The organism is Blautia pseudococcoides, from assembly GCF_001689125.2.
In the GTDB taxonomy this organism is placed as follows: Bacteria; Bacillota; Clostridia; order Lachnospirales; family Lachnospiraceae; genus Blautia; species Blautia pseudococcoides.
Genome location: NZ_CP015405.2, coordinates 2796370 through 2911712, shown reverse-complemented (window position 1 = coordinate 2911712; position 115343 = coordinate 2796370). Strand labels below are relative to the sequence as shown.

The 115343-nt window shown below is 46.7% G+C and carries 110 protein-coding genes, 2 tRNA genes, 6 pseudogenes and 1 other annotated feature (2 of these 119 only partly in view); of the genes and pseudogenes, 91 read left to right on the top strand and 27 right to left on the bottom strand.

Annotated elements, in window-relative coordinates:
- Positions 1 to 1887 carry the 3' portion of an EAL domain-containing protein gene (locus tag A4V09_RS13900; RefSeq protein WP_065542883.1) on the top strand. The gene continues 816 nt to the left of window position 1, outside the view, so the window shows 1887 of its 2703 coding nt (coding positions 817–2703); its start codon lies off the left edge, out of view; its stop codon occupies positions 1885 to 1887.
- A 48-nt stretch (positions 1888 to 1935) separates the two neighbouring features.
- Here the strand turns inward: A4V09_RS13900 and A4V09_RS13895 are convergent, their stop codons facing one another.
- A complete protein-coding gene (locus tag A4V09_RS13895; protein ID WP_065542882.1) occupies positions 1936 to 3879 on the bottom strand; it encodes a right-handed parallel beta-helix repeat-containing protein in 1944 nt (647 codons plus the stop codon).
- A gap of 211 nt (positions 3880 to 4090) precedes the next feature.
- Here A4V09_RS13895 and A4V09_RS13890 point away from each other — a divergent pair, with 211 nt between their 5' ends.
- On the top strand, positions 4091 to 5050 hold the full coding sequence (locus A4V09_RS13890; RefSeq protein ID WP_065542881.1) for a DUF1848 domain-containing protein: 960 nt from the start codon (positions 4091 to 4093) through the stop codon (positions 5048 to 5050).
- Between the two features lie 142 nt (positions 5051 to 5192).
- On the opposite strand, the gene A4V09_RS13885 is transcribed toward A4V09_RS13890, so the two are convergent.
- Complete coding sequence (locus A4V09_RS13885) at positions 5193 to 6314, bottom strand: ROK family transcriptional regulator (protein WP_065542880.1); 1122 nt, start codon at positions 6312 to 6314, stop codon at positions 5193 to 5195.
- 272 nt (positions 6315 to 6586) lie between these two features.
- Here A4V09_RS13885 and A4V09_RS13880 point away from each other — a divergent pair, with 272 nt between their 5' ends.
- From A4V09_RS13880 to A4V09_RS13860, 5 genes are all read left to right on the top strand, one after another.
- Complete coding sequence (locus A4V09_RS13880; RefSeq protein ID WP_065542879.1) at positions 6587 to 7363, top strand: SDR family oxidoreductase; 777 nt, start codon at positions 6587 to 6589, stop codon at positions 7361 to 7363.
- Positions 7364 to 7404: 41 nt separating this feature from the next.
- Positions 7405 to 7680, top strand: coding sequence for an MFS transporter (locus tag A4V09_RS13875; RefSeq protein WP_065542878.1), 276 nt, complete (start codon positions 7405 to 7407; stop codon positions 7678 to 7680).
- A gap of 147 nt (positions 7681 to 7827) precedes the next feature.
- On the top strand, positions 7828 to 8142 hold the full coding sequence (locus A4V09_RS13870; RefSeq protein ID WP_157123505.1) for a hypothetical protein: 315 nt from the start codon (positions 7828 to 7830) through the stop codon (positions 8140 to 8142).
- A gap of 192 nt (positions 8143 to 8334) precedes the next feature.
- Positions 8335 to 8775, top strand: coding sequence for a cyclic nucleotide-binding domain-containing protein (locus A4V09_RS27005; RefSeq protein ID WP_065542876.1), 441 nt, complete (start codon positions 8335 to 8337; stop codon positions 8773 to 8775).
- 339 nt (positions 8776 to 9114) lie between these two features.
- Positions 9115 to 11562: a hybrid sensor histidine kinase/response regulator gene (locus tag A4V09_RS13860; protein WP_084043594.1), complete on the top strand. Its 2448-nt coding sequence runs from the start codon at positions 9115 to 9117 to the stop codon at positions 11560 to 11562.
- 96 nt (positions 11563 to 11658) lie between these two features.
- Here the strand turns inward: A4V09_RS13860 and A4V09_RS13855 are convergent, their stop codons facing one another.
- On the bottom strand, positions 11659 to 11985 hold the full coding sequence (locus A4V09_RS13855) for a hypothetical protein (protein WP_065542875.1): 327 nt from the start codon (positions 11983 to 11985) through the stop codon (positions 11659 to 11661).
- A 68-nt stretch (positions 11986 to 12053) separates the two neighbouring features.
- Entirely contained in the window at positions 12054 to 13115 is a 1062-nt protein-coding gene (locus A4V09_RS13850; RefSeq protein ID WP_065542874.1) for an endonuclease/exonuclease/phosphatase family protein, read from the bottom strand.
- A 150-nt stretch (positions 13116 to 13265) separates the two neighbouring features.
- On the opposite strand from A4V09_RS13850, the gene A4V09_RS13845 reads away from it, so the two are divergent.
- Positions 13266 to 15074: a sensor domain-containing diguanylate cyclase gene (locus tag A4V09_RS13845; protein WP_065542873.1), complete on the top strand. Its 1809-nt coding sequence runs from the start codon at positions 13266 to 13268 to the stop codon at positions 15072 to 15074.
- Between the two features lie 43 nt (positions 15075 to 15117).
- Here A4V09_RS13845 and A4V09_RS13840 read toward each other — a convergent pair whose 3' ends face one another.
- Positions 15118 to 16248 (bottom strand): ROK family transcriptional regulator, encoded by a 1131-nt coding sequence (locus tag A4V09_RS13840; protein ID WP_065542872.1) that lies wholly within the window; start codon positions 16246 to 16248, stop codon positions 15118 to 15120.
- 263 nt (positions 16249 to 16511) lie between these two features.
- Between A4V09_RS13840 and A4V09_RS13835 the strand changes: the two genes are divergently transcribed.
- The 13 genes from A4V09_RS13835 to clpX all read left to right on the top strand — a co-directional run bounded on the left by A4V09_RS13835 (position 16512) and on the right by clpX (position 32448).
- The gene (locus A4V09_RS13835; protein WP_065542871.1) at positions 16512 to 17537 is read left to right on the top strand and encodes a zinc-dependent alcohol dehydrogenase family protein; all 1026 of its coding nucleotides are present in this window, start codon (positions 16512 to 16514) and stop codon (positions 17535 to 17537) included.
- A 703-nt stretch (positions 17538 to 18240) separates the two neighbouring features.
- Positions 18241 to 18981, top strand: a complete 741-nt coding sequence (locus A4V09_RS13825) for a TlpA family protein disulfide reductase (RefSeq protein ID WP_242963837.1) — start codon at positions 18241 to 18243, stop codon at positions 18979 to 18981.
- Positions 18974 to 19120 carry a CD1871A family CXXC motif-containing protein gene (locus tag A4V09_RS24945; protein ID WP_198168541.1) on the top strand — a complete coding sequence of 49 codons (147 nt, stop codon included), beginning with the start codon at positions 18974 to 18976 and terminating at the stop codon, positions 19118 to 19120. Before A4V09_RS13825 ends, A4V09_RS24945 begins: the two co-directional genes overlap by 8 nt.
- Positions 19113 to 20000 carry a 4Fe-4S binding protein gene (locus A4V09_RS13820; protein ID WP_084043593.1) on the top strand — a complete coding sequence of 296 codons (888 nt, stop codon included), beginning with the start codon at positions 19113 to 19115 and terminating at the stop codon, positions 19998 to 20000. Before A4V09_RS24945 ends, A4V09_RS13820 begins: the two co-directional genes overlap by 8 nt.
- The gene (locus tag A4V09_RS13815) at positions 19990 to 20412 is read left to right on the top strand and encodes an RrF2 family transcriptional regulator (RefSeq protein WP_065542869.1); all 423 of its coding nucleotides are present in this window, start codon (positions 19990 to 19992) and stop codon (positions 20410 to 20412) included. Before A4V09_RS13820 ends, A4V09_RS13815 begins: the two co-directional genes overlap by 11 nt.
- A gap of 6 nt (positions 20413 to 20418) precedes the next feature.
- Positions 20419 to 21795 (top strand): FAD-dependent oxidoreductase, encoded by a 1377-nt coding sequence (locus A4V09_RS13810; RefSeq protein WP_065542868.1) that lies wholly within the window; start codon positions 20419 to 20421, stop codon positions 21793 to 21795.
- A gap of 211 nt (positions 21796 to 22006) precedes the next feature.
- Positions 22007 to 22552, top strand: a complete 546-nt coding sequence (locus tag A4V09_RS13805) for a shikimate kinase (protein ID WP_065542867.1) — start codon at positions 22007 to 22009, stop codon at positions 22550 to 22552.
- 336 nt (positions 22553 to 22888) lie between these two features.
- Positions 22889 to 24292 (top strand): undecaprenyl-phosphate glucose phosphotransferase, encoded by a 1404-nt coding sequence (locus A4V09_RS13800; protein ID WP_065542866.1) that lies wholly within the window; start codon positions 22889 to 22891, stop codon positions 24290 to 24292.
- Positions 24293 to 24310: 18 nt separating this feature from the next.
- Positions 24311 to 25840, top strand: coding sequence for an LCP family protein (locus tag A4V09_RS13795; RefSeq protein ID WP_065542865.1), 1530 nt, complete (start codon positions 24311 to 24313; stop codon positions 25838 to 25840).
- A 73-nt stretch (positions 25841 to 25913) separates the two neighbouring features.
- Positions 25914 to 26840 (top strand): glycosyltransferase family 2 protein, encoded by a 927-nt coding sequence (locus A4V09_RS13790; protein WP_065542864.1) that lies wholly within the window; start codon positions 25914 to 25916, stop codon positions 26838 to 26840.
- 99 nt (positions 26841 to 26939) lie between these two features.
- On the top strand, positions 26940 to 28766 hold the full coding sequence (glmS, locus tag A4V09_RS13785) for a glutamine--fructose-6-phosphate transaminase (isomerizing) (protein WP_065542863.1): 1827 nt from the start codon (positions 26940 to 26942) through the stop codon (positions 28764 to 28766).
- Between the two features lie 180 nt (positions 28767 to 28946).
- Entirely contained in the window at positions 28947 to 30785 is a 1839-nt protein-coding gene (locus tag A4V09_RS13780) for a S1C family serine protease (protein WP_065542862.1), read from the top strand.
- Positions 30786 to 31011: 226 nt separating this feature from the next.
- Complete coding sequence (gene clpX / locus A4V09_RS13775; RefSeq protein ID WP_065542861.1) at positions 31012 to 32448, top strand: ATP-dependent Clp protease ATP-binding subunit ClpX; 1437 nt, start codon at positions 31012 to 31014, stop codon at positions 32446 to 32448.
- 91 nt (positions 32449 to 32539) lie between these two features.
- On the opposite strand, the gene A4V09_RS13770 is transcribed toward clpX, so the two are convergent.
- Positions 32540 to 32908 carry a VOC family protein gene (locus A4V09_RS13770; protein WP_065542860.1) on the bottom strand — a complete coding sequence of 123 codons (369 nt, stop codon included), beginning with the start codon at positions 32906 to 32908 and terminating at the stop codon, positions 32540 to 32542.
- Positions 32909 to 33196: 288 nt separating this feature from the next.
- Here A4V09_RS13770 and rho point away from each other — a divergent pair, with 288 nt between their 5' ends.
- From rho to A4V09_RS13720, 10 genes are all read left to right on the top strand, one after another.
- Positions 33197 to 34699 carry a transcription termination factor Rho gene (gene rho / locus A4V09_RS13765; RefSeq protein ID WP_065542859.1) on the top strand — a complete coding sequence of 501 codons (1503 nt, stop codon included), beginning with the start codon at positions 33197 to 33199 and terminating at the stop codon, positions 34697 to 34699.
- 104 nt (positions 34700 to 34803) lie between these two features.
- The gene (gene rpmE, locus A4V09_RS13760; RefSeq protein ID WP_065542858.1) at positions 34804 to 35007 is read left to right on the top strand and encodes a 50S ribosomal protein L31; all 204 of its coding nucleotides are present in this window, start codon (positions 34804 to 34806) and stop codon (positions 35005 to 35007) included.
- Between the two features lie 117 nt (positions 35008 to 35124).
- Positions 35125 to 36171 (top strand): DUF1385 domain-containing protein, encoded by a 1047-nt coding sequence (locus A4V09_RS13755; protein WP_065542857.1) that lies wholly within the window; start codon positions 35125 to 35127, stop codon positions 36169 to 36171.
- Positions 36158 to 37024 (top strand): peptide chain release factor N(5)-glutamine methyltransferase, encoded by an 867-nt coding sequence (gene prmC / locus A4V09_RS13750; RefSeq protein WP_065542856.1) that lies wholly within the window; start codon positions 36158 to 36160, stop codon positions 37022 to 37024. Before A4V09_RS13755 ends, prmC begins: the two co-directional genes overlap by 14 nt.
- Positions 37017 to 38090 carry a peptide chain release factor 1 gene (gene prfA / locus A4V09_RS13745; protein WP_065542855.1) on the top strand — a complete coding sequence of 358 codons (1074 nt, stop codon included), beginning with the start codon at positions 37017 to 37019 and terminating at the stop codon, positions 38088 to 38090. Before prmC ends, prfA begins: the two co-directional genes overlap by 8 nt.
- A gap of 165 nt (positions 38091 to 38255) precedes the next feature.
- Positions 38256 to 38636, top strand: coding sequence for a sensor histidine kinase (locus A4V09_RS13740; protein ID WP_065542854.1), 381 nt, complete (start codon positions 38256 to 38258; stop codon positions 38634 to 38636).
- Positions 38606 to 39016, top strand: a complete 411-nt coding sequence (locus tag A4V09_RS13735; protein ID WP_242963836.1) for a class II fructose-bisphosphate aldolase — start codon at positions 38606 to 38608, stop codon at positions 39014 to 39016. The genes A4V09_RS13740 and A4V09_RS13735 overlap by 31 nt, the downstream gene beginning before the upstream one ends.
- Before the next feature lie 681 nt (positions 39017 to 39697).
- Positions 39698 to 40618 carry a nucleotidyltransferase family protein gene (locus A4V09_RS13730; RefSeq protein ID WP_065542852.1) on the top strand — a complete coding sequence of 307 codons (921 nt, stop codon included), beginning with the start codon at positions 39698 to 39700 and terminating at the stop codon, positions 40616 to 40618.
- A gap of 120 nt (positions 40619 to 40738) precedes the next feature.
- Positions 40739 to 42085: a phosphoglucosamine mutase gene (glmM, locus tag A4V09_RS13725; RefSeq protein ID WP_065542851.1), complete on the top strand. Its 1347-nt coding sequence runs from the start codon at positions 40739 to 40741 to the stop codon at positions 42083 to 42085.
- A gap of 19 nt (positions 42086 to 42104) precedes the next feature.
- Positions 42105 to 43139 carry a tetratricopeptide repeat protein gene (locus tag A4V09_RS13720; protein ID WP_065542850.1) on the top strand — a complete coding sequence of 345 codons (1035 nt, stop codon included), beginning with the start codon at positions 42105 to 42107 and terminating at the stop codon, positions 43137 to 43139.
- A gap of 235 nt (positions 43140 to 43374) precedes the next feature.
- Here the strand turns inward: A4V09_RS13720 and A4V09_RS13715 are convergent.
- Positions 43375 to 43812, bottom strand: a pseudogene (locus A4V09_RS13715) (site-specific integrase); the annotation flags it as partial.
- A 523-nt stretch (positions 43813 to 44335) separates the two neighbouring features.
- Between A4V09_RS13715 and A4V09_RS13710 the strand changes: the two are divergent.
- The 3 genes from A4V09_RS13710 (at position 44336) to A4V09_RS25415 (ending at position 45195) form a co-directional block, all read left to right on the top strand.
- Positions 44336 to 44668, top strand: coding sequence for a DUF6442 family protein (locus A4V09_RS13710; protein WP_065542849.1), 333 nt, complete (start codon positions 44336 to 44338; stop codon positions 44666 to 44668).
- A gap of 11 nt (positions 44669 to 44679) precedes the next feature.
- Positions 44680 to 44892 (top strand): helix-turn-helix transcriptional regulator, encoded by a 213-nt coding sequence (locus A4V09_RS13705; RefSeq protein WP_065542848.1) that lies wholly within the window; start codon positions 44680 to 44682, stop codon positions 44890 to 44892.
- 69 nt (positions 44893 to 44961) lie between these two features.
- On the top strand, positions 44962 to 45195 hold the full coding sequence (locus A4V09_RS25415; RefSeq protein ID WP_242963835.1) for a winged helix-turn-helix domain-containing protein: 234 nt from the start codon (positions 44962 to 44964) through the stop codon (positions 45193 to 45195).
- Between the two features lie 241 nt (positions 45196 to 45436).
- Here the strand turns inward: A4V09_RS25415 and A4V09_RS24495 are convergent, their stop codons facing one another.
- The gene (locus A4V09_RS24495) at positions 45437 to 45694 is read right to left on the bottom strand and encodes a hypothetical protein (RefSeq protein WP_065542847.1); all 258 of its coding nucleotides are present in this window, start codon (positions 45692 to 45694) and stop codon (positions 45437 to 45439) included.
- Between the two features lie 359 nt (positions 45695 to 46053).
- On the opposite strand from A4V09_RS24495, the gene A4V09_RS13690 reads away from it, so the two are divergent.
- The 4 genes from A4V09_RS13690 (at position 46054) to A4V09_RS25410 (ending at position 52961) form a co-directional block, all read left to right on the top strand.
- Positions 46054 to 48204 carry a family 78 glycoside hydrolase catalytic domain gene (locus A4V09_RS13690; protein WP_065542846.1) on the top strand — a complete coding sequence of 717 codons (2151 nt, stop codon included), beginning with the start codon at positions 46054 to 46056 and terminating at the stop codon, positions 48202 to 48204.
- A 319-nt stretch (positions 48205 to 48523) separates the two neighbouring features.
- Complete coding sequence (hflX, locus tag A4V09_RS13685; protein ID WP_065542845.1) at positions 48524 to 49765, top strand: GTPase HflX; 1242 nt, start codon at positions 48524 to 48526, stop codon at positions 49763 to 49765.
- A gap of 244 nt (positions 49766 to 50009) precedes the next feature.
- Positions 50010 to 52382: a ribonucleoside triphosphate reductase gene (locus A4V09_RS13680; RefSeq protein WP_065542844.1), complete on the top strand. Its 2373-nt coding sequence runs from the start codon at positions 50010 to 50012 to the stop codon at positions 52380 to 52382.
- Between the two features lie 405 nt (positions 52383 to 52787).
- On the top strand, positions 52788 to 52961 hold the full coding sequence (locus A4V09_RS25410; protein ID WP_242963834.1) for a hypothetical protein: 174 nt from the start codon (positions 52788 to 52790) through the stop codon (positions 52959 to 52961).
- A gap of 244 nt (positions 52962 to 53205) precedes the next feature.
- Here A4V09_RS25410 and A4V09_RS13670 read toward each other — a convergent pair whose 3' ends face one another.
- Entirely contained in the window at positions 53206 to 54435 is a 1230-nt protein-coding gene (locus A4V09_RS13670) for an argininosuccinate synthase (RefSeq protein ID WP_065542842.1), read from the bottom strand.
- Between the two features lie 462 nt (positions 54436 to 54897).
- Here A4V09_RS13670 and argC point away from each other — a divergent pair, with 462 nt between their 5' ends.
- From argC to A4V09_RS13625, 9 genes are all read left to right on the top strand, one after another.
- Positions 54898 to 55938, top strand: a complete 1041-nt coding sequence (gene argC / locus A4V09_RS13665; RefSeq protein ID WP_065544778.1) for an N-acetyl-gamma-glutamyl-phosphate reductase — start codon at positions 54898 to 54900, stop codon at positions 55936 to 55938.
- Positions 55939 to 55957: 19 nt separating this feature from the next.
- Positions 55958 to 57181 (top strand): bifunctional ornithine acetyltransferase/N-acetylglutamate synthase, encoded by a 1224-nt coding sequence (gene argJ / locus A4V09_RS13660; RefSeq protein ID WP_065542841.1) that lies wholly within the window; start codon positions 55958 to 55960, stop codon positions 57179 to 57181.
- Positions 57182 to 57302: 121 nt separating this feature from the next.
- Positions 57303 to 58199 carry an acetylglutamate kinase gene (gene argB, locus A4V09_RS13655; protein ID WP_065542840.1) on the top strand — a complete coding sequence of 299 codons (897 nt, stop codon included), beginning with the start codon at positions 57303 to 57305 and terminating at the stop codon, positions 58197 to 58199.
- On the top strand, positions 58186 to 59391 hold the full coding sequence (locus A4V09_RS13650) for an aspartate aminotransferase family protein (RefSeq protein WP_065542839.1): 1206 nt from the start codon (positions 58186 to 58188) through the stop codon (positions 59389 to 59391). Before argB ends, A4V09_RS13650 begins: the two co-directional genes overlap by 14 nt.
- A 27-nt stretch (positions 59392 to 59418) precedes the next feature.
- Positions 59419 to 59739 carry a hypothetical protein gene (locus A4V09_RS26485; protein ID WP_065542838.1) on the top strand — a complete coding sequence of 107 codons (321 nt, stop codon included), beginning with the start codon at positions 59419 to 59421 and terminating at the stop codon, positions 59737 to 59739.
- 152 nt (positions 59740 to 59891) lie between these two features.
- Positions 59892 to 60332 carry a DMT family transporter gene (locus tag A4V09_RS13640; RefSeq protein WP_065542837.1) on the top strand — a complete coding sequence of 147 codons (441 nt, stop codon included), beginning with the start codon at positions 59892 to 59894 and terminating at the stop codon, positions 60330 to 60332.
- A 238-nt stretch (positions 60333 to 60570) separates the two neighbouring features.
- The gene (locus A4V09_RS13635; protein ID WP_065542836.1) at positions 60571 to 60936 is read left to right on the top strand and encodes a MarR family transcriptional regulator; all 366 of its coding nucleotides are present in this window, start codon (positions 60571 to 60573) and stop codon (positions 60934 to 60936) included.
- A 13-nt stretch (positions 60937 to 60949) separates the two neighbouring features.
- On the top strand, positions 60950 to 61471 hold the full coding sequence (locus A4V09_RS13630) for an SDR family oxidoreductase (RefSeq protein ID WP_198168587.1): 522 nt from the start codon (positions 60950 to 60952) through the stop codon (positions 61469 to 61471).
- A 99-nt stretch (positions 61472 to 61570) separates the two neighbouring features.
- Positions 61571 to 62215, top strand: coding sequence for a helix-turn-helix domain-containing protein (locus tag A4V09_RS13625; protein ID WP_065542835.1), 645 nt, complete (start codon positions 61571 to 61573; stop codon positions 62213 to 62215).
- Between the two features lie 46 nt (positions 62216 to 62261).
- Here the strand turns inward: A4V09_RS13625 and fdxA are convergent, their stop codons facing one another.
- Positions 62262 to 62432, bottom strand: a complete 171-nt coding sequence (gene fdxA / locus A4V09_RS13620) for a 4Fe-4S ferredoxin (RefSeq protein ID WP_065542834.1) — start codon at positions 62430 to 62432, stop codon at positions 62262 to 62264.
- Between the two features lie 312 nt (positions 62433 to 62744).
- Here fdxA and A4V09_RS13610 point away from each other — a divergent pair, with 312 nt between their 5' ends.
- Positions 62745 to 62945: a DUF1858 domain-containing protein gene (locus A4V09_RS13610; RefSeq protein ID WP_018593741.1), complete on the top strand. Its 201-nt coding sequence runs from the start codon at positions 62745 to 62747 to the stop codon at positions 62943 to 62945.
- Positions 62946 to 63051: 106 nt separating this feature from the next.
- Here the strand turns inward: A4V09_RS13610 and A4V09_RS13605 are convergent, their stop codons facing one another.
- Positions 63052 to 63795 (bottom strand): adaptor protein MecA, encoded by a 744-nt coding sequence (locus A4V09_RS13605; RefSeq protein ID WP_065542832.1) that lies wholly within the window; start codon positions 63793 to 63795, stop codon positions 63052 to 63054.
- Positions 63796 to 64300: 505 nt separating this feature from the next.
- Here A4V09_RS13605 and A4V09_RS13600 point away from each other — a divergent pair.
- The 12 genes and pseudogenes from A4V09_RS13600 to A4V09_RS26480 all read left to right on the top strand — a co-directional run.
- Positions 64301 to 64516 carry a hypothetical protein gene (locus A4V09_RS13600; protein ID WP_065544777.1) on the top strand — a complete coding sequence of 72 codons (216 nt, stop codon included), beginning with the start codon at positions 64301 to 64303 and terminating at the stop codon, positions 64514 to 64516.
- 219 nt (positions 64517 to 64735) lie between these two features.
- Positions 64736 to 66454, top strand: a complete 1719-nt coding sequence (locus A4V09_RS13595) for a glycosyl hydrolase family 18 protein (RefSeq protein ID WP_065542831.1) — start codon at positions 64736 to 64738, stop codon at positions 66452 to 66454.
- A gap of 46 nt (positions 66455 to 66500) precedes the next feature.
- On the top strand, positions 66501 to 67271 hold the full coding sequence (locus tag A4V09_RS13590; protein ID WP_065542830.1) for a hypothetical protein: 771 nt from the start codon (positions 66501 to 66503) through the stop codon (positions 67269 to 67271).
- A 181-nt stretch (positions 67272 to 67452) separates the two neighbouring features.
- Positions 67453 to 69528 (top strand): bifunctional diguanylate cyclase/phosphodiesterase, encoded by a 2076-nt coding sequence (locus A4V09_RS13585; RefSeq protein ID WP_242963833.1) that lies wholly within the window; start codon positions 67453 to 67455, stop codon positions 69526 to 69528.
- A gap of 181 nt (positions 69529 to 69709) precedes the next feature.
- Positions 69710 to 70405, top strand: a complete 696-nt coding sequence (locus tag A4V09_RS13580; protein ID WP_065544776.1) for an N-acetylmuramoyl-L-alanine amidase — start codon at positions 69710 to 69712, stop codon at positions 70403 to 70405.
- An 86-nt stretch (positions 70406 to 70491) separates the two neighbouring features.
- Positions 70492 to 71541 carry an L-threonylcarbamoyladenylate synthase gene (locus A4V09_RS13575; protein ID WP_065544775.1) on the top strand — a complete coding sequence of 350 codons (1050 nt, stop codon included), beginning with the start codon at positions 70492 to 70494 and terminating at the stop codon, positions 71539 to 71541.
- A gap of 26 nt (positions 71542 to 71567) precedes the next feature.
- Positions 71568 to 71996, top strand: coding sequence for a ribose 5-phosphate isomerase B (gene rpiB / locus A4V09_RS13570; RefSeq protein WP_033140989.1), 429 nt, complete (start codon positions 71568 to 71570; stop codon positions 71994 to 71996).
- Between the two features lie 70 nt (positions 71997 to 72066).
- Entirely contained in the window at positions 72067 to 72696 is a 630-nt protein-coding gene (gene upp / locus A4V09_RS13565; RefSeq protein WP_065542829.1) for a uracil phosphoribosyltransferase, read from the top strand.
- A gap of 27 nt (positions 72697 to 72723) precedes the next feature.
- Positions 72724 to 73209: a deoxycytidylate deaminase gene (locus A4V09_RS13560; RefSeq protein ID WP_065542828.1), complete on the top strand. Its 486-nt coding sequence runs from the start codon at positions 72724 to 72726 to the stop codon at positions 73207 to 73209.
- 85 nt (positions 73210 to 73294) lie between these two features.
- Positions 73295 to 74734 carry a proline--tRNA ligase gene (proS, locus tag A4V09_RS13555; protein ID WP_065542827.1) on the top strand — a complete coding sequence of 480 codons (1440 nt, stop codon included), beginning with the start codon at positions 73295 to 73297 and terminating at the stop codon, positions 74732 to 74734.
- 1 nt (position 74735) lies between these two features.
- Positions 74736 to 76079: a CCA tRNA nucleotidyltransferase gene (locus A4V09_RS13550; protein WP_065542826.1), complete on the top strand. Its 1344-nt coding sequence runs from the start codon at positions 74736 to 74738 to the stop codon at positions 76077 to 76079.
- A gap of 590 nt (positions 76080 to 76669) precedes the next feature.
- A pseudogene (locus A4V09_RS26480) lies at positions 76670 to 76732 on the top strand (hypothetical protein); the annotation flags it as partial.
- On the opposite strand, the pseudogene A4V09_RS26830 reads toward A4V09_RS26480, so the two are convergent.
- A pseudogene (locus A4V09_RS26830) lies at positions 76709 to 76777 on the bottom strand (hypothetical protein); the annotation flags it as partial. The pseudogenes A4V09_RS26480 and A4V09_RS26830 sit on opposite strands and share 24 nt — an antisense overlap.
- A 135-nt stretch (positions 76778 to 76912) precedes the next feature.
- On the opposite strand from A4V09_RS26830, the gene A4V09_RS13545 reads away from it, so the two are divergent.
- The 12 genes from A4V09_RS13545 (at position 76913) to A4V09_RS13490 (ending at position 89674) form a co-directional block, all read left to right on the top strand.
- Positions 76913 to 77887 (top strand): CotS family spore coat protein, encoded by a 975-nt coding sequence (locus A4V09_RS13545; protein ID WP_065542825.1) that lies wholly within the window; start codon positions 76913 to 76915, stop codon positions 77885 to 77887.
- Between the two features lie 202 nt (positions 77888 to 78089).
- Positions 78090 to 79826 (top strand): phospho-sugar mutase, encoded by a 1737-nt coding sequence (locus tag A4V09_RS13540; RefSeq protein WP_065542824.1) that lies wholly within the window; start codon positions 78090 to 78092, stop codon positions 79824 to 79826.
- Between the two features lie 182 nt (positions 79827 to 80008).
- The gene (hbs, locus tag A4V09_RS13535; RefSeq protein ID WP_018593723.1) at positions 80009 to 80284 is read left to right on the top strand and encodes a non-specific DNA-binding protein Hbs; all 276 of its coding nucleotides are present in this window, start codon (positions 80009 to 80011) and stop codon (positions 80282 to 80284) included.
- A gap of 6 nt (positions 80285 to 80290) precedes the next feature.
- On the top strand, positions 80291 to 80530 hold the full coding sequence (locus tag A4V09_RS13530; protein ID WP_033143651.1) for an RNA-binding S4 domain-containing protein: 240 nt from the start codon (positions 80291 to 80293) through the stop codon (positions 80528 to 80530).
- 163 nt (positions 80531 to 80693) lie between these two features.
- Positions 80694 to 80981: a sporulation protein YabP gene (gene yabP / locus A4V09_RS13525; protein WP_065542823.1), complete on the top strand. Its 288-nt coding sequence runs from the start codon at positions 80694 to 80696 to the stop codon at positions 80979 to 80981.
- A gap of 1 nt (position 80982) precedes the next feature.
- Positions 80983 to 81471, top strand: coding sequence for a spore cortex biosynthesis protein YabQ (gene yabQ / locus A4V09_RS13520; RefSeq protein WP_065542822.1), 489 nt, complete (start codon positions 80983 to 80985; stop codon positions 81469 to 81471).
- On the top strand, positions 81422 to 81721 hold the full coding sequence (locus tag A4V09_RS13515; protein ID WP_065542821.1) for a septum formation initiator family protein: 300 nt from the start codon (positions 81422 to 81424) through the stop codon (positions 81719 to 81721). Before yabQ ends, A4V09_RS13515 begins: the two co-directional genes overlap by 50 nt.
- A gap of 120 nt (positions 81722 to 81841) precedes the next feature.
- Positions 81842 to 83329: a SpoIIE family protein phosphatase gene (locus tag A4V09_RS13510; RefSeq protein WP_065542820.1), complete on the top strand. Its 1488-nt coding sequence runs from the start codon at positions 81842 to 81844 to the stop codon at positions 83327 to 83329.
- A 23-nt stretch (positions 83330 to 83352) separates the two neighbouring features.
- Positions 83353 to 84714 carry a tRNA lysidine(34) synthetase TilS gene (gene tilS, locus A4V09_RS13505; protein ID WP_242963832.1) on the top strand — a complete coding sequence of 454 codons (1362 nt, stop codon included), beginning with the start codon at positions 83353 to 83355 and terminating at the stop codon, positions 84712 to 84714.
- Positions 84707 to 85228, top strand: a complete 522-nt coding sequence (gene hpt, locus A4V09_RS13500) for a hypoxanthine phosphoribosyltransferase (RefSeq protein WP_065542819.1) — start codon at positions 84707 to 84709, stop codon at positions 85226 to 85228. Before tilS ends, hpt begins: the two co-directional genes overlap by 8 nt.
- Before the next feature lie 27 nt (positions 85229 to 85255).
- Positions 85256 to 87088: an ATP-dependent zinc metalloprotease FtsH gene (ftsH, locus tag A4V09_RS13495; RefSeq protein ID WP_065542818.1), complete on the top strand. Its 1833-nt coding sequence runs from the start codon at positions 85256 to 85258 to the stop codon at positions 87086 to 87088.
- Positions 87089 to 87547: 459 nt separating this feature from the next.
- Positions 87548 to 89674 carry a glycoside hydrolase family 13 protein gene (locus A4V09_RS13490; RefSeq protein WP_065542817.1) on the top strand — a complete coding sequence of 709 codons (2127 nt, stop codon included), beginning with the start codon at positions 87548 to 87550 and terminating at the stop codon, positions 89672 to 89674.
- A 20-nt stretch (positions 89675 to 89694) separates the two neighbouring features.
- Here the strand turns inward: A4V09_RS13490 and A4V09_RS13485 are convergent, their stop codons facing one another.
- The 5 genes from A4V09_RS13485 to A4V09_RS13470 all read right to left on the bottom strand — a co-directional run bounded on the left by A4V09_RS13485 (position 89695) and on the right by A4V09_RS13470 (position 92508).
- Entirely contained in the window at positions 89695 to 90375 is a 681-nt protein-coding gene (locus A4V09_RS13485; protein WP_065542816.1) for an alpha/beta hydrolase, read from the bottom strand.
- A gap of 101 nt (positions 90376 to 90476) precedes the next feature.
- Complete coding sequence (locus A4V09_RS13480) at positions 90477 to 90905, bottom strand: response regulator transcription factor (RefSeq protein ID WP_157123504.1); 429 nt, start codon at positions 90903 to 90905, stop codon at positions 90477 to 90479.
- 159 nt (positions 90906 to 91064) lie between these two features.
- The gene (locus tag A4V09_RS25770; RefSeq protein WP_274537203.1) at positions 91065 to 91190 is read right to left on the bottom strand and encodes a hypothetical protein; all 126 of its coding nucleotides are present in this window, start codon (positions 91188 to 91190) and stop codon (positions 91065 to 91067) included.
- A 124-nt stretch (positions 91191 to 91314) separates the two neighbouring features.
- Positions 91315 to 92049 (bottom strand): alpha/beta fold hydrolase, encoded by a 735-nt coding sequence (locus A4V09_RS13475; protein ID WP_065542814.1) that lies wholly within the window; start codon positions 92047 to 92049, stop codon positions 91315 to 91317.
- 12 nt (positions 92050 to 92061) lie between these two features.
- A complete protein-coding gene (locus A4V09_RS13470; RefSeq protein ID WP_065542813.1) occupies positions 92062 to 92508 on the bottom strand; it encodes a MarR family winged helix-turn-helix transcriptional regulator in 447 nt (148 codons plus the stop codon).
- A 681-nt stretch (positions 92509 to 93189) separates the two neighbouring features.
- Between A4V09_RS13470 and ltrA the strand changes: the two genes are divergently transcribed.
- Positions 93190 to 94479 (top strand): group II intron reverse transcriptase/maturase, encoded by a 1290-nt coding sequence (gene ltrA / locus A4V09_RS13460; RefSeq protein WP_065542812.1) that lies wholly within the window; start codon positions 93190 to 93192, stop codon positions 94477 to 94479.
- Between the two features lie 393 nt (positions 94480 to 94872).
- Here ltrA and A4V09_RS13455 read toward each other — a convergent pair whose 3' ends face one another.
- The 5 genes from A4V09_RS13455 to A4V09_RS13435 form a co-directional block, all read right to left on the bottom strand.
- Complete coding sequence (locus A4V09_RS13455; protein ID WP_065542811.1) at positions 94873 to 95628, bottom strand: ABC transporter permease; 756 nt, start codon at positions 95626 to 95628, stop codon at positions 94873 to 94875.
- Positions 95625 to 96581 carry an ABC transporter ATP-binding protein gene (locus A4V09_RS13450; protein WP_242963831.1) on the bottom strand — a complete coding sequence of 319 codons (957 nt, stop codon included), beginning with the start codon at positions 96579 to 96581 and terminating at the stop codon, positions 95625 to 95627. Before A4V09_RS13450 ends, A4V09_RS13455 begins: the two co-directional genes overlap by 4 nt.
- Positions 96581 to 97036 (bottom strand): GyrI-like domain-containing protein, encoded by a 456-nt coding sequence (locus A4V09_RS13445; protein ID WP_065542809.1) that lies wholly within the window; start codon positions 97034 to 97036, stop codon positions 96581 to 96583. Before A4V09_RS13445 ends, A4V09_RS13450 begins: the two co-directional genes overlap by 1 nt.
- Positions 97037 to 97039: 3 nt before the next feature.
- The gene (locus A4V09_RS13440) at positions 97040 to 97906 is read right to left on the bottom strand and encodes an AraC family transcriptional regulator (RefSeq protein WP_065542808.1); all 867 of its coding nucleotides are present in this window, start codon (positions 97904 to 97906) and stop codon (positions 97040 to 97042) included.
- A gap of 193 nt (positions 97907 to 98099) precedes the next feature.
- Positions 98100 to 98180: a hypothetical protein gene (locus tag A4V09_RS13435; protein WP_508297277.1), complete on the bottom strand. Its 81-nt coding sequence runs from the start codon at positions 98178 to 98180 to the stop codon at positions 98100 to 98102.
- Between the two features lie 200 nt (positions 98181 to 98380).
- Here A4V09_RS13435 and A4V09_RS26065 point away from each other — a divergent pair.
- Positions 98381 to 98718, top strand: a pseudogene (locus A4V09_RS26065) (cysteine-rich VLP domain-containing protein).
- Here A4V09_RS26065 and A4V09_RS24485 read toward each other — a convergent pair.
- The 3 genes from A4V09_RS24485 to A4V09_RS13420 form a co-directional block, all read right to left on the bottom strand.
- Positions 98715 to 98891 carry a hypothetical protein gene (locus tag A4V09_RS24485; RefSeq protein ID WP_198168540.1) on the bottom strand — a complete coding sequence of 59 codons (177 nt, stop codon included), beginning with the start codon at positions 98889 to 98891 and terminating at the stop codon, positions 98715 to 98717. The pseudogene A4V09_RS26065 and the gene A4V09_RS24485 sit on opposite strands and share 4 nt — an antisense overlap.
- A gap of 337 nt (positions 98892 to 99228) precedes the next feature.
- Positions 99229 to 99314: transfer RNA gene (locus A4V09_RS13425), tRNA-Leu, on the bottom strand.
- A 36-nt stretch (positions 99315 to 99350) separates the two neighbouring features.
- Positions 99351 to 99432, bottom strand: a tRNA-Tyr gene (locus A4V09_RS13420).
- Positions 99433 to 99633: 201 nt separating this feature from the next.
- Here A4V09_RS13420 and A4V09_RS26475 point away from each other — a divergent pair.
- The 4 genes and pseudogenes from A4V09_RS26475 to A4V09_RS13400 form a co-directional block, all read left to right on the top strand.
- Positions 99634 to 99744: pseudogene (locus A4V09_RS26475) on the top strand (helix-turn-helix transcriptional regulator); the annotation flags it as partial.
- Between the two features lie 123 nt (positions 99745 to 99867).
- A pseudogene (locus A4V09_RS26470) lies at positions 99868 to 100303 on the top strand (peptide deformylase).
- A 100-nt stretch (positions 100304 to 100403) separates the two neighbouring features.
- Complete coding sequence (locus tag A4V09_RS13405) at positions 100404 to 100598, top strand: hypothetical protein (RefSeq protein ID WP_065542807.1); 195 nt, start codon at positions 100404 to 100406, stop codon at positions 100596 to 100598.
- Between the two features lie 136 nt (positions 100599 to 100734).
- Positions 100735 to 103029, top strand: coding sequence for a sensor domain-containing diguanylate cyclase (locus A4V09_RS13400; protein ID WP_242963830.1), 2295 nt, complete (start codon positions 100735 to 100737; stop codon positions 103027 to 103029).
- 53 nt (positions 103030 to 103082) lie between these two features.
- On the opposite strand, the gene ilvN is transcribed toward A4V09_RS13400, so the two are convergent.
- Both ilvN and ilvB read right to left on the bottom strand, forming a co-directional pair.
- On the bottom strand, positions 103083 to 103580 hold the full coding sequence (ilvN, locus tag A4V09_RS13395) for an acetolactate synthase small subunit (RefSeq protein ID WP_065542805.1): 498 nt from the start codon (positions 103578 to 103580) through the stop codon (positions 103083 to 103085).
- Between the two features lie 12 nt (positions 103581 to 103592).
- Positions 103593 to 105317: a biosynthetic-type acetolactate synthase large subunit gene (ilvB, locus tag A4V09_RS13390; protein ID WP_065542804.1), complete on the bottom strand. Its 1725-nt coding sequence runs from the start codon at positions 105315 to 105317 to the stop codon at positions 103593 to 103595.
- Between the two features lie 64 nt (positions 105318 to 105381).
- Positions 105382 to 105644: a binding site (T-box leader), on the bottom strand.
- 159 nt (positions 105645 to 105803) lie between these two features.
- Here ilvB and A4V09_RS13385 point away from each other — a divergent pair.
- The 13 genes from A4V09_RS13385 to A4V09_RS13325 all read left to right on the top strand — a co-directional run.
- Complete coding sequence (locus A4V09_RS13385) at positions 105804 to 106139, top strand: MmcQ/YjbR family DNA-binding protein (RefSeq protein ID WP_065542803.1); 336 nt, start codon at positions 105804 to 105806, stop codon at positions 106137 to 106139.
- 45 nt (positions 106140 to 106184) lie between these two features.
- Positions 106185 to 106724: a rubrerythrin family protein gene (locus tag A4V09_RS13380; RefSeq protein WP_065542802.1), complete on the top strand. Its 540-nt coding sequence runs from the start codon at positions 106185 to 106187 to the stop codon at positions 106722 to 106724.
- 116 nt (positions 106725 to 106840) lie between these two features.
- The gene (gene moaA / locus A4V09_RS13375; RefSeq protein ID WP_065542801.1) at positions 106841 to 107821 is read left to right on the top strand and encodes a GTP 3',8-cyclase MoaA; all 981 of its coding nucleotides are present in this window, start codon (positions 106841 to 106843) and stop codon (positions 107819 to 107821) included.
- Between the two features lie 5 nt (positions 107822 to 107826).
- Positions 107827 to 108261: an MOSC domain-containing protein gene (locus tag A4V09_RS13370; RefSeq protein ID WP_065542800.1), complete on the top strand. Its 435-nt coding sequence runs from the start codon at positions 107827 to 107829 to the stop codon at positions 108259 to 108261.
- A 249-nt stretch (positions 108262 to 108510) separates the two neighbouring features.
- Positions 108511 to 109971, top strand: coding sequence for an FAD-dependent oxidoreductase (locus A4V09_RS13365; protein ID WP_065544773.1), 1461 nt, complete (start codon positions 108511 to 108513; stop codon positions 109969 to 109971).
- Between the two features lie 100 nt (positions 109972 to 110071).
- On the top strand, positions 110072 to 110671 hold the full coding sequence (locus A4V09_RS13360; protein WP_065542799.1) for a cytidylate kinase-like family protein: 600 nt from the start codon (positions 110072 to 110074) through the stop codon (positions 110669 to 110671).
- Between the two features lie 78 nt (positions 110672 to 110749).
- On the top strand, positions 110750 to 111346 hold the full coding sequence (gene rbr, locus A4V09_RS13355; protein WP_065542798.1) for a rubrerythrin: 597 nt from the start codon (positions 110750 to 110752) through the stop codon (positions 111344 to 111346).
- Between the two features lie 602 nt (positions 111347 to 111948).
- On the top strand, positions 111949 to 112452 hold the full coding sequence (locus tag A4V09_RS13350) for a GNAT family N-acetyltransferase (protein ID WP_065542797.1): 504 nt from the start codon (positions 111949 to 111951) through the stop codon (positions 112450 to 112452).
- Complete coding sequence (locus A4V09_RS13345; RefSeq protein ID WP_065542796.1) at positions 112449 to 112991, top strand: GNAT family N-acetyltransferase; 543 nt, start codon at positions 112449 to 112451, stop codon at positions 112989 to 112991. Before A4V09_RS13350 ends, A4V09_RS13345 begins: the two co-directional genes overlap by 4 nt.
- A gap of 3 nt (positions 112992 to 112994) precedes the next feature.
- Entirely contained in the window at positions 112995 to 113648 is a 654-nt protein-coding gene (locus A4V09_RS13340; protein WP_065542795.1) for an SGNH/GDSL hydrolase family protein, read from the top strand.
- A 5-nt stretch (positions 113649 to 113653) separates the two neighbouring features.
- Positions 113654 to 114526 carry a methionyl aminopeptidase gene (locus A4V09_RS13335; protein ID WP_065542794.1) on the top strand — a complete coding sequence of 291 codons (873 nt, stop codon included), beginning with the start codon at positions 113654 to 113656 and terminating at the stop codon, positions 114524 to 114526.
- Complete coding sequence (locus tag A4V09_RS13330) at positions 114520 to 115113, top strand: M48 family metallopeptidase (RefSeq protein ID WP_065542793.1); 594 nt, start codon at positions 114520 to 114522, stop codon at positions 115111 to 115113. The genes A4V09_RS13335 and A4V09_RS13330 overlap by 7 nt, the downstream gene beginning before the upstream one ends.
- A 104-nt stretch (positions 115114 to 115217) precedes the next feature.
- Positions 115218 to 115343 carry the 5' portion of a helix-turn-helix transcriptional regulator gene (locus tag A4V09_RS13325; RefSeq protein WP_065542792.1) on the top strand. Its footprint extends 804 nt past the window's final position, so 126 of the gene's 930 nt are visible here — the first part of the coding sequence; its start codon is at positions 115218 to 115220; its stop codon lies beyond the right edge, outside the window.

Genomic DNA, 115343 nt, shown 5'->3' with positions numbered 1-115343 from the left:
ACCAATCCCCTTACAGGCCGGCATTACCTGTTCAAAGACCGTCTGATTGAGTGGGATGGAAAACAGGCGCGCCTGGAGCTGGCTTTTGATACTACGGAAGCAGAGTATGAAAAAGAAAAGCTGCGGTATGCCCTCAGCTCAGAGCAGATGGTGATGGAATGCATCAGAACTCTGTACTGTGAAAAAGATATAGGAGACGCGGTAAAAGATGTCCTGCAGGAGAGTGGTATGTTTTTAAATGCAGAGAGAACATATATGTTTGATCTGACAGGAGGATTTTTCAATAACGACTATGAATGGTGTGCCGAAAATGTGGAATCCCGGCAGGAGGTTCTGCAGAACCTGCACAGGGAACAAATGGAACAGTGGCGCGGAATACTGCGAAAGGAAGGCTGCATAGTCATAAAAAGTGCGGAGGAATTCAGGGAAATGTTTCCGGGAAGTGAGGATATCATCCGGGAACGGAATATCCGCAACTTAGCCATATCCCCTCTGGAGAAGGAAGGGATGGTGGTGGGATGCCTTGGTGTGGATAATCTCCCGGAGGAACGACTGTTAAATATCGGTTCGATCCTTCAGACACTTTGCTACTTTATCCTGCTTTCCTATCGCAGAGCAGAGGATGAGCAGCAGTTGTCCCATCTCAGTTATTTTGATACCCTCACATCCTTTTACAACAGAAACCGCTACATGGAAGATATGCAGAAGCTGGCGGGAAGAGAGGGAAGCGTGGGTATTGTATACCTGGATGTCAACGGGCTGAAGGATATTAATGACCAGTTTGGCCATGCTTTCGGGGATAAAGTGCTTATTGAATGCGCGGAGCGCATGAAACAGGTTTTTCAGGACGGCAGTTTTTACCGGGTGGGAGGCGACGAGTTTGTGATTGTCTGCCCCGGCGTATCAAAAGAGCATTTCCGTGGAAAGGTAAATGCTCTGCGGGCATCTTTCAAAAGAGATGAACTGTGCAAGGCAGCCATTGGTTCCCAGTGGACAGAGAAGCTGGTGGACGTAAGTCAGGCTGTGGCAAATGCGGATGCCAGGATGTATGAGGACAAGAAGGAATTTTACAGGAATAACCCGGTTTCCAAAAGGTACCGTCACCACAGTGACGAGCTGCTTTATCTGACGGATCCTGAAATACTCAGGGAAGAAATCAGCAGGAACCAGTTTGTGGTTTATCTGCAGCCAAAGATTTCATCTTCGGACAGAATGGCAGTGGGCGCGGAGGCCCTGATCCGATACCAGTCCAGGGATGGCTCCCTGGTTCTTCCGGGCAATTTTCTCCCTCTTTTGGAGGAATCCCAGACAGTCAGCCAAATTGACTTCTTTGTGTTTGAATTTATCTGTTCCAAGATAAAAGAATGGAGCATGGAGGGGAAGAAGGGGTTTCCTGTATCCGTGAATTTTTCAAGATATTCCCTGGCCCAGCCGCATTTCATAGAACGTCTTTTAGGCATATGCGAAAAATATAAAATCTCACCCAAATATCTTGAGATAGAAATAACAGAGACCGTCAGAAGCGTCAATGATATTGATATTGGTACTTTGATCGAAAAAATCCGGGAGGCGGGATTTATTGTGACCATTGATGACTTTGGCACAGAATACGCGAATCTGGCTCTTTTGTCGGCAGTGGAGTTCGATGTTTTGAAACTGGATAAGAGTATGGTGGATGATGTGGTGAAAAATCCCAAAGCCCGGGCTATCATAAGTTCCATTGTGGAGATGGGGAAACAGATGGGTATCCAGATCGTGGCAGAGGGGATAGAGACAGAGGAACAGCTTGGAGTCCTCCGTTCCTGCGGTGTGGAACTGGCGCAGGGATTTCTGTTCAGTAAACCGATCGCTGTGGATGAATATGAAAAGAGGTATTTGGATAAATAATGGAACGGGACGCCTGGATCTTCGGCGTCCCGTTTTCATTGTTATGGGTTATCCCCAGATTTTTATTTTGTTGTATCCTTCTTTCAGGCCTTCCAAAGGTCCGGCTGCGGGTGTGCCGCAGCGTTTGGTGCCGTTGTAGTCACTGTCCAGAACAATGGATTCACCGTCAGGGCCGTCAAAGGGAGCTTCCGGAATGCGGACCATACCCAGTTTTTCTGTGCAGATGATCTCAGAAGGTATATTAAGCATGTCTTTTTCAAGCTGAATCTCCAGGTAGGTTTCTTCTCCCTCAACGGAGACTTTTACCTGCGGGTCAGCCTGACTTTTAAAGTTATCTTTTTCCTTATCAAATGCCGGGGCATTTTTCAGATAGGCATTGTGATTGATGTAGGCCGGCTGTTTTACCTGTTCAAACATTTCCAGGTCCTCATTACCCATGGAGGCAACGGTCTCCATATATTCCTCCAGGGTGGAGGTGGAGCCGTTGTAGCCTTCGGTTCCGCATAAGGACTGCTCGGTATAGGCATCCGCACTGCCCACAAAAATATTGTTGTACAGACGGTCATCCCCTCCATATACAGGGGTAGTGCCTGCGACCTCTGTGCTGTGCGGGAAATGGTATGGGGTAGAGCGGTTCAGAACATCCTCTCTTCTCATGGTTCCGCAGCACAGGTTATGAACGTAAGCGCCGCCCTGGGCAATGTTGTCAAAGTTATAGGCAGAGGCAAAGATGTTGTTGTCCACCATATAAGGTCCGTGAGTCACCTCAACCATCAGGTCACGGTCATTGTTGTAGAACAGATTTTTGCTGACACGGGTGCCCTGTGCCTGCCAGTCAAGCCAGGTACCAAGGGTGCAGTCATGAATATTATTATTGCGGATCTGTACGTCAATAGCTGCATGGAGCTTGATGCCTGCAATCTCGTAGCCGAAATACTCATGTTTGACAGCGATATTGTAAATATGGTTGTTATAAATTTGGCTGAATACGCAGCCCATATGACCTACAATACCATTCTGTCCGCAGTCATAGATGATATTGCCCCGGATAATGTGAGAACCGATCTTCTCCTTGCTCCAGCCGATTTTCAGAGCGCGGAACACGGCCTCCATCTGGTACTGGTAACCTGGTTTTCTGTGCCTTCTGGTACAGTGGTTATGACCTGTGGATGCCTCTTTGCCAATGCTGATACCGCTGCATTTCGCATCATGGATAATGTTATTTTCCATGATCCAGCCCTTGCTCCAGTTGGCACCCAGAAGACCCGGCTGGTCAGCCGTGGGCGGTGTCCACGGGCAGGCGGCCTGAGCCATCTCAAAGCCCCGCACCGTAATATAATCCATACCTGTTTTCTCAGGGTAGAAACAGCACTTGCGCACATTGATCTCAGCCAGTTCTTTGTTTGGGTCAGCGCCCTGGAAGTTGGCGTAAATGTATGTATTTTCATGGTCAGTCTCAGCGTACCACTGATGAATGGTCCATGCTTTATCCTTGATCGGTTCCGGATGTTTGGTCCACGGCGGATTGTATCCCTCTGTACGGATCTGAGGATTTTTCACCTCATCCAGGGATTTTGCTTCATAGAAAGATTTGCCGTTTAAGTATACGTCACCTGCATGGACGGAATTGTCATCCGGATAGATGAACCAGTCACCCCACAGCGGTTCTTTGTATGGATTATAGTCCCCGAAAAGTGTGTTTGGAACAACGGCTTTCCAGACAGTTCCCTCTATATTTTCCCAGTTCTGAATTCGTTCGGAGCCTTTGATCACCACCTTTTCTCCTTGGGCGGCTTCATATACAATGCGGCTGATATTACTGTAGCCGCTGTGTTCCGGTTTTACCCATTCCCGGTATTCACCCTCATGCACAATGATCTTATCCCCTGTTTCGGCGGTCTTTGCTGCCTTTGATATGGTTCTGAAGGGAGCCTCTTTTGTTCCCTCCCCGTGATCACAGCCTGTGACTGCTACATGGTATTCTCTGTTCATGAATTTTCCTCCTGTTATAAAACTTTTCCTATAACTGTTCGTTACCTTTCTGTTCTATACTTTTCCTGTCTTTAAGTATAGACAATCAAGAGGAGTGGGACAAGACGAATTTTGGGGGATTTTCCTTGAAATTTGTGTCACGGTTGTGTCAAAGGACAGAATGGTGTATAATCAGAAAAACGAACATATTTTCGGAAAAGAGGTGACATGATTGATTCTGAGTGTGAGCCGGAGAACAGATGTGCCGGCATATTATTCGGACTGGTTTTTTGAGCGGATAGAAGCGGGGTATGCCTGTGTGCGCAATCCTATTTCCCACCACCAGGTCAGCCGTATTTCCCTGGCCCCGGAGGTGGTGGACTGCATTGTATTCTGGACAAAGAATCCTGCGCCTATGCTGGAACGGATTTCTTTACTGAAAGAATACATGTATTACTTTCAGTTTACATTGACCGGATACGGAAAAGATGTGGAGCCCGGTCTGCCGGATAAGAAACAGGTTTTGATCCCCGCATTCAGGACACTTGCCGGGAGTCTTGGAGCAGAGCGGGTCATATGGCGGTATGATCCTATTTTTTTCAGTGAACGGTATACGGCTGCTTACCATCTGCGGGCATTTACGCAGATTGCGGATGCATTGGAAGGATATACAAAGCGGGTGGTCATCAGTTTTCTGGATTTCTATCCTAAGATACGAAAGAACCTGGAAAAATTGGGCTGTGAGCCCTTTGAGGAGGAAAGTCTGTGCGCGCTGGCCGGGCTGCTGGCCCAAACCGCCAAAAGCCACGGCATGGAGATCGTGACCTGCGCGGAAAAGGCGGACCTTCAGAAATACGGGACCGCCCACGGGAGCTGTATAGACAAAGAACTGATCCAGCGCCTGTGCGGCTGCGGCCTGGAAGCCGGAAAGGACAAGAACCAGAGAAGCCAATGCGGCTGCATGGAGAGTATTGATATTGGCGCCTATGACACTTGTCCCCATGGATGCCTCTACTGTTATGCCAACCAAAGCGGTGCTGCCGTGGCTGGGGGAAGGAAGAAACATAGGGTAGATTCTCCGATCCTCTGCAGTGAGATACTGCCGGAGGATCGGGTGACGGAGAGAAAGGTGAAATCATTGAAACGGCTGCAGGAGAGTCTGGAATCTTATTTCAGTTGGGATGGAACATAAAGAGGATTGTATTTGCCATTGAGCACGGCGGTACCAGCCATGCTCAATGGCAGCAGGTGTGGAAAAGCTACAGGGGGCCTGCATTTGTGGAGGAGCAGGGGCAGCTGCAAAGTCATACTGCCTCCGCCCCTCCGCAAATACATTAAATACCGTCCAAAAATCCCCTCACAAATTCCAACGCCGCCCCAACCGGCACAGAATCCCTTGCAGTTTCCGATAAAAAGATAAAATCCTCCTCATCCGGAAACGCAGATTTCCCCCATACTTTTTCTTGCAGGATATCCATATCCGCCTTTGTCAGAAAAGGTGCCATATGTCCTCCCAGAATCACATCGCAGTCCATCACCATATGCAGGTTATTCACCGCTGTGGAAAGATGATCCAGATATTCATCAAAACGTCTCTTTTTCTCCGCTTCCCCGTCTCTAAGTCCGGTGAAGAACTCCTCCAATGTCTCCTCCTCATGAATAAGCGCGTTGACAGAGCAGTATGCCTCCATACAGCCTGATTTTCCACAGTAACAGGGCCGTCCTCCTGGGATCAGGGTCATATGTTCCACGGCACCGCCATGGTTCTGTTTTCCCATCACAGTCTGTCCCCCGATGATCACGGCACCACCCAGATGCTTTCCGATGGAGAGATAGATAGCATCCGTCAAATCCCTGCGGTTCCACAGCTCTGTGGCAGCAGCACATTTGGCGTCATGGAGAAACATACAAGGATATTTCAAATGTCTGGAAAGAGCTGTGATCTTAAGCCCCGTGTACCCCAGTGTTTTACCAAAGATAATCTCCTGCCCGTCAGCCGTTGTCAGGCCCTGCACAGCAAATCCGATTCCAAGAACCTGTTCTTCTCCAAATCCGCTGTCCCGGATAAAGTCACTGACAAAGTCTGCCGTCTCCTTATAATAGGCATCGTCATTTCTATAGAGAAGCTTATGTTCCACACATCCACAGATCCAGCCTTTCAGGTCAACTGCCAGAATCCTTACCTGCTTCTTTAATATTTCCACCCCGATCCCAATTCCTGCATGAGGGCAGACGGTGTAGGCAACAGCCCTTCTTCCCACCTGCGATTCAAACTGTCCTCCCTTTTCGATCAGTCCGGCCTCCTCCAGCGCGACCAGATTCTGTGTGACGGTTGGCAGGCTCAAGTGAAGCTGGTTTGCAATTTCCTGCTTGGAAAGCTTTTCCTGCTCGTACAAAAGATTATAAATTAAAGAATAGTTGTTTTTCTTTATATCGGTCAATGTAATATTTTCCATATTCTTTTCATTCCTTTCCTGCAGGCAGGGGGAGATACCCTGCAGCCTTAGATTTATAAAGGATATTTATAAAAAAACTTTCTACAATAGAGTATAACACAAACATCCAATAAACACCGTTGGTAGAAATTCATAAAAATGCAACCCAATATTTGGATAGTTATGCATATTTACGAATTGCCGTCCGGGGATTATTATATAAATAGATTTTACAAAACGATTTCACAAAAATGGATCACAAAACAAATATCACGAAGAAAAGGAGACAAACCATGGGTATTATCGAGAAAATGAGACTGGACGGAAAAGTATCTTTTGTAACAGGAGGTGCCAGAGGTATCGGCAAACAGATCGCGATCGCGCTTGCGGAAGCAGGCAGTGATGTGGCAATCGTGGATGTGGACATTGAGGAAGCGAATAAGACCGCAAAAGTCATTGGGGAGGAAAATGGTGTGAAGACCATTGCCATCCGGACGGATGTGACAAAGCCCGAAGAAGTCAATGCCATGATGGAAGAGATCGTGGGCACATTCGGCAAGCTGGACGCCGCATTCTGTAATGCGGGCATCTGCATGAATATCCCTTGTGAGGAGATGACTTATGAACAGTGGAAAAAAGTCATTGATATTAATTTAAGCGGCGTATTTTTAACAGCACAGGCAGCCGCAAAACAAATGCTGAAACAGGGACACGGCTCTATCATCAACACAGCGTCCATGTCAGCACACATTGTGAATGTACCTCAGCCCCAGTGTTCCTACAATGCGTCGAAGGCGGGCGTGATCCAGCTCACAAAATCCATGGCCATCGAGTTTGCGAAACGCGGTGTGAGGGTAAACTGTATCAGCCCGGGATACATGGGAACAGAGCTGACACTCAATTCCCCAAGCCTGAAACCATTGATCGAACAGTGGAATGCCATGGCGCCTATGGGACGTATGGGACGCCCGGAAGAGCTGCAGTCCATAGCCGTGTATCTGGCGGGAGATACCAGCAGCTTTACCACAGGTTCTGATTTTATTGTGGACGGCGCTTTTACCTGCTTCTGAAAAATTTGTAACTGTTCAGCGGCTTTGCCTTTGGCCATGGGGTGCCGGCTGCCGAAAACTTTCTTACGGTCAGCGCAGTCAATGCGCGGACCTACTGCCAAAGGAAAAACAAAAGTGTTTCAGGTCTCATTGCCGCTTTTCAGGGCTTTTTTGTAAAGGCCGGCATGGGCCTTGCCAGCGCAGTCATCGGCCTGCTTCTGAAAAAGGGCGGCTATGTGGCAAACACTGCCCAGACACCAAAGGCACTTGCATACATTGAGGCCAGCTTTATCTGGATCCCCATGGTGCTCTGTGTATTCATGGAAGGCGTTCCCTGAGCGCGGACAGAGCCGGGGCCAAACAGGTACAGGCATAAGGGAGGGATGTACCTCAGGCAGAAAAAAACGGATATTGTGAGTATCCTATTGACACTCTGCAGAAACCGTCTTAAGATGCGGGAAAGGACAGTGGAAGGAGAAGACAATATGATATTTCAAAATAATAAAAGGGCCTGGATCATCTTTGCCCTGACACTAATACTTACTGTTCCCGCATATTTTATGCTGGGAGAGAATACGGAAATTTTGGTATTTCCCGCCATACAGGCTGCTATCCTGATCCTGGGCAGCAGTGGATCCGTAAAGACTTGGTTTATGAATTATAAGATAAGTGTCATGCACAGTGAGCATCAGTATTATTTTATCCTGTTTCTGGTAGTCTTGCTGATGCTGTTTGCGGGGATTGGATATTTTTATGATCAATATATAGATTTGAGCTCTATACGTGTATCCTGTTATTAACAGGAAGTTAAGTATCTTATAAGTATAGGTAGATATTCGATATCTGTTACGTTATAATGAGCCTTAGGAAAAGTCATGCCGCGCGTGGGCAAAACATCTGGCGGCAGTCATGGATGCAGTTGGAGATATAATGAGATCAGACGTAAGATAGGAGCGTGAGGGTGACGGATAGGTGATCTTCGTCCTGGGAAAATGAATGAGGAGAAACTTCAGGATTTGCCGGAACCTGTGAGCTGTGAGATTATGGAGGCTGCGGAGATTCTGGCGATTCCCGGAAAGCAGCTTTTGTCTTTGATGGAAACAGATGCCAGACTCCTGCATTTTCTTTTTTTCTCCCAGTCTCATAAGGTCCGGAGACTGTACCGTCAGCTAAAGAATACCACCAATGCCACAAGAGGGAAAAGATGGCAGCCAAACTGTGGAAGCTGGCACGTGATGACGGGAAAAGGAGGAGGGAGGTGTCCGTATCTGCCTGAAACCCACCGTGACCCAGATCGCGGATATGCTGGGAACAAAAAGGGAGACAGCTTCCCGCCAGCTCAAAGTTCTGGTGGAACATTTCTTGTCCGCTATGATAAGAATACTTTTGTGATACCGGAACCGGATGCTTTAAACCGGTACTTTAAAGAATAAGCAGTTAGGAACATTATCCAGAACCGTGATTTATGTCACGGTTTTTTTACGTGTATGGCGTTATCCTTTTTATGAAGAAAGCATGGAGGACATTCTCCCACCTCTGCAGGCGGAGAGATAGCATCACCAAAAACAAGAGTAACGGCAGCGGCGGGCGACTGCTTCGCTTCCTTATGATGTTTATGAAAACAGAGGCAAAGTAAATCCATTTTCTTATTGTTTGCTATTTCTGCTATTTATGATATAATACATAAATATGTATGTGAACAAATCAGGAATACTTGTTTTGGTACAGATATTTTGGAATATAAGAGGATTATTTGGTTGAAGGAGAAAGACATGGAATGTCAAAGAAATACGGACCCTGCAGGAAACATAGCTGAGGGGAACATGCCATCCGGTGAGTGCAGCAGGCTGTCAAGCTCCGTGGGAGAGGGAACCTGCAATTCGGATAGAAAATCAGATTATTTTAAATGGATGATGGATGAATATGTGGGAAATGTCTATCTGGCTGATCTGGAGACATATGAACTTCTGTATTTGAATTCGTCTTCCTGTGAAACCCTGGGCAGGCCATTTGAGCAGGTGGCAGGCCGCAAATGCTATGAGGTAATACAGGGCAGGACCAGTCCTTGTCCCTTCTGTACCAACCATCTTTTGACAGAAGATGAATTTTATGAATGGGAATTTTATAATCCCGTGCTGGACCGCATATTTCTGATCAAGGACCGTATTGTCTACTGGGAAGGCCACAGGGCACGTCTGGAGTTGTCCCACGATAACCACAGCATGGAATACAACATGGCAAAAAAGGACAGGGAAAAAGAAGCCATCATCCGGACGATCCCCGGCGGATTTGCCAGGGTGGATGCCAGGGATATGCGGACGATTCTATGGTATGGAGGCGGTTTTCTGCAGGTGATCGGCTATACCAAATCGCAGTTTGAAACAGAACTGCATTCCCGCTGTGATTATGTACACCCGGATGATCTGGAGCGGACTGTAAAGATCATGGAGAACTCCAAAGAAAATGGCGGAGATACAAGTATCGAAGCCCGCATTATCACACGCAGCGGCAGAATTAAAATCCTCACCATGACGTTCAGCTATGTAAGCGCTGAGGAGAGCTGGGATGGTATTCCGTCCTTTTACAGTGTGGGGATTGATATGACCAATGACCGGGAGGAACAGCAGAGACAGCGCATCGCCCTGGAAGAAGCCTGCCAGGCTGCCAGGATAGCCAATCAGGCGAAGACAAACTTCCTTTCCTCCATGTCACATGATATCCGGACACCCATGAACGCTATTATGGGAATGGCGGCAATTGCTCAGGCCAATATAAATTCACCGGAAAAGATACGGGATTGTCTCAACAAAATCGGCACATCAAGCCGTCATTTGCTCAGTCTGATCAATGAAGTCCTTGATATGTCAAAGATTGAAAGCGGGAGAATTGATCTGATGCCGGAAAAGGTCAATCTGCCGGAGCTGGTTCAGAATATAACGGACATGTGCCGCCCTCTGGTGACAGAAAAACAGCAGGAATTCCAAATCAGCATCGGTCAGGTACGGCATGAGAATGTCATTGCTGACGGTGACCGGCTGCAGCAGATCCTTATGAATCTTTTGTCCAATGCAATCAAGTATACCCCTGAAAAAGGAAGGATCATACTTCGCATCAATGAACTGCACGCACCGTCTCCCGGGAAAAGCCAGTACGAATTTATCTGTATCGACAATGGAATTGGGATAGCCGATGATTTCATTCCCCGGATATTTGAACCATTCACCAGAGCAGAGGATTCCCGTATCAGTAAACTGCAGGGCACAGGCCTGGGTATGACCATTACGGAGAATATTGTCAGGATGATGAACGGTTCCATCAATGTGCAGAGCGAGCTGGGTAAGGGCAGTAAATTTACCGTATCCGTTCCCCTTGAACTCTGTCTGGAAAAAGAGGAATACAGTGAGGAACTTGCCGGTTTGCCGGTACTGGTCGTGGATGATGATAAGATCACCTGTGAAAGTGCAGCGGCACTGCTCAATGAATTGGGAATGCGGGGGTATTGGGTATTATCTGGTAAGGAGGCTGTCCGGCGGATTGTAGAAGCCCATGAAGAGAAGGATGATTTTTTTGCTGTTGTGCTGGATTGGAAGATGCCGGAGATGGATGGTCTGGAGACAGTGAAAGCCATCCGCAGAGAACTGGGCAGCGATGTGCCCATTATCATTGTTTCCGCTTATGACTATTCGGAAATCGAGGAGGAATTTCTGCAGGCAGGAGCAGATGCGTTTATCACAAAACCTCTGTTTAAGTCCAAAATGCTGCAGGTACTCTATATATTTATATCTTCAGACCTGGGTGAGACGGTAGAATCAAGGGATGAGAATATACATACGCGGACAGACTGCAAAAAAATCCTGCTGGCAGAGGACAATGACATGAACCGTGAGATTGCGGTGGAGCTGCTCCAGATGCAGAATTTCGTTGTAGACGCAGTGGAGAACGGACAGCGTGCGCGTGAAGTGTTTGAAGCATCCGCAGTGGGCGAGTATGATGCCATTTTGATGGATATCCAGATGCCGGTCATGAATGGCTATGACGCCACTTCTGCCATTCGTTCTTCAAACCGCTGTGATGCGGGGACTGTGCCCATTATAGCGCTGACAGCAGACGCTTTTACCGCTGACGTGGCAAAAGCCAGGGATAAAGGCATGAATGATCATATTGCGAAGCCCATTGAGCTTAAGCGGCTGCTGGATGTTCTAAACAGATGGTTGCAATAAAAGTGGTGCGTGATCTTGCAGGAAAATGGAATAAGAAATGCAAAAATCAGGTATCAGACGATACCTGATTTTTGCGTGTCTCCTGTCCGTATAAAGTTAGCATACATCGGAGATAAAGCCCAGTGTACTGTCCGCGGCTGTGCCGCTGATGACATAGCGGGCAGTATTCTGGCAGGCTTCCGAGTAAACAAAAATCTGATGGGCCTCCCGGTCCGGTCCCTGGGGGACTTCCGCATAAAAAGTGATACAGGAACCTTCCGGGATCCCATGATCCTTCAGACTGATGGTTGCGGAAGCTCCGGTTGAGAGCATGGTGTGCCCCTTCTCATAAATCCGGCAGCCCCGGCAGTCCACATAGACAAAGCCTGGACGCACAATAAAATTTCCCTGGTTTTTTAAATGAATATGGCTGATCTCCTTCATGTAAAGACTCCTTTTCACAGAATATCCTCTATAGACACTCTATGCGGAAATCCTTGAAATCAGTATGCTTACTTGAAAGCAACTTCCAGGCGCACCGGCTGGTGGTCTGTGTATTCAAATCCCACATCAATGACATTTACATTTCTCACCGCCAGGTTGTCGGATACAAGGAAGCCGTCGATGACATACACTTGAGAGGTATCGTATGACCCGGTATAAGGGGCGTTCAGCAGACGGCAGGTGGGGAAGGAATCATCTATGGCAAAGGAAAAATGTTCGGGGAGGTCGCTTTCCCCGATCACACCGGGAACCCAGTCTTCCTTATTGGTGACAGGATATTTGTCTATGCCCTCAAAGGTCTGGTTGAAATCTCCCCCTGCAATGACATAATTTCCTTTTTCATATTCCCGGGCCAGCACATCCGCAAGCATTTTGCTCTGGGCTATTTTGCCCTCTCCGCTGTCATAAGCCTCCAGATGGAAATTGATGAGCACCAGTTCTTTGGAGGAATCCTTCAGAGGAAATCTGGTAACCAGAAGACAGCGTTTCAGATTACAGGTTTTCACCGGCCAGGAGAAGGACTCCGGCAGGGAAAGTCTGACAGCATCTGTCACATAGTTGTCCGTCAGAGTGACCAGGCCGCTTTCTACATGACCCATAGGAGGGATCGGGTAGGGAACAAAATCACATTTGAAATTATAGGCGAAGAAACTGGTTTTGTTCAGAGCCTCGCTGTAGACGCTGCGTTGATCTATGCTGTAGGAGCGGGTGGAATTGATGTCAACCTCCTGTAAGAAATACACGTCAGAGGGATTGTCCTGAAGGATTTTCGTGATACCGTCCAGGTTGTCTTCCACCAGGGATTTGGAGCCGGGTTTGACCTTGCTCCCGCCGTCCATGAAAAAATCCTCATCTTTACTCAGTGATGCATAACCGGTGTTGTAGCTCATGACGGAAAAAGGACGGCTAAGTGAGAGCAGTTCACCGTCTTTGTAATTCCCCTCCACGGTTTCCTCTGCCTTTGGGCGGTATTCCCTAACAGTAAGGTAAACCACAAGAAGCAGTAAAATACCAATGAGAACCAGTAAAAGGATACCAATGCCTTTGAAAACGGTTTTTGCTTTTTCCATGATCTTCCTCCTCCTTTGCTATAGTTTCATTATAATGGACTGCAAGGGAAACTGTAAAGGAGTTTCTTTAATTCAAATTGACGGGGCATCCGCGCTCCTATATAATATATAGAAAGGACACGGAGTCGGCAATCAGGAAGAAGGAATGTCATGCAGAAAAAAAAGAGGTGGATCACAGTCGGAATCCTCATACTGGCCATTGGGTTCATAATAGGGGCATCTTTCTTCTATGCTGTATATATTTATGACATTCTGGAAAATGAAACGAATGCTTATGCCCAGGAGCTTGCGCAGCAGAGTATAAAGCTGATCAATGAGCGGGTAAACAATGATTATCTGTATCTGGAGGGGATCGCGGATTCTATCGGCGGACAGAAAACATTGGTCTATTCAGAGCGGGTTTTGGATATCCTGGAGCAGAAATCCCAAATAACTCGTTTTACAAAGCTTGCTGTGGTGGATTTGGACGGCAATATGTATTACAACGGCATGGAGCAGCAAAGGAATGTAAAAGACAGGGATTATTTCAAAAAGGCCATGCAGGGGGAAAGCTCCGTGGAGAGCCTGGTTGGAACCGACAGCAGCAGAAGAATGATGGTCATCAGTGTACCGATATACCGGGAAAGGGAAATCAAAGGGGTCTTGCTGGGGCAGTATACCATGGACCAGCTGGAATATTTGATGTCTATTCGATACTTCAATGGAGAAGGATACAACTATATTACGGATTCCTCCGGAGAAATATTAGTGCGCACAGAGCAGGGGGACGCCAAAGAGAATGTGCTGGAAGACCTGGAGAAGGTGATCAGCAAAGAATTCACCAGGCAGGATCTGCAGGATTTGGCAGAGCATATGAAAAAGAAAGACAATGGATCTATTCGTTACCAAAAAAAGGGTGAGGAATATACATTAGAGTATACGGCTGTGGGGATCAATGACTGGTATCTGCTTCTGGTGATCCCCTGTAATGTGGTGGATGCCAAGACAAGGGACGTTATTGACGGCACGGCACTGTACTGTGTTTCCGTTCTGCTGGTGCTGGGTCTGATGGTTTTTGTCATGCTGAACAGCCGCCGTATGACCCATAATAAAATAAAGCAGGCATATGAGAATATCCGTTCTATTTACCGGACTGTGCCCAGTGCCATTGTCCGTTTCCGCCTGGATGAGAATCTGCCGATCTTGGATTCCAATGACGGATTTTACCAGTTTATGGAATGCTCTGCCAGCGAGTATCAGGAGAAATACGGAAGCTTTCTTTGGCCGGTCTTGGAGAGCGGAGACCGTGAGTGGTTTCAGAATCTCAAAGAGGGGCTGGTGTCCAGGGAGTTCTTGATCCGATGCGGAAATAAGCAGAGCAAATGGTCTTACGGAAATTTTGATGTGCAGAGACAGGAAGGGTATCTGGTTGTTCAGTGCGCCTTTATAGATATCAGCCGCCAGAAACAGCAGCTTTCAGAGGCTGTGAAAAGTGCCTTCAGTGATTCCCTGACCGGTTTAAAGAACAAGAGGGCACTGGAGCGGGAGATGGATACGGTCATTGAGGAGAGCGGCAATGCAGGGGCTTTTCTGATTTTGGATCTGGATAATTTCAAGAATGTGAATGATACCTGCGGCCATCCCCAGGGTGACCGGGTTCTGCAGTTATTTGCAGCTTGTATGAAGAACACCTTCCGGGGAGATGATTTTACGGGACGTATGGGCGGCGATGAGTTTGTGGTGTTTATGAGGAATGTGAATGAACGGCAGAAAATTTCCAGAAAGACGGAGCAGCTTATGGAAAATTTCCAGAGCAGCCTGCCGGAGGAGTTCAAGGGATGCAGCCTGTCGGTCAGCATAGGGATCGCTGTGGCGCCTGATGACGGAACTACATTCCCGGTGCTTTACCGAAAGTCAGATAAGGCACTTTATGAGGCGAAAAAGCACGGGAAAGACCAAGTTTGTTTTTATGAAGAATAAGAGGTATGGGAACCGTCCACACAGGGGCTGTTCCCATACCTTATTATATTTCGTGCAAAAATTCATCTATATAATAGAGGGCCGCCCCCACGGGAGGTGCAAGCTGTCCGTGGGTACTCAGAAAAATAAAATCCTTCTGCTGTTTATATGGGGAGGCGTCTGTGATCAAATGTGTGAGCCGTTCCAAATCTTCCGGAAGAAAGTAGGGAGCCAGATATCCGCTTATAATCACATAGCAGTCCAGCACCACATTCAGGTTACATATGGCAAACGCCAGGTGCCGCAGGTAATCCTCCCAGATTTTTATGAAGGCGGGGGTTCCGAGCCGGAGCTGTCCGAAGAAAGCGGGAATGCCGGTCCCTGCCGCCCGTTCCAGACTGTCCGCGGAACAGTAGGTTTCCAGACAGCCCCGTTCCCCGCAGTAGCAGAGCGGGCCGTCAGGATTGATACACATATGCTCTATGGAACCGCTGTGCATGCCAAGGCCGTTATGTACTTTTCCATCCAAAATGACAGCTCCGCCCAGATTCTGGTTCAGCAGGACAACTATGGAATCCCGAAACTTTTCCTGATGCCAGGTTTCCAAATAACCTGCTGCTTTGGAGTCGTGTTCCAGGCGGCAGGGATAGGGAATATGGCGGGCGAAATCCGAAAGCTTCATACCAGTGTGATCCAGCACCCTGCCATAGCTTACAGAGGTACCGTCAGTGGAGATCAGGCCCTGCATTGCGATCGCTGCCCCCAGGATCTGTTGCCGGGGCAGCCTGTATTTTTCTGTGAAGGCATTTACCTTTTGCCCTACTTTTTCACAGTATGCATCTGAGACATGAAAATGGAGGGGGTAAGATTCCTGTTCCAGAATGCGGCCGTATAAATCCACAGCGGCAATATGCAGCGTTTTTCTGAGTATCTCAATGCCGAGAGATATTCTGGCCCTGGGCAGAATGCGGATGGACTGGGCCTTTCTGCCGCCTGTGGATTCAAAATAACCGTTCCGTTCAATTAAGCCTTCCTCCTCCAGAAGCTTCAGATTCTGTGTCACAGTGTTCATACCCATCTGCAGGGCAGAGGCGATCCCCTGCTTGGAGATGGCGCGGCTGTCATATATGAGATGGTATACTTTGCTCTTATTTATCTTTTTGATTTCCATTGTGGTCATGCCGGTTGTCATCATGAATTTCCTCCTGGGATATTGCCGTTTGTATCGGTTCCGTATCTCACTGGTTACTGCTGCTGTTTCTATTTTAGTATGGAGAAAAGAAAAAGACAATTCCCAATCAAAAGTTATAGCAGAATGAATAAAAGCTTGTGCCTAAAATTGGTATTATTGTCAATTGTAATTTGTTGTACCTTGCTATATAGTGAACTTATGCGTAATACATAACTATAAGTTTGAGGGAAAAGTAAAAGTTAGTTTTGATTCAGGAGGAGTCGGATATGAGAAGTGCAGTATTTTACGGAAAACATGATCTGAGAGTGGAAGAACATGAGATGCCTGCTGTGGGACCTCATGATGTGTTGATTCAGGTTAAGGCATGCGGTGTGTGCGGAACTGATGTTCATATTTATGAGGGAGATAAAGGAGCAGCGGAAGTGACACCGCCTACGATCCTGGGACATGAATTTTCCGGTGTTATCCAGGAGGTGGGAAGCCAGGTGAAGAATTACAAAGCAGGGGACAGGGTGTGTATTGATCCAAACTGCTACTGCGGAGCCTGTGACCCATGCAGAAACGGAGTTGCCCATTACTGTGAAAATATGATCGGTTATGGAACGACAGTGGATGGCGGATTTGCGGAATATTGTGCGGTGGATGAACGTCAGGTATATCTGCTGGGCGGGAACACCACTTTTGAGCAGGGCGCAATGGCAGAACCGGTGGCCTGCTGTCTCCATGGTATTGACATGTGCGAAATCCAGCCCGGACACCAGGTGGTGGTGATCGGGGGCGGTATGATAGGGCTTTTGATGCTTCAGCTTGCAAAGCTGGCAGGGGCCGCTAAGGTGGCCTTGCTGGAACCGGTGGAGAACAAGAGGGAAGTGGGAAGAAAGCTTGGGGCAGATGTATGTATTGACCCGCTGAAGGAAGATATTAAGGGACGCCTGGCGGAATGCGGGATGAGCTGGGTAAATGTGGTGATCGAATGTGTGGGTCGTCCGTCTACTATTGAGCAGGCAATTGATATTGCGGGGAATAAGGCGGTTGTGATGATGTTTGGGCTGACAAAACCGGATGAAGAGATTGCTGTGAAGCCGTTTCAGATCTTTCAGAAGGAGTTGGTGCTGAAGGCTTCTTATATTAATCCTTATACACAGAGGCGGGCGCTGGATCTGATCAATTCGGGGAGACTGGATGTGAGCAGTATGGTTTATGCGGTTTGCGGACTGGAGGAATTGGAGGATGTTTTGGGGAGGCCTGAGGTGCGGGCGAATGGGAAGTATGTGATCGATCCGGGGAAATAGGGGATGTGGACGTAGGGATTTAGATAAGTGGGGGTAGATAAGCGGATTTAGATGAAGGGATTTAAAGAAACGGATTCGGGGGAGAGGCTGTCGGGCGGAACACGGTTGTGTGAGGTTGGGCAGCTTCTTTTTTGGTGTTTTGGCTGGGAGGGACGGGATGAGGGGAGGTGCCGGGAGGGGCGGCGGGGTGTATATCTGTGGCCGCTCGACGTTCCAGAACCTGTGAGCTAGCCAATAACTACGACTAAGACGTTCGCCAGCGGGCTCACGCCTAAGTCTGCGTAATTGGCGGATCTCACAGAACCTTCCACTTAACCTCGCTGCCACAGATATACACCCCTCCGCCCCTCCCGGCACCTCCCCTCATCCCTGGTGTTCTCAGGCGGTTGGGATTGAGACGGTTGGGATTGAGACGGATGGGATTGAGACGGAATGAGATTAAGACGGATGGAATCGAGGCGGAATGGAAATAGAGGCGTAATAGAATCGAGGCGTAATGGAAATTGAAGTGGAGTGGAATCGAGGAGGAATGTGATTGAGGCAGATGTAATTGCGGCAGGATGGGATTAAGAGGCAATGTGATTTGGTTATATAAGAGGGGGAAATGGAAAAAATGTGGGAAAGGGTATTGACATTTGGAACTGTAACTAATATAATTTCAGTATGAACTGTAACAGAGAAGATAACAATATGGAGGTTTATTATGAGAAAACGGAGACAGTATTGGATGGCAATGGCAGTGACGGCTGTAGTGGCGGCTGGGGTGCTGGCTGGTTGTGGGGATAAAGAAGATGAGGGGGGTAAGGTTGAGACACAGACAGAAGAGAGCGCGAAAAGCCAGAAGGAGGAGAGCGTAGCCTCCGGCAGTGCTGCAGGGGAGAGTGCAGAGACGAAAGAAATGCAGGAGGGGAAGGATGACAGTCAGGGAGAGGGACAGAAGGCGGACGTAGAGAGCGGCAGCCAGGATGAGGACGCTGGGTATGCGGTGGAGAAGAATGATGTTTTTGGGGAGTTTCAGACTAAGACACTGGATGGGGAGGATGTGGACCAGGAATTGTTTGGCAAGTCGGTTCTGACCATGGTGAATATCTGGGGGACTTTCTGCGGGCCTTGTATCAGGGAAATGCCGGATCTTGGGGAACTGAGCCGGGAATATGCGGATAAAGGATTTCAAATGGTAGGGATCATCAGTGATGTGAGTCAGCCGGAGGATGAGACGGCGCTTGAGATCGTGGAGTCAACAAAAGCCGATTATACACATCTTGTGATACCGAAGGATGCGAATATGCAGTATAGGATTTTGAAAAATGCGCAGGTTGTACCCACAACGATTTTCCTGGATAAGAATGGTAACCAGATTGGTGATACTTATCCGGGAGCAAAGAGTAAGAAGCAGTGGACAGCTATTATAGATGAGATGCTTGGGAAGGTGTTAAATGAGTAGGAAGAAAGCGGCTGTGATCAGAAGTCTGCTTCTTGTCACGGCGGGGGCCTTTATTCTGTTTGGGGTGAGCCGGGGGGAAGCGGATACAGTGCTTACAAAAGCGATCAATATATGTCTGGAGTGTATAGGAATTGGTTAATATCTGGCAGAAGATCCAAAACAGGCTGCGGCTTCTTGTGCAGGTGGGATTTACGGCACTGACCAACGGCTATGTTTTGGGATTTATCAAAGGAAGAATTTATAAAGGACCCACCAAGGCGCTGTGTGTGCCGGGGCTGAATTGCTACTCCTGTCCGGGAGCACTTGGGGCCTGTCCTATTGGCTCCCTGCAGGCAGTGCTGGGGAGCCGGAATTATGGGTTTTCCTTTTATATTATCGGATTTCTGATTTTCATCGGTTCCCTGATCGGAAGATTTGTGTGCGGCTGGCTTTGCCCGTTTGGGCTGATTCAGGATTTGTTTTATAAGATACCGTTTCTTAAAAAGAGAAAGAATCTGCCGGGGCACAGGTGGCTTATATGGGTGAAATATGTGATATTAGTGGTATTTGTAATACTGCTGCCTATGTTTTATGTGGATATTATCGGGCAGGGAAGTCCCTGGTTCTGCCAGTTTATCTGTCCCAGCGGGACACTGACCGCAGGTATTCCCCTGGTGCTTTTAAATAAGGATCTGCAGGGGGCGATCGGATTTCTGTTTGCCTGGAAGGTGGCGGTCCTGGTGGTGATCGTGCTCCTTTCCCTTATGGTATACAGGCCGTTTTGTAAGTATCTGTGTCCTCTGGGCGCGGTTTACGGCCTGTTTAATCCTATTGCTTTGTACAGATATCAGGTGGATGAATCTAAGTGCAACCGGTGCGGGAGCTGTCAGAGGGCCTGTAAGATGGATATCCGTGTGTGGGAGAACCCCAACAGCAGGGAGTGTATCCGCTGCGGTGACTGCATCAGGAGTTGTAAACGTGGTGCTATATGCACAAGCATGAAAAAGAACAGGAGTGAGGGTGAGAAAAATGACAAGTGAATTTGCAATTGCGGTACATGCGCTGGTTTATCTGAACCATAAACAGGAGACACTGGCAAGTGAGGAGCTGGCAAAGAATGTCTGTACCAATCCGGCGCGCATCCGTAAGGTTATGGCAAAGCTGAAAAAGAAGAATCTTATCGCCACCAAAGAGGGACAGAATGGTGGGTACCATACTTCAATGGAAGCTGGGGATGTGGATCTTGCCATGATTTATGACGCATTGGAGACAGAGGCCGTGTGCGCGTCCTGGAAGTCCGGAAATCCGGATATGGAATGTATGGTAGCTTCCGGGATGGCTGACATTATGAATGATATTTATGGTGAGCTGAATGAAGTGTGCAGGGAAAAACTCAGTAAAATAACTATCGAGGATATAGATAAAAGGATTTTCCACAGAGAGGAAATGTAAAGAGATATGAAAAAATATGATGCGGTAATTATCGGATTTGGCAAAGGCGGCAAAACACTGGCAGGCAAGCTGGCAGGACAGGGCAAAAAGGTGGCAATGATCGAGAAGGACGCGGGCATGTACGGCGGAACCTGTATCAATGTGGGGTGTATCCCGTCAAAATCCCTGATCAGAAGCTCCGGGCTGGCCTTCAATAAGAAAGAGGCATCCCCGGAAGAGAGGACTGCGGATTATGAGGCGGCCATTGATGAAAAGAGAAGGCTTACCTCCATGCTCCGGGAAAAGAATTTCAGGAAGCTGGATGACCTGGAGAATGTGGATGTATATAACGGAACTGCATCGTTTGTCTCCAACACAGTTGTGGAGGTGAAGATGGCTGAAGAAACCTTTGAAATTAAGGGGGAGAAAATCTTTATCAACGCAGGAGGAATCCCTGTGATCCCGCCGATCAAAGGTCTGGAAGGAAATCCCTTTGTACATACCAGCGCAGAACTTATGGATTTAAGAGACTATCCAAAGCGCCTTGTGATCGTGGGAGGCGGTTATATTGGCCTGGAGTTTGCTTCCATGTATTCAGGATTCGGAACAAAAGTGACGGTTCTGCAGGATGGGGAAATGCTGATCCCAAGAGAAGACAGAGATATGGCGGGGGCTATTCAGGGTGTGCTGGAAAACCGGGGTGTGACCTTTAAGCTGGGAGCCGGGATCCATGAGATCGCCCAGGCAGACGGCTATGCCCTGGTGAAGCTGGCGTTCAAAGGGCAGGAGGAGATCCTGGAGGCAGATGCTGTGCTGATCGCAACCGGAAGAAAACCCAACACGGAAGGCCTACACGCTGAGCGGGCAGGGGTAGAGCTTAACAGCAGAGGGGCAGTGGTTGTGGATGACAATCTGAAGACAACGGCTGATAATATCTGGGCCATGGGAGATGTGCACGGCGGGCTGCAGTTTACTTATACTTCCCTGGATGATTTCAGAATCATCTGGTCCCAGATGAACGGCGGCAGCTATGCACTCTCCAGGAGAAAGGCGGTTCCTTACAGTGTGTTTATCTCTCCCTCCTATTCCCGTGTGGGAATGAATGAGACAGAGGCCAGGAAGGCAGAGATACCGGTGAAAATCGCAGCACTTCCCGCAGCGGCGATCCCCAAAGCACAGGTTTTGAAGAATCCCCAGGGCATGTTAAAGGCAGTGATCCATGAGGAAACAGGGCAGATACTGGGAGCTATGCTTCTCTGTGAGGAGTCCTACGAAATGATCAACACCATAAAACTGGCAATGGACTTAGGAGCTCCTTATCAGGTACTGCGTGACCAAATTTATACCCATCCAACCATGAGCGAGGCGTTCAACGACCTGTTTGCAACAGTTCAGATAAGCTGAACTGTTGCGCATCCAGCCAAAAAAATCGCTTCGCGATGGGATGGATGCCTGCTGACACTACCTATTCACACAGTCAGCGCAGTAAATGCGCAGACCTGTCTTTAATGTTACACCTGTTCGCCATATGATGAAAAAAGAATTGCTATTTTTTCTGTTTCTGTTATAATAAATTCATTGCTTTACATTCATAAAGGGAAACAGGGGAAACAACATGAAAGACAAGAGAGATTTTGGATATAATATCGTCCTTATCGGATTTATGGGAGCAGGAAAATCCACAATTGCGCGTACACTGAGTGAAAGGTACGGACTTGAAGTAGCGGAGATGGACCAGCTTATCTCCGAAAGAGAGAAGATGAGCATACCGGAAATTTTTGAGACTCACGGTGAGGAATATTTCCGTAATCTGGAGACAGAACTTTTGATCGAGCTGCAGGACAGGAAAAATGTAGTCGTATCCTGCGGAGGCGGGGTACCCATGCGGGAGTGTAATGTGGCAGAGATGAAAAAGAACGGCAGAGTGGTACTGCTGTCCGCCTCTGCGGAGGTGATTCTGGAACGGGTAAAAGACAGTCATGACCGTCCCGTCATAGAAGGCAACAAGACAGTTGCGTACATCCGTTCGCTTATGGAAAAACGCAGAGAAAAATACATGGCAGCAGCGGATTTTATTGTCAATACGGACAAAAAAAGCGCGGAAGAAATCTGTAGGGAACTGGTGGAAAAATTGGAAGAAAGTAACAAAAATATGGAATAATGTTACGTGAAAAAACGGCATTTTGCAGTAAAAAAACCTGCAAAATGCCGTTTTTTTGCCTTCTTAAGGAGTCTTCAGAAAATGTTTTGTTGCCTTTTCGTTAAATTTATAGTATTATAAGTGGGAATTATCGTAACTAAGCAGCGGGTCTGCGCATTTACTGTGCTGACCGTAAAAATGCGTTTTACAGACAGGCACAAATTCCCTTGTCAAAGGCAGTTTAATGGATTTTTGTCTGTGATCGTGAAGGTACTGAACGGTTACGGATGATCGTGGTCAGCTGACTGAGTAAAGTGCAGATGGCTGCGAATTATGAAGAAGAGAAGGTGATAAACCTTGATAAAAGAGAACCAGAAGCATTTTAACCGTCTGCAGGTGGTGATTGATGCTTTTGTGATTGCGCTCTCTTATTTTCTGGCTTGGGTCATTAAGTTTTATGTACCTTTCCTGAACGACAATGTAGGAAGATTACCATTCCGGGTTTATATGTCAGCGCTGCTGTTCATTGTGCCCGGATATTTGATATTAAATTATGCATTTAACCTGTATACGCCTAAGCGTATACAGGGAAGAAGGCTGGAACTATCCAATATTATTAAGGCCAATACCATTGGGATGTTTCTGTTTGTGGGGGCATTATATCTGGTTAAGCAGATTGATTTTTCCCGTCATGTTATTGTCATTTTTTATGTGGTCAATATTTTTCTGGAGACCGTGTCCAGGAATCTTATAAGGCTGGGGCTGCGTCAGATGCGCTCCAGGGGATATAACCAGAAGCATGTTCTTTTGGTGGGCTACAGCCGTGCCGCTGAGGAATATATCGACCGTATTCTTGCAAATCCCCAGTGGGGATATAAGGTGAGAGGAATTCTGGATGACCATATTGAGGCGGGAACAGAGTATAAGGGTATCAAGGTACTGGGAAGAATCGCCAATCTGATGGTGATCCTGCCGCAGAACCACCTGGATGAGATCGCCATCACTTTGGGACTGAATGAGTATTACCGTCTGGAGCAGATTGTCGCGCTCTGTGAAAAATCAGGAGTGCACACGAAATTTATACCGGATTATAACCGCATTATCCCTACAAAACCCTATACAGAGGACATTCTGGGGCTGCCGGTTATCAATATCCGATATGTGCCCCTATCCAATACCTTCAATGCCCTGATAAAGCGCATTATGGATTTGGGAGGCGCGCTGGCCGCAATTGTATTATTTTCACCGGTTATGCTTTTCTCGGTGATCATGATAAAAATCACATCTCCCGGGCCGCTTATTTATAAGCAGGAGAGGGTGGGTCTGCACAACCGGAATTTTATGATGTACAAATTCCGCTCCATGGATGTGCAGCCGCCGGAAGAGGAGAAAAAAGCCTGGACCGTTAAGGATGACCCGAGAGTCACCAATTTCGGAAAATTTATGAGAAAAACAAGTATCGACGAACTGCCTCAGCTTTTCAATGTACTGCGTGGAGAGATGAGTCTGGTTGGTCCCAGACCGGAGCGTCCGTTTTTTGTGGAAAAGTTCCGGGAAGAGATACCCAGATATATGATCAAGCATCAGGTACGCCCAGGACTTACAGGATGGGCGCAGGTGAATGGATACAGGGGAAACACCTCCATCCGTAAACGAATTGAGTATGACCTGTACTACATTGAAAACTGGACCATTGGACTTGACATTAAGATACTGTTTCTCACAGTTTTTAAGGGCTTTGTAAACAAAAACGCTTATTAGTAAATAAGGGGAAGTGAAATGGCAAAAAAGAACAAAAGCGTCAGAAGACGCAGAAAAAGAAGAGTGCTTTTTGGTATTGAACTGTTTGTACTGCTGATCTTGGTGGGCGGACTCTTCATATACGCTAAGGTTAACGAAAAGATGAATAAGCTGAATCTTGACAACAACAACTCGGAAGAAGCAAGCCAGGTTGAGGTCAACGAGGACGTGATCGGAAGCAAAACGCTGAAGGGATTTACCAATATTGCTTTGTTCGGTGTGGATAATAGAGAAGAAAATGTAAAATCAGGACAGAGTGATACGACCATTATTGCCAGTATCAACAATGATACAAAAGAAGTGAAGCTGGTTTCTCTTTACAGGGATACCTATGTGAATATTGGCAATGACGTTTATACCAGATGTAATGCCGCATATAATACCGGCGGTCCGACCCAGGCAATGTCTATGATAAATACAAACCTGGATTTGAATATCACTAATTACGTGGCCGTGAATTTTAAGGCATTGGCGACTGCGATTGACTGTCTGGGCGGTCTCGATGTGGATATGACCTATGTTGAAATTGTAAATATGAATGACTACTGTGTAGAGACTGCAAAAGTGACAGGTATGGATTATGAGCCTATTGAGCTTCCGGAATATCCTGGTGATGATAAACAGGAATCTGAGATTATAGGAAATTATCATCTGAATGGTGTGCAGGCGACAGCATATTGCCGTATTCGTTACACCAGCGGCTGGGATATGAAACGAACCGAGCGTCAGAGATATATTATTTCTCTGATTGTGGAAAAAGCGAAAAAAGCTAGTCTATCCACATTGAATGATATTATGGATGAGGTATTTCCAATGATCGCCACAGACTTCAGCAAGAGCGATCTGATAAAACTTGGCATGGGCATCCTGTCTTACAAGCTGGGAGAAACCAGCGGATTTCCCACCAGTAACATGATGGGAGAAGAAGTGAAGCGCAGTCCTGTAGGTGAAGATTATGTGATACCTACAACTTTGGAGACAAACGTTAAAGCACTGCATCAGTTCCTTTTTGGAGAAGAAAGCTATGAACCTTCTGAGATAGTAAAACAGAGAAGTGACTATATTGCAGGCTTTTCTGGATTTGGAAATTCTTATGTTTCAGATGAACAGAAAACATTTATATCAGAACGGGCCTCCACTTATGATGGGTCTGCGCTCAAGCAGTCAAGCAGCAGTGGTTCTGTCAGCTCCGGTGATACGGATGACAGCGGTTCCAGTGGCTATAGCGACTATGGTGATTCTTCTGATTACAGCGACAGCGGCTCTTCCGGCTACAGCGGCGGCGGCTCTTCCGACTACAGTGACAACGGTTCTTCCGATTACAGCGGCAACGGTTCTTCCGATTACAGTGACAGCGGATCCTCTGATTACAACAGCGGAGATGATTACGATGATTCCGGCGATAATTATGACAATGGTTATGATGACAGCCAGGATAACGGATACAGCGGCGGCGGTTCAGGAGATTCCGGTGACAATGGAAGCGGCGAGTATGAAGATTATGAATAAGATATAAGAAAAGCGGCAGGGGATGTTGTGTGTATAACACGGCATCCCCTGTGCCATATCAAGGAGGGATTCGATGGATTCTTATACAGTGACAGTGATCATACCGGTATACAAACCGGATGAAAAGTTCAGGAAGCTGATGAAAGGGCTGAAGAGGCAGACCTACCCCATAAAAGAAATCCTGATCATGAATACAGAAGAAGAATTCTGGAAAGATGCCTGGATACAGGAGATGGAAAATGTCCGGGTGGAACATTTAAAAAAAGAAGAATTTGACCACGGCGGAACAAGAGCCAGGGCGGCGGCTGTGAGCACAGGCAATATACTGGTCTTTTTTACACAGGATGCGGTGCCTGCGGATGAACGTGTGGTGGAAGCACTGGTAAAAGCTTTCCATGATCCGAAGGTGGGGGCAGCTTACGGCAGACAGCTTGCAGACAAAGACTGCCGGATCATTGAAAAGTACACACGTTCCTTCAACTATCCGGCAAAGAGCAGCGTCAAGAGCAAAGACGACCTGCCGGATCTGGGAATCAAAACCTTTTTCTGCTCCAACGTCTGTGCAGCATACAGAAGGAGTATTTATGAAAAAATGGGAGGGTTTATCACACATACCATTTTTAATGAGGATATGATTTTTGCGGGCAGATTGATTTTGGAAGGTTACTGTGTGGCATATGAGGCGGAGGCCAAGGTCATTCACTCCCACAATTATGGGTGTATGCAGCAGTTTAGACGAAACTTTGATCTGGCTGTATCCCAGACGGATCATCCGGAAGTTTTTGCAGGTATCCGTTCTGAAAGTGAGGGCATCCGCCTGGTAAAAAAGACAGCAGGGTATCTGTTCAAAATACACAGACCCTGGCTGATGGCGGAGCTGGTGGTGAAGAGCGGCTTTAAATTTCTGGGTTACCGCATGGGAAAATCCTACCGCCGTCTTCCAAAATCCGTTATAAATTTTTGTACTATGAACGCTTCTTACTGGACATCAACACAATAATCTGCTAAAATAGGCCATGTTTCATGGATAGAAAGACAAACACACCGGATGATAAGACAAAGATAGGAAGACGGATCCGGTTACATGGAGGAAATGATTATGTGTGGAATAGTTGGTTATATCGGAGAAGAACAGGCAGCCCCCATTTTGCTGGAAGGCTTGGAGAAACTGGAATACAGAGGATACGATTCCGCGGGGATCGCTGTCTATAATGGAACCGCCATTGAGATGATGAAGTCCATGGGAAGGCTGAAAATCCTGGATGAGCTTACCCACGGCGGAGCAACTCTGCCGGGGACCGTGGGGATCGGGCATACCAGATGGGCAACGCACGGTTCACCTTCCGACGCCAATGCCCATCCCCATTTTAATAAAGAGCAGACCATTGTTGTAGTACATAATGGGATCATCGAGAACTATATGAAACTGAAGAAAAAATTGGAGGCAAAAGGTTACGAATTTGTGTCTGAGACAGATACAGAGGTGATAGCCCATCTTCTGGATTATTATTACAAGGGAGATCCGCTGGAGACCATCACCAAGATCATGCACCGTATGGAAGGCTCTTACGCACTTGGCATTATGTTCAAAGACCAGCCCGATAAACTTTACGCAGTAAGAAAAGACAGTCCTCTCATTGTGGGGAGAAGCAATGTGGGAAACCTGATCGCTTCCGATGTGCCGGCAGTGCTGAAATACACAAGAGATGTGTATTTTATTGAGAATGAAGAGATTGTCTGCATGACAAAAGACAACATCACCTTCTACAATATCGACGAGGAGGAACTGGAGAAAGAGCCTGCTGCCATTGAATGGGACATTGACGCGGCAGAAAAAGGCGGCTATGAGTTTTTCATGCTCAAAGAGATGTATGAACAGCCCCAGGCAGTAGGCGATACCCTGAATCCCCGGATCAAGGACGGCAATGTAGTGATTGAAGAACTGGGCATGTCTGATGACGAGATCCGCAGCATCCGCAAGATATACATGATCGCCTGCGGTTCTGCTTACCATACCTGTGTATCCGCAAAATATGTGTTTGAAGGTCTGGCGAGAATTCCGGTTGAGGTAGACCTGGCAAGTGAATTCCGTTACCGCCACCCCATTTATGAACCGGATACCCTGGCGATCATCGTGAGCCAGTCAGGGGAAACCGCGGATTCCTTAGCCGCTCTGCGTGAGGCTAAAGAACACGGGATCAAGGTGCTGGGAATTGTCAATGTGGTGGGAAGCTCCATTGCCAGGGAAGCAGACAATGTAATGTACACTTGGGCCGGACCTGAGATCGCGGTTGCCACCACCAAGGCATACAGCACCCAGCTCATCGCCCATTATCTGCTGGCGCTGAAATTCGCCAAAGCCAGAGGAGAGATTGATGATACACAGATGGCGGAGATGGTGGAGGATTTGAAGAAGCTTCCCGGACAGATTGAGATGCTGCTGGAGAACAAGAAAAGAATCCAGAAATTTGCCAACCGTTACCTGGCTACAGAGCATGTGTTTTTCATTGGAAGGGGACTGGACTATGCCATTTCTCTGGAAGGGTCGCTGAAATTAAAGGAGATCTCCTATATCCATTCAGAGGCATACGCTGCTGGCGAATTAAAACACGGTACCATCTCCCTGATCGAGGAGGATACCCTTGTGACCGCAGTTGCCACCCAGGAAGAACTGTACAAGAAAACACTCAGCAATATACAGGAAGTTAAGACAAGAGGCGCATTTGTGCTGGCAGTGACCAATGAGGGCAATACCGAAATTGAAAAAACTGCGGACTATGTGATCTATCTGCCAAAGACAAATAAATACTTTACCAATTCTCTGGCAGTGGTACCGCTTCAGCTTTTTGCATATTATGTGTCTCTCGGAAAAGGCCTTGATGTGGATAAGCCCAGAAACCTGGCCAAATCTGTGACTGTAGAATAGAATTTCATTTTTTCTTTGCTGTTTTATCACAATTTGAACACAAATGGCTGGTAAACTATGTTCAGAAAGATAAGAAATAAGAGAATTAAAGTAACGATCCCGCAGGGATTTTTTTCGTAACTGTGAAGAGATGGAAGCGTTACAATTTAGAGATAGATAGCAGTGAAGGGAGAATGTATCATGAGTGAAGAATTCAAAGAAGGCATGAATGAGAACCGTAGTGTGGAGGAAGACAATACTTCCGGTATGGATACAACAGGCGGTGTAAACTTTACTATAAAAGATGCGGCAGATGTGAGACCGTCAGAACCGGAGCAGGCAGCACCGGAACAGGAAACTTTGGAACATACAGCGCCGGATTCTGCAGCAGTATCCGGAATGGAATCCCCAGTACCGGGCAGGAAGCCGGGGACACCGGCCTATGAGACCGGGGCAGCAATGTCAGAGGCAGCCGCAGCCAAAGAACCGGATCATACGAATACAGACAGCGCCGGAGAAAAAGCAGAAGAGCCTGCCGCAGCTCCCACACCGGAGAATCCTGTTTATGCCCGTTCCTACAAGGGTGAACCGAAAAAGGAAGAATGGTATGAGAAGGAGAGAAAGAAAAATTATGATTCCTACAAATTTTCATCCCCCATTCCTCCGGAAAATAATAAAAAAGAGAGGCCCAGGAGATCACAGGGTGGAATCGGAAAGAAACTGGGGACAGCAGCAGCCTACGCAGCAGTTTTCGGCCTGGTTGCCGGTGTGGTCTTTCAGGCAACCAATTATATGGGTGACAAAATAAATCCAAAAGAAAATATAAAAATAGAAAATACCCAGACAACAGGGGATAACTCCACAAAAGGAAACAACGCAATCAGCACCGGCAATACGGATTCCTCCGGGGCCACCGTTGCCCAGGTGGCTAAAAATGCCATGCCTTCTATTGTGTCTATTGTAGGAGTGAGTGTTCAGGAACTGCCTGATATCTATAAGTATTTCTATGGTGAGCAGGCACAGGAAGCAAAGAGCAGCGGTTCCGGTATCATTGTCAGCCAGAATGATACAGAACTTCTCATAGCCACCAACAATCATGTGGTGAGCGGCGCGGATTCCCTCACGGTGTTCTTTACCAACCAGGACGGCAGCGCGGTTACAAGTTCCCAGGTGGAGAAAACCAGCAGCGAACAGGGAGAGGGAACAGAGGATTCAGAAAACCCTGGCAGTGCGGTTGCAGCCCAGGTGAAGGGTACAGATGCGGACAATGACCTGGCGGTCATCTCTGTAAAGCTGTCGGATATCCCTCAGGATATTCTGGAGGAGATCAAAGTGGCAGCCATCGGTGACTCCGATGCTCTGGCCATGGGCGAGCAGGTGGTGGCGATCGGCAATGCACTTGGATACGGACAGTCCGTGACCAGCGGTTATGTGAGTGCCCTGAACCGTCATGTGAACTCTGAGAATGCCAACAGCACATTTATCCAGACAGACGCAGCCATCAACCCGGGCAACAGCGGCGGTGCGCTTCTGAATATGAACGGGGAACTGGTAGGCATTAACTCCGCCAAGATCGCATCCAATGAAGTGGAGGGAGTAGGATTCGCGATTCCTATTTCCAAGGCAGAACCGATCCTGGATGAACTGATGAGCAAGGAAACCAGATATAAAGTGGATGATGAGGACAAAGCATCTTATCTTGGAATTACATGTACCGATGTAACATCTGAGGCCGTTCAGGTATACGGCATGCCGGTAGGTGTCTTTGTATACAGCCTGGAGGAGGACGGTCCTGCAGCACAGGCAGGTATCCAGAAGGGCGATGTGATCCTGAAAATTGACGGAACAAGTCTGAACACCAGAGATGAACTGATCGAGAGACTGCAGTATTATGAAGCAGGGGAGAGTGTGGAGTTTGTCATCTCCCGTGCCCAGAACGGAGAGTACAAAGAGCAGACCATTACCGTGACCCTGGGTGCAAAAAAAGATGCCAAGACAACTGACAAAGCAGCTGACAAAGAAGAGAAACAATCCCGTTAAGGGTTAAAACAGCAGATAAAAGGTGTCTGCCTGTACCTATAAGGGTACAGGCGGATGCCTTTTTCTGCGCAGTTCAGAGCCTGGAGGTAGTTTAAAAGCCCGGCTTTACAGGCAGTTAATGAAAAGTTTACTTGTTACTCATATGAATTTGTGATAAGATACCCACAAACGATATAGAAAATAGTTATGATCAAATTTTATATAGAAAAGACAGGGAGAACAGGAAATGGCAGACGATAAGGAGTATTTGGAGAAATCCGATAAAGAACAAACAGCAGCAGACAATACCTCCGGCGATGAGGAAGAGTTTGAGAAAATCTGTTTTATGTGCAGAAGGCCGGAGAACAAAGCGGGGAAGATGATAGACCTGCCAAACGATATCCATATCTGTGTGGAATGTATGCAGAAAAGCTTTGACACCATGAACAATGCGCCCATTGACTACAACGATCTGATGAAAAACATGCCGAACGTGAGCATGATCGATCTAAATTCACTGCAGAATCAGATCCCCAAGCGCCAGAGGGTGAAGAAGAAAAAAGAGGAGCCAAAGCAGGAAAATGTAGCGCCAAAGGCATTTGACATCAGAAGTATTCCTGCACCTCACAAAATAAAAGCAAGCCTGGATGAGTATGTGATCGGACAGGAACGGGCTAAAAAAGTTATGTCTGTAGCTGTATACAACCACTATAAAAGGGTGTTCGCTGACAGGGAAGATGATATTGAAATTGAAAAATCCAATATGCTGATGATCGGACCTACAGGAAGCGGCAAGACATACCTGGTTAAGACCTTGGCAAGACTTCTGGATGTGCCGCTTGCGATCACGGATGCCACTTCCCTGACGGAGGCCGGTTATATCGGTGATGATATTGAGAGTGTTGTCAGCAAACTTCTGGCAGCAGCCGGCAATGATGTGGAGCGTGCGGAGCACGGCATCATCTTTATTGATGAGATTGATAAAATTGCCAAGAAAAAGAATACCAACCAGAGAGATGTAAGCGGGGAAGCCGTGCAGCAGGGAATGCTGAAGCTCTTAGAAGGCAGTGAGGTGGAGGTTCCGGTGGGAGCCAACAGCAAGAATGCCATGGTGCCTCTCACCACTGTGGATACGAAGAACATTCTGTTTATCTGCGGCGGAGCCTTTCCGGATCTGGAGAATATTATTAAGGAGCGGCTGAATAAGCAGGCATCCATCGGTTTCTTTGCGGATTTGAAAGACAAATACGACCAAGATGCCAATATACTGGACAAAGTCATTGTGGATGACTTGAAGAAGTTCGGCATGATCCCTGAGTTCTTAGGACGTCTTCCCATTGTCTTCACCCTCAGCGGCCTGACAGAGGAGATGCTGGTGCAGATCCTCAAAGAGCCCAAGAACGCCATCTTAAAACAGTACCAGAAGCTGCTGGCACTGGATGAAGTGAAGCTGGAGTTTGATGACGGAGCCCTGGGCGCCATCGCCAGAATGGCATTGGAGAAACATACAGGTGCCAGAGCCCTGCGGGCTATCCTGGAGGAATACATGCTGGATATTATGTATGAAATTCCCAAGGATGAAAATATCGGGGAAGTTATTATCACAAAGGAATACATTGAACACACCGGCGGTCCCAGAATCCTTCTGCGCGGACAGGAGATTCCCAGGATAGGTATGAACTGATAAATAAAGAAGGACTGTGCATCAGAGGCTTGTTGGCCTGATGCAGCAGTCCTGAATAGGTTCTGCCGGGGACATAATAGGCGCGGCGTGTTTATTTTGCAGGAACAACCTCCAGCCAGTAGCCGTCCGGGTCTGCAATGAAGTAGATGCCCATATCATGATTTTCAAAACAGATACATCCCATTTTTTCGTGGAGTGCATGAGCTTTTTCAAAATCATCTGCCTGGAAAGCCAGATGGAACTCATTGTCACCCAGGCTGTACGATTCTTCTCTGTCCCGGAGCCATGTTAGTTCCAGCTCAAAGTCAGTAGTCTCATTTCCCACATACACAATGATAAAGGAACCGTCGTCGGCAGTGATGCGTCTTTTTTCCGTAAGACCCAGCGCTTCCTCGTAGAAAGCCAGAGAACGTGACAGGTCAGCTACATTGTAATTTTCATGTATCATTTGAAATTTCATAATAACAGTCTCCTTTTCGTAACTGTAAGGGTGCAAAATAGTTACTCTTTTTCTTTTTTTCTATTATAAAATAAGTGAGAGCAGATGGCAATAAGGCAGCAGAAGAAAAAAAACATAAATTGCATATTATTCTTTTGCTTTTTTCCAGAAAGTATGATAGGATAAAAAAGAAGTAGAGACATTCGTAACTATTCAGTAGGTCTGCGCATTTACAAACATTCATAGATCTATTCAAGTCGAATCAGACAATTATCCATTTACCATTATTTTTGAAGAAAGGATTATTAAATGAGAGAAAAATATGAGTCCCTGTCTTTAGGGGCATTAAAAGAAATAGCAAAAGCCAGAGGTATGAGAGGGATTTCCACCCTGAAAAAAAGTGAATTGGTGGAGCGTATGGTGCAGGAAGATGATAAGGAACGCCAGATGAAGGATAGCACCACATCCCAGGAGAACGGTCAGGAGTCAAGAAATGAAATGAGAGCGGGCAGGACAGAGGACCGCCAGTCATCCGTCCGCCAGGAAGACAGTCAGGAAAGCCGGGACCGTCAGGAGAACAGAACATTCGTCCGCCAGGAGGAACACCAGGAAAGCCGCACATTCAGCCGTCAGGAGCCCAGGCAGGAGAGCCGCACAGAGCGTCCTCCTATGGAGCAGTCTGATCTGGACAGCGGTATCAGTGTCAGCGGGATTTTGGAGGTCCTGCCGGATGGTTATGGATTTATCCGAAGCGAGAATTATCTGCCGGGGGAGAACGATGTCTATGTGTCCCCGTCGCAGATTCGCAGATTTAATCTGAAGACCGGGGATATCCTGCGGGGTAATACAAGAGTAAAGAGCCAGAACGAAAAATTTTCAGCTCTTCTGTATGTGACCTCCATTAACGGAATCAAGCCCAATGAGATGCGCAGACTGAACTTTGAAGATATGACCCCTATTTTCCCCAATGAGAGACTGCACCTGGAGCGTCCGGGCGGAAGCCTGGCCATGCGTATTGTGGATCTGGTAAGCCCAATCGGCAAGGGACAGAGGGGAATGATCGTATCTCCGCCGAAAGCCGGTAAGACAACCCTCTTAAAAGATGCAGCCAAATCCATTCTGAAGAACAGCCCCAAGATGCATTTGATCATCCTGCTGATTGATGAGCGTCCTGAGGAGGTAACAGATATCAGAGAAGCAATTCAGGGGCCAAATGTGGAGATCATCTATTCCACCTTTGACGAGCTGCCGGAGCATCACAAGAGAGTCTCCGAAATGACCATTGAGCGTGCCAAACGTCTGGTTGAGCATAAAAAAGATGTTACCATATTCATAGACAGCATCACAAGACTGGCAAGAGCTTACAACCTGACAGTTCCGCCCAGCGGCCGTACCCTGTCCGGTGGTCTTGACCCGGCAGCCCTGCACATGCCCAAGCGTTTCTTTGGTGCTGCCAGAAACATGAGAGAGGGCGGAAGCCTTACCATCCTGGCCACAGCCCTGGTGGATACCGGGAGCAAGATGGATGATGTGGTCTACGAGGAATTCAAGGGAACCGGTAACATGGAGCTGATCCTGGACAGAAGACTTCAGGAGAAGCGTGTGTTCCCGGCCATTGACATTGCCAAGTCAGGCACCAGAAGAGAAGACCTTTTGCTTACAAGAGACGAGCAGGAGGCAGTGGATATTATGCGCAAAGCCCTGAACAGTATGAAGGCGGATGACGCGCTGGAAAATATCCTGAATATGTTCGCTCATACACGCAATAACAGCGAATTTGTACAAACAGTGAAAAAACGACGATTTCTATAATTATACTTGCATTTATAAAAATCATATGCTATAATTTAAAAGCTGTTTGAATTTGTAAAACGCAAAATAAAGATAAATAACAAACGATAGAAGAGGTGAAAAAGATGAAAGAAGGACTCCATCCAAACTACCAGGAATGTACAGTAGTATGCAACTGTGGAAATACATTTAAAACAGGTTCTACAAAGAAAGAACTCCACGTAGAAGTTTGCTCTAAATGTCATCCTTTCTATACAGGACAGCAGAAAGCTGCACAGGCTCGTGGACGTATTGATAAGTTCAACAAAAAATACGGCATGGACAAATAAAAAAACGGGAGAGGCTGAGGTTTTAGGACTTCAGCCTCTTATTGTATCTCCCAGGCAGTTTTTCTGCTTTGGTAAAAACAGAGCTGCCTTTGGGATTTGGATTTTATGGAGGTATAGATGAAATCATCCAACATCGGCGGACAGGCAGTCATGGAAGGCATCATGATGCGTCATCAGGACCAGTATTCTATTGCTGTCCGAAAGCCGGATCAAGAGATTGAAGTTAAGATAGAAGACTACAAGAGTTTTATCAAGAACAAAAAAATCCTTTCTCTTCCTATTATCAGAGGTGTGTTTAATTTTATTGATTCCCTGGTGGTGGGCACAAAATGTCTCATGTATTCCGCCACTTTCTTTGAGGAGGAAGAGGAGGAGATCAAAAAGAGGGAAGCCCTGAACCGGGAGGACCGTGAAAAATACGACGCCAAGCAGAAGAAGATGGAAAATATCCTGATGACAGGAACCGTGATATTTTCTGTGATCCTTTCGGTTGGCCTGTTCATGGTACTGCCGTATCTCATCGCCAGCCTGCTTCATAAAGTGGGGGCAACCGAGACCGGGGTGACCCTGGCGGAGGCGCTTGTGAGAATCCTGCTCTTTTTGGGATACCTGCTTTTGATCTCCAAGATGGAGGATATCCAGAGAGTGTTCATGTACCATGGGGCGGAGCACAAGTGCATCAACTGCGTGGAACAGGGAAAAGCTCTGACCGTGGAAAATGTCATGGATAGCTCCCGGCTCCACAAACGCTGCGGAACCAGTTTTTTGTTCTTTGTTATTGTTGTGAGTATTATATTTTTCCTGGGATTTTTTGCTGTTGTGCCGGTACATACCATGTGGCTGCGGGTGGTGATCCGTATCCTGCTGGTGCCGGTTATCGCAGGTATTTCCTATGAGATCATCCGTCTGGCGGGAAGAAGCGAGAATCCGATAGTATGCGCTCTCTCAAAGCCCGGTATGGCTATGCAGAAGCTGACCACAAAAGAACCCACACCGGATATGGCAGAGGTTGCCATTGCGGCAGTGGAGGCTGTTTTCGACTGGAAAGTATATCTTCTGGAGAATTTTCCGGATGCCCGTGAGGAAATAGAACAGGCGGAAAATAGCCGGATGGCCGCCTCACACAGATGTGAAACAGGAGAGAGCTGTTATGCAGACGCATAGGGAAGTCCATCTGGAAGGACAAAAGACACTGGAGAAGGCAGGGATTGCGGACAGCAGGACGGATGCATGGCTTTTGATGGAATATGTGACAGGTATGACCCGGGCTTCCTATTTTCTGAGGGAGACGGAAGAAATGCCGAAAGACCAGGCCGCGAGGTACAGGGAGATGATACAGAGAAGGGCACAGCATATCCCTCTCCAGCATATCACTCACGAGGCCTGGTTTTACGGACTGAAATTTTATGTGGACAGACATGTGCTGATCCCACGGCAGGATACGGAGGTTCTGGTTGAGGAGGTGCTCCTCGAAGCCGGGAAGATGCAGGCAGACGGCAGATTCAGGATTCTGGATATGTGCACAGGCAGCGGCTGCATTTTGCTGGCTCTTTTGTCCGTTCTGAAAGAGGCGGAAGGGACGGGGGCGGATCTGTCCGAAGAAGCCCTTGCCGTGGCAGGGAGAAACAGCAGGGAACTGGATATTCCGGCTGTATGGAAAATAAGCGATCTGTTTTCAGAAATCAGTGGGATGTATGATATTATCGTGTCCAATCCGCCTTATATAGAGAGTCATGTTATAGACAGCCTGACGGAGGAAGTGAAGGACCATGAGCCGAGAATGGCCCTTGACGGGACAGAGGATGGCTTGTATTTTTACAGAAGGATTTCCCGTGAGGCAGGGGAATATCTGATGCCGGGAGGAGTCCTGGCTTTTGAGATCGGATATGATCAGGGCGGTCCGGTTCGCCTTATGCTGGAAAATGCCGGATATGAAGAGACCAGAGTAGTGAAAGACCTGGCAGGCCTTGACAGGGTGGTGCTGGGAAGAAAGAAACAGGAGGAACACCATGTTTGATAAGTTAGATGATATTTTGATTCGCCTGGAGGAGATCTTAAATGAGTTAAATGAACCAACAGTGGCGAATGACACGGCGCGCTTCCAGAAGCTGATGAAGGAACAGAGCGACCTGCAGCCCATTGCGGATGCATATCGGGAACATAAAAATTGTAAACAGACAGTGGAAGACAGTCTTATGATGCTGGATGAGGAAACAGACCCGGAGATGCGCGAGATGCTCAAGGAAGAGCTTTCAGATTCCAAGAAGCGCATTGAGGAGCTGGAGCGGGAGCTGAAGATCCTGCTTCTGCCAAAAGACCCCAATGATGAGAAGAACGTTATTGTGGAGATCAGAGCCGGAGCCGGCGGGGATGAGGCCGCGCTCTTTGCCGCGGAAATCTACCGCATGTATGTAAAATTCGCGGAATCCCAGAACTGGAAGACAGATATGATGAGCCTCAATGAGAACGGTATCGGCGGTTTCAAAGAGGTTACGTTTATGATCAACGGCAAAGGCGCCTACTCCAGGCTGAAGTATGAAAGCGGTGTACACCGGGTGCAGCGTGTGCCGGAGACAGAGAGCGGCGGACGTATCCATACCTCTACCATCACTGTGGCGATCATGCCGGAAGCGGAGGAGATTGATTTCCACCTGGATATGAATGACTGCAAGTTTGACGTATTCCGTGCATCCGGAAACGGCGGACAGTGTGTCAACACCACAGACTCCGCCGTGCGTCTGACCCATATCCCCACGGGGATCGTTATTTCCTGCCAGGATGAAAAGTCACAGCTCAAGAACAAGGACAAGGCGCTGAAAGTGCTGCGTTCCAGACTGTACGAGATGGAACTGGAGAAGCGCCACGACGAGGAAGCAGAGGCTAGAAGAAGCCAGGTAGGTACCGGGGACCGGTCTGAGAAGATCAGAACCTATAACTTCCCCCAGGGACGTGTGACGGACCACAGGATCAAGCTGACCCTGCATCGTCTGGACGGTGTGCTGAACGGTGATCTGGAAGAGATCATAGATAATCTTACGGCTGCAGACCAGGCGGCTAAATTGACGAAAATGAATGATAAATAACAGGAAAACAGAATAACAGCCGTTGAGCTGTTACAAAATCCCCCATATTAACTGTGATCAGTTAATACAGGGGATTTTATTTATCCCAGAGTTCGACTATTCTTTTTTGTTTTTACATCTGTTATAATCAGTTTATATTGTATGTATAGAGGGCGGATGCCCCACATGGACTGGAACTATCTGTGTGTAGGTATGGTGAGTGCTGTCCTGAGCAGTCAGTGGATCAATTTTTTGATTGTGATACTTGTCACATGTTTCGTGATCATCATTGCCTCTTACATATACAGTCGGTTTTCCCGTGGTGTTACGCGTGAACTTCAGAACCTGAATGAGATCATGGGACGTGCGGAAGACCAGAACTTTAAGGAAGAGATTAAAATCGGAAGAATTGATGAGTTTATTCGGCTTGGAGCTGCGTACAATAAGCTGATCAGCCGCATACATATACTTGTAAACGAGGTCAATAGAGAAAAACTGAATGCAAAACAGGCCCAGCTTGTGAGGGCAGGGAGGCGGTGGATTATCCCGTCTATGCCAGGAAAGTGACAGACGCCATAAAAAACGGAACCTGTCAGAAAATAGGAGAAGGAGAATTTTATCATGGGATTAGTAACGACAAATGCCGCTCTCGCGCGTCCAGCGTCTCCCAGGAGTATGTAAAAATCATTCAGGAAAACGGAGGCGTACTGGCTGATGCCATAGGAATCCCGGAAGATATGCTCCGCCGCGCGGCAAAATCCCCAGTGTGCAAAATAAACAAGGATTTGGACCTGCGCCTGGCCATGACAGCCGGCGTCCGCCAGGTACTTGCACAGAAGCCCTCCGCCTTTGATTCCAGGGAATACCTGAAAGCTGGTGGAGCCAATGTCAAAGACCTTGTGGCGCAAAAAATAGTAAATGTGCTGGGCAGTGACCATAAGGCATGACACGAAGCATGGCACAAGATAAGGCCTGATATGGGGCGGCGGCACTCAATAGTCCTCTGCTGATAGTTTGTTATGATCCCGAAGCTGGCCTAAACGAAGAAAACCGATGGTGCAGACTGATCTTAGTCGAAACCATGGTTTTTTTTCCATTTCTGTTTACCGACGCCATCGTGGGATATCTGTCAGGTCTGTAGAAGTAGAATAAAACATAACTCTACAGAAGTATGGAGGTGGTTCGATGAGCAAATTGATCCTATAGCATGGTTCCCCGGAGATTATACGGCACACTATCCAGCAGTATGAATCGCGTGCGAAAGACGTGAATAAGGCAGCGGGACGCATTCTAGGCACTTGCACGGACACTGGGATGAATAAGTGATATTGATTTCTCTGTCCTATTTATGGACATACAAAGCGCTCCGTGCTATACTGAAACAAGCATTTAATACGGGGAACTAAAGATTGCATTTCCCGGTAAATTGTAATATATTATGGAAGTAAGTATTTTGGTAACTATTCAGCAGTCAGGCTAAAATCCCATCGCCAAAGGGTAACTGTGGGGGTACTGAACAGTTACGGTATTCTATGGTAAAAGTGATAATTGGTATTCTGCCGTCTGGATTACAGGCGGACAGGCAGGTAACATATAGAATCTATGAATGAGGAACGGGAGATAAAAACATGAAAAAAACAGCACTGCTAATCATGGCAGCCGGAATTGGCAGCCGCTTTGGAAAGGGAATCAAACAACTGGCAAAAGTGGGACCAAGCGGTGAGATCATCATGGATTATTCCATTCATGATGCATTGGAAGCAGGGTTTAACAAGATAGTATTTATCATCAGAAAAGACATAGAGGAAGAGTTCCGTGAAGTGATCGGAAACAGGATCGAGAAGGTGGCAGAGGTGGAATATGTATTTCAGGATCTACAGGATCTTCCGGAAGGATTCACCTGCCCCAAGGAGCGCACAAAGCCGTGGGGAACCGGACAGGCGATCCTGGCAGCAAAAGAAGTGCTGGAAGAGCCGTTTATCGTCATCAACGCAGACGATTACTATGGCAAAGAGGCCTATGTGAAAATTCACGACTATCTGGTGGAAGAGCATGAGGATACAGGTAAGCTGGACATCTGCATGGCTGGATTTATTCTGGAGAACACCCTGAGCGACAACGGTTCCGTGACCAGGGGTATCTGCTCTCTGGATGAGAATAAGAATCTGGTGGGGATTGCGGAGACATATAATATTAAGAAGACACCAAAGGGCCCGGCCGTGGAGACTGAGGACAATGGCCTGCGTATGCTGGACCCCAAGAACCTGGTATCCATGAATATGTGGGGACTGACACCTGCGTTTTTAAAGACACTGGAAGAGGGATTTGTGGAATTTTTAAAGGAATGCGGCCCGGAGGATCTGAAGAAAGAATATCTGCTTCCCATCATCGTGGATAAGCTTATCAAGGAGAAGAAAGCGGACGTGGCTGTTCTCAAGACACATGACACCTGGTTCGGCGTTACATATCAGGAAGATAAAGAAAAAGTAATGGAAGCCTTTGCCAGTCTGGTAGAGCAGGGTGTATACAAAAAGGGTTTATACGCATAGGCGGTTACGGTGACGAAAAACAGATTCCACAATAACAGTGACAAATCACACAAAATATGATATTTTATAATACGGTAACGAAAAGACAAAGAAATTGGATATTTGTATAAGGAGTCAGTTATGGGAAAATATTTTGGAACAGACGGTTTCCGCGGGGAAGCTAATGTAAATCTGACAGTAGAGCACGCATTTAAAGTAGGACGTTTCCTGGGCTGGTATTTCGGACAGGAGCACAAGGCTCAGATCGTGATCGGCAAGGATACCAGAAGAAGCAGCTATATGTTTGAATATTCACTGGTTGCAGGCCTGACCGCGTCAGGAGCGGATGTATATCTTCTTCATGTGACCACAACACCCAGCGTTTCCTACGTTGTGCGTACAGAAAACTTTGACTGTGGTATTATGATTTCTGCCAGCCACAATCCGTTCTATGACAATGGAATTAAGATTATCAACGGCAATGGACAGAAGATGGAGGCATCCGTCGAGGAGCAGATCGAAGCTTACATTGACGGAAAAGTACCGGAGCTGCCGTTGGCAAAGCGAGAGGATATCGGCCGTACCGTAGACTTTTCCGCAGGAAGAAACCGTTATATCGGATATCTCATCTCCATTCCGACACGTGCCTTTAAGAATAAAAGAGTGGGCCTTGACTGCTCAAACGGCAGTGCGTCTGCCATTGCAAAGAGCGTATTTGACGCGCTGGGCGCCAAGACTTATGTGATACACAATGATCCGGATGGAACCAACATCAATACAAACTGCGGTTCCACACATATTGAGGAACTGAAAAATTTTGTCAGGGAAAACCATCTGGATGTGGGCTTTGCCTATGACGGAGATGCTGACCGCTGTATTGCAGTGGATGAGAACGGTGACGAGGTGAACGGCGACCTGATCATGTATGTGTGCGGAAAATACATGCAGGAACAGGGTAAGTTAAACAACAACACCATTGTCACCACCATTATGTCCAACCTGGGTCTTTACAAAGCCTGTGAAAGAGAAGGCATTGCATACGAGAAGACAGCCGTGGGGGACAAATATGTCTGCGAGAACATGATGGCAAACGGCCACTCCATCGGAGGCGAGCAGTCCGGCCACATTATCTTCTCAAAACACGCCACCACAGGTGACGGCATTCTGACTTCCCTGAAACTGATGGAAGTCATCATTGAGAAAAAACAGCCCCTCAGTGTGCTGACAAAAGAAGTGAAGATTTATCCGCAGGTACTGAAAAATGTGCGGGTATATGATAAGAAGGAAGCCAGAGAGAATGCTGAAGTGGTGAAAGCCATTGCAGAGGTGGAAAAAGTCCTGAGTGATGACGGAAGAATCCTGGTGCGTGAAAGCGGTACAGAGCCTGTTATCCGCGTCATGGTGGAAGCGGCTTCCAATGAAATCTGTGAAGAAAATGTAGATAAAGTGATTGCTGTCATGAGGTCTGAGAATCTGATTGTACAGTAGACGAACGGGGAATATATTTGTGAAGGGAAAATTTATTGTTCTGACAGGATGCATCCTCTGTCTTATGGCAGGATGCGGAAAAGAGACACCCAGCTATTATGAACTGGGCGCGGAAGATTTAGAGGGGAAAAATTATCAAAGTGCCATCGAAAACTTTGAGCTGGCCATCGCCGAGGATGACTTTGAGATGGAAGCGCTCAGGGGAGAGGGCATTGCCTATCTGAAAATGGGAAAATACCAGGAGGCACAGCAGGCCCTGGAAAAAGCCAGGGACCTGGCCGTTGACTCCAAGAAGGCCATGAGAGCCGATATTCTGGCATATCTGGCTGTAGTGCAGTACCAAAGAGGGGACTTTGAGGGAAGTGCAGCTACCTGCGACCAGATGCTGGATATAAAGAACAGTAAAGAGGGATATTTTCTCAGGGGAACTGCCTGGCTTCATCTGGACCAGTATGACAAAGCGGCATCTGATTTTGGGAAAGCGGCTGCAGATTCCAAAGAGTACAATGACTATCTGGAAATCTACCGTGTGTACGAAGAGTGTGACATGAAGGCTGACGGGGAGTCCTATCTGGAGATGGCTCTGGATATGGAGGCCGATGATGAGAAGGACCACTACGACAGAGGGCGTGTTTACTATTATCTGGAGGAGTACGATGAGGCCAAGAAAGAGCTGACCACCGCCTACAACGACGGATATAAGGAAGCATCCATTTATCTGGGTAAGGTATACGCGGAACAGGGCGATACGGCCAATGCCCGGGCCAATTATAAAGAGAGCCTGAGTGAACAGTCATTGCAGGCAAAAGCTTACAATGGTATGGCTTACTGCGATATCCTGGACGGGGACTATGACAGTGCCCTCTCCAACATCCAGAAGGGACTGGATACAGGGGACCAGGAAGAGAAACAGGCACTTCTGTTCAATGAAATCGTGGCCTATGAAAAGAAGATGGACTATGCGTCTGCAAAAGAAAAAATCACCGCATATCTGGAGGCCTATCCTACAGATGAGAGAGCAGTGAAAGAAAATTATTTTCTGGAGACAAGGTAAAGAAACGCCGTATTTCCCATATATCAGAACAGAGTATGGCATAATACTCTGTTCTTTTATCTTTCATTAGAAACGAAAAATAAGTTTTTGATTATCTTTTCATAAATTCTTATATGTCCGCAAAGCCTTATTCTATGGGCTTTACGGGCATTTTTACTATCGGTAGATACTTCACGTTTCTTCTCATAAATTTTCATGTTTTGCCTTAGAAAGTGGTAAATAAGTGGTAAATTCCTTACGGTATCAGATTTACCATTTCAGCCTTTACACCGTCCAGTGACGCATGGGCGTACAGGTTCAGCGTGATATTGATGTTGGAATGACCCATGATGTACTGCAAGCTCTTAGGGTTCATGTTTTTATTCGCTAAACGGGTACAGAACGTGTGGCGCAGGATATGCGGCGTAATGTTCGGTAATGCGTCCTCATGGCTCTTGTTGTACTTCTTGACAAGATTTCCAAAAGTTGAGGTATAGTAAGCCCCTGTCATGGGATAGCCTTTTTGATTGAGAAAGATAAAATCACGGTAACCGTCTATCACTATGGGCTGTACGTTCTTTCTCTCTGCCACCACCTTTTGAAGCGTCTGGCAGGGTTCCTCACTCATTGGCACTTGACGCACTCCGCTTTTGGTCTTTGGCGTTTCAATGTAATAGCCAACTTCCTTATTCCGTTCTGATGTAGTCAATCTTAATGGTTAAAAATTGTTGTTTTGCTATAAATAATCGCTCCTTTCTCCGCACCGGTTTTGTGCGTCTACAGCCTTGACCTGTTCGGAGAAACCATTGAAGGACATAGAAATATCAATCCTTATGAGTGGAATCCCATTGAGGGAGAAATTATACTTAACAGACATGTGGACGGGGATAGAGAAAGTTTGTCCAGTGTCCCAACCTTTGGTGGCAGGTTCTTGACAGGACTTTTTATTTCCTGTGCTGGGTAATCAAGAGGATAAAGAGGGCGCGTGCTGACACTATCTCTGATATCAAAAGGCGACACAGATTTCACAGTTTGAATTGACACTTCATAAGGATAGTAACTGGAAGATTGTAAGATAAATCAAAGTGTGCATTTCCAATTTGGAGTTGCACACTACAAAAATGACAATAAAACTTTGCAAAATATATTGACAATAAAACTTTGCAATGATATATTATAGATGAAAAGAAAACTTGGCAAAGAGAGGGGTATATCTTATGGAAAAAGAAGATATTTTAAACAAGGCAAAGCAAGAAAAAAATAAGGAGTTTGAAAATGCAATAAATCAAAAAGCAACGATGCAAGGTACTATCGCAATGGCATCTATTTGTATTATAATCTTTGTAATTAAAGTGGTGATGTCTGATATTAAAGGTCTTGAGAAAGTAATACCATTTTATGATACTGTGGCAATATTGTGGGGATATATGATGGTTGTATATTTTTCTCTCTATAGAAAAATGCACGAAAATAAACATTTGCTAATAGGCATAGGATCTTTGATTGTCTTTACGATATACATGTATAAATTCATTTGTACATTATTATAGGTAGCGGTGTTATGAAAAATGAAAAATTAAGATTCAAAAATCGTTTAAAAGAAGCAAGAACTGAAAAGAAATTTTCTCAATCTGTATTAGCAGAAATGGTTGGTGTATCTCGCAACACTATTAGTTCTATCGAAACAGGACAATTCAATCCTACTGCTAAGTTGGCGTTGATTTTGTGTATAGCGCTTGATAAAAAATTTGAGGAATTATTTTATTTTGAGTAGCCAACTTGAAATTATAGAAGGTGGTAGCAGGGGAGAATTATAATCGTTGAATTTGCAGAAAGCGAAGAATTGATTTTTCAAGAAACTGTTGAGTGGCTATCTGCTAAACTTTCCAGTTCTCCAGCTTTCATTGAGCAACAAGTAACTGGATTTCAGATTGCCCCTTTTACAAGAACCTTTATCAGTGAAAAAGGGGAAACCGTATCTTTGACAGCAAAAGAATTTGACCTGCTGTATTTCCTCTTTTGCCATAAGGGGCAGGTATTTACGAAAGACCAACTTTATGAAAATATCTGGGGCTAAAATTATATATCAAATACTAAAAATAAGACTTCATTTAAACGAAAGTTAAGAAAAAAAGATTGAGCCTTTCCCAGATTGTCCGCAATATGTTCTGACCGTCTGGGGTGTCGGTTATAAATTCAACGAAGAATAAGCGTAGGTTATGTATCACTATTCAGTGAGTTACATATAACCTACGCTTTTTATATCTAACCTATGCTTTTAATCATAGCGTATTTGACATTTTCACTTGAGGATTTTATTATCCTATGTAATTGTCATACTGTCCGTGTGCAAGCTCCACATTTAATCGTTCCTCACATTCCAGAAACTTCAAAATCTCCTGTTCCATATGGGAAATGTTCTTCCATTCCCCGGACAATAACTCATTGGGTGTCACACCTAAAGCGGATGTGATTTTTTCTAATGTGTTAAATGTGGGAAAAGAAGCGGAACGGCAGTTATTATCTTCTGATAGTGCCGGACAGAGTGGCAGAGCAGATGCAGGTGATTTTTCCATGGAACCTATGAAAAAATTCCCTCCATTGAGAGAGGGGATAAGACACATATCACAGGGAAAGCGGAAATCAGGGAGAGCGGGGCTTCCATTGTCTTGCCTTTATTCTCCTGGCGGCAGCAACCATTATGACGGTACGATCTACCTGCGTATTTGTCTTTAAAAAAAGCAGTTTTGTAGAAATGAAGTCCGGTAAAATGCCTTGTACGTCAGGGTTACCGGGCTTTTTTCTGTCCGCCTAAAGAGTAATAGTACATATATTCAAAAAAAGTTACATGTACTTAAAATTGGGAATGCATTAAGATATAGCAGAGTAGATAGATTTGGAACCCCTTTTTTGTGTATCAACAGGAGTGAGACATATGACAAAATTTGAACCGGACTGGCTGACGATCCCGCTGTTTGCCCATGTAAAACCGGAAAACCCTTATCACAAGGAACAAAAACCCAGAATCCTCAGGGAGTACCCGGCAAAGAATCTGCATGTTCTTGCACGTGCGGAGATGGAACCTCCGGGGGATAAGCGCAGGTATATCCTCCGTATATCCGCGGATGATCATTACAAGCTTTGGATAAACGGCATCTATGCGGGACAGGGGCCTGCCCCGGCGTGGCCGGAACAATATTATTATAATGAAATAGACATTACCGGATATCTGCACCCCGGGAAAAATGTACTTGCTGTACATCTGTATTACCAGGGACTTGTGAATCGTGTCTGGAACAGCGGGGACGGGCGCTTTGCCCTGGCTTCACAGGTAACTGCAGAGATTGCAGAGGCCGTGGAACGGATACCTCTCACATGGCGGTATCAGATCTCAGGAGCCTATACAGGGAAAACGATTGGATATGAGACACAGTTTTTGGAGGATTTTGACAGCCGCTGCTGGGAGCAGGGCTGGAATCAGACAGATTTCGACGATACTTTGTGGGAACCTATGGTGAAAGCCGGGTGGGCAGATTATAAGTTGATAAAACAGCCCACTAAAATGCTGGCCGTGTATGAGAGAGCGCCGAAGACAGTGGAAAAAGAAGAGGGATGCTGGTTTGTGGATCTGGGCCGGGAGATCACGGGCAGCCTGCGGATCAAAGCGCTTGGCCCGTCGGGAGCAGTGGTGGAGGTCCTCTGCGGGGAGGAAAAAAATGAGGACGGCAGTGTCCGTTATGCTATGCGGTGTGGCTGCTGTTACCGGGAGAAATGGACCCTGGACGGAAATATATGTGAGCTGGAGCCATATGATTACAAAGGATTCCGGTACGCAGAAATCCATTTTGGCGGCGGGGTAAAGATCTTGCATGTTTCTGTACTGGTGCGCCACTATCCCATGGATGACTCTCTGTGCAGATTAAGGACTACAGATGAGAAGCTGGCAGGTATTTTTGACATATGCAGAAATACAGTGAAATGCAGCACCCAGGAGGCATATCTGGACTGCCCGACAAGGGAGAAGGGGCAGTACCTGGGAGACGCAGTGATTACATCCCGTTCCCAGGTGTGGCTTACCGGGAAGACGGATATGCTGAGAAAATGTATAGACCAGTTTGCTCTTACGAAAAGTGTTTGTCCGGGTCTTTTGGCTGTGGCTCCGGGTGCCTTTATGCAGGAGATCGCAGACTTTTCCCTGCTTTGGTCACAGCTTTTGATGACAGATTATGAATTCACAGGAGATAAAGGCTTTTTGAGGAGATATTATGATACCGCCAAAGGTATTGTCAGCTATTTTGCCGGATTTCAGGATGAGAAAGGTCTTTTAAATCAGGTGTGGGACAAATGGAATCTGGTTGACTGGCCGGAAAACCTGCGGGATGATTATGATTTTAACCTGAGCCGTCCTGTTGTGGCAAAAGGCTGTCACAACGTCATCAATGCCTTGTATGCAGGCGCAGTAAAGACGCTGACAGAGATAGAGACGATCCTTGGGCTGCCGGTTACATATTCGTTCAGCAGAATAAAGGCTTGTTATGTGAACACTTTTTACAGACCGGATAAAAAACGGTTTGCAGACAGTGTGAAAAGTACACACTGCTCCCTCCATTCCAATTTATATGCACTGTACTTTGGCCTTGTCCCGGATGAGGCCGTGGATCATGTGGCGTTTTTTTTGGAGGAGAAGGGCTTCTGCTGCGGCGTTATGCCCAGTTATTTCCTTCTGAAAGCCCTGGCAGGAGCCGGGCACTATGAAGGGGTGTACAGGCTTTTGACCAATGAGGGGGATCACGGCTGGGTCAACATGCTGCGGGAGGGAGCTACCACCTGTTTTGAGGCATGGGGGAAAGCTCAGAAATGGAATACCAGCTTATGTCATCCCTGGGCGACTGCGCCTGTCAGTATTGTGATAGAAGAACTGGCAGGGATCCATCCGGACCCCGGTGAGGAGAAAGGATATAGGTTCGAGCCTCATATTCCGGATTCTGTGGGACAGTTCCATCTTACGGTGCCATATGGTGGGAATTGTTATCAGGTAGTAAAGGAAGAAGGGGATGACAGGCCTTTTATTGTTCAGTTATTTTGAATATTGTATACCCTCCTTTATTCGTAAAAGTATTTCCCTTATCCCGCGGGTTCTTATTATTTTAACAGAAGGCCCAACTATTTACCAATGTGTTGAGCAGTATCCCTTTAGAGAAAAAAACTATCTGCAAATGTTTTTGTGAAAAATGTCCCCTTGTCAGCATATAGAAAAAGCGTTATGATGGTAAGACAGTTTTATTTATGAAAATCCGTTCTGCGTTATTTGAAAGTTACCATATACAGCCGGTATCTCTGCACGTGGCAGTTAGGCCCCCAGGCGGCAGAGCAGAAGTAACACAGGCGGATCATAGGAGATATATATGGAGTTATACGATTTGAACGAAATAGAGGAGCGCGTTATCCTGGTAGGAGTTCAGGAGGGTGACGGCGACGATACCGTGGAATCCGTGGAAGAGCTTGCAGAGCTTGCTAAGACAGCGGGCGCACTTGTGGTGGGCACGGTCATCCAGAAAAGAGAACGGATCCATCCCGGTACCTATGTGGGAAAAGGCAAGATGGAGGAGCTGAAAATGCTGCTCACAGCCCTGGATGCCACAGGGATCATCTGCGATGATGAACTGTCACCGGTGCAGATGAACAACCTGCAGCAGGAGCTGGACTGTAAGGTGATGGACAGGACACTTTTGATACTTGATATTTTTGCGGACCATGCGTCCACAAGCGAAGGAAAGATCCAGGTGGAGCTGGCACAGCTCCGTTACCGGGCAGTCCGTCTTGTGGGACTGCGTAATTCCCTGTCCCGCTTGGGCGGCGGTATTGGGACCAGAGGCCCTGGTGAGAAGAAGCTGGAGATGGACAGGCGTTTGATCAAAGAGAGAATTTCCCAGTTAAAACGGGAGCTTGAGCAGGTGAAGCGTCACAGAGAGCTTTTAAGAGAGGGCAGAAAAAGAGACCGCGTCATGACAGCAGCCATTGTGGGATACACCAATGCAGGAAAATCCACGCTCTTGAATACACTGACAGATGCGGGCGTTCTTTCAGAGGATAAGTTGTTTGCCACTCTGGATCCAACTACCAGAATGCTGGAGTTATCCAAAGGGACCAAAATTTACCTCACAGACACCGTAGGGTTTATCCGGAAACTGCCTCATCATCTGATCGAGGCGTTTAAAAGCACCCTGGAGGAAGCAAAGTATGCGGACATTATTTTACATGTGGTAGACGCGTCCAATCCCCAGATGGAAGATCAGATGCGAGTGGTATATGACACCCTGCAGGAATTGGAAGTGACCAATAAAAAAATAGTTACTCTTTTTAATAAACAGGACAAACTGGCAGAGGAACAGATACTCCATGATCTTAATGCCAACCATGTACTGCGTATTTCAGCTAAGACAGGGGATGGCCTGGACCGTCTGAGAGAAGTGCTGGAAAAAATTGTGACAGAAGACCAGATTTATCTGGAGCGTGTAATTCCTTATAAAGATGCAGGGATTCTGCAGCAGATCCGTAAGTACGGACATCTTATGGAGGAGGAGTACACAGAGGGTGGAATCGCAGTAAAAGCAAGGGTTCCGAAGGACATTTTAGGACGCCTGTAGACCATGGTTCCGACGGATATTTATGTGCATTTACGCAAACGTTGAATTAATAATTGGATTAATAAACTACCATATATTGGAAATATTAAAAGAATGTTTACAATATATGGTAGTTTTTATGGTTGACGAAAAGTATAACCTTTGCTACAATAGACCTACAGCGTTTATACAGAGGCTATACTCTGTGAATGCGAGGCGGGACGGAAAAACGGTCCTGCTTCTTTACATATAAGGAGGAAGAGGAATGTTTCAGGTAGTAAAACGTGATGGGGAAATCGCAGAATTCCGGCTGGATAAAATTGCGGAAGCAGTTAAGAAAGCATTTGATGCAACGGAGAATGAATACAGCAGTGACATGCTGGATTTACTGGCACTCCGTGTGACATCAGATTTCCAGAAGAAAATCGTAAAGGGGAAAGTTTCTGTTGAGGATATTCAGGACAGTGTGGAAAATGTACTGATCCAGGCTGGTTACTCTGATGTGGCAAAATCCTATATCCTGTACAGAAAGCAGAGAGAAAAAATCCGCAATATGAAGTCCACGATCCTGGACTACAAAGAGATCGTGAACAGCTATGTGAAGGTGGAGGACTGGAGAGTAAAAGAAAATTCCACTGTAACATACTCCGTAGGAGGACTGATTTTAAGCAACTCCGGTGCGGTAACTGCCAATTACTGGCTGTCTGAGATTTACGATACGGAGATCGCGGAGGCGCACAGGAACGCGGATATCCATATCCATGATCTGTCCATGCTGACAGGATACTGTGCCGGCTGGTCCTTAAAACAGCTGATCAAAGAAGGGCTGGGCGGTATCGAAGGCAAGATCACCTCCTCCCCGGCGAAGCATCTGAGCGTGCTCTGCAACCAGATGGTGAACTTTCTGGGAATCATGCAGAATGAATGGGCAGGGGCACAGGCTTTCTCCTCCTTCGACACATACCTGGCGCCTTTTGTCAAGGCTGACAATTTGAGCTATCCAGAGGTGAAAAAGTGTGTGGAATCCTTTATTTACGGCGTCAATACCCCGAGCCGCTGGGGAACGCAGGCACCATTCTCCAATATTACCCTGGACTGGACTGTTCCGGGCGATCTGGCGGAGCTTCCGGCTATTGTAGGCGGCAAAGAGATGACGTTTAAGTACAAAGACTGCAAAGAAGAGATGGATATGGTGAACAAGGCCTTCATTGAGACCATGATTGAGGGAGATGCCAACGGGCGCGGTTTCCAGTACCCGATTCCTACTTATTCCATTACCAGGGATTTTGACTGGTCTGATACGGAGAACAATAAGCTTTTATTTGAGATGACTTCAAAATACGGAACCCCTTATTTTTCAAATTATATCAACAGTGACATGGAGCCCAGTGATGTGCGCAGTATGTGCTGCCGCCTGCGTCTTGACTTAAGAGAACTGCGAAAGAAAACTGGGGGATTCTTTGGCTCCGGGGAGAGCACCGGGTCTGTGGGTGTTGTGACCATCAACATGCCCAGGATCGCATACCTGGCAGAGGATGAGGTGGATTTTTTCCGCCGCCTGGACCATATGATGGATCTTTCAGCCCGTTCTCTGAAAATCAAGAGAGATGTCATCACAAAACTTTTGGATGAAGGTCTCTACCCATACACCAAGAGATACCTGGGGAGCTTTGAGAACCATTTTTCAACCATTGGTCTTCTGGGCATGAACGAAGCCGGCCTAAATGCCAGATGGCTGAAATGTGATATGGCTGATGAGAGAACCCAGGAATTCTCCAAGCGTGTGCTGAACCACATGAGAGAGCGTCTGAAAGATTATCAGGAAGAGTACGGCGATTTATACAACCTGGAAGCAACTCCTGCAGAGTCCACTTCCTACCGTCTGGCAAAGCACGACAGAAAGCGCTGGCCGGACATCAAAACAGCAGGAAACGAAGGAGACACCCCATATTACACCAACAGTTCCCACCTTCCGGTAGACTATACAGCAGATATTTTCGATGCGCTGGATATTCAGGATGAACTGCAGACATTATACACCTCCGGCACAGTGTTCCATGCTTTCCTGGGAGAAAAGCTGCCTGACTGGAAAGCTGCGGCAGCGCTTGTGAGAAAGATTGCGCAGAACTACCGTCTGCCTTACTATACACTGTCACCTACCTATTCTGTCTGTAAAGACCATGGCTATCTCTCCGGTGAACATTTTGTGTGCCCCAAATGCGGAAAAAAAGCCGAAGTTTACAGCCGTATTACAGGTTATTACCGTCCGGTGCAGAACTGGAACGACGGAAAGAGCCAGGAATATAAGAACCGTACAGTTTACGATATTGCTCATTCTGACTTCAAGGCCAGTCCCCAAATGGTAACCATGACGGAGCGGGAGGTAAGGATGGAGGAATCAGATGCCGGACAGGTAACGGCAAAATACTTGTTTACCACAGAAACCTGCCCCAACTGTAAAATGGCAAAACAGATGTTGGAAGGCCAGGATTATGAGCTGGTGGATGCGGAGAAGAATCCGGAACTGGCCCGCAAGTTCGGCGTGATGCAGGCTCCCACCCTTATTGTCATTGCCGGCGAGGAGACAAAAAAATATGTAAATGCGTCTAATATCCAGAGATATGTAGACGAAGATTAAGAGAAAAGGCCCGGTCTGATCACCGGGTCTTTTGGTGTAAAAAGATGAATTTTTGTTTTTCTTGTCGGAGCGTTTCCGTTGACAATGTAATAATTATTCTCCATAATAGAGGTTAGGAACAGAAAGATTTCTGTCCGCAGCTATCCTGCCGGATAGGAGAAAATATAGCAAAAAGTGAAGACTTTCAGGTGCTGGATTTAAACAATGCCTTTCTGTTTGCATTGGTTCTGGGCATACCGGAGTTGTCAGATCAGTTTTAGAGCTGATTTTAGGGCAGCCTATGGGAAAGATAAAGGTACATATTGAGCAGATTCAGATGTAGCCCCGGAACTCGACCCGGTGATAAAAAGAATCCATGATAAGGGTACGGAGCTTAAAAAGAGCCGGGAATTGGAGGCAAAGTATATGAAATTTGAAGAGTTACTGCTTGATAAAGAACAGGAGGGAAGAGAGGATGGGATGGCAAAAATGTCAAAACTCATCAATCATCTTCTCCAGGACGATCAGGCAGAACAGATACCTCTTATAACAGAAGACCCTGAACTCAGGGACCGGTTATTCAAAAAGTATCATCTCTAAATTATCATTTCTATAAATCTCTTAGCAGAGTCAGGCGGGTTTCCGCCCGCCTGGCGGACTGCTTCTTAGGATTAACTGTTTGAAACTTTCACAGTTATGAGTCTAATACATTTATTACAATAATCCCAATTCAAATTAAAATGGCAGAATACCTGCTCCAATAACCTCTCTGTTTCAAACAAGCAGACAGCCGGGAATTTTCCCGGCTGCCTTCTGCATAAAATAAGTTAATGAAAATGCAGGCTTATTTATTCTGGCTCTTTTCGGCTTCCGCCATTTTCATAGCGCGGACCTTCAGTGGCAGACCAAACAATGTAATAAATCCGTCTGCATCGTGGTGATCGTACAAATCTCCGGTTGTGAAGGATGCCAGTGATTCACTGTACAGGCTGTACGGAGAAGTGGTGCCGGCTTTGATAATGTTGCCCTTGTACAGTTTGAATTTTACTTCACCTGTCACATACTGCTGGGTGTTCTCAACAAATGCCTGGATAGCTTCACGCAGCGGAGTGAACCATTTTCCTTCATATACGATCTGAGCAAACTGACTGCCCAGTTTTTTCTTTGTCTCCATAGTGTCTCGGTCCAGAATCAGTTCTTCTAACTGGTCATGAGCCTCCATCAGGATGGTTCCGCCCGGTGTCTCGTACACACCGCGGGATTTCATGCCTACAACACGGTTTTCCACAATATCAATGATGCCGATCCCATGTTTTCCGCCCATTGCATTCAGCTCTGTAATGATTTCGGAAACTTTCATGGATTTTCCGTTCAGGCTTGTGGGGATACCTTTTTCAAAGGTCATAGTCACATATTCCCCTTCTTCAGGAGCTTTTTCCGGTGTAACACCAAGAACCAGCAGATCATCATAATTGGGTTCCTGCGCAGGGTCTTCCAGTTCCAGGCCTTCATGGCTGATATGCCAGAGATTACGGTCACGGCTGTAGCTGTGGCTTGCATCAAAAGGAAGGTTGATTCCGTGTGCTTTACAGAATTCAATCTCATCCTCACGTGACTGCATGGTCCATACATCTGTCATACGCCATGGAGCGATAATTTTTAAATCAGGAGCCAGAGCCTTGACACCCAGTTCAAAACGAATCTGGTCATTTCCTTTACCGGTAGCGCCGTGGCAGACAGCGGTAGCGCCTTCTTTTCTTGCGATCTCAACCAGTTTCTTGGCGATTCCGGGACGCGCCATGGATGTTCCCAGCAGGTATTTGTGCTCATATACAGCACCAGCCTGTACACAGGGAACAATGTAATCGTCACAGAATTCGTCAATGATATTTTCAATATATAATTTGGATGCGCCTGATAATTTGGCACGTTCGTCCAGTCCGTCCAACTCATTTCCCTGTCCGCAGTCTACACAGCAGCAGATGACTTCATAGTCAAAATTTTCTTTCAGCCACGGAATCAGAGCTGTAGTGTCCAGTCCGCCTGAATATGCTAAGATAACTTTTTCTTTCATAATGAATTCCTCCTGTATTTGCCATTTTCTATGTACTGGGGTATGTCAGAAAATCATTTTAAGCCAGTGCACGCCCCACCTTGAGGTATATTTGGTCTTGTTTTCAAACACACCCTAAAAATTTATTTTGCTATGGACATGCTTTACTATACAACAACTTTTATATTTATGCAATAGAAAAATGAAAAATATGTAAAATAAATTTCCCGGTGTTTTTCTCTGAAGATAATATTTACCTAATTAATATACAGAATATCACAGAAATAGAACAAAGAAAAATTGGAAAAATATAAAAGAAAAAGCTTGCATATTATACAGAAAAGATGTATGATTATGCAATCAAACAAAACTTTATGCATAATGCCCCGGACAGGATAAAGCTTTACTACACAAAACAACTGGAGTATGATAAAGGCATATACGAAAGAATATAAAGATTATTGGGAAAGGATGTTGAAAAACATGATAAAAGCAGGAATCATCGGAGCAACCGGCTATGCCGGAGGCGAACTTGTCAGATTACTTTTAAATCATAAAGAAGTGGAAATGAAATGGTACGGCTCCAGAAGCTACATAGATAAAAAATACTATGAGGTTTACCAGAATATGTTCAAGCTGGTAGATGACAAATGTATGGATGACAATATGGAAGCCCTGGCCGATGAAGTGGATGTGATTTTCACTGCAACCCCCCAGGGTTTATGTGCGTCTTTAGTGAATGAGGAAATCCTCTCCAAAGTAAAGATCGTGGATTTAAGTGCAGATTTCCGTTTAAAAGATGTAAAAGTATACGAAGAATGGTACAAAATCCAGCACAAGTCCCCTGAATTTATAGAGGAAGCTGTATACGGTCTTAGTGAACTTAACCGGGAGGATGTAAAAAAGGCACGTTTAGTGGCAAATCCTGGCTGTTACACCACATGCAGTATCCTGACTTGTTATCCCCTAATAAAAGAGGGGCTGATCCAGCCGGAGACCCTGATCATTGATGCAAAGTCAGGAACATCCGGGGCAGGCAGGGGAGCCAAGATCGACAATCTATACTGTGAAGTAAATGAAAATATCAAAGCATACGGCGTGACGACCCACCGCCACACACCGGAGATAGAAGAACAGCTTGGGTATGCGGCCGGCAGAGCGTTCTGCCTGAATTTCACCCCTCATCTGGTACCAATGAACAGGGGAATCCTGGTGACCGCCTATGCTTCCCTGGCTCAGGATGCAGATGAGGATGCCATCCGCGCAGCCTATGAAAAATACTATGGCAGTGAATATTTTATCCGCGTCCTGGATAAAGATGTGTGTCCCCAGACCAAATGGGTGGAGGGCAGCAACTTTGTGGATGTGAATTTTAAGATTGATAAGAGAACAAACCGTGTGATCATGATGGGCGCCATCGACAACCTGGTAAAAGGTGCGGCAGGCCAGGCGGTGCAGAATATGAACCTGATGTTTGGTTTCGAGGAGACAGAGGGCCTGAAGCTGGTGCCCATGTTCCCGTAAGTGACAGGAGGATGTAAAGATGAAAGTTATAAACGGCGGTGTGACCGCAGCAAAAGGATTTCAGGCAGCAGGCATTGCGGCAGGGATCAAAAAGGGAAATGCCAAAGACATGGCTATGATCTACAGCACAGTGCCCTGCGTGGCAGCCGGCACTTTCACCACCAATGTGGTAAAAGCAGCCCCTGTAAAATGGGATCAGCAGATCGTATATCATGTACCGGCTGCACAGGCAGTGGTCTGCAACAGCGGGATTGCCAATGCGTGTACAGGGGAAGAGGGATACGGATACTGCAAAAAGACAGCACAGGCAGCAGCAGAGATCCTGGGAATCCCGGAAGATTCTGTACTGGTGGCATCCACAGGCGTGATCGGAAAACAGCTCCCCATGGAGATCCTGGAGGCTGGTGTGAAGAAAATGGTTCCCCTCCTCTCAGAATCTGAGGCAGCGGGCACACTGGCAGCGGAATCTATTATGACCACAGATACGGTAAAGAAAGAAATCGCGGTAGAGACAGAGATAGACGGCAAAAAAGTTACCATTGGCGGCATGTGTAAAGGTTCTGGCATGATCCATCCCAATATGTGCACCATGCTTGGGTTTGTGACCACGGATGTGAATATCAGCAAAGAGCTGCTCCAGGAAGCGCTCAGTGACAGCGTAAAGGACACTTACAACATGGTTTCCGTGGATGGAGACACCTCCACCAATGATACGGTTCTTCTTCTGGCAAACGGTCAGGCGGGGAATGCGGAGATACAGGAGAAAAATCAGGATTACGAAAAATTTGCAGAAGCTCTCGGTTATGTGAATACCTGGCTGGCAAAGCACATTGCAGCGGACGGAGAGGGCGCCACCGCCCTGTTCGAGGTAAAAGTGATCCATGCAGCCAACAAAGAGCAGGCCGTGACCCTGAGCAAGTCCATCATCACCTCAAACCTTACAAAAGCAGCAATTTTCGGACACGATGCCAACTGGGGACGTATTCTGTGTGCCATGGGGTATTCAGGAGCACAGTTTGACCCGGAGAAAGTGGATTTATATTTTGAGAGTGCAGCGGGCAGCCTGAAAATCATAGAGGACGGCATGGCAACCGGATACAGTGAGGAGGAAGCTACGAAGATCCTGTCTGAAAAAGAAGTGACAGCCGTGGCGGACATCAAGATGGGAGATGCAGACGCTACGGCCTGGGGATGTGACCTGACCTATGACTATGTGAAAATAAATGCGGATTACCGCTCATAATAAGTTACGAATTTCAGCGGGTGCTCCGTCCGATCAGAAACTACACGTCCGGTGCGGTTACGTCCGGATGAAGCACCAGGCACCGGATTGTTACAGGAATCGTTTACGGAGGAGAGAAAAAATGGTGAATCAAAAATATTTGGATAAAGCGGAAGTGCTCATAGAGGCACTTCCGTACATACAGCGTTTTAACAGGAAAGTGATCGTAGTAAAATACGGCGGAAGCGCCATGGTGGACGAACAGCTCAAACGAGATGTGATCAAAGATGTAGTGCTTTTAAAGCTGGTTGGTTTTAAACCCATTATTGTCCACGGAGGCGGCAAGGAAATCAGCCGTTGGGTAGGAAAAGTGGGAAAAGAGGCAAAGTTTGTAAACGGCCTCCGAGTCACAGATGACGAGACCATGGAGATCGCGGAGATGGTACTGGGAAAAGTGAACAAAGAACTGGTAACCCTGGTGCAGTCTCTGGGGGTAAAGGCAGTGGGCATCAGCGGAAAAGACGGCGGCCTTCTGAAGGTCAATAAAAAACTGTCCGGCGGCCAGGATATCGGCTATGTGGGGGATGTAAAAACCGTGAACCCCAAAATCCTTTATGACCTGCTGGAAAAAGATTTCCTTCCCATTGTGTGCCCTATTGGCCTGGGAGACGACTTTGCCACATACAATATCAATGCGGATGACGCTGCATGTGCCATTGCCTGCTCCATGAAGGCAGAAAAACTGGCGTTTCTCACAGATATTGAAGGTGTGTACAGAAACCCGGATGATCCCTCAAGTCTCATATCTGAGCTTTTCGTTAAAGACGCGAAAAATCTCATTGAAAACGGCAATGTAGGCGGCGGCATGATCCCCAAACTGCAGAACTGTATTGATGCCATTGAGGAGGGCGTATCCAGAGTGCATATATTAGACGGCAGGATACCACACTGTCTGCTTCTGGAAATCTTCACAAATAAAGGGATCGGAACGGCAATTCTCAGGAAAGGCGAGGGAAAGTATTATCATGAAGACGAATAGTTATGAATATATGGAGCGGGCGGAGCATGTGGTTCTCCACACCTATAACCGTTTTCCTGTGGTCCTGGAAAAAGGGGACGGTGTCCGCCTCTATGATGTGGATGGAAAAGAATACCTGGATTTTGCAGCAGGTATTGCGGTCTTTGCTCTGGGATACAACAATCAGGCATACAACCAGGCATTGAAAGACCAGATAGACAAAGTGATCCACACATCGAATCTGTATTACAATATCCCCATGGTGGAGGCAGCCGAGAAGCTTACAAAAGCATCCGGCCTTGACAAGGCTTTTTTTACCAACAGCGGCACAGAAGCCATTGAGGGTGCCATCAAAGTGGCAAGAAAATATGCCTGGCTGAAGGATAGGACTACAGACCATGAGATCATTGCCATGAGGCACTCCTTCCACGGCAGAAGTCTGGGCGCTTTGTCCGTGACTGGAAATAGCCATTATCAGGAGCCTTTCAAGCCATTGATCGGCGGTATTAAATTTGCGGATTTCAATGACCTGGAGAGTGTGAAAAGCCAGATAACAGGGAAGACCTGCGCTGTTATTATGGAGACAGTCCAGGGGGAGGGCGGTATCTATCCGGCAGAGCCGGAATTTTTAGAAGGTGTGCGTGCCCTGTGTGATGAACACGATATCCTGCTGATCCTGGATGAGATCCAGTGCGGCATGGGCCGGACCGGATGTATGTTTGCTTTCCAGGATTACGGCGTGGAGCCGGATGTAATGACAACAGCAAAAGCGCTGGGCTGCGGTGTACCGGTTGGAGCGTTTGTCCTGAATAAAAAGACAGCAGAGAATTCCCTGGTACCCGGTGACCACGGAACCACCTACGGCGGAAATCCTTTTGCCTGCGCAGCCGTGAGCAAGGTGTTCGACCTGTTTGAGCGTGAGAAAATAACAGAACATGTAAAAGAGGTGTCCGCATATCTGGTAAAGAAACTGGATGCTCTCACAGAGAAATACGATTTCCTGACAGCCAGAAGAGGAAAAGGCCTGATGCAGGGTCTTGTTGTCTCCGGCCGCCCCGTGGGTGAAATTGTGACGAAATCCATAGAAAACGGCCTGCTGGTCATATCAGCGGGAAGTGATGTCCTGCGTCTTGTGCCTCCTCTTGTCATTACGGAACAGGATGTGGATGAAATGATAGAAAAATTAGAGAAAAGTTTTATAAAAACAGAGTAAAAACGGGCTATCAGAAACCGAACCTATATGCCTAAGCCAGTGCGCCGGGTTTATATCCCAAAAGATAATGGAAAGAAAAGACCACTAGGAATCCCAACGGTCTTAGACAGATGGAAAACACCTAAAACAATATACAGAAACCAATGCTATCTAAATCAAAAATACAAGAAAGGATTTGACCATGAATCAATAATAAAAGTGGCTAACGCAAGACTTGGATGGTACAGACGAAGCGGAATGAATGTTGTGAACTTTATTATAAGTCCAGAATTGCTCGAAAATAAAATAAAGGACGGAGCTGGGTTGCTCAATCCTTTAAATTATTATCTAAGAAACGTTGGAATATAAGTTGTAGAGCCGTATACGAGACCCGTACATACGGTTCAATGAAAGGGAGATAACTCTTGCAGTTATTTCCCTACTCTATTTTCTGAAAAGGACCGCATAAAAACAGCCTTTCGGGACATTCTAGTAAGAAAAAGGATGTGGAGGGATTTTTTATGTGGGGAATTTTAGTTGCGCTTTTGTCAGGTGCGTTGATGAGTGTACAGGGAGTTTTCAATACAGCGCTGACAAAACAGACCAGCTTATGGGTATCCACCGGATGGGTACAGATATCGGCCTTCCTGGTCTGTATTGCAGCATGGCTGTTCACAGGGAGAGACAAGATAACGGATTTGGCGAGAGTTGACCACAAATACATTTTATTAGGCGGAGTCATCGGTGCGTTCATAACCGTGACGGTGATCCAGAGTATGTCTTCCCTTGGTCCTGCCCGGGCAGCTATGCTCATTGTGATCGCACAGCTGGCGGTGGCATACCTAATTGAAGTGTTCGGCATTTTCGGCGTGGAAAAAGTCGGGTTTGAGTGGAGAAAACTCATCGGCATGGCAGTGGCCATTGCAGGGATCGTTATTTTTAAATGGGAAACAAAGTCATAAAGAAAATAAGTGACAAAATTTCAGCCGCCGGCAGGAAATCCTGCCGGTAATCTGTAAAATGACAGTCCGAAGGGTACTGTTCCCACCACCTCCCTCTCTTCAGGTGTTATCCTGCAGGAGAAGCTGCAAACCAACAGTTAAAAAATCGTATAGCCTAGATTAAAATAAAAGAAGTAGAAACTCTGGAAAAACACCAAGGAATTACGAGATAGATCAGGGAGAAAAATGAGGGAAAAAAATGTCATATAACAAGGCTATGCTGGCACAATGGAACAAAAAGACAGTGCTGGAAATGATTCGTACACAGGGTCCTATCAACAAAGCGGAGATTGCAAGAAAGGCAGAGCTGAGTATTCCCACTGTAATGAAGATCACAGAGGAGTTTGAACGGGCGAATCTGGTGAAAACTATCGGAAAAGGTGAATTCACAGGAGGAAAAAGACCTGATTTACTGGAATTCGTTTCAAACGCCTATTACATAACAGGAATAGATATTGGCCGCCATTACGTGAAGATCGTGATAATTGATATGGCGGCTGTCAGATCTGATCAGAAGAAAAGGCCCAATCAGCCGTGCGGAGATTGCCCGGACCATTGGCCTTAGTATTCCAACTGTGATGAAAATAACAGAGGAATTTTCGCAAAAGCAGTTTGTGCAGGATGTGGGAAAAGGGGAATCCAGCGGAGGGAAGCGGCCTGAGTTACTGGAACTGGTTGATGTAAACCTGACCGGTGAGTACATAATGGCACGAAGTGCTGCCCGCCTTATGGTGCAGAAAAAGATACACGGAAGCATCATCAATATGGCGTCCATGTCAGGAACGATCGTGAATATCCCCCAGTGGCAGGCTTCCTATAACGCCTCCAAGGCAGGGGTGATACATCTGACAAAATCTCTGGCGTTGGAATGGATTCCCTATGGGATCCGGGTAAACAGTTTAAGCCCGGGATACATCTCCACCCCCATGTCCGTAGACACGCCCCGGGAACGGAAGGACGCGTGGAAAGGCATGATGCCTTACGGCAGAATGGGCACCCCGGAGGAACTTATCGGAGCGGTATTGTACCTGGCCGGGGATTCCTCCTCCTATACGACCGGAACCGACCTGATCGTGGACGGTGCCTATGTCTGCCAGTAGTATTCCCGCAGGTTTTGTCGAACACATTTTCTTGCATTTTTTCCATGCCCTGTTATAATGTTTCTTAAAGAAAGTCGCATAGATGGAAGGGGTCAGTATATGAGTGAAACCAGCTATTCGGTTTCTGAGACGGCGAAATTATTGGACGTGCAGTCCCATGTCCTGCGCTTTTGGGAAGATGAACTGCACCTGCCGATCAACAGAAACGAAATGGGACACAGATACTACACCCGATATGATATCCAGGTACTCCTGGCTATTAAAGAACTGAAGAAAAAGGGACTTGCATTAAAAGAAATCGGCAGCCTGATTCCCTTTTTATATAAGGATGAGGAAAAAAAGGAAAAAACAGCCGAACAGCCCCAGCAAAAACCAGCAGAACCATCAGAGCAGAAAAAGGAAGTGTCTGCAGCCAGAAAAAACAGAAAAGCATCCCGCAAAAAGAACAGGGCAGTTCAGAACCATAATCCTGTTCAGGAGAAAAGCAGAGCAGCGGCAGGCAGAACACAGCAGCAGCCGGCAGCACAGGCTTTCACGGAACCGGACAACCAGGTTCCGGCTGAGTTTATGGAAATCTTGGACAGGCTGGTAAAAGAGAGAATGCGGACGCTGCATTCAGGGGAAGAACGTTATAAAAAGCTGGATGAGAGGATCAGGATCTGCCAGAAGTCGCGCAGGGAAGTGGCGGCAGCCATGGAACAGGAGCGGCAGAAGAACAAAAAATTATTTAAGAAAAAAAGATAATAAAAAAACACAAACCTGCAGTGAAACAGGTTTGTGTTTTTTGTTATTAAGCCTCTACGATTGCTTCTGTAGGACATGCCTCTGCGCAAGTTCCGCAGTCAACACATTTTTCAGCGTCGATAACGTATTTGTCATCGCCCTGGGAGATAGCTTCAGATGGGCATTCTCCTTCGCAAGTTCCACAGCTTACGCATTCGTCTGTAATTACATATGCCATACTTAAAATCCTCCTTTTATAATTTCTGAACCATACCTTATCTTACCCCGCGCCAGCGCGGCGGAAAATTCGGAACATCCGTTGGTATAAGATTCAGGTCTTACGCATATTCTAATATATTTGGTATTAGAATACAAGTCTTTATTTCTAAACAATCCGTGAATTATTACTGTCAAAAGACAAGCCCGCAAACAGGAACCGGTACCGTTACTCTGAATTTTAAGAAGAAAAAGAAAACCGGAGAAAAACAGTTGAATATAGGAGAAAAAGAGTTTATAATAGTACACAGTACGAAAAAAGGAGGAAACTATCATGACAATTTCCAAAGATATGACAATCGGCGAATTACTCCGTGTGGATGAAAATATTGTTCCGATTCTGATGAGAGCCGGTATGCACTGCATCGGCTGTCCTTCCGCTCAGGGCGAAAGCCTGGAAGAAGCTGCCATGGTTCATGGGATTGACGCAGATGTATTAGCTGCTCAGATTAACGATTTTTTGGCAGATAAATAATGAAACAATAGAAACCACGCTCCGCGGGTTTTCTATTATCACCAATGAAAAGCCCCGGCGGTTCCTCCCATAAGGAAACCGCCGGGGCTTTTTTACCAGCATCCGGTTATAGGGCTGCTAATTTCTGTAGTGCTTTATCTGCAATGATGCGTTCGCTGTGCTCTTGCAGATAGGCTTCGCCTGCCTGTGAGAAGGCACTGCCGCTTCCATACTCGGAGAGCATGTTGCAGACCTTATTGAAATCGGATGGGGTGTTATCCGACTGGTGAACAACCAGTTCATATTCCCCTGAGGCACTGTCCTTGTATAAGGAGTTAGCACCCTGGAAGAAGTTGTTCAGTCCGCGGGCTGCGCGTATCACGCCGTCCAGGTCCTGAAAACGGTACTGCCGTATGAGGCGGACCGGAACTTCCGGTGTCTCGGTAGGTGCAGGGGTTTTCACTCCTTTTTTCTTGGCTGCGTTTTTTGCTTTGGCCTCGTAAATTTTCTGGAATACGTCGATGATATCATCGGCCCCTTCAAACTCTAAAGGCGGCTGTGTATTATCTCCTGCAGGTCCGCCGAATGGCGTAAACTTGGAAAAACGTGTGTCCAGTTCCTCCGGGTCTTCCACCTTGGTAATGATCAGGATAATGCTTTCCGAAGAAACCGGAATTGCCTCGATCATGAGCGGTATATTATCGGCCTCAAAGCCGAATTCATAGTTTGCCTGCTGCATCATATCACGGAACAGGTCTTTGGCCTTATCCGTACCATAAGCCAGTTCACTTAAACGAATCTGACGGTCTTCCAAATCAGCCTTTGTGAGCGTGCAACGTATCTGGTTGTCATTGATTTTTTCTATCTTCATTTTATCACATCCTGTCTATCTGTCGGTTCTGCCGCTTGGCAAAACAAAGATGCTGGTATCTCACTTATATTATATACTATGAAACGCCGGTATGTAAAGCGCTTCATACTTTTTTCATATATGTGGAAAAAATTAAAAATATGATAAAAATGCGAAATAATTACATAAAACACCTTGCTAAGACAAATTCATCTATGATATAATGATTTCTACAGACAAAGAAGGTGCGCTGTAAAATATTTTACAGAAGGGAGTGATGATATCCCGCAGGCCTTCATCAAGGACAATTTTTCTAAGTTTTCATTTCAGGCGGTATCTGACCGCAGGCAGAGAGTACATTCTGTACGATTTGCATGATCCCATGTGACAGAACACACAGACCATGGATATTTTTTTATTATGGGGATTACAGTGCCTTTCTTTATCTGTAATATTGGAACCGCGTTTCAAGAAGAAAGGAGAGGGCAGAGGTATAATATATCACGAACTCCTGTCCACAGCAAACATGAAGAAAGACAAGGAAACTTCAGCACTCCGATGTGAGCTGGAAACTTATCGGCGCCAGGGGATCCCCCTTTTGCTGAACGGAAGTCCCAGCACACCGGAAGAGATTGAACAGGCATGTAGTATTGCAGAGGAAGGTGTCTATATGCGGGACTATGTGCAGAATGAGAGAGGGGAGGTTGAAAGACTGCAGTTTGATTTCGTAAAACATGAGTAAGCCATACGAAACCCTGTAATATTTGCGTTCCCGGTATGTATAACAGGGGGCCGGAACAGGGAAATCCCCGGTTTTTGAGGGGATTTCTCCAGTCCGGCTGCAAAGTTTTTCGGTATTTCCTACTATTAAAAAAATATAAATTGTCGAAGAAAGTAATGACGAACGGAAAAAGTATGTTATAATGGTTGAGAAATGCGAGAAAAAATAAGGAGTTAAATTATGAGTCAAAAAGAGAGAAGGCGGAGGCGGAGAAGGAACAGCAATGCCCTTATGGTGCTGGTAGTTGTCCTTCTTATAGTAGTGGTTGCAGCTGTGGGAGTGCTGACTGCCGCCATTAAGAGACATACACCTTCCGATACAAGAATGGATCTGAACACATACTATGGATTGGAGAAAGCGGATGATGTAGCCTTGGTGCTCCAGAATACAGTAAGTGAAACGAAGGGTAAATGGATGGACGGACGTGTCTATCTGGATTATGACACAGTGTCAAATGTGCTGGGAGGGCGTTTTTACTGGGAAGCGGACAGCAGCCAGATGCTCTACACCACACCGAATGAGATTTTGGCGATAGCACCGGAAAGTACAGCTTATACTGTGAACGGTGAAAATAAAGACGAAGGCTATAAGATCATCCGTCAGACAGAGGATAAGATTTATCTGGCCCTTGATTTTATTCAAAAATATATGAAAATCACCAGTACGGTGACAGAAAGCCCAAACAAGGCAGTGATCCGTTATGAGTGGGGCAGCGAAAAAGTTGTAAAGGCAAAAGAGGATACCGTGCTCCGCTACCGGGGCGGCATTAAGAGCGATATCCTGACCGATGTGGCAAAGGGAACGGAACTGACACTCATAGAAGAGCTGGATAATTGGTCCCAGGTAGCAACTGCGGACGGTTTCAATGGCTATGTGGCAAAAGAGGACCTGGAGGCACCGACGGAGAAAGAAGTGGCGTATAAGGGCAGTTATCAGGAGGATTTTACAAGCCTGACAAGAGACCACAAAATCAATCTTGCCTGGCATCAGGTCACATCCGAGGATGCCAACGCCGGACTTGCCCAGACACTGGAGAACATTACAGGCATTAATGTGATCTCACCGACTTGGTTTTCTGTGACAGGGGCAGAAGGTACCATTTCCTCCCTTGCCAGCGTCGATTATGTAAATCTGGCCCATGAAAAGGGGCTGGAAGTCTGGGGACTGATTGATAATTTCAACAAAGATGTAAGCACTCTGGACACGCTGTCAAACCGCACATCCAGAGAACATCTCATTCAGAAACTCATAGAAGAGGCGAAAAGAGTAGGGCTGGACGGTATTAATGTGGATTTTGAGACTCTGACACAGGAGGAGGCCCCTCATTTTATCCAGTTCATCCGTGAGCTGTCCATATCCTGCCGGAAAAATAACTTAGTGTTGTCCATAGACAATCCGGTTCCACAGTTCACATCCTTTTATAATAGGAAAGAACAGGGAATTGTGGCAGATTATGTCATTATCATGGGATACGATGAGCACACAGACGGAACCGAGAGTGCAGGTTCTGTTGCCTCCCTGCCTTTTGTGGAGGAGGGTATCCAGCAGACATTAAAGGAAGTGCCCAGGAATAAAGTCATCAACGGAGTTCCCTTCTATACAAGACTTTGGTTTACCGACAAGGCAGGCACTGTAACCAGTGAGATCATGGGCATGGACCAGGCAAGCAAAATAGTCACAGAGATGGGAATGGAAATGTATTGGAATACAGAGGTTTCACAGAACTATGCGGAACTTTCTACGGACAATGGTTTATATCAGATGTGGCTGGAGGATGAGCAGTCACTGGACGCCAAGATGCAGTTGATACAAAAGTATGAGCTGGGAGGCGTGGCAGAATGGAAACTGGGATTTGAGAGGGCTGATGTATGGAATACGATCAGTCAGTACCTGCAGTAGAGGCTGGAAACAGCAGGATGTGATTTAGAAAGGAACAGGTGGAGTAATGGGAGAACACGAAATGTTTAAAACCACGATCATGGGGGGATTTGATAAGGAGGATGTGCTGGAACAGGTGCAGCGAATGAAGGATGAAGCTGCTTCTGAACAGTTAAGGCTGAAAAAGCTGGTGTCAGAAAAGGATGCCAAGATCGCAGAGCTTATGAAGCGCATTGAGTTGAAGGATGCACATCAGGAGCGTCTGGAGATGGAGATCCAAGAGAAATACCAGAAATACATTGATAATTATGAGAGCATCGGAAAGCTGGTCTTTGATGCGCAGTTAAAGTCAGATGCCATGATCAAAGAGGCCGAGGAGAAATGCAACACCATGATCTCCGGGGCGGAGGCAGAGGCAAAGCAGCGGGTGGAGGCAGTGCAGTCTGAGATTGATGATAAACTGCGGGAAGGCAAGAAAAAATACATAGCGGTTCAGGATGAGATGAATGAGATCGTACAATTGATCAATCAGGCACAGAAGCGTTTCATGGCCTCCTACAAGGAGGTACATCAGATCATCAGTACCATGCCCACCTCACTCAATGACATTGAGGAGGAGCCGGAAGTGGAGCTTCCGCAGCCAGCAGAGGAGGCGGAAGAACTTCATCTGGGGGATACCCAGGAGCTGGATCTTTTGGATGCCCTGGATGATATTGCGGAGCTTGAAGAGTTTGAGGAGGACGAAGACCGGGATTCAAAACTTGCCATGCAGATATCAAGGCTTTTGAGCGAGGAAGACGAGGCCCTCCTTGAGGAAGAACTGGAAAACGAAAAATAAACACCTATTGCCCCGGGAGGACAAATCCCGGGGATTTTTTGGATTTATGCAAAATATATGATAAAATAGACTTGTATCCCTTCCTGCTGCAGTTTAGATTAATAAAATAGCAGAGGAATAAAGGGTGTAACTGCGAAGACACTGAACAGTTACAAAAGGGTCTTATTTAGGAGAGGTCATTATGGAACACAGGGAGTTGTGGCAGCTTGCAGCAACAGATTCATTGACAGGGGTATCCAGCCGCAGAGAAGGCAAAGACAGGCTGGAATTGATCGTAAAGCGAGCAAAAAAAGAGAATAAGATGCTGACCGTGGCAATGTTTGATCTAAACAGCCTGAATTGGATCAATAACCGTTATGGAGACAAAGAAGGCGACAAGGTACTTCAATTTGTTACGTCTGCATCCAGGCGTTGTCTGCGCCCGGAAGATGTGATTTTCCGTCTGAGCAGTGATGAGTTCATCGTGGCATTTTATGGGGAAGAGCGTACCAATGCGGAAACCCGTATACAGAAAATCTCGGAAATTCTGGAAAGTGAGCATGAGACGTACGGACTGGAATGCAGGCCTTCGTTTTCCTACGGAGCGGTGGAAATTTACCCTGAGGACTGTTTTACCGTTTCCGATATTATAACCAAAGCGGATGAGCTGATGTATATGCAGAAACGGAATTATCACATCATGCGCGCGAAGAATAAATTAAAGCATACAGATCCGGAATCTGCATCTAAGGATGAGTTCCAGTACAATCAGGCACGTCTGTATGACGCGCTGATAGAAAGTACAGATGATTATATATTCATAGGCAATATGAAAACCGGTGTTTTCAGATATCCCCCGGCTATGGTGGCGGAGTTTGGCCTGCCCGGTGAGGTGGTGGAGAATGCTGCAGCCTGCTGGAGCGGTTTGATTCACCCACATGATGAAACACATTTCCTGGAGAGTAACCAGGAGATTGCCGACGGACGTGTAGAGGAGCACAACATTGAGTACAGGGCAAGAAATACAGAGAGGGAATGGATCTGGCTTAGGTGTAGGGGAAAGCTGATCCGGGATAAGTATGGAAATCCTGACATGTTTGCAGGCATCATCACCAATCTGGGTAAAGAAAAGCAGATCGACCATATGACCGGATTGTACAACCGGTTTGAATTTGAGGGCAGCATCAAGAAATATCTCATGGACGGCAGCCAGATCACAAGGATTGGTATTATGATCCTGGATATGGATGCTTTTAAAAATGTAAATGACTTATATGACCGGATGTTCGGTGATGAGATCCTGCGGATAACCGCCGCCAGTATAAGCGCCATGCTTTCTGACAATGCCAGGGTTTACCGGCTTGACGGAGATGAATTTGGGATCATCATTACCAATGGCTCCGAGACAGATGTCCAGGACATTTTTGCAAAGATTCAGGGAAAATATACACGTCAGCAGGAATACAACGGAAAGAAATATTACTGCACCATATCGGGAGGCTACGCGGCCTGCCCGGATAATGCGGAGAATTATCTGGAACTTTTAAAGTGTGCAAATTATGCACTTGAGCGCTCAAAGGCGCTTGGAAAGAACCGGATGACCATTTACTCTCCGGAGATACCTCAGGAAAAAGAAAAAAAACTGGAGATGGTGCAGATGCTCAGGGAGAGCATAGAAAGAGGGTTCGCCGGGTTTTCTGTCTGTTACCAGCCCCAGGTGGATGCAAAGACCGGGAAACTTTACGGCGCGGAGGCGCTGGCCCGCTGGCACTGCAGCAAATATGGGGATGTGCCGCCGGGTGAGTTCATACCTCTTTTGGAGCAGAACGGTCTGATCGTGCCTATGGGTATGTGGATTCTGCGCAAAGCTGCCGCCCAGTGCAAAGAGTGGTGTGAACAGAAACCCGATTTCAATATGAGCGTAAACCTGTCCTATCAGCAGTTTTTGGAAGGAGATCTGACGTCCTTCGTTAAGGAGATCCTGAAAGAGATGGACCTTGCCCCCTTCAACCTCACTCTGGAACTGACAGAATCCTATTTTGTAAAAGAGGATGCCATTGTCAGGGAAACGCTGGAAAGTTTCCGTGCAATGGGTGTGCAGGTGGCAATGGATGACTTTGGAGTGGGATACTCCTCTCTGTTTATGCTGAAGCATATCCCTGCGGATATTGTGAAGATAGACAGGGGATTTGTCAAGGGGATCACCACGGATCTGTTCAATGCCACGTTTATCCGTTCTATCACGGAGCTGTGCAATGATGTGGGAAAACAAGTCTGACTGGAAGGTGTGGAGACAAAAGAGGAGTACGGCAGTGTGAGCAACATAGGCCTGAGGCTCATACAGGGCTTCTATTTCGGGCGCCCCGTTCCTGCGGATAAATTCTATGAAAAATTAAAAGATTAGGAAAGTCCCCCAAAGCATATACTTTAACGAGTAGGCTTTGAGGGATTTTTTTGTGATGAAGAAAAGACGTGTTGTGGAACTGGGAATGGCAGTTCTTTTGCTCGCCTCTGCATTTCTGCTCTCCAGGGAAGGAGCGCGGCTGGTGAGTAAAGAGGCAGAGGGAAAGAAAGGTGTCATTGTAGTGGATGCCGGACATGGGGGAATGGACCCCGGAGTGGTTGGCATAAAAAAACTGGAGGAAAAGGGAATCAACCTGAAGATATCAAAAAAGCTCCAGAAGCTTCTGGAGAAGGAAGGGTATCAGGTGATCATGACCAGGTCTGAGGACAGCGGCCTTTACGATGCGGACAGCAGGAACAAGAAGGTGCAGGATATGCAGAAACGCTGTGAGCTTATCAAAGAAAAGCAGCCCCTTCTCACGGTGAGTATTCACCAGAACAGTTATCCTGACGAAGCAGTCTGCGGCCCCCAGGTGTTTTATTTCACCCACTCGGCAGAGGGCGGGAAGCTGGCAAAGTGCATTCAGGATGCCATGAATACCCAGTTAGAGGTGAGCAGACCCAGAGTTGAGAAAGCCAACTCCACCTATTATCTGCTGAAACGCAGTGAGGGAATCTTAAATATTGTGGAATGTGGATTTCTAAGCAATACCAGAGAGGCGGGGCTTCTGGAAACAGAGGAATATCAGGATAAGGTGGCAGAAGCAGTCAGGGACGGCATTCTTACATATCTGGGAGACGGACCGGCATAAGTTGCGGAAAAAAATTGTGGAAAAACCATAGAGACAATGGTATTATGGTTATGTATGTAAAGAACTACAGGAAGAAGAGAGAAAACGTGAAGACCATAATATTGGCAGTAGACAGGGAACACCCTGATGAATCTGCAATAAGGCAGGCGGGAGAAATCCTGAAAAACGGCGGTCTGGTGGCGTTTCCCACAGAGACCGTATACGGACTGGGCGGAGACGGGCTGAATGCAAAATCCTCTGAGAAAATATATGCGGCAAAAGGCAGGCCCTCTGACAATCCGCTGATCATCCATATTGCGGACTTGGAGAGTCTTGACCGGATCGTCAGCCACATTCCGGAAAAAGCCAGGATGATGGCTGGAGAATTCTGGCCGGGCCCACTTACCATGATTTTAAAAAAAAGTGATGCAGTGCCTTATGAGACCACGGGCGGACTGGACAGCGTAGCCGTGCGGATGCCGTCCCACCCTGTGGCGCTGTCACTGATTCGGCTGGGCGGAGGCTATATTGCGGCACCCAGTGCTAACACTTCCGGGCGTCCAAGTCCAACCAAGGCAGCCCATGTGGAGGAGGATTTGACCGGAAGGGTTGATATGATCCTGGATGGCGGAGAGGTGGGGATCGGCCTGGAGTCCACAATTGTGGATTTCACAGAGGAGATACCAGTCATTCTGCGTCCCGGTTATATCAGTCAGGAGATGGCGGAGGCGGTGATCGGACCGGTGCGGATGGACAGGGGGCTTTTGATCACAGATGAAAAGGTCAAGCCTAAGGCACCGGGGATGAAATACCGCCATTACGCACCAAAAGCCGGTTTGACCATTGTGGAGGGCAGTACAGAGCAGGTTATAAAGACCATCAATGAAAGAAGCCGTATTCTGCAGGCACAGGGAAAACAGGTGGGTGTCATTGGTACAGACGAGACCGTGGGCGCTTATGAAGCCCAGGTTATTAAAAGCATCGGTACGCGGCAGGACGAGGAGACCATAGCGAGACACCTGTTTGGTCTTTTGAGGGAATTTGATGAGGAGCAGGTGGATCATATTTTTTCAGAGTCATTTGATACCCCCAGGATGGGACAGGCTATTATGAACCGTCTGCTGAAGGCAGCAGGGCATCATCTGATACATGTTTAACAAGAAAAACACAGGAGGAAATTTATATGTTAGCATTAGGCTGTGACCATGGCGGATTTGAACTGAAACAGGAGATCATCGGATATCTGGAGGAGCACAAGATCCCTTATAAGGATTTCGGATGTGACAGCAATAAGTCAGTGGATTATCCCGTTTATGCAAGAAAAGTGGGGAAAGCGATCCAGAGCGGAGAGTGCGATAAAGGGATCTTGATCTGCGGCACAGGTATTGGCATTTCCATAGCAGCCAACAAGATGAAAGGAATCCGGGCGGCTCTCTGCACAGACTGCTTCTGCGCTGAGGCAACCAGACAGCACAACAACGCAAATGTACTGGCTCTGGGAGGCCGTGTCGTCGGTCCGGGATTAGCCGTAAAGATCGTGGATACCTTTTTGAACACAGAGTTTTCCGGCGAGGAGAGACATCAGAGAAGAATTGATCTGATAGAAGAATAGAAGGAAGGATTCCTGCATGTAACTGTGAAGGGATCAAACTGTTACGATCAGAAGACAAAGGAGAAAACAGATGGGTAAAATAATGGTAATGGAGCATCCGCTCATTCAGCACAAAATTGGTATTATCCGCCGCACAGAGACAAGCTCAAAAGAGTTTCGTGAGCTTGTGGGTGAGATTGCCATGTTCATGGCATATGAAGCAACAAGAGGACTGAAATTAAGAGACATCGAAATTGACACGCCGATCACAAAGACAACCGTGAAGGAACTAGCAGGAAAAAAACTGGCCGTAGTTCCTATTCTCCGTGCCGGACTGGGCATGGTGGAGGGGATGCTCACCATGATTCCCGCTGCCAAGGTAGGCCATATCGGTCTGTATCGTGATCCGGAGACACTCAAGCCGGTGGAGTATTACTGCAAACTCCCGGCTGACTGTGAAGAGCGTGAAGTCTTTGTTACGGACCCCATGCTGGCTACCGGCGGTTCCGCGGAGGCGGCGATCGCCATGCTGAAGGAAAAGGGTGTAAAGAATATTCATTTTATGTGTGTTATAGCAGCGCCGGAAGGTGTGAAAGCATTAAGTAAGGCACACCCGGATGTGGATATCTACATCGGTGCTCTGGATGAACATTTAAATGACCACGGCTATATTGTGCCGGGACTGGGCGATGCGGGAGACCGTATCTTCGGAACAAAATAACAGGTGATTTCCGGGAGGATTTACAAAATGGTTGGAAAAAGAAATGACTATATATCCTGGGACGAGTATTTCATGGGTGTTGCAAAGCTCTCCGGAATGCGCTCCAAAGACCCCAATTCCCAGGTGGGGGCCTGTATTGTCAGTCCGGACAACAAGATTTTGTCCATGGGCTATAATGGTTTTCCAAAAGGATGCTCAGACGATGTGTTTCCCTGGGCCAGGGAGGGGGAGGAGCTGGATACAAAATATCTCTATGTAACCCACAGTGAGCTGAACGCCATTTTGAATTACAGGGGCGGCTCTCTGGAAGGGGGCAAGCTCTATGTATCCCTGTTTCCCTGCAACGAATGTGCCAAGGCCATTATCCAGTCGGGGATCAAGACCATTGTCTATGACAGCGATAAATATGCGGATACCCCGTCTGTCCAGGCATCCAAGCGGATGCTTGACGCTGCAGGAGTCCGATATTATAAATATAACCACACAGGCAGGAACATCAGTTTCGATGTATGACGTTTTCCATACACAGGGCTGCATTTGACAGTCCGGTACAAAGCGTTTTACCAAAATAAACAGTAGAAGGAGACAAAGCATTACTATGGCTAAAGACAAGAAAATGGTAGAGGCCATCACTTCCATGGAGGAAGATTTTGCGCAGTGGTATACCGACGTTGTAAAAAAAGCAGAACTGGTTGATTATACCAGTGTGAAAGGCTGCATGGTGATCAAACCTGCAGGTTATGCGATCTGGGAAAATATCCAGCACGAGCTGGACAGACGTTTTAAGGAGACAGGAGTGGAGAATGTATATCTTCCTATGTTCATTCCGGAGAGTCTGCTTCAGAAAGAAAAAGACCATGTGGAGGGATTTGCACCGGAAGTAGCCTGGGTAACACACGGCGGTCTGGAACCACTTCAGGAAAGACTCTGCGTGCGTCCCACTTCTGAGACACTTTTCTGTGATCTGTATGCAAGAGACATCCAGTCTCACAGGGATCTGCCGAAAGTATATAACCAGTGGTGTTCCGTGGTCCGCTGGGAGAAGACTACCCGTCCGTTCCTGCGCTCCAGAGAGTTCTTATGGCAGGAAGGCCACACAGCCCATGCCACAGCGGAGGAAGCAGAGGATAGAACCGTACAGATGCTGAACCTGTACGCTGATTTCTGTGAGGAGATCCTGGCGATTCCGGTTATCAAAGGACGCAAGACAGACAAGGAAAAATTCGCAGGTGCGGAGGCAACCTACACCATCGAATCCCTCATGCATGACGGAAAAGCCCTGCAGTCAGGAACCAGCCACAATTTTGGGGACGGATTTGCAAAGGCATTTGATATTCAGTATACAGATAAAGACAACACTTTAAAATATGTGAACCAGACATCCTGGGGCATGACAACACGTATGATCGGTGCTATCATCATGGTACACGGCGACAACAGCGGTCTTGTACTTCCGCCCAGAATCGCGCCGGTACAGGCAGTGGTCATTCCGATCCAGCAGAGAAAAGAGGGCGTATTGGAAAAAGCGTTTGAACTTTCCGATACACTGAAGGCAGCCGGAATCCGGGTGAAAGTGGATGAGACAGACAAGAGCCCGGGATTCAAATTCGCGGAGCAGGAGATGCGCGGTATTCCTATCCGTATCGAGTGTGGTCCTAAGGATATTGAGGCCAACCAGGCAGTCATTGTCCGCAGAGACACCAGAGAGAAGACAGTGGTATCCCTTGATGCTCTGGCAGAAAAGGCAGCAGAGATTCTGGAAAACATGCAGAGTGATATGCTTACGCGTGCCAGAACACACCGTGATGCACACACATATGTGGCAACTGATTATGAAGAGTTCAAACAGACTGTCAACGAAAAGCCGGGATTTGTAAAAGCCATGTGGTGCGGCTGCCAGGAATGTGAGGACAAGATCAAAGAGGACGTCCAGGCAACATCACGCTGCATTCCTTTTGAGCAGGAAACTCTATCAGACAAATGCGTCTGCTGCGGCAAACCGGCGAAGAAGATGGTCTACTGGGGGCGTGCGTACTAGAATGAAAATAGAAGTTCCTAAGAGAGTAAAAGAGATAATAGAAACCTTGCAGGAACATGGATATGATGCTTATGCGGTAGGAGGCTGTGTTCGTGACAGCCTCCTCCATTCATCTCCGGCGGACTGGGATATCACCACATCAGCCAAACCCATGGAAGTCAAGGAGCTGTTCCGCCGCACTGTGGATACAGGGCTTGCCCACGGCACGGTGACGGTTATGCTGGGAAAAGAAGGCTTTGAGGTGACAACATACCGCATTGACGGAGAATATGAGGACAGCCGTCATCCAAAAGAGGTGGTTTTCACAGGAGACCTGCGGGAAGACCTGCGCCGCCGGGATTTTACCATCAATGCCATGGCCTACAATGACAGGAAAGGGCTGGTGGACGCTTTCGGCGGCATCCAGGACCTGGAAAAGGGAGTGATCCGCTGTGTGGGTGACCCTTACGAGCGTTTCACTGAGGATGCCCTGCGTATTCTGCGGGCAGTGCGTTTTGCTGCCCAGTTAGGATTCTCCATAGAGGAGCGGACGAAAAAAGCAGCCCAGGAGCTTGCGCCCACGCTGGCTAAAATCAGTGCGGAGCGTATTGCGGCGGAGCTGACAAAGCTTCTTGTATCGGAAAATCCCCATCTGCTGAAAACAGCCTGGGAGGCGGGAATCACAAGGGTTGTTCTGCCGGAGTTTGATTCCATGATGGAAACCCTGCAAAATACACCTCACCACTGCCTGAATGTGGGAGAACACACACTGAAAAGCCTGGAGTATGTGGCGGCAGACAAAGTCCTGCGTTTTACCATGCTTCTTCACGACACAGGGAAGCCGGCATCCAGAACTACGGATGAGAATGGCAGGGACCATTTTAAGGGACACAGCCTGGAGAGTGAGAAGATCGCCAGGAATGTTCTTCAAAGGCTGAAGCTGGACAATGACACCATCTGTAAGGTGACAAAGCTGGTATACTGGCATGATCACAGGCCGGAACCCAATCCAAGATCCGTCCGCAGGGCACTTAATAAGGTAGGGGAGGAGCTGTTTCCTCTGCTTTTGAAGGTGCAGTATGCGGATACTATGGCGCAGAGTGAGTACCGGAGGGAGGAAAAGCTGGAGCGTATCAGGTACGTGGAGGAGATTTACCGGGAGGTGCTGGAGCGGAAGGAATGTGTTTCTGTGAAAATGCTGGCTGTGAATGGAAGGGATTTGATCGCAGCAGGGATGAAACCGGGACCGGAAATTGGGGAGATGCTGGAGAGGCTGCTGCAGATGGTGCTGGAGGAGCCGGGGAGGAATGAGAAGCAGGAACTGATGGAAATTGTTAAGGAGGAATTGCGGGGGGTGAATGTATAGGGATGATGGCGGCTCACGGATGGCGGCTCACGGATAGCGGCTCACGGATGGCGGCTCACGGATGGTGGCTCACGGACGCCCAAACATCCGGTGCGGTATGAGGGCGAGGGAGGCAGGGATACACCCTGGCTCCTGGCTCCGCGCCCCTCAGCTAACTTGCTCCCAGTTGCTAAATTCGTCCGCAACGGCTTCCTCATTAATCAACTGGGGCAAGTGGATCTTCGGCTCGCTCCGCTAGACACTCGCCAGTCTGTATCCCTGCCTCCCTCGCCCTCATGCCGCACCGGATGTTTGGACTGACGGTGCAAGTTGTGAGGGTGATGAACGAAAGTCCTCACGGTGAGGAGAGGTATTGGGAGCTGGAAGCCCACCATTTTATCGTGGAGAAGAAGTTTCTGAGGATGTAATAAATTCAGAATATTTTGTCGGCTATGAGTTTAATCGTTATTTACTCCAGGTTCAGCAAGCTATCACCATATATTGTCTAACCATGTAAATTGTCTTTTCTTAATGTGTTCTTAATAGCAATACCTTATAAGAACACCCTTTCCATCAAAGATTTAACAGAATAAAAAGCCCCCCTTCGCGGTATATTTGACCCTGATCCGGTCAACGCGGCCCTCTGTGCTTCCATCATCAGGGCCAATTCTTTCACAAAGTGTGACGCACAGCTTGCCGAAAGCAATTTTCAGACACACTCCGCCTGCACCCTACGCAACACCTCTGTCTGCTGCCGTCCGCCTGCACCTCCCACCCACAAATTTTTTTCACCTTCTACCATACCCATCTCCTGCATAAAATAGAGAGGACACAAAGTAAAGGGGGACAAGGAAGTGTATGATAGGGGTCTCAGCGTACTGGAGCAATACGGTCTGGAAGCAAAATCCACATACCGCGGAAGAGGTGCACTCATCTGCGACACCCAGGCCGGTCTGGTTCAAATCCGTGAATACAACGGTTCACCCAGAAAACTTGGCTACCAGGCCAAACTTCTGGAAATCGTAAGCACCCGCAACCAGATCAGCGTGGATTCACTCCTTCCGAATCAGGAAGGGGCATACGTCTCAACGGACAAAGACAACATACCCTATGTGGTAAAGCGATGGTACGAAGGAAGAGAATGTGACACCCAGTCTATGAAAGACATCAAACGCAGCGTAACAGCCCTGGCGAGTCTACATAAAACAATGAAAATGCCGGTCCAGACACACTATGTCAAAGAGCCGCTTCTCATGGAATATGAAAGGAAAAACAGGGAGCTGCGGAAAATCCGCAAATTTGTCTGCCAGAAACGGCGGAAAAATGACTTTGAGCTCAGGTATCTGGACAGCATTGCCTGCTATCTGTGGCATGCGGAGGAGGCTCAGAGGAGGCTTAACAGCTCGGAGTATGAAGATCTGCGGTGCAGGTCCCTGGAAGCTGGGGATGTCTGCCATGGGGAATACAACCAGCACAATGTGCTGATGCTGGCACAGAATACGGCTGTCATTAATTTTGACCGCTGGCACTATGATGTCCAGATGGAAGACCTCTACCAGTTCATGCGCAAAATATTGGAAAAGCATAACTGGGATCTGGAGATGGGAAGGCAGATGCTTCTGGCCTATCATGAGGAAAAACCTTTGAGTGTGCAGGAACTGGAAAACCTGCGCATCCGTTTTGCCTATCCGGAAAAATACTGGAAACTGGCAAACTACTACTACTCCCACAGCAAGGCATGGATTTCCGAGAAAAACTTGGAAAAATTGGAGAAACTCATAGCTCAGCACGATAATTGGATGAACTTTGTCGAAAATATTTCGGTATAAAGTTTCTGAAAACCCCTGTGCAATGTTTGAATTTTCATCAGTGATAGTGTATAATGTTATCCATAAATGGTTACGGTTCTGCTTTTTTTAGGTGAAAGGGGGCTGAGGCGTTATCCATAAAAGAAGCCGTCCGGCAGCCCATAGAGGAGTTGGTGCGTTGGACGGCACTATAAATCAACGTTGCACAGGGAGGTAGTAGAATATGGACTACAAAAAGCTTTATGAGGAATGGCTCTCCAACCCGTATTTTGATGAAGATACCAAAAAAGAGTTGAAAGCAATTGAGAATGACGAAAATGAAATAAAAGAACGCTTTTATAAAGAGCTGGAGTTTGGCACCGCAGGTCTCAGAGGTGTGATCGGTGCAGGTATCAACCGCATGAATATCTATACCGTGAGAAAGACCACACAGGGCCTGGCAAATTACATAGCAGCAGTGGACGGACAGACAAAGGGCGTGGCTATTGCCCATGATTCCCGCCGTATGTCCCCGGAATTTGCCAAAGAAGCAGCGCTGTGCCTGGCTGCCAACGGTGTGAAAGCCTATATTTTTGATTCCCTGCGCCCGACACCGGAGCTTTCCTTTGCCGTTAGAAAGCTTGGATGTATTGCCGGGATCAATATCACAGCCAGCCATAACCCGCCGGAATACAACGGGTATAAGGTATACTGGGAAGATGGCGCCCAGATCACCCCGCCTCATGATACCGGAATCATGGATGAGGTGAAAAAGGTTACAGATTTCAATACAGTTAAGACCATGGATGAGGAAGCAGCAAAGGCAGACGGCCTGTATCAGGTGATCGGACAGGAAGTGGATGACGCCTACATGGAAGAGCTGAAAAGCCAGGTGATCCACATGGATGCCATCAAAGCCATGGCAAAAGAGCTGAAAATTGTGTACAGCCCTCTGCACGGCACAGGAAATATTCCTGCAAGACGTGTATTAAAAGAGCTGGGATTTGAAAAGGTATATGTCGTAAAAGAGCAGGAGCTGCCGGACGGTGAATTCCCCACAGTCAGCTACCCGAACCCGGAGGCGGACGAAGCCTTTGATCTGGGCTTAAAGCTTGCAAAAGAGGTGGATGCAGACCTGGTGCTGGCTACCGACCCGGATGCAGACCGCTTAGGTGTCCGTGTCAAAGACGGCAAGACAGGGGAATACCACACCCTGACCGGCAATATGTCAGGCTGTCTGCTGGCTGACTATGAGATTGGCCAGAGAAAAGAGATGAATGGAGGACTGCCGGAGGACGGTGCGATGGTATCCACCATTGTTACCACCAATATGGCTGGCGCTATTGCCAGACATTACGGCATCCGTTTCATCGAAGTGCTGACAGGATTCAAATACATAGGCCAGCAGATACTGGGATTTGAGACATCAGGAAAAGGCACCTATCTGTTCGGATTTGAGGAGAGCTACGGCTGCCTCATCGGTACCCACGCAAGAGATAAAGACGCCATCGTGGCAACCATGGCCCTTTGCGAGGCTGCCGCATATTACAAGACCAAAGACATGACGCTCTGGGATGCCATGATCGCCATGTATGAAAAATACGGTTATTACAAAGATGATATCCAGTCCATCACCCTGAAGGGGATTGAAGGCCTGGAGAAGATCCAGACCATTCTGGAGAATCTGAGAAAGAACCCGCCGTCTGCCATCGGTGCTTATCAAGTGACCTCCGCAAGAGATTACAAGGCAGACACAATTGTAGATATGGAGACAAAAGAAGTGAAGGCAACCGGACTTCCAAGCTCCAATGTGCTTTACTATGACCTGAATGATGATGCATGGGTATGTGTTCGTCCGTCCGGCACGGAGCCTAAGATCAAATTATACTATGGTATCAAGGGTACATCACTGGCAGATGCAGACGAGAAATCCGCTGCACTTGGACAGGCTGTAAAGGAATTAATTGATAAAATGATGTAAAAAGGGGTATTTGCCCGAAGATTCCAAAAAATTTCCTTGTAAGCGCCATGTATGTGCTTGACAAACACAGGGAAAAAAGGTATAAATAACAGTAGGCTTCCACCGGGTAAGTGGTAAAAAGCCCTATGAGACTATGAAACTTATTGAGAAATAAGGGAGAATTCATTTAGGAGGAAATACTCATGAACAGAACAGAATTAGTTGCAGCTATGGCTGAGGCAACAGAATTATCCAAAAAAGACGCAGAGGCAGCTTTAAAGGCATTTATTGATGTAGTAACTGCAGAGATGAAGAAAGGTGAAAAAGTTCAGTTAGTCGGCTTTGGTACATTTGAAGTATCCGAGAGAGCTGCAAGAGAGGGAAGAAATCCTCAGACTGGCGAGACTATGACCATCGCAGCTTCCAAATCCCCGAAATTCAAAGCAGGCAAAGCATTAAAAGACGCTGTGAACGAATAAGAGAAAATGAGACTTGACAAGTATTTAAAGGTATCCCGTCTGATCAAACGCAGAACCGTTGCAAATGAGGCTTGTGATGCAGGGCGCGTCCTGATCAATGACAAGCCTGCCAAGGCATCCGCGCAGGTGAAGGCCGGTGATATCCTGGAGATCCAATTTGGCAGCAAGAATGTACGTGTGGAAATCCTGGACGTACAGGAAACGGTGAAAAAAGAGGCGGCCAGCGAACTGTTCCGCTATCTTTGAGCAGCCAGGCAAAATCCCATAGAGAGACCGGTTGGGCAGGGATTCCTGCCCCTAACTGTGAAGACACCGGACAGTTACGTGGATCTAAATAAATAAAATCGGTATATTGTTTTTTAACCCCCCATATAATCTTTTGAGAGAGATATATGGGGGATTTGCTATTTTGGAAGAGAAGCAGTTGAAGACCGCACATAAGCTGCAGATGACTGACAGGGAGTCGGGAAGCATAACCGGAGTGAAAGATGTGGTGGCTTTTGATGACGGGGAGATCAGTCTGATCACAAGCGCCGGTATGCTGACTATAAAAGGGTCTGAGCTGCATGTGACCCGCCTTGATCTAGATAAACAGGAGGTGGACATTGCAGGCCAGGTGGACAGTCTTGTCTACAGCCAGGGGACGGTTCTGAAGTCCAAGGGCGGAGACGGTATGCTGAAGAGGCTCTTTAAATAAGATGAGCGGCTATATGCAGCAGGAGCTGCTGTTTTTCTGCAGGACCTTTCTGGCCGGAGTCCTGCTTGCGGCAGCTTATGATGTACTCCGTATTTTCCGGAATGTCATATCCCACAAGGATTTTTTTGTAAGCCTGGAAGACCTGCTATACTGGTGCGTGGCAGGCGTTTTTCTTTTCTCCGTCATATATCTGGAGAATGACGGGATCATACGGGTATATGCCCTGGCAGGGATATGCCTGGGCGCGCTGATCTATCATTGGGGCTTGAGTGGTTTTCTGGTAAAATATCTTTCCATTTTTTTGTCAAAGATGAAGTGTTTGTTAAAAATACCGCTGAAACCATTACACTACATAAGAAAAAGGTTGAAATTTTGGCTGTCAGGAGTTAAAATTTCCTTAACTAAACAAAAGTCGATACGAAAAGTCAGGAAGAATCAGAATGAGAAGAAAAAAGAAAAAAAACCTGCAAAACAAAATCGCCATGGTTAGCGTGACGTTTGTAGTAGGTGTTTTATTTATAGGTTTAATGGCAGAAAGCAGCAGATTAGAAGGAAAAGCAGCGCAGTACGAGGCGAAAAAGAGCGAAGTAAGCGCTAAAATAAAGGACGAGGAAGCACGGACAAAAGAGATTGACGAGCTGAAAAAGTACATGCAGACAGACGAATACGCCAAGGAAGTGGCCAGGGACAAACTGGGGCTTGTGGAAGGAAATCAGATTATCTTTAAAGAGGAAGAATAAGGAACAGATTTTGTCTAAAAGTTTTTCGCTTTTGCAGCGTGTTTTTGACAAAGATTGAAGCCAAAAGCATCTATAATACACCTTTGATAGCGATTGCTTATTCAGGGGAGGTAATACCAGATGCAGGAATGGATCATTGCCATGCTCGTGGTCAGCGCCCTGTTGATACTGCGGGACATGGCAAAAACTATTTTTTCAGACATGAAAAAAAGTGCAGCCACTTTGGTGTACGACCAGCATCCACAGAAAGAGAAAATGCAGCGCTATGCACGATCCTTCCAGAAACTTGCAGACAGCTTTTACGGTATGCCATACCGCAAGGACTACTTATCAGGCGGGGAACTGGAAGAACTGGTGGAACAACTAAGAGAGAGACAGTGTAAGACATGCCCGGCAAACCATATCTGCTGGAAACAGCATTCCGTGCAGTCATACCAGAGAGTCTACAGCCTTTTCCGGGTTATGGAGGAAGGGGACGAGGAGAAGCTTCGGGTGGCGAAAACGGAATTGACAGGGGTCTGCATCAACCAGGGCAAACTTACGCAGGAAATGCAGAGGTTAATGGAGAGAGAACGACAGAATCTGATGTGGAATAATAAACTTTTGGAAAACCGGATCGCGGTTGCGGAACAGTTAGGAGAGATGGCACAGCTTATGAAAGTGCTGTCCAGGGATTTGTTCGACATTGTCCAGACGGACCCTGTATTCCGGGAGGAATTTGCCAAGAGACTGAAAAAGAAGCATATACTTCTCAAGAATGTCTGGATGCTGCAGCAGCCGGACGGGAAAATACAGTATTTCTGCGAGCTGCGCGCAAAGGGACAGGCCTGCATCTCCGCTTCGGAGGCGGGGGCAGTGCTCACGAAAATGTGCGGAAGCAGAATGACGCCCAAGGTGGAAGGCAAGACTCTGATCACAAGGGAATTCACAGTTGTCCGTTTTGTGGAGGAAGTGAATTTCAAGATGCTGTACGGAGTGGCTAAGGTGACAAAGGAGAGGGAGACTATTTCCGGGGATAATTACATGTGCACCACAGAGGACAACGGCCAGTTTTTCATGTGCCTGTCCGACGGCATGGGTTCCGGCCTGGAGGCCTGCCGGGAGAGTGAGAATGTGGTGGACATGCTGGAACAGTTTGTGGATTCCGGTTTTACCGGGGAGACAGCAGCCAGAATGGTCAATTCTGTTTTAAATCTGCAGACCAGGGAAGGGAAGTTTTCTACTGTGGATATTTCTATTGTGGATTTGTACTCCGGTATGTGCCATTTCCTGAAGGCAGGGGCAGCTACCACATTTATCAAGAGAGACCACTGGGTGGAGGCTATTTCCTCCACAAGCCTGGCGCTTGGACTGGTGCAGCAGGTGGATTATGAATCCACCAGCAAGAAGCTCTACGAGGGTGATTTTATCATCATGGTGACAGACGGGGTGCTGGATGCCCTGCCTCCGGAGAATGCGGAGGATACCATGAAAGAGATAATCCTGCAGACCCACGCAGAAGCGGCACAGGACCTGGGAAGAGGGATTTTGGAGCGTGTGCTGGCCCAGTGCGAGTACAAAGCCACGGATGATATGACAGTGCTTGCAGCGGGACTCTGGAAAAAGTAATGCGGAAAGGATTTAAATACCAAATGGACCAAGGAAAAAATATGGAGGAAAAGGTATTTTCTTATATAGAGCAGTACAGAATGATAGAAGCGGGCGACCGGGTGATCGTCGGAGTTTCCGGCGGGGCGGATTCGGTGGGCCTGTTGTTTTTGTTGTGGGAGTACCAAAAAAAGGTGCCGTTTTCCGTACAGGCAGTACATGTAAATCATCAGCTGCGGGGCAGTGAGGCGAAGCGGGACGAGGAATATGTAGTCCGGATCTGCAGGGAGCGATCCATACCCTGCAGCGTGTATTCTTATGATGTGGAGCAGATTGCCGGTAAGAGACATATGACGGTGGAGGAGGCAGGACGGGCTGTGCGCCAGCAGGCTTTTAGTCTGGAGAGCAAAAAGGCGGGCGCAAAAAAAACAGCACTTGCCCATCACCGGGATGACCTGGCGGAGACGGTCCTTCATAACCTGGCAAGGGGAAGCGGTGCCGCGGGCCTTTCGGGAATCCATCCTGTGCGCCGGATGGGGGACGGAGTCTATATCCGTCCCCTTTTGTGTGTGGGAAGAAGTGAAATTGAGAGCTGGCTGCTAAAAAAAGACATCCCATGGATGGAGGACAGTACCAACAAAGAGCTGTCCTATACCAGAAACAGAATCCGCAAAAAAATCCTGCCGGAGCTTAAAGCAGTCAATTCCAGGGCTGCAGAACACATTGCGAAAACGGCGCAAACTTTTCTGTCCGTGGAGGAATATCTTGGGCAGCAGGCGGATATGCTTTATAGTAGGTATGTCAAAGAGGATCAGAGCGGACTTTTCCTTGCGGAGGAGATTTCTGCGGAGCATCCGGTGATGCAGGTTTATGTTGTGAAGAGAGTGCTGGCATATCTTGCAGGCGGGGAGAAAGACATCACTTCCGCCCATGTGGAGGAAGCCTTGGAACTGCTGGGGCAAAGGACAGGGAGACAGAAATCCCTGGCACACGGCATTACGGTGCAGCAGTCCTACGGCGATCTTCTGTTTTATAAAAAGGGGAATCAGGAAATCCTTCCCAAAGAGCTGGAATTCCATATTTTTTCCTGGGAAAACCAGCAAATTCCGGAAAAAAAGTATACGAAATGGTTCGATTATGATAAAATAAAAGGAAACCTCACCGTGAGAAAACGGCAGCCCGGGGATTATCTGACTGTCACCTCCGCGGGAGGAAGAAAAAAATTAAAAGATTATCTGATAGACTGCAAGATCCCCAGACAGGAGCGGGAGAACCTGACCCTGCTGGCGGACGGGTCCCACATCGTATGGGTGGTGGGCTACCGTATCAGTGAATATTACAAAATTACCGGGCAGACAAAGACAGTAATCAAAGTACAGGTCAAAGGAGAAAAGGAAGATGAGTGAAACAATCAGGCAGCTGATCAGCGAAGAAGACGTGGACAAAAAGATCCGTGAGATCGGAGAGCAGATAAGCAGGGACTATGAGGGCAGGCAGGTGCATTTGATCTGTGTGCTCAAGGGTGGTGTTTTTTTTACCTGTGAGCTGGCAAAGCGGATCAATGTTCCGGTGAGCCTTGATTTTATGTCAGTATCCAGTTATGGAGATGACACCAGTTCCAGCGGTGTAGTCAGGATCGTAAAGGATCTGGATGAGAGTATAGAGGGCAAGGATGTGCTGATCGTGGAGGATATCATTGATTCCGGCAGGACACTGAGCTATCTTATCGAGGTGCTGAAGCAGAGAAATCCTAACAGCCTTCGTCTCTGTACCCTTCTGGATAAACCGGAACGGAGAGTAAAAGACGTGAACGTGGATTATGTCTGCTTTAATATTCCGGATGAATTTGTAGTTGGATATGGGCTGGATTATGCACAAAAATACAGAAACCTGCCTTATATTGGTGTGGTGGAATTATAGTGATATAAGGTGAAAGGAGAACATGACGTGAACAGACAGGCAAAAAGCTGGCTGCCCAGCGTCCTTTTGATCGTTGTACTGGTCATAGGGGGATACTGGATCTTCAGCCGGCAGCTCACAGTGAATAACGAGTACAGCGAGGCAGAATTCAAAGTTGCGGTAGAAAATGATCAGGTTGTGGAAGTGTATATCCATCCCGAGAAAGTAAGTCCTTACGGCAAAGTCAGTGTGGAACTGAAAAACGGGGACCAGGAGCAGTTCAACACAACAGATGTCCAGAAGTTAAGTGATTTTCTGGCGGAAAAGGGGGTAGAACCCAAAGTAGGAGACGTGCCGGGGGACAATACCTTTATGTCTTCCATTCTTCCCCTTATTTTAGTGGGGGTCATGGTCATCTTTGTCTTCAATCTTATGAGCCGGCAGATGTCTGGGGGCAGCAATGCCAAGATGATGAATTTCGGCAAGAGCCGTGCCAAGATGACGGTGGACAGTGAGAAGAGTGTCACCTTCAAGGATGTGGCAGGACTCCAGGAGGAGAAGGAGGAGCTTCAGGAGATCGTGGATTTCCTGAAAAGCCCACAGAAGTATGTAAAAGTGGGTGCCAGGATCCCAAAAGGGGTGCTGCTTGTAGGCCCTCCGGGAACAGGTAAGACCTTGCTTGCAAAAGCCGTGGCAGGGGAAGCCGGAGTTCCGTTTTTCTCTATCTCCGGTTCGGACTTTGTGGAGATGTTCGTAGGTGTAGGTGCATCCCGTGTGAGGGATTTGTTTGAGGAAGGCAAGAAGAACGCCCCCTGTATTATATTTATTGATGAGATTGATGCGGTTGCCAGAAGAAGAGGTACCGGTATGGGCGGCGGCCATGACGAGAGAGAGCAGACCTTGAACCAGCTTTTGGTGGAGATGGACGGCTTCGGCGTCAATGAAGGCATCATCGTGATGTCAGCTACCAACCGTGTGGATATTCTGGACCCGGCAATCCTGCGTCCCGGCCGTTTTGACCGTAAGGTTGGCGTTGGAAGACCGGATGTGAAGGGCAGAGAAGAGATATTACAGGTCCATGCCAGGAAGAAACCTCTGGGCGAGGACGTGGATCTGAAAGAGATCGCCAGGACCACAGCAGGCTTTACCGGTGCTGACCTGGAGAATTTAATGAATGAGGCGGCTATCATTACCGCCAGGGACGGCAGATATTTCCTGACCCAGAAAGATATCCGCCAGGCATTTATTAAGACGGGGATCGGCGCGGAAAAGAAAAGCCGCGTGATCTCCGAAAAAGAAAAGAAAATTACCGCATACCACGAAGCAGGCCACGCAATTCTGTTCCACGTGCTGCCGGAGATGGGACCCGTGCACACCATATCCATCATACCCACCGGAATGGGCGCTGCAGGTTATACCATGCCTCTGCCGGAACAGGATGAAATGTTCAACAGCAGGAATAAAATGCTGGAGAACATTATTGTGGACCTGGGCGGCCGCGTAGCGGAGGAACTGATTTTCGGGGATGTGACAACAGGAGCCTCCCAGGATATCAAGCAGGCCACACAGCTTGCCCGCTCCATGGTCACCCAGTATGGTATGTCCGATAAAGTAGGGCTGATCAATTACGGATCGGATGAAGACGAAGTGTTCATCGGCCGGGATCTGGCCCATGCCAGAAATTATGGCGAGCAGACAGCGGCTCTGATCGACAGTGAAGTAAAACGTATCATCGATGAGTCTTATAGCAAGGCGAAAGAATTGATCAGTGCACATATGAATGTTCTTCACGGATGTGTGGAGCTGCTGTTGGAAAAGGAAAAAATCGGACGGGAAGAGTTCGAGGCATTATTTCAGGAAAATGCGGTGTCAGAAAGCTAAATTGTAGGTTTGAGGACTGGTTTTGTACAGATTTCCGAAAGAATGGGAAAGGCGTATTTTTGATGGATGTGAAAATGGTCAAAAATTCGTTAAAAATTTATTTAAGATTGTGCACACTTTTTCCGTGCTGCATGGTATTATAATAACTGTAAAAACCCCCCAATACATTATATAGTTTTTGCTACACCCCATAAGAAGAAATACCTTCTCCAAAAGAGGCAGTCGTAAGACTGTCTCTTTTACTTTTCAGAGGGCAGAAAGTAAAAAATTGACTTTCGTTTTCAAAAAGTAGTTGTATATGCAGCAAGGGTGGGATAAAATAGATTAATGATGGGAAAGTGTACCCATGACCAGTATTGATTAGAATTTTTGCAGCTATAAGGTGACTGCATAGGTATAGTAATTCAGAAAAAGCAGAGATACAGGACTTTTTCGACTGAATGATGGAGAGGATGCATTATGAATTACGAATATATGAAGAATGCACAAAAAATTCAGGAGTATGTGACCAACATGCGTCCTGCTTTCAATAAACGTGCGGTGTTCAGTGATGAGACAGAAAATTACAGGACACCTTTTGAACCGGAGCCGGGAGATGTTGTAAATGTGAGGATCCGCACAAAGAAAAATAATGTGGATTTGGTCTATCTGGTATACGAAGACAAGAAAAAAGTGATGGACCTGGCTGACTCCAGGGATGGTTTTGATTATTTTGAAGCCAACATTCCCCTTGGCACTGAGACGGTCAGGTATTATTTTGAGATATATACAGGCAAGCTGAATTGTTATTACAACAGGATGGGCGTGGTGCGGGAGATTGACCCACACTATTCCTTCGGTATTGTGCCGGGCTTCAAGACACCGGAATGGGCCAAAGGCGCGGTTATGTACCAGATTTTTGTGGACCGTTTCTGCAATGGCGACATGTCAAACGATGTAGTGACAGGAGAATACTGTTATATTGATGAACATGTCCAGAGAGTGGAGGACTGGTACCGCTGGCCCCAATCCATGGATGTGAGGGATTTCTACGGCGGAGATCTGCAGGGCGTTTGGGATAAGCTGGATTATCTGCAGGAATTAGGTGTGGATGTGATTTATTTTAACCCTATCTTTGTGTCTCCCTCCAATCACAAATACGACAGCCAGGACTATGATTACATTGACCCTCATTACGGGAAGATTGTCAGTGACGGGGGAGATTCTCTTAACTGGGGGGACAAGGATAATTCTCATGCCTCCAAATATATTAAGAGAGTGACAGACTACGAGAACCTGGAAGCCAGCAATGCGTTTTTTGCCCAATTTGTGGAAGAAGTACACAAAAGGGGCATGAAGGTGATCCTGGACGGAGTGTTCAATCACTGCGGTTCGTTTAATAAGTGGCTTGACAGAGAGCGGATCTATGAGCATCAGCAGGGATATGAGAAGGGTGCATATATCACAGGGGACAGTCCTTACCGCACCTTCTTCCGTTTCCACAATGAATATGACTGGCCTTATAATCAATTTTATGACGGATGGTGGGGGCATGACACACTGCCGAAGCTTAACTATGAGGACTCCCCCATGCTGTACGAATATATTATGAAGATAGCCAGGAAGTGGGTGTCTCCGCCCTATAATGTAGATGGATGGCGTCTTGATGTGGCTGCGGATCTGGGACACAGCAATGAATATAACCATCAGTTCTGGAGAGATTTCAGACGGAATGTAAAGGAAGCCAATCCTGAGGCGATCATCCTTGCCGAGCATTACGGGGAGGCGAAATCCTGGCTGCAGGGTGACCAGTGGGATACCGTCATGAACTATGATGCCTTTATGGAGCCGGTGACCTGGTTTTTGACAGGAATGGAAAAGCACAGTGATGAGTACAGTGAGGGAATGTTTGGGAACAGCGACTGCTTCATCAGTGCCATGCAGTATCATATGGCCAGTTTTTACGCACCTTCCTTAATGACTGCCATGAATGAACTGTCCAACCACGACCATTCCCGTTTCCTTACAAGGACAAACCACAAGGTGGGCCGTGTAGCACATCTGGGGTCCGAGGCGGCAGAGCATGAGATCAACAAGGCGGTCTTCAGGGAGGCTGTTGTCATGCAGATGACATGGCCCGGCGCGCCCACCATTTACTATGGAGATGAGGCCGGGCTGTGCGGATTTACGGACCCGGACAACCGGAGAACCTATCCCTGGGGCAGGGAAGACCGGGAACTGATCCAGTTCCACAGAGACATGATCGCCATTCACAAGGAGAACCGGGAACTGATAGAAGGCTCTTTAAAATTCCTGGCAAATGATTACCAGCTTTTGTGCTACGGAAGATTTACGGACAGGGCGAAGACCGTGGTGGCTGTGAACAACAGCGACCAGACTAAGATGGTGGAACTGTCTGTCTGGGAACTGGGTATATCCAGAAGCAGAGAGGCCCATTTTAAGCAGCTCATGGTGACAGGAGATTTTGGGTACAGCCTTATCAAGAAGATCCATGTCTGTAAAGGCGGCGTTGTCCGGATGAGGGTTCCCTCACACGGTGCGATGGTCATTCGATGTGAAATAGAAAAAAACAGCAGAAATGCATAAAAGCAGCAAAAAAGACCGGCTCAATCTTGGGCTGGTCTTTTTAAAAAGCGGCAGACCGGGATGGGAATTTGTCTGTTGCTTTTTGAGTTCCATAACGGAGTATTTGAAAACTTTTTCATGGAATCCGTCTGCATATCTACATCCGTTACAGGATATACAAGCATTTGAAGACAGGGCTGTTTCAACGCTTCCTGTTCATAATTATTACAAATCAATGCAGCAATGGATGCACCGGCACTATCTCCAGCCACTCCAATCTTTTCCTTTTCAATCCCAAATGCATCTGAATTTTCCATAATGCATTTATATAACGCCAAAACATCATCATATGCTGCCGGATATGGATACTTAGGGGTTAAATGATAATCCGGGTAATAAACCCTGCATTTTACTTTCATTGCATATATACAGGCAAGTTTTTTATGATAGGCGGAAGCCTTATAACTGAATGCTCCTCCATGTACATAGATCAAACAGGGCAGCTTTTCTTTTACATTTGATGGCTCAAATATCTCCACCTTAAATTTTGCCCCCTTATGTCCTGTAAGAGTAATATGCCGATCAACAACTCCCTTTGGAACCCTTGTTAAATGAAAAGATATAACCCGAAAGATATTGGCACACTTTATGATCATTTTATTATAAGGTACGTTTTTAGCTATTTGCGTTAATTCAGAATTGATCTGTTTTATGTATTTCATTTATAGATATGCCCTTCTTTTATTATTCCTACTAATTTGCATACTCATATTATACCACTGTAGTGAAAAAAAAATAAAGGGGGGCTGTCGGTTAATACACATTATTCTTTTTTGCACCTGGGGTCTATGAAACGATAGCCCACGCCTCGGACATTTTCAATGCAATCTCCGTCGCCTAGCTTTTGCCGCAGGCGGCTTACGCTTACGGGGATGGCGTTGGTTTCGTCACCCTCAAAATCATCGTTCCATACATAGTAACGCAGTTGTTCATGGGTCAGCACCCGCCCTGCCTGAGAGGAAAGCACATATAGCAGATCAAACTCCCGGCGGGTAAAGTCCAGTTCCCGCCTATTGTATAGGACGCGACGGGTTAAGGGGTCGATCATCAGGTTTTCAAACGTGACGATGGTATAGCACCGCTGGCCGGGCAAGGGTGGGGCGGCGGAGGAATAACGCCGGAGTAGGGCCTGGGCCCGGAGCAAGCACTCCTGGAGTTCCAGGGGCTTTTCCAGAAAATCATCCGATCCCAATCGGAATGCCCTCGCCTTGTTCTCAATGCCGCCCAGGGAGGACAGCACCTAGATCGGCATATTCCGCATTTGCCGCATAAAACGGAGTAGTTGAAAGCCGTCTGTTTCCGACAGGGAGAAGTCCAGTATCACAAGCTCGTAGTTATGACGATTTAGGCGCTAAATACCGTCTACCACGGACATGGTGTAATAAGCACTGATGCCGTATTCAGTCAAAGCGTACTTAATGGCTTTGCAGTTTTTCATATCGCTATCAATAATCAAAACTCGGTGCTCCGCGTTCATAGTGCAGCCCTCCTTTCTGGTGAATGGCCTTACCACCTCTGGACATTTTGTCTCGAAGTAGTGGGTAATGTTAGCCTGCCAAACTGGAAGTTCATTTTGAAGGCCTTGATTTCTCTTCAGTCGTTTATGTATTTTGTAAAAGCTCCAAGTAGTTTTCAGGTTCTTCAATTAAGAAGCTACAATGAGCATATCCCTTCTTAATTATGAAGTTACAGTTTTTAAATTTCCGTATAGCAGGAAGGCTAAATCGCGCGATTTCAGCAGTACCATATATAAAAGTAACCGATTGATTCTCGGAAAGTTCGATCAGCTTTGGTAATTGATAAGTATAGCAGGTTTTGGTCAAATTCTTAATGGTTCTATCACTCATATGCCCACAGACTTTTTTCATTTCTGTGGACATAGTAGGAAACATTTTATCCAATATGTTAGACTTGCATGGATATTTAGCGGACTTATAAGACACTCGACTAAATATCGTCTCCATTATTTTAATGATTGGGTTAGGAAGATGAATAAATGGTGCTCCATCTAAAAATATTTTATGTATTGTCAGTTGCCGTCTTATAAATATATCAAAAGCTACGATCCCACCTAAAGATGAGCCTAAAAGAATTTCAATGTCACAAAAATTATTGCGTCGCAGATAATTGATAATCTCGGTACTCTCAGCATGTGCAGATTGAAAAGGGGGTGTCTCTATGTCACTTGTTGTATGGGCTGATAATGTGGGCAAAACAATAAAATATTCTTCTTGCATCAACTCGATTAGCGGATTAAACATATTGCTTGTTGCAAACATGGCATGTATAAGTAAAGCAATAGGCTTTCCCGGTTTTCCAATAGTTTTAAAAACCATTATTCTCTCCTCTCAGTAATCGTCTAAAGCATTATCTATGGTTTTTAGCATTTCTTGCACAATTTCCAAACTACTATCAGGGAGCCTTGCCGATAGTGTAGATAATTTTTCCGTAAGCTCCTTATGATAAGTCAAATGATTTTGAAAAATTTTTTCACCATCTGGCGTTAAACTGATTAGCACTTCATTGTTACCATTAGGAGACAATGCTTTGCAGATAAGACCTTTTTTGAGAAGTTTACCTGTTGTTTGAGATACAGCTCCTTTCGTAATACCTAGAACATTAGCAATCTGTGTGGCGGTCAATGAGCTATATTGGCCGATTATCTCAATCATATGTACTTCTGAGCTATACAATAGATGTTCAGTTCCGTAGTGTCTCGGCTTATTTGTTTTACTATTAAATTTGTTGATTATTTTATATATCATTTCAAAGAAATTGATGGTTTCATCGCTCATAATTACACCTCGATACAATTTAGCAGGTAAATCAATTTAGTTACTAAACCCAGATTAACATGATTATATATAAAAATCAAGCCTTAATGATTATCTTTACTAAATGGGTTACGCATGTTCTGGCAAGCAGGGAAAGCGTATAACGCTTGCTATTTTTGCGTCGTGTGTCCAGCGAAGCTGTACCACACTTGCCGGTGTAAGTCCGGTCACGGTAATCGCCAGTGAGCCGTGTAGCTAAACTCGGTGCGTTGTAGTAATACAGGGTGCTAAGCGAGTGGATAAAGTAACCCGATAAGGGAGCGAGCAATCATGCAGACCGTAACATAAAGTGAATTCTGCCGTATCGTTAAAAAAAGGTCTCGAAAGAGAACAAAGGGAAGTTGAGCCTTGGGTATATGGGCGAAAACCATGGAACGTGTGAAGATACTGGAAAGCAACACGGAGGAATCCCTCGGTATAGAGGAAGCGGTATGTATGAAAAGTGTGGTTCGGAACTGGAGAGACCCTACCCATCACCGAAAGGTAAAGAGAAAGCGTATAAGCTTGGCGAAGTCGTATTTCTGATGGGAGGGAGTCGGAGGGGAACATAGTACCGATAATGACTGTGCAAGAAAACGCAGTCTATGGAAAGGTTCCCTGCTTCATTCATGTTTGTAGAGAGGGTAAGAGTGAGAGAATGTAATGAATACTAACAACTCCAAAGAAAAAGTTCGACAACTTCAAAACAAACTATATCTGACAGCCAAGAAATGTGATAGCCGAAGATTCCATGCACTATACGATAAAGTATATCGGGATGATGTGCTTTTCGAAGCATGGAAACGAGTAAAAGCTAACAAAGGTTCTAGTGGTGTAGATGGTATCAGTATCGAAAATATTGAGACGATGGGGATTGAGAAATACCTAACAGAAATCAAATCGGAACTGATGGATGGAAAATACAAACCATTCCCAGTAAAACGTGTCATGATACCAAAACCAGACGGAAGTGAAAGACCACTTGGAATACCAACGGTTAAGGACAGAATTGTGCAGATGGCTACAAAGATAGCGATAGAGCCAGTATTCGAAGCTGACTTTAGAGATTGTTCCTATGGATTCAGACCAAAAAGAAGTGCAAAACAAGCACTAGAGGTGGTAAGAAAAGCATGTAACAACAAAGGCTATTATGTAGTAGATGCAGATATCGAAAAGTTCTTTGATAACGTAAACCAAGATAAACTGATGTTGCTTGTGGAACAACGCATATCGGACAGAAGAATTCTGAAACTGATAAGACAGTGGCTTAAGTCAGGGATACTGTATGGAAATATCCTAACAGTCTCTGAATTAGGAACAGCCCAAGGTTCGGTGATATCTCCGTTACTGGCAAATATCTACCTAAATACACTAGACAGACTATGGGAAAAGTATGGACTTACTCATGGAATTCTTGTAAGGTACGCAGATGACACAGTGGTTATCTGTAAGAACAAGAAAAGTGCAAATCATGCACTGAATCTGCTTCAATACATCATGGGAAAACTGGATTTAAAGATACATCCAGTGAAAACAAAAATTGTCAGTATGTGGGATGGTAAAGAAGGATTTGATTTTCTTGGTATGCACCACAGAAGAATGACAACGGAAACAAGCAAAGGGCAACTGTATAAAGAAACATACCAGTACCCAAGCAAAAAAGCCATGAAGAAGATGAAAGCAGAAATCAAAAGGAATGTTAATAACCGATGCATGCTGGTTGCAAAGGAAGAAGATTTAATTAAAAATCTAAATCCGAAAATCACAGGATGGAAGAATTATTATTCAACCAAAACTAACGAAAAATGGATGCTGGCACTGGATTGGTATATTATCTGCACCTTTACAAGATGGTATAACAAGAAACACCAAAGACGAAATCATATGTCTAAGGTAGGCTTTGTTAGAAAAAGTATTTGCGAAAAAGGACTAAAGAAAATGGCTAGCGCATGACGTAATGCTGTAGAAAGAAGAATGTCGGAAAGCCGTGTGAGGGAGAACCTCATGCACGGTTTGATGAGGGGCGAGTGAAAATATCACTCGCCTACTCTACCCCGGCGCTATCGCGCCTGCTTCTTATCCGAACGCAAAAATGCCCGACTGAAATTCATAAAATCTCAATCGGGCATGGAGATACCTATTTCCTGTTGGGTGAAATGGGTGTTCAGCTATATAGACACAGCACCCCAATGGTGGGGAGTGACTTTTTTTAGTAAGTTAAAACTATGCAGCGTAAACACGGCGATACCTCCTTATTACCGCCGTGTAGCTATGTTTTATATTATGGGCATGGCTATCCTGCCGCCACAACAACGGTTTTTTTATTACCGTTGGGCGGTGTTTGATTTATAAGTTCGTTTCTTTTTTTAATCTGGAGTGTGCCCATCCAAAGCTGATACAACCTAATACAACAAACCGAGCCATCACAAGAATTATTTGTTTTATGTCAATTTCTCCATATAAAATGAGAGAGCGTAATGCGTTCATTGTATGGGTAAATGGATTTAGGTTGATTGCAACCCCTAAAGCCCCTGTAATACTGTTTGCCGGAAACAATGCCGTGCTTAGGAAGAAAATGGGCAGTACAATGGCATTCATCACTGTTTCATACATTACTTCATTTGGAAGTATAAGGCTAATGCCGTAACATAGTCCTGCCATAAAAAACGATGATAGAAAGACTAAAACTACCGTATAAAAAACCACTGGGATGCTGATAGGAATTTTCACAAAAAAGAACAGGCTTACAATTACCATAATTGCCACTTCAAGAAACGAACATAACACCGCTTCTAAAAGTTGCCCTAATACAATAGAGCTGCGACGGATTGGGGCGATAAGTACACGGTAAAAGCTGCCATCTGCTTTCATCAGATAATTCATAATTCCACCGCTGCTGCAAGTGCCAAAGCTAACCAATACCATTAGACCCGGCAAAATAAAAGCGGTATAGTTTTCAATTCCTGTGTTTTGCATGGTTTGCCCGGCTATGGCACTATAAAGAACAAGCCAAAGCATCGGCTGCAAAATGGTGATTACTATGGTAAAGGCATTGTGAAACCGCCACTTAATATTTCTATGCAAAATAGTTAAGACACTCATGCACATTCCTCCTGTTCATTTTTAGCAGTTAAGCGTAAGAAAACATCTTCTAAAGTCGGCTGTGCGATTTGAACACCATTACAAGGGATGTGCTGCTCTAACAAAAAGCGGATTCCCTTTTCCATGTCAGTATGGCTGTCCTTCGTGTTGATGATGATTTCAGTATTTCTCTCAAATACAAACTTGTCAGAAAAACATTCTTTTAGTGGCAATAAATACTTCTGTGCCTCCGACTTAGTGGCAAACTGAATTTGTAAACTGTCCTGTCTAATAAAGGAGCGTAATTCCAAAGGTGTACCTTGTATCACATCTTTTCCGTCTTTCATAATGCAGACGGTATCACTTAGATTATCTGCTTCTTCCAAATAGTGAGTTGTCAGGAAAACGGTTGTTCCGAAATCATCACGGATTTTCCTCATCATTTCCCACATACTCATACGGGATTGAATATCCATCCCAACGGTAGGCTCATCCAAAAATAGAATTTTAGGATTTGTCATCATGTTTAGTGCAATATCAAGCCGCCTTTTTACACCGCCGGAATAAGAGGATACGGGATATTTTCTATATTGTTCCAATCCAAAATCCGCAATCAAGGTTTCCATTTTCTTTTTTGCTTCTGCTTTGGGGATTTTATAAAGTCGGCTTTGAAACATCATATTTTCCTCTAAGGATAAATGCATGTCAATGGAGGTTTGCTGTGCGACACAGGCAATTTCAGAGCGTACCTTGTCTGCCTGTCCTGCAATATCTTTTCCGAGCATGATAAGATTGCCCGAAGTAGGCTTTAAGTAGGTGGTTAATATCTTGATTAAAGTGGATTTTCCTGCACCGTTCTGACCTAACAAAGAAAAAATTTCGCCCGTCTTAACAGAAATATTCAAACCGTTTAACGCCTGTACGCCGTTTTTATACTGTTTTACTACATTTTGAGCTTCAATCGCATACATCATTATTCCTCCATAATGGGAAACTGCACCTCTGTAATATACTTGCCGAGATTTCCTTTTATAAGCATTCCCGGACCTTTAATGAAAACTTCACGAAAAGGAGGTGCTAATATCAACTTGTTTTCCTTTGCATATTCGTCAATGGCAGCATACGCATGAAAAAGCGTTTCATAAGAGCCAACATGAGTAAGGCAAACCGCCTTTATCCGTGGCAGCTCTTTTACTTCCACACCGTTTCCGTTTGGCATCATTTCTGTCGGCACACAAAGTTCCATTTCAGCGACCTTTGTTTCTTGGTTCATGGATAAATAGCTAAACAAGGGTGCTCCATTTGCCTTGCCCATGATAGACTTGAATACATTAGGGAACACTTTGTTTGCTTCGGTAGCAACTCCTACATACTTCATATAAGCCACACGAATAGGCTCAATATCTTTGATTTCAACTCGATAATTCATATTTCAATTCTCCTTTTCTTTTTTTACGGCAATCCAAACTTGGGAGTAACCGTTTATGGCCTTTCCGTCTGAAATAGGGTATACCTCAATATCGGGTAGTCCTGCATATTCATAGCCGGAAAACAATAACCATTCTTTATAAAAACGTTTAAAAACACTTTGAACGCTTTCTTTGTATCGTCCGTCATTTTCAAAAACCACCCATGTTGCCGCAGGGATTTTATATTCGTACATACCCACAGGAACAGGGGCATCGGTAGCGGCTGCAATATAGTAAAAAAAGTTTTGAGGATTTTCGTAGACAGTAATACCCAAAATTCCCTTTGGTTCTTCTGTGGAAAGACCGCATATTTGTGAAAACCCTGCTCCTTTAAGTGTGTTATTCCAAAATTCGGGAACGTTCCTGTGGTTTTCCTCCATATCCTCTACCAATGGAGTACGGATACCGACAATTCGCATTTCTTCTTTGTCCTCAATGTGATAAGACATAGCACTTCCTCCTGTGACTTCAACCGAAAACTTGATTGGTGGGTACGCATTTAATAGACTTCCTCTGCTTTTTGCAGCAGCAGGGGTAATGCCATGAACACTTTGAAATGCTCTGTTAAAAGATGTTGGGGACGAGTACCCATATTCAAATGCAACATCCACCACTTTTTTCTCTGTACGCTGCAACTCAAAAGCAGCCTGCGACATTCTGCGGCGGCGTATATAATCAGCTAATGTAATTCCTGCAACATAGGTAAACATACGTTGAAAATAATAGGTCGAGCAGCACTCAATTCGGGCGGCTTCGTCATAAGAGATTTCTTTATCCAAATTATTTTCAATATACTCTATGGCATTGCTCAAATTTGTCAACCATTCCATGCTCTTTCCTCCTCATACACATCTTATATGAATAAATATTTATATTCCTCGCTTTTCTTGTCCTCTTTTGTAAAGTCTATTATAATAAAATTTTTATATCAATTGTTTATTAAAAGAAATAGTGAAATCCAAAGGGGTACAGCAAATTCAAAAATTGCTGTACCCCTTTGATATGATTGGTTCTTGCATTACTCTAATCACAATATATCAGTTCATTAAAGAAGATATCCTCCACCTGTGCCTTGACCATATTCATAAGTCCAACCCATTTCAGTTGGTCGGTAGCTTTAAGCTGCTCCGTAATGCCCGCCCTTCCGCTGAATGGGTGGACAAGGCGGCCAATCCCTTAAAGTGCTTGGCCGCTCTTTTTCTGATTTTGGGGCGTTTCTTTTCTCGAAATTGAAATGGGCGGGAAGCCATTCATATAAACGCCTGCCGCCACTGGAGCGCAGGCCGGACGGAACGCCCTACCGCATGACACCAGCGCAGAGGAAACAGGCCAACGCCTTAATACGGCGGGAGTGCTGTAACTATGAGGATGGTAACTGCATTGTCCTTGATGATGGGGATACCTGCACCTGTCCGCAGATGCTCGGTCTGCTGTAAATGGTTTCGGTGGGCGGTCTTGCCGCACGCCGGGACGCTGGAAGCGGAGATTTACCGGGGCAGGGACTTGAAACGCTGTGCGGTCTGCGGCGGTGTGTTCGTCCAAAATCCAACCGGGGAAATACTGCCCCGACTGCGCCGCCAAAGTTCACAGGCGGCAGAAAACAGAAAGTGAACGGAAAAGGAGGTCTGCTGTGGACAGTTAGACAGGAAAAAAGCCTTGATTTAAAGGCTTTGCACACAAGGCTTCCAAAATCTTTTCCTCTTTTTTTGCATAAGAAAGATAAAAATCTAATTCATCTTGCGGTGCTTTCTCATGTAAAATCTCATACATTTCTGCACATAAGCATCCATAATAATTTTGTCTTGATTTCTTCATCTTAGTACCTCAAATTCCAATTTGCTTAACTGCCACTACAAACAGTAATTTATAAAATACACAAGTAAAGAAAGGCATATGAGACTTCATTAACAATTACGCTCTGCTATCTTCCATGCACTTGCTGCCCATATTCCTTTTGTTCGTACTTTTTCAAATCTAATGTCCCCGCAGGTGCCCAGAGCGATGGTTCCTAACAGGGCTTGTTTATCCGTATATAGGGAGACAGCAACCACGCTTCACTATCTGTGAAACGTCAATAAGAAGAATTTTTTAAATCGTTTTTGAACAAAAAAGAGAAACGCTGTATATCAACGTTTCTCTCACTTTCAACTACTGCCGCAGACCGGAATCGAACCGGTACGGGTATCACTACCCACGGGATTTTAAGTCCCGGGCGTCTGCCAGTTCCGCCACTGCGGCAAAAGATATCGGATAGGCGAACCTATCCGATAAGAATGGACGGTGGTGGATTCGAACCACCGAAGCAATTTGCAGCAGATTTACAGTCTGTCCCCTTTGGCCACTCGGGAAACCGTCCATGATAAATATGAAAATGTCAGTTTTCTTTAATACGATATCATTATAACAGATTCTTACCGGATTGCAAGGGTTTTTTCAGCATTTGTTCAGAAAGGAAATCGTTCTCCGGGCACTTTAGTCTGAGATGATTGTAAGGTTAACATGACAGATGCGGAGGTGTATACTTTGTGTAAAGTCAGCATGACAGAAGGGAACTGCAATGAAAAACAGAATCAGGGAATTTAGGGAGCAAAGAGGGATGACCCAGGAACAGTTGGGAAACCTGGTGGGGACATCTGGGCAGGCGATTAATGCCATAGAGACAGAAAAGTTTGAACCGTCAATCTGGCTTGCCTATGATATTTCGTGTGTTTTTGCCTGCTCTATTGAGGCGGTGTTTTTTTTGATGTCAGCCCGAGAAAGTCAAGGGCGGAAAGCAGCAGGAGGGACAGCAATGGCAATAAGAGAACTGCGGTATGACGGGAATCCTATATTGAGGAAGCAGTGCAGAGAAGTGGAGAACATTGATGGCAGGATCCGGCAGATCCTGGATGATATGATGGATACTCTGCATCACACGGAAAACAGCGCAGCACTGACGGCAAACCAGGTGGGGATTTTGAAAAGGTTGGTGGTCATTGTTTACCTCGACCATACGCTGAAGCTGATCGATCCGCAGGGTTCAGGAATGCATAGAAGGATGCCTGAGCTTTCCGAACCGTTTTGTAAAGACTATCCGTCCACAGCGTGTTACCATTCGGGCAGTCAATGAAAATGGGGAGGAGATCATCCTGACAGGGGAAGATGAGATGGCTAAGTGTTTTTGCCACGAGCTGGAGCATTTGGACGGTGTGGTTTTTCTGGATAAGGCAGTCAAGGATACAGAGTGATCAACAAGTCCTTTTTAATGGCATTTTTATTTCTTTTCTGTATCACTTTTACCGTTTTAATACGGCTGGTGATAGGATAGATGCCATAGGAGGGACCGTTATGACACATATCAGAGAGTCAATGCAAAGAGCGGAAAACAGGTTTGACGCCACGGCGGCTCATTTTGCCAGGAGGCATCCGTGTATATCCCTGCTCTGTACTTTTATCGGCATACCGGCATTTATTCTGGGCGCTGTTTATGCGCTTGCTTCTGTTGTGGTATGCCCAGTGGCGTGGGTTTGCGGCTGGATGTGATTATGTGCTTTTTCCTCTTTTTGTTCCTTGCATAAATACAGAGTATTTGATAGAATGATAGAAAATGAATCGTAAGTTTCTGTGATTTCGGATAAAAGAAAGCCAGGGAACAAAAAATAGGAGCCATATGGGCAATATGAAAAATGAAGAGCATAAAATGTCACTGCCAAAGAAAGCGGGCAGTAATGACCTGCAGATATTGAGTGATAATATTCCGGGCGGCATGTTTTCCTGCCGCTATGATGAGAAACTGACTCTATTGCAGATGAATAAGGGATTTCTCTCCATGCTGGGTTATACACAGCAGGAGGTAGAAGAAAAGTTTCAGAACAGTTTTTGGGAACTGATAGACAGAAGGGACCGGGAGAGTACCTTAGCGGAGGTGCAGAGACAGATGGCTCTCGGTCCGGATAAAGAACTGGAATACCGGATGACCTGCAAGGACGGAAGTACCATATGGGTTCTGGACAAGGGGCATCTGCTCCATGATGACAAGGGGAACCGGTATTTCTGCTGTGTGCTTGTAGATGTGACCCGGAGTAAGGAGCTTGAAGAAAAACTGCGCCTGTCCCTGGAGCGGCATCAGATCATTATGGACCAGACCACAGATATCCTTTTTGAATGGGACATCCAGGCTGATGCTATGGTATTTTCCGGCAATTGGGAGAAAAAGTTCGGTTGTTCCCCGGTTACACAGCACGTCAGCCGCCTTTTTTGGCAGGCACCCTATATTCTGCCTGAGGACCAGCCTCTTATTGCAAAGCTTCTTTCGCGCATCCAAAAGGGGGAACATTACGCCGAGGAGGAGATCCGTATTGTAAACGGAAAGCAGAAGGCTGTCTGGTGCCGGATACGGATTACAGGTCTGACAGATAAAACGGGACGGGCAGTGCGGGCAGTAGGGGCTATCCTGGATATCGACGCGGAAAAGAAAAAGGCTCAGAACCTAATAGAACGCGCGCAGCGCGACATGCTGACAAAATTATATAATAAGGGAACCAGCCAGGAGTCTGTCCAGGCCATACTGGCTAATGGTGTACCGGGCAAGAGGGCGGCGCTGATGATACTTGACCTGGATAACTTCAAGCATATGAACGACACCATGGGACACCTTTTTGGTGATGCCCTGCTTACGGAGGTTGCCCACACCATTCAGAAGCAATTCCGCAGTGAGGATATTGTGGGGCGGGTAGGCGGAGATGAATTCCTGGTATTTCTCGGTCACATACCGGATGCTGCCCTTGCGGAACAAAAAGCAGTCCAGGTAATGAAGGCGATAGGGGAAATGGCAGTGCAGGAACTTACGGAAGTGGAGCTTTCCTGCAGTATTGGCATAGCGATCTTTCCGGATTGCGGGAAAACATACAATGAGCTTTTTCAGCGGGCGGACCAGGCATTGTACCGGGCCAAGAAGCTGGGGAAAGGGAGATACTGCATAGCGGACGCAAAGCAGCTGGCAGAGGCGTTTCCCGTACAGCCCTGCAGCGCAGCCAATACCCGGATAGATTCGGACGAGGAGACAGAGAACAATGTGGAACTGCGCCTGTTTGAGTATGTGTTCCGGATCCTGTACAAATCCTCCAATCTGGACACTGCGGTCAATGCCATTCTGGAGGTGGTGGGGCGCCAGTTTGATGTGAGCCGTGTTTACATATTTGAGGATGAGGAAGACCCGAATTATTGTACTAACACATACGAATGGTGTAACGAGGGCGTAAGACCGGAGATAGGAAATCTTCAGCATGTATTGTATGCCAATGATCTGGAAGGCAGTTATCACAGCAATTTTAATGAGAGTGGTGTGTTCTACTGCCGTGACATTGACGCACTGACACCCCAGCAGCGGGAAACCCTGGAGCCGCAGGGGATTAAGTCCATGCTGCAGTGCGCCATTTATGACAAAGGGCAGTACAAGGGATTTGTGGGATTTGATGAGTGCCGTGTGAACCGCTACTGGACCCGGGAGCAGGTGAATACGCTGGTATTCATTGCGGAAATACTGAGTACCTTCCTGCTGAAGCTCCGGGCACAGGATAAAGCGATCCAGAATGCGGCATCCCTGGAAGCCATTCTTGACAATCAAAGTTCCTGGGTGTATGTGGTGCATCCGGAAACAAGGAAAATGCTTTATATCAACCGTAAGACCAGGGAGTGGGTACCGGATGCAAAGCTGGGAAATACCTGTCACAAAGCATTCTTCCACCGGGAGACGCCCTGTGAATTCTGTCCCATAAAGGATATGGACAGTGACCATCCCAGGTGTGTGCGGCAGGTTTACAATCCGTTTCTACAGGTTTGGACATCTGCGGATGCCTGCTTTATAAAATGGAAAGGGGAGCAGGTGGTGCTCCTTACCTGCCATGATATAACGGATTTGAAAAAAGAGGCGGGGGATGACCGGGAATGCCCGGAGGACGGAAATGAGCAATAGAGTAGAGGCAGCCATGCTGCGGTTAAGCATAGCTGCCTCTTTTTATCTTTGATCTATTTGTCCTGAATGCTCACGCCTTTGATCGCCACACTGCCTCCCCGCACTACCTCAATATTTTTAAAGTAACCGGAGAAGTAGGAAATGATTTCATCATTCCGCTTTTCTGTCTGGAGGCTCTCCAGCAGCATTTCTGTCTTGCCGTAGTCCACCACAGCCAGATGGAAGATGGTTGCGATGCGGAACACCTCTGTCTTTACCGTTTCGTCGCAGTCCTTGATCTTAATGTACAGAACTTCTTTCCTGTGGATGCGGGAATTGGTGAAGTCGATCACCTCAATGACCTCCACACAGCGGTTTAATTGTTTTTTAATCTGCTCAAAGGTGGAGTCATCACTCTCCACACTGATGGTCATGCGGGAAATGGTGGGGTCCTCCGTGGTGCCAACGGTCAGGCTTGTAAGGTTGTATGATTTTCCGGAGAACAGTCCGGCAATCTTCGCCAGCACACCTACTTCATTTTCTACATATAAGGAAATCCATCTTTTCTTCATATTCTTCTCCTCCTAGCAGTCCAAAATCATGTTATGCAGCGGTTTTCCGCCCTGTACCATGGGCAGAACCAGTTCATCGCTGTCAATGATAAATTCCAGAATGGTGGGGGCGTCAGTGTTGCCCTTTGCAAACTGGAAGGCTCCGGCCATATCTTCCTCTTTCTCCACACGCATACCGTATGCGCCATAGCTCTCTGCCAGCTTCACAAAGTTGGGAGTGTATTCCGGGCAGTTCTTTCCGGGGCCTTTGCAGTTGGCGCTGCAGGTCTTTCTGCGGCGTGTACAGGTGGAGGAGTAGCGTTTATCATAGAAAAGCTGCTGCCACTGGCGCACCATGCCAAGATAGCTGTTGTTGAATATACAGATGATGACCGGGAGGCCGTAGGCAACGGCAGTTGCCATCTCCTGGATGTTCATCTGCATCCCCCCGTCGCCGGAAACGCACACCACAGGCTTTCCGGGATATGCAAATTTAGCTCCCAGAGATGCGGGGAATCCGTACCCCATGGTGCCCAGGCCGCCGGAGGTGAGGAGCTGTTTCTTTTCGTCCATTTCCAGATACTGTGTCACCCACATCTGATGCTGGCCTACGTCTGTGACAAAGATGCCCTCCTCAAACTGTTCGTTGATGCACTGTACGATCTTCTGAGGTGTGATGCCTTTATTCTGGTCCATGTCCAGAGGATGGGCATTCTTCCAGTCAGCGATTTCATCCAGCCATTCTTTATGCTCGCAGCACTTGATATGTTTCAGCATGGCTTCCATGGCATCCTTAGCGTCTGCCACAATGGGGATATCTACCTGAATGTTCCTGGAGATGGAGGCCGCGTCAATGTCCACATGGACAATCTTGGCGTTCTTGGCAAACTCATCTATCTTTCCTGTGATACGGTCATTAAAACGGGTACCGATGGAGAATAGCAGGTCACATTCACTGATGGCACGGTTAGCGGCATAGCAGCCGTGCATTCCCACATTGCCCACATAGAGTTCGTGGCCGGTAGGGATGGAGCCTTTTCCCATAATGGTGGTGATGACCGGAATCCTGGTAGTCTCCGCAAGCGCCAGTGCTGTTTCATTTGCCCTTCCGATATTCACTCCTCCACCCATGAGAAACAGAGGCTTTTTCGCTTCTTTCATCATAGTCATGGCTTTTTTTAACTGTCCCATGTGCACGCCGCTGCTGGGTTTGTAGCCGCGGATGTGAACTTCCTTGGGATACTGTTCATCCCCTTCCTGCAGCATGATATCCTTTGGAAGATCGATCAGAACAGGTCCCTTCTTGCCGGAGTTGGCAATATAGAAGGCTTCTTTGATGATGCGTCCCAGGTCTTTGCGGTCGCGCACAGTCACGGCATATTTGCAGATACCGCGGGTGATCCCCACAATGTCAACCTCCTGGAACGCGTCATTTCCGATGAGGTTTGTGGGAACCTGGCCGGTGAAGCATACCAGGGGGACACTGTCGTAGTTGGCGGTAGCGATACCGGTGACCAGGTTGGTGGCTCCGGGGCCGCTGGTTACCAGACAGACACCGGTGCGTCCGGTAGCTCTGGCATAGCCGTCCGCGGCGTGGATCAAGCCCTGCTCGTGGCGGGGGAGTATCACCTGGATGGAATCCTGTTTGTACAGCTCATCAAAGATGTCGATGGCATAACCGCCTGGGTATGCGAAGAGATAATCAATGCCTTCTTTCTGCAGTGCTTTTACGAATAATTCATTTCCTGTCATGGACAAATCCTCCTTTAAACATTCTTAGATGGTCCTTATACAATGAAAAACGCCCTGAACTGAGAATTCAGTTCAGGGCGGATAAGTCATCCGTGGTACCACCTGATTTCAGGAAAAATCCTGCGCTTTGCCAGTACAGATGATCGTAAGGATATCGATACTGTTTTCCCTGTAACGTGGGAAAGGGACGTTGAGGTCTACTAAGAGATATCCTGTCTCTGTTCGGCTCACTGCTCAGGGGCTACTTCCATACTTCCTAGCTGAAGATTCACACCAAACATCTTCTCTCTGAAAGCCGGCTGGGTATGTACTCCTCCCCGTCACCGCATTTATCTAAATGCTTTTTTAATTGTTTTATAGCATAACACACAAATGGAATTCTGTCAATGGGTGAAAAATGAACAATTTGACGGCATACGGGGATTCCTGTATACTAGAGTGTATCGGAAAATTCATTCCTACACACTCTAGGAGAAAAGAGAGGAGGTCCATATGAGAACCAGAGAGGAAGCGGTTTCCTATTGCCTGAAAATGCCGGAAGTATTTGAGGACTATCCTTTTCATGACAGGAACTGGACAGTTATCCGGATGAAGGGCAGCCGGAAGATATTTGCATGGATTTTTGAGCGGGAGGGAAATATCTGGGTGAATCTGAAAACAGACCCTCAGTGGCGGGATTTCTGGCGCACAGCATACGCATCGGTACTTCCTGCTTATCACCTGAATAAAGAACACTGGAATTCTGTCATTTTGGACGGTTCCGTGCCGGAGGAAGAAATTTGCAGGATGATAGATGAAAGTTATGACCTGGTGAGAGGAAAGAAATGAGGCTGCTGTACATAGAATATTATAAAGCCGGAATTCGGAGAAAAGATGGAATTAAGAGAGAGTGAAACCTTTAAGAATCTTATAACGGCCTACAAAGGAGAACTGCAGGCCTGCGGAAAATACCGGATCTATGCGAAGCAGGCCAGAAATGAAGGCTATATGCATATCGGAGGGATCTTTGAGGAGACATCATTTAATGAGATGCATCACGCCGAGATATGGCAGAATGTCTTAAACGGCGGAAGAATGCCGGAGACCAGCAGAAATCTGGAAGAAGCCCATGATTGTGAGAAAAAAGAATGGTCGGAAATGTATGAAAGCTTTGCGAAAAAAGCAGAGGAAGAGGGCTTTAAAGGGGTAGCCAGGCTTTTCAGAGAGGTAGGGGAGATCGAGCGGCATCATGATTTCCGTTTTGAGCAGTTGACCCAGGATATTCTGACAAACCGCGTGTTCTGCAAAGAACGTGAAATGGTATGGATCTGTATGAACTGCGGCCATATTGCTTATGGGGACTGTGCGCCCATCAGATGTCCTGTATGCGGCTGCCCCCAGGGGTATTTTAAACTGAACTGCGAAGATTATTAAAGGACAGACCTGTTGGTATTTTGTGTAAAATGTCATGATTAGGTAAAGTAACAGGTGCAATTTCGGTAATTTTGAGGTATACTGTAGATAAATCAAGAAAACAGGAAGATAAAATTATGTTGGATCAGTACAGACGGAATATCGAATATATCCGCATCTCCATTACAGACCGCTGCAACCTGCGCTGCATGTACTGCATGCCGGAGGGCGGCATCGAACAGGTGGAGCACAGCGATATTCTGACCTATGATGAAATTACCAGGCTGTGCCGCATTTTAGCGGGAAAGGGTATCAGTAAGGTGAAGATTACCGGCGGAGAGCCTCTGGTGAGAAAAAATGCGGCTGAGCTGGTGAGAATGGTAAAAAACATACCGGGAATCAATAATGTAACCCTGACCACCAATGGAATCCTGCTGGGAGACCAGATGCAGGATTTGGCGGAAGCCGGAACAGATGCGGTAAATATCAGCTTGGATGCGCTCTCTCAGGAGATGTTTGAAAAGATCACCAGGAGAAAAGGGCTTGACAAGGTTTTGGAAGCAATGGATAAGGCTCTGCAGTTTCCGAATGTGCGTGTAAAGGTAAACTGTGTCCTGCTGCATGGCGTAAATGAGGACCAGTGGATACCCATTGCAGGTCTGGCAAAGGACAGACCCGTGGATGTGCGTTTCATTGAAATGATGCCTATTGGGTATGGACGGCAATACTGCGGAGAGGAGACCGAGGACCATGTCCGGCATCTGCTGGAGGAGGCTTACGGCAAAGCAGTATCCTTAAGCGGCAGATTCGGCAACGGTCCCAGTACATATATACAGCTGGATGGGTTTAAGGGGAAAATAGGCTTCATAAGCGCCATATCCCACAAATTCTGCGGTGACTGCAACCGGGTCAGGCTTACGGCAGAGGGATTTTTAAAACCATGTCTGCAGTTTTCACATGGGGCGGATATGCGCAGTCTGTTAAGGGACGGAAGCTCAGACGCGCAGATCGGAGCCGTTATGGAAAAGACCATATTTGAGAAGCCCGGAAGCCACCGCTTTTTAGAGAAGCAGGAGGAAGGGCTGGAGAACAAAAAGATGTCTGAGATCGGAGGATGAACAAAATGGGAAAGGTACTGGCTGTCTGTATCAGTGAAAAAAAAGGAACACAGAAAAAAAATATTCAGGAGGCCAATTTTATAGAGGATTTCGGCATTGAAAAAGATGCCCACGCAGGAAAATGGCATCGCCAGGTAAGCCTTCTGAGCTATGAAAAGATAGAGGATTTCAGGAACCGGGGAGCAGAGGTGGCGGACGGTGCCTTCGGAGAGAATCTGGTCGTCAGCGGATTTGATTTTAAGAACCTGCCCCTTGGGACAAGATTTCGCTGTAACGATGTGGTGCTGGAGCTGACACAGATTGGGAAGGAATGCCATCACGGCTGTGAGATCTTCCAGAAGATGGGTGACTGTATTATGCCCAGAGAGGGTGTGTTTACCAGGGTCCTTCACGGCGGAAGGATTAAGGTGGGGGATGAACTGGTGATCCTTAAAGACTGACAAAAGGCAGAGAGAGAACGGCACAGAGCTTTGTGCCGAAATATGGCAGGGACCGCGCAAAACGTGGTCTCTGTTTTTTGTACGGCATTCAATCCCTCTGTTAGAAACCGGCAGTTTTTGTATATCCAGGAAGCATTAGGTGCATTCTATGAAAAGAAATATGGCAATGGTTCCGTACCTTCCCAGCTGCATATTCTGCAGCAGGGAAGAGACAGGATAATTACAGAGATACAGATAATGGAGGCAGCTATGACAAGTTTATGGATGGATGAGACAAAGATACAGAGTTTTCCGGAGCTGACAAAGGATATTACAGCAGATGTGGCTGTAGTGGGCGGAGGGATGACCGGAATACTGACTGCGCATTTTCTTTCGGAACAGGGAATGCAGGTGGTGGTGCTGGAAGCGGACAGGGTCGGGGGCGGCCAGACCGGGAAGACAACAGCCAAGATCACTTCCCAGCACGGAGTGATTTATCAGAAGCTTTTAGCAAAGCACGGGGAGGAAGCCGCAGGTAAATACGCCGCAGAAAACCAGAAGGCCATAGGCAGGTACGAGAAAATGATACATGACAGGCAGATAAACTGCGGTTTTGTCCGATGCCCGGCATATTTATATACACTGGAAACACCGGATCTGCTGAAAGAAGAGGCGAAAAGCGCTGCCGGCCTTGGGATTGATGCTGTATTTACGAAGGATACAGAGCTTCCTTTTGAGGTGGCAGGCGCTGTGCGTTTTGAAGAGCAGGCCCGGTTTCACCCTCTTCTTTTTCTGCAGTCCGCTGCCTGCGGGCTGACAGTCTATGAGCATACAAGAGTGCTGCAGGCAGAGGGGGACAGACTTGTGACGGATAAGGGGAGTGTCAGGGCAGAAAAAATTGTCTTTGCCTGCCATTATCCATTCCTCAATGTGCCGGGATATTATTTCATGCGGATGCACCAGGAGCGCAGCTATGTGCTGGGACTGAATAAGGCACCAAAGCTGCATGGAATGTATCTGGGCACAGACAATGCCCATGCATGGTCCTTCAGAAGTGCCGGGGAGTACCTGCTTTTTGGCGGAGGCGGCCACCGCACCGGAGAGAACCGTGTGGGAGGTAAGTACGAGCTGCTGAAAAGAAAAGCGGGGGAGTTCTTTCCGGAAAGTCAGGTACAGTATCAATGGTCAGCCCAGGATTGTATGCCTATGGACCAGATTCCGTATATAGGCAGATACTCGGCGGAGACTCCCGGCTGGTACACTGCCACAGGATTTGGAAAATGGGGGATGAGTTCTTCCATGGCGGCCGCGTGTATGATAACAGAGAGTATTCTGGGTGAGGGGGAGGATGAGGAAGTCTTCGGCATCTTTTCCCCGCAGCGCTTTACTCCAAAGGCTTCCGCCGGAAACTTCTGTAAGGACAGCATACATGCAGTGAAGGATTTGAGCAGAAGGGTCTTTACACAGGGCAGAGGTGATTTGGAAGAGCTGCCAAAGGGACACGGGGGTATTGTGGACTATGACGGGGAAAAGGTTGGGGCATACAGGAACGAGGAGGGCGAAGTCTATCTGGTGTCTGCAAAATGCCCCCATTTAGGCTGCCAGCTTGAATGGAATCCGGATGAAAAATGTTTTGAATGCCCCTGCCACGGTTCCCGGTTTGACTATAGGGGGCACTGTGTGGACGGTCCTGCACAGACAGATATATCGGAGAAAAGCCGCGAGAAATAGGAGGTATATTCTGTCTGAAAAAAGTTGTAAAAGTTGTAAAAATTTTGTATAATTAAGACAGGAACTATATATGTATGTAAATAGGGAAGGATGGTATATTATGGGTAAAGTGATAGCACTTGGCAGGGAATTTGGAAGCAATGGCAGAAAAATCGCGCAGGATCTGGCAGAGCACCTGGGTATCAATTATTATGATAAAGATTTGATCACCCTTGCAGCCCAGAAAAAGAACCTTCCGAAGGAGAAGCTGGAGGAAGTAGACGAGAAGAGGGAAAGCCCCTGGCGTTATTCTTTTGATGAGAATATGGCTATGGAGCGGCAGTTTCACTATGAGCCTCTCAATGATGTGCTGTTCCATGTACAGACAGAGATCATCGAGGAGGCGGCCGGGAAGGAAGACTGCGTGATCGTAGGACGGTGCGCAAATTATATTCTCAGAGATAAACCGGACTGCAGAAGTGTCTTTATCTATGCTTCTATGGAGTCCAGGGTCAAAACCATCCGGGCGCGGACCGTATGGGATGAAAGAGGCGCAGAGCAGCTTATCAAAAAGGTAGACAAACAGAGAAAATATTACTATAACAATTACACGGATGAGAAGTGGGGCAGCATGAAAGGCTATGATCTATGTCTGGACAGCAGCCGTTTTTCCAGGGAACAGATTCTGGAGATCCTGACTGCCCTCTATCATACCATTTAAGAAGGCTGTAAGATGCAGGTATAAATTTGAAACTTCTGGAAAAAATAACATGGAAAATAAATTCCAGGAGGCAATTGTATGTCTGTAGATTTTAGAGAAAGCGTAACAAAAGAGAACCTGATGCGTGCCTTTGCAGGTGAGAGCCAGGCCAGAAACCGCTACACCTTTGCCGCGTCTCAGGCAAAAAAAGAACATCTGCATGTGGTGGAGGCTGTTTTCAGCTACACGGCTGACCAGGAGCGTCAGCATGCCTACATTTTTTACCAGCATTTAAAAGAGATGGCAGGGGAAACGATCCAGATTGACGGCGGATATCCGGTAGATATCTCTCCTGATATAGATAAGCTCCTGCGCATGGCGCAGCACAATGAATACGAAGAGCATGATGACGTGTATAAGAACTTCGGAGATAAAGCAAAAGAGGAAGGATTCCTGCAGATCGCTAATTCTTTCCACATGATTGCAGATATTGAGAAAACCCATGGTGACCGTTTTGGCAAGTTTGCCCAGTATATGGAGGATCAGAAGCTTTTTGTATCCGATGTGGAGACTGGCTGGATCTGCCTGAAATGCGGTTATATCCACTGGGGCAAAGAAGCGCCCAAACAATGTCCGGTATGTTCCCATGACCAGGGCTATTTCATCCGTCTGGAGCTTTCACCGTTTTCACATTAGAGATGGGATTCAATAGATATACTCAAACCCTTTGGGAGTCATCCTGAAGGGTTTTTGCTATTATAAAAAGAAATATAAGCAATAGGAAAGAGTCATCCGAAGTTTACATTCCGAATGACTCTTTTAAACTGATGTGTCCATGGGACTTTACCTTCCTTGTTTTATTATGGGTTAAATCGTTAAGTTCTTGGTGGTCCGTACCTTCCTTTCTTTTGTATTATGAATGTTCATTTACGTTTTCGGTGGTATCAGTCCTTTCTGTTTTTATTTTGTTCTCTCTTTGTTTATGGCTTTATTATAACAGTCATGTTTTGGCTTGTCAAGAAGTAAAATGATAATTTGTAAATTAAAATATTTATAACTGTAAAGATACTGAAAATTATATTATTATCTGAAAATTATAAAGAATTTAAACAACAGGAACTTTTGATAAATCGTGTGGGTCATGTGGAAAAACAGAAAAAATCGTGTTATACTGTGCGTAGTCATTTTACAGATAAAGGTAACTGTGCAGTGCCTTCCCGGTCATGAGCAAAATTCCATTTCGTCCATGGCGATGGGATAGCTGTCTGGCTGCGGTGCACTTTAAGGAGATAGGATCAATGGAAACAGTATTTCATATTCGCAGAGCAAAGGAAGAAGATATAGAGGAAGTCGTGGCCTTATATGAACAGGCAAGAGAGTACATGGCTAAAAACGGGAACCCCGGACAGTGGGTAAACGGTTATCCGGCACAGGAAGATGTGGAAAAGGATTTGAACCGCAGCGTCTTATACATCTGTGAGTCATCGGATGGAACAGAAGGCGTTTTCATGTTCGATATAGGGGAAGAGCCAAATTACCGAAAGATAGAGAACGGCTGCTGGTTAAATGAGGAGCCATATGGATTCCTGCACCGGATCGCCTCTGCCGGGAGAAAAAAAGGTGTGGCTTCCTTTTGTGTACAGTGGTGTCTGACCCGGTGCAGTAATATGCGGGGGGATACACATAAGGATAATAAAACCATGCAGAGAGTATTTGAAAAAAACGGTTTCCTTCCCTGCGGAACGGTATATATGGAAGACGGAACACCGAGGATGGCATACCAGAGGGAGAGGAAAGCATGAAAGACACCGTACTAAAGACAGAGCGCCTTGTGCTCAGAAAGCTGAGCTGGGAGGACCAGGCATCTTTGAACAAAATGCTGCAGGACCCGGAAGTTATGTATGCCTATGCCCATGCCTTTACTGACCAGGAGGCCCGGGATTGGCTTAAAAGACAGCTGGAGCGCTACAGGCAGTATGGTTTCGGACTATGGGCAGTTATCTTAAAGGAGACGGGAGAATTCATCGGACAGTGCGGCCTTACCATGCAGGACTGTGAGGGAAAACAGGTGATGGAGGTGGGGTATTTATTCTGCAAGGAGTTCTGGCACCATGGATACGCTACAGAGGCGGCCAGGGCCTGCAGGGATCATGCCTTTGAGGTATTAAAGGCAGAGGAGGTATATTCTGTCATCCGGGATAATAACACTGCATCCCAGAGTGTGGCGAAGAGAAACGGTATGAAAATGGCAGGTTCCTTTGTGAAGTATTACTATGGGATCCATATGCCCCATTACCTGTTTCGCATCACAAGAGAAGAATATGAGGCAATGGAGAAATAAAAGATGAAAAATGTATTATGTTATGGAGATTCCAATACCCATGGGTATGACGGTGTGACCGGTAACCGTTTCCCCTGGGGCGTGCGCTGGACCAGTCTGGTGCAGGAGGCTTTGAGGGAGGAAGGGGTCCGGATCATCGAGGAAGGACAAAATGGGAGGACAACCGTCTGGGAAGACCCTATTGAAGGTATGAAAAACGGACTGAAATACCTGATTCCCTGTCTGGAAAGCCACAGTCCCCTGGATGTGGTGGTATTGATGCTGGGGACAAATGATCTAAAACAGAGATTTTCCCTGACTGCCGCTGATGTGGCTGCAGGTGCGGAGAAACTGGTTAAAACCATAAAGATGTATTTTCGGGAAAAACAGGAGCCGGTGCCAAAGATTTTGCTGATTTCTCCTTTGAAGATCAGAGAGGAGATCCTAAGCCACCAATTTTCCCCCATGTTCGGCGGGGAGAGGGCAGTGCGGATCTCAAAGGAACTGGCAGGTTATTACAGAGAGGCTGCCAGGCGGCAGGGCTGTGCTTTTTTAGATGCCGCGGCAGTGACACTGCCCTGCGCCCAGGATGCCGTCCATTTGGATGTGGAGGGGCACAGAGCGCTTGCCGGGGCAGTAACAGAAAAACTGAGGGAGATTCTTAGGGAAAGGAAGTAAGGAATTTGAATCGTTTAGGAAGAAATGACGTGTGCTGGTGCGGCAGCGGAAAAAAATATAAAAAATGCCACGGGCCGTTTGATGATAAGCTGAATCATCTGCAGTCCCAGGGAAGGATTGTGCCCAAGCGTGAGATCATTAAGACAGCGGAACAGATCGTTGGGATCAAAAAGAGCGCTGAGATCAATGTTGCCATACTGGATCATGTAGCGGAACATATCAAAGAGGGGATATCCACAGCCGAGATTGACCGCTGGGTATATGATATCACCACAAAAGCGGGGGCCGTTCCGGCGCCTCTTAACTATGAGGGATTTCCGAACAGTGTCTGCACTTCCATCAACAATCAGGTCTGCCACGGCATTCCATCTGAGGAGATTGTGCTTATGGAGGGAGATATCATCAATGTGGATGTGTCCACGATCCTGAACGGATATTACTCTGATTCCTCAAGGATGTTCTGTATCGGTGATGTGGGGAAGGAGAAAGAGCGCCTTGTGCAGGTTACAAAGGAATGCGTGGAGAGAGGCCTGGCACAGGTAAAACCCTGGGGATTTTTGGGGGATATGAGCCAGGCAGTCCATGAACATGCAGAGAAAAACGGATACAGCGTGGTGAAGGAGATCGGGGGACACGGCATTGGGCTGGAGTTTCATGAAGACCCATGGGTGGGATACATTGGCCGAACAGGCACCGGAATGGTAATGGCACCGGGGCTGATGTTTACCATAGAGCCTATGGTAAATATGGGGACCAGTGATATTTTCATTGACGAGGATGACGGGTGGACCGTTTATACAGAGGATGGACTGCCTTCTGCCCAGTGGGAGATCATGGTGCTTGTGACCGAGAATGGGCCGGAGGTCCTGGCATGGTAAAGACAACCGGAAAACGGGGAAAGATTTATCAATTGACGGAAAACGGAATGAATATCCAGGTGACGAAAAAAGCCATACGCAATATGTATCTGCGTGTGAGTGCGGACGGAAGCATCCGGGTTTCCGCACCTCTTAAAATGCAGGAGAGCGATATCAGAAGATTTATCCTGGAGAGAATGGATTGGATCGAGGAACACCGGAAGACAAAGGGGCAGAATCTGCCCCCCTGGGAATTATATACAGGCCTGGAGCGGGAGGCAAAGAAACAGGAGTGCAGAATGCGTCTTGAAAAAATTCTGCCCCCAGTCATACAGGAGTGTGAACAGAAAGTGGGAGTCCATGCAGAGGAGTGGCGCCTGAGGGATATGAAAACCAGATGGGGAACCTGTAATGTGGAAAAAAAGCGGATCTGGCTCAATGTCTGGCTGGCGGAGTATCCAAGGGAGTGTCTGGAATATGTGGTTATCCACGAGCTGGTACACCTTTTGGAACGGGGGCATAACCGGATCTTTTATGGCTATATGGATGTATTCTATCCTCAGTGGAAAAGCGTGAAAACCCGTTTAAACAGCGGGGCGCAACCGTAAGTTTACATGGATTTCCTCAAAAGCAACAGGAAATTGGTAGAGTTTACATGAAGGCAATCCTATAATGATTCCAAGATCAAGATTGAGAAATGGAGGAAATCATTATGAGCTTTGGAGAAAATTTGCAGTATTACAGAAAGCGGGAGGAAATCACGCAGGAACAGCTGGCGGAGAGGATGGAAGTGTCCAGACAGACGGTTTCCAAATGGGAAGCAGGCACCTCTTATCCG

What these genes read in the sequence shown, in the direction of transcription:
- A4V09_RS13895 (WP_065542882.1), bottom strand. Translation starts at nt 3,879, where the DNA reads ATGAACAGAGAATACCATGTAGCAGTCACAGGCTGTGATCACGGGGAG.
- A4V09_RS13885 (WP_065542880.1), bottom strand. Translation starts at nt 6,314, where the DNA reads ATGGAAAATATTACATTGACCGATATAAAGAAAAACAACTATTCTTTA.
- A4V09_RS13880 (WP_065542879.1), top strand. Translation starts at nt 6,587, where the DNA reads ATGGGTATTATCGAGAAAATGAGACTGGACGGAAAAGTATCTTTTGTA.
- A4V09_RS13870 (WP_157123505.1), top strand. Translation starts at nt 7,828, where the DNA reads ATGATATTTCAAAATAATAAAAGGGCCTGGATCATCTTTGCCCTGACA.
- A4V09_RS27005 (WP_065542876.1), top strand. Translation starts at nt 8,335, where the DNA reads ATGAATGAGGAGAAACTTCAGGATTTGCCGGAACCTGTGAGCTGTGAG.
- A4V09_RS13860 (WP_084043594.1), top strand. Translation starts at nt 9,115, where the DNA reads ATGGAATGTCAAAGAAATACGGACCCTGCAGGAAACATAGCTGAGGGG.
- A4V09_RS13855 (WP_065542875.1), bottom strand. Translation starts at nt 11,985, where the DNA reads ATGAAGGAGATCAGCCATATTCATTTAAAAAACCAGGGAAATTTTATT.
- A4V09_RS13850 (WP_065542874.1), bottom strand. Translation starts at nt 13,115, where the DNA reads ATGGAAAAAGCAAAAACCGTTTTCAAAGGCATTGGTATCCTTTTACTG.
- A4V09_RS13845 (WP_065542873.1), top strand. Translation starts at nt 13,266, where the DNA reads ATGCAGAAAAAAAAGAGGTGGATCACAGTCGGAATCCTCATACTGGCC.
- A4V09_RS13840 (WP_065542872.1), bottom strand. Translation starts at nt 16,248, where the DNA reads ATGATGACAACCGGCATGACCACAATGGAAATCAAAAAGATAAATAAG.
- A4V09_RS13835 (WP_065542871.1), top strand. Translation starts at nt 16,512, where the DNA reads ATGAGAAGTGCAGTATTTTACGGAAAACATGATCTGAGAGTGGAAGAA.
- A4V09_RS13825 (WP_242963837.1), top strand. Translation starts at nt 18,241, where the DNA reads ATGAGAAAACGGAGACAGTATTGGATGGCAATGGCAGTGACGGCTGTA.
- A4V09_RS24945 (WP_198168541.1), top strand. Translation starts at nt 18,974, where the DNA reads ATGAGTAGGAAGAAAGCGGCTGTGATCAGAAGTCTGCTTCTTGTCACG.
- A4V09_RS13815 (WP_065542869.1), top strand. Translation starts at nt 19,990, where the DNA reads ATGACAAGTGAATTTGCAATTGCGGTACATGCGCTGGTTTATCTGAAC.
- A4V09_RS13810 (WP_065542868.1), top strand. Translation starts at nt 20,419, where the DNA reads ATGAAAAAATATGATGCGGTAATTATCGGATTTGGCAAAGGCGGCAAA.
- A4V09_RS13805 (WP_065542867.1), top strand. Translation starts at nt 22,007, where the DNA reads ATGAAAGACAAGAGAGATTTTGGATATAATATCGTCCTTATCGGATTT.
- A4V09_RS13795 (WP_065542865.1), top strand. Translation starts at nt 24,311, where the DNA reads ATGGCAAAAAAGAACAAAAGCGTCAGAAGACGCAGAAAAAGAAGAGTG.
- A4V09_RS13790 (WP_065542864.1), top strand. Translation starts at nt 25,914, where the DNA reads ATGGATTCTTATACAGTGACAGTGATCATACCGGTATACAAACCGGAT.
- glmS (WP_065542863.1), top strand. Translation starts at nt 26,940, where the DNA reads ATGTGTGGAATAGTTGGTTATATCGGAGAAGAACAGGCAGCCCCCATT.
- A4V09_RS13780 (WP_065542862.1), top strand. Translation starts at nt 28,947, where the DNA reads ATGAGTGAAGAATTCAAAGAAGGCATGAATGAGAACCGTAGTGTGGAG.
- clpX (WP_065542861.1), top strand. Translation starts at nt 31,012, where the DNA reads ATGGCAGACGATAAGGAGTATTTGGAGAAATCCGATAAAGAACAAACA.
- A4V09_RS13770 (WP_065542860.1), bottom strand. Translation starts at nt 32,908, where the DNA reads ATGAAATTTCAAATGATACATGAAAATTACAATGTAGCTGACCTGTCA.
- rho (WP_065542859.1), top strand. Translation starts at nt 33,197, where the DNA reads ATGAGAGAAAAATATGAGTCCCTGTCTTTAGGGGCATTAAAAGAAATA.
- rpmE (WP_065542858.1), top strand. Translation starts at nt 34,804, where the DNA reads ATGAAAGAAGGACTCCATCCAAACTACCAGGAATGTACAGTAGTATGC.
- A4V09_RS13755 (WP_065542857.1), top strand. Translation starts at nt 35,125, where the DNA reads ATGAAATCATCCAACATCGGCGGACAGGCAGTCATGGAAGGCATCATG.
- prmC (WP_065542856.1), top strand. Translation starts at nt 36,158, where the DNA reads ATGCAGACGCATAGGGAAGTCCATCTGGAAGGACAAAAGACACTGGAG.
- prfA (WP_065542855.1), top strand. Translation starts at nt 37,017, where the DNA reads ATGTTTGATAAGTTAGATGATATTTTGATTCGCCTGGAGGAGATCTTA.
- A4V09_RS13740 (WP_065542854.1), top strand. Translation starts at nt 38,256, where the DNA reads ATGGACTGGAACTATCTGTGTGTAGGTATGGTGAGTGCTGTCCTGAGC.
- A4V09_RS13730 (WP_065542852.1), top strand. Translation starts at nt 39,698, where the DNA reads ATGAAAAAAACAGCACTGCTAATCATGGCAGCCGGAATTGGCAGCCGC.
- glmM (WP_065542851.1), top strand. Translation starts at nt 40,739, where the DNA reads ATGGGAAAATATTTTGGAACAGACGGTTTCCGCGGGGAAGCTAATGTA.
- A4V09_RS13710 (WP_065542849.1), top strand. Translation starts at nt 44,336, where the DNA reads ATGGAAAAAGAAGATATTTTAAACAAGGCAAAGCAAGAAAAAAATAAG.
- A4V09_RS13705 (WP_065542848.1), top strand. Translation starts at nt 44,680, where the DNA reads ATGAAAAATGAAAAATTAAGATTCAAAAATCGTTTAAAAGAAGCAAGA.
- A4V09_RS24495 (WP_065542847.1), bottom strand. Translation starts at nt 45,694, where the DNA reads ATGGAAAAATCACCTGCATCTGCTCTGCCACTCTGTCCGGCACTATCA.
- A4V09_RS13690 (WP_065542846.1), top strand. Translation starts at nt 46,054, where the DNA reads ATGACAAAATTTGAACCGGACTGGCTGACGATCCCGCTGTTTGCCCAT.
- hflX (WP_065542845.1), top strand. Translation starts at nt 48,524, where the DNA reads ATGGAGTTATACGATTTGAACGAAATAGAGGAGCGCGTTATCCTGGTA.
- A4V09_RS13680 (WP_065542844.1), top strand. Translation starts at nt 50,010, where the DNA reads ATGTTTCAGGTAGTAAAACGTGATGGGGAAATCGCAGAATTCCGGCTG.
- A4V09_RS25410 (WP_242963834.1), top strand. Translation starts at nt 52,788, where the DNA reads ATGAAATTTGAAGAGTTACTGCTTGATAAAGAACAGGAGGGAAGAGAG.
- A4V09_RS13670 (WP_065542842.1), bottom strand. Translation starts at nt 54,435, where the DNA reads ATGAAAGAAAAAGTTATCTTAGCATATTCAGGCGGACTGGACACTACA.
- argC (WP_065544778.1), top strand. Translation starts at nt 54,898, where the DNA reads ATGATAAAAGCAGGAATCATCGGAGCAACCGGCTATGCCGGAGGCGAA.
- argJ (WP_065542841.1), top strand. Translation starts at nt 55,958, where the DNA reads ATGAAAGTTATAAACGGCGGTGTGACCGCAGCAAAAGGATTTCAGGCA.
- argB (WP_065542840.1), top strand. Translation starts at nt 57,303, where the DNA reads ATGGTGAATCAAAAATATTTGGATAAAGCGGAAGTGCTCATAGAGGCA.
- A4V09_RS13650 (WP_065542839.1), top strand. Translation starts at nt 58,186, where the DNA reads ATGAAGACGAATAGTTATGAATATATGGAGCGGGCGGAGCATGTGGTT.
- A4V09_RS26485 (WP_065542838.1), top strand. Translation starts at nt 59,419, where the DNA reads ATGCCTAAGCCAGTGCGCCGGGTTTATATCCCAAAAGATAATGGAAAG.
- A4V09_RS13640 (WP_065542837.1), top strand. Translation starts at nt 59,892, where the DNA reads ATGTGGGGAATTTTAGTTGCGCTTTTGTCAGGTGCGTTGATGAGTGTA.
- A4V09_RS13635 (WP_065542836.1), top strand. Translation starts at nt 60,571, where the DNA reads ATGTCATATAACAAGGCTATGCTGGCACAATGGAACAAAAAGACAGTG.
- A4V09_RS13630 (WP_198168587.1), top strand. Translation starts at nt 60,950, where the DNA reads ATGAAAATAACAGAGGAATTTTCGCAAAAGCAGTTTGTGCAGGATGTG.
- A4V09_RS13625 (WP_065542835.1), top strand. Translation starts at nt 61,571, where the DNA reads ATGAGTGAAACCAGCTATTCGGTTTCTGAGACGGCGAAATTATTGGAC.
- fdxA (WP_065542834.1), bottom strand. Translation starts at nt 62,432, where the DNA reads ATGGCATATGTAATTACAGACGAATGCGTAAGCTGTGGAACTTGCGAA.
- A4V09_RS13610 (WP_018593741.1), top strand. Translation starts at nt 62,745, where the DNA reads ATGACAATTTCCAAAGATATGACAATCGGCGAATTACTCCGTGTGGAT.
- A4V09_RS13605 (WP_065542832.1), bottom strand. Translation starts at nt 63,795, where the DNA reads ATGAAGATAGAAAAAATCAATGACAACCAGATACGTTGCACGCTCACA.
- A4V09_RS13600 (WP_065544777.1), top strand. Translation starts at nt 64,301, where the DNA reads ATGAAGAAAGACAAGGAAACTTCAGCACTCCGATGTGAGCTGGAAACT.
- A4V09_RS13595 (WP_065542831.1), top strand. Translation starts at nt 64,736, where the DNA reads ATGAGTCAAAAAGAGAGAAGGCGGAGGCGGAGAAGGAACAGCAATGCC.
- A4V09_RS13590 (WP_065542830.1), top strand. Translation starts at nt 66,501, where the DNA reads ATGGGAGAACACGAAATGTTTAAAACCACGATCATGGGGGGATTTGAT.
- A4V09_RS13585 (WP_242963833.1), top strand. Translation starts at nt 67,453, where the DNA reads ATGGAACACAGGGAGTTGTGGCAGCTTGCAGCAACAGATTCATTGACA.
- A4V09_RS13580 (WP_065544776.1), top strand. Translation starts at nt 69,710, where the DNA reads ATGAAGAAAAGACGTGTTGTGGAACTGGGAATGGCAGTTCTTTTGCTC.
- rpiB (WP_033140989.1), top strand. Translation starts at nt 71,568, where the DNA reads ATGTTAGCATTAGGCTGTGACCATGGCGGATTTGAACTGAAACAGGAG.
- upp (WP_065542829.1), top strand. Translation starts at nt 72,067, where the DNA reads ATGGGTAAAATAATGGTAATGGAGCATCCGCTCATTCAGCACAAAATT.
- A4V09_RS13560 (WP_065542828.1), top strand. Translation starts at nt 72,724, where the DNA reads ATGGTTGGAAAAAGAAATGACTATATATCCTGGGACGAGTATTTCATG.
- proS (WP_065542827.1), top strand. Translation starts at nt 73,295, where the DNA reads ATGGCTAAAGACAAGAAAATGGTAGAGGCCATCACTTCCATGGAGGAA.
- A4V09_RS13550 (WP_065542826.1), top strand. Translation starts at nt 74,736, where the DNA reads ATGAAAATAGAAGTTCCTAAGAGAGTAAAAGAGATAATAGAAACCTTG.
- A4V09_RS13540 (WP_065542824.1), top strand. Translation starts at nt 78,090, where the DNA reads ATGGACTACAAAAAGCTTTATGAGGAATGGCTCTCCAACCCGTATTTT.
- hbs (WP_018593723.1), top strand. Translation starts at nt 80,009, where the DNA reads ATGAACAGAACAGAATTAGTTGCAGCTATGGCTGAGGCAACAGAATTA.
- A4V09_RS13530 (WP_033143651.1), top strand. Translation starts at nt 80,291, where the DNA reads ATGAGACTTGACAAGTATTTAAAGGTATCCCGTCTGATCAAACGCAGA.
- yabQ (WP_065542822.1), top strand. Translation starts at nt 80,983, where the DNA reads ATGAGCGGCTATATGCAGCAGGAGCTGCTGTTTTTCTGCAGGACCTTT.
- A4V09_RS13515 (WP_065542821.1), top strand. Translation starts at nt 81,422, where the DNA reads ATGAGAAGAAAAAAGAAAAAAAACCTGCAAAACAAAATCGCCATGGTT.
- A4V09_RS13510 (WP_065542820.1), top strand. Translation starts at nt 81,842, where the DNA reads ATGCAGGAATGGATCATTGCCATGCTCGTGGTCAGCGCCCTGTTGATA.
- tilS (WP_242963832.1), top strand. Translation starts at nt 83,353, where the DNA reads ATGGACCAAGGAAAAAATATGGAGGAAAAGGTATTTTCTTATATAGAG.
- hpt (WP_065542819.1), top strand. Translation starts at nt 84,707, where the DNA reads ATGAGTGAAACAATCAGGCAGCTGATCAGCGAAGAAGACGTGGACAAA.
- A4V09_RS13490 (WP_065542817.1), top strand. Translation starts at nt 87,548, where the DNA reads ATGAATTACGAATATATGAAGAATGCACAAAAAATTCAGGAGTATGTG.
- A4V09_RS13485 (WP_065542816.1), bottom strand. Translation starts at nt 90,375, where the DNA reads ATGAAATACATAAAACAGATCAATTCTGAATTAACGCAAATAGCTAAA.
- A4V09_RS25770 (WP_274537203.1), bottom strand. Translation starts at nt 91,190, where the DNA reads ATGAACGCGGAGCACCGAGTTTTGATTATTGATAGCGATATGAAAAAC.
- A4V09_RS13475 (WP_065542814.1), bottom strand. Translation starts at nt 92,049, where the DNA reads ATGGTTTTTAAAACTATTGGAAAACCGGGAAAGCCTATTGCTTTACTT.
- A4V09_RS13470 (WP_065542813.1), bottom strand. Translation starts at nt 92,508, where the DNA reads ATGAGCGATGAAACCATCAATTTCTTTGAAATGATATATAAAATAATC.
- ltrA (WP_065542812.1), top strand. Translation starts at nt 93,190, where the DNA reads ATGAATACTAACAACTCCAAAGAAAAAGTTCGACAACTTCAAAACAAA.
- A4V09_RS13455 (WP_065542811.1), bottom strand. Translation starts at nt 95,628, where the DNA reads ATGAGTGTCTTAACTATTTTGCATAGAAATATTAAGTGGCGGTTTCAC.
- A4V09_RS13450 (WP_242963831.1), bottom strand. Translation starts at nt 96,581, where the DNA reads ATGATGTATGCGATTGAAGCTCAAAATGTAGTAAAACAGTATAAAAAC.
- A4V09_RS13445 (WP_065542809.1), bottom strand. Translation starts at nt 97,036, where the DNA reads ATGAATTATCGAGTTGAAATCAAAGATATTGAGCCTATTCGTGTGGCT.
- A4V09_RS13440 (WP_065542808.1), bottom strand. Translation starts at nt 97,906, where the DNA reads ATGGAATGGTTGACAAATTTGAGCAATGCCATAGAGTATATTGAAAAT.
- A4V09_RS24485 (WP_198168540.1), bottom strand. Translation starts at nt 98,891, where the DNA reads ATGAAGAAATCAAGACAAAATTATTATGGATGCTTATGTGCAGAAATG.
- A4V09_RS13405 (WP_065542807.1), top strand. Translation starts at nt 100,404, where the DNA reads ATGACACATATCAGAGAGTCAATGCAAAGAGCGGAAAACAGGTTTGAC.
- A4V09_RS13400 (WP_242963830.1), top strand. Translation starts at nt 100,735, where the DNA reads ATGAAAAATGAAGAGCATAAAATGTCACTGCCAAAGAAAGCGGGCAGT.
- ilvN (WP_065542805.1), bottom strand. Translation starts at nt 103,580, where the DNA reads ATGAAGAAAAGATGGATTTCCTTATATGTAGAAAATGAAGTAGGTGTG.
- A4V09_RS13385 (WP_065542803.1), top strand. Translation starts at nt 105,804, where the DNA reads ATGAGAACCAGAGAGGAAGCGGTTTCCTATTGCCTGAAAATGCCGGAA.
- A4V09_RS13380 (WP_065542802.1), top strand. Translation starts at nt 106,185, where the DNA reads ATGGAATTAAGAGAGAGTGAAACCTTTAAGAATCTTATAACGGCCTAC.
- moaA (WP_065542801.1), top strand. Translation starts at nt 106,841, where the DNA reads ATGTTGGATCAGTACAGACGGAATATCGAATATATCCGCATCTCCATT.
- A4V09_RS13370 (WP_065542800.1), top strand. Translation starts at nt 107,827, where the DNA reads ATGGGAAAGGTACTGGCTGTCTGTATCAGTGAAAAAAAAGGAACACAG.
- A4V09_RS13365 (WP_065544773.1), top strand. Translation starts at nt 108,511, where the DNA reads ATGACAAGTTTATGGATGGATGAGACAAAGATACAGAGTTTTCCGGAG.
- A4V09_RS13360 (WP_065542799.1), top strand. Translation starts at nt 110,072, where the DNA reads ATGGGTAAAGTGATAGCACTTGGCAGGGAATTTGGAAGCAATGGCAGA.
- rbr (WP_065542798.1), top strand. Translation starts at nt 110,750, where the DNA reads ATGTCTGTAGATTTTAGAGAAAGCGTAACAAAAGAGAACCTGATGCGT.
- A4V09_RS13350 (WP_065542797.1), top strand. Translation starts at nt 111,949, where the DNA reads ATGGAAACAGTATTTCATATTCGCAGAGCAAAGGAAGAAGATATAGAG.
- A4V09_RS13345 (WP_065542796.1), top strand. Translation starts at nt 112,449, where the DNA reads ATGAAAGACACCGTACTAAAGACAGAGCGCCTTGTGCTCAGAAAGCTG.
- A4V09_RS13340 (WP_065542795.1), top strand. Translation starts at nt 112,995, where the DNA reads ATGAAAAATGTATTATGTTATGGAGATTCCAATACCCATGGGTATGAC.
- A4V09_RS13330 (WP_065542793.1), top strand. Translation starts at nt 114,520, where the DNA reads ATGGTAAAGACAACCGGAAAACGGGGAAAGATTTATCAATTGACGGAA.